Raw genomic sequence first — 115,343 nt, forward strand, 5'->3', positions numbered from 1 at the left:
GCTAGAGATACTCTATTATCATTAATTCCACTTTGCGATATTTTTATGCCAGGTTTGGATGAGGCAGAATTTTTGTTAGGAAGTAAAACAGAAGAAGAATACTGTCAAGCGTTTCTTGATATGGGTGCAAAATTAGTAGTACTGAAATTAGGTACAAAAGGATCTATGGCTAAATTCGCTGACACAGTTTTATATGGTGATCCATTCAAGGTAGAATCAGTCGTTGATACGGTTGGAGCAGGAGATGCATTTGCTGCTGGATTCTTATCTGTATTATTAGATGAAGAGAACGTTTTAAGTGAAGGAGTACTTCAAACATCTGTTCCGAAAGCGCTAACTCGTGCAAACACGATGGGAGCATTAGCGACTCAGTTTAAAGGTGACTGGGAAGGTGCACCGACTCTTGTTGAGGTAGAAAACATCGTAGCAGGTAAACAAAATACAACAAGATAGAAATGTTGTGTTTTGTAAAAAAAAATAACAACGTTTGCATTAGATGGATATAAATAAACTCAAGGAGGATTTACTTGTGAAATCTTTTATTCATGATGATTTTGTATTAAGTAATGACGCAGCAAAAACACTTTACCATGACTACGCAAAACAAATGCCGATTCATGATTTCCATTGTCACTTAAGTCCAAAAGAAATAGCTGAAAATAAATCGTTTGCTAATATTTCTGAAATTTGGCTACATGGTGATCATTATAAGTGGAGAGCAATGAGAACACTTGGTGTTGATGAAAACTTAATCACTGGAACAGCATCAGACCATGAAAAATTCCAACAATGGGCAAAAACAGTTCCTTATACGATTGGTAACCCACTTTATCACTGGACACATTTAGAGCTGAAACGTTATTTTGACGTTGATGAATTATTAAATGAGGACACTAGTGAAGATATTTGGAATCATTGCAATGCTTTATTGCAAAAAGAGGACTATACTACTCAAAAGATCATTGCAAAATCCAATGTGAAATATATTTGTACAACAGATGATCCTATTGATAATCTTGAATATCATAAAGCTATTAAAGAAAATGCTGCTATTGAAACAAAAGTATTACCAACATTCCGTCCAGATAAAGCGGTTGAAATTGGTCGTCCAGAGTTTGCATCATATGTTTCTCAACTTGGCGAAGCTGCAGGAGTGGAAATTACGAACTATGCGAACTTACTACAAGCGATTGAAAAAAGAGCTGATTTTTTCCATGAAGTAGGTTGCCGTGTGTCTGACCACGGAATTCAAACATTACCGTTTGCAGAATGTACTCAAGAGGAAGCAGCTGCTATCTTTGAAAGAGCATTAAATGGTCAAACGGTGAGTCCACAAGAAGAAGAAAAGTACAAAACATATACGCTTGTTTTCCTAGGGAAATTATATAGTTCTTTAGGATGGGTAATGCAATTACACATTGGAGCAATTCGTAACAACAACAAACGTCGTTTCAATGAACTAGGTCCAGACACAGGATTTGACTCTATCCACGATTTTGACTTAGCAAGATCGTTAAATGGATTTTTAAATGAACTTGATAGCACAAATGAATTACCAAAAACGATTGTATATAACCTAAATCCTATCCATAATCATATCATCGCAACTGCAATTGGAAACTTCCAAGCTAGCGGAGCGAGAGGGAAAATCCAATTTGGTTCTGGTTGGTGGTTCTTAGACCAAAAAGAAGGTATGCTTGCGCAAATGAAGGACCTTGCTAGCTTTGGTATTTTAAGTTCCTTTGTTGGAATGTTAACAGATTCAAGAAGCTTCCTATCTTATACTCGTCATGAGTACTTCCGTCGGATTTTATGTGATCTTATTGGGAGCTGGGTTGAAAACGGAGAGGCACCAAGAGACTACAAACTATTAGGACAGATTGTTCAAGATATTTGCTACAACAATCCGAAGAACTACTTTAACCTATAATAAAAATCAAGCAGCGAATGATGCTTGAACAAAACAGCCTTCGCTACAGTGTAACGAAGGCTGTTGTCTTTTTTTGAAGCCTTAGGTAAACGAGGTTTAAAGACCATATGGATCTGAAAAAGAGGATGAAATGGCAGATAAACTGAGTTTAAAGACCGCCCCAATTATGAATAAGTTATAGAACTGGCCAATAAAAGCTTCCAAACAGGTAGTGGAACTTTACATAGGGAAAAGAGTGCGACTACAAGCTTTTCTAACCTTACATAGTTTTCACAAAGGGTGGAAAAAATACTATGTACCATAGTTAGAAAGGCTGGTTTTACCATGAAAAAAGTAGTAATCATAGGTGGAGCAGGAAATGTAGGGAGAACACTAATTCATGGATTAATGAAAAAACATGAAATTATTGCAATGGACCAATCGTTTGATGATCCAAATGCAGAGATAGAATGTATCGAAGTAGATGCAACCAATTACCATGAACTTCTGAATAAGATGCCTAAGGACACTGATACGATCATTAATCTACTTGCCACAAAGACGGGAGAGCCTGTTCCAGAAATTGATAAATTTGAAAAGATGACAGATGTTTTTTTCAAAGCATCGTATTATATCTTATTAGTCGCTTCTCATTACAATATTCCACAAGTAATTTTTGCAAGTAGCAATCATGTTACTGATTATTATGAGGAAGAAGGAAATTCACTCTTAGGTAGAGAGATTAATGTAACTGACTATCCTTATATGAGGAGTCTGTATGGAGTGTTGAAGCTTGCTTCAGAGCAAGCTGGATTTATTTTTTCTCAGCATCGTGACGTATCTGTTATAAATATACGAATTGCTTCTGTACCACCGGGAGATGAGAAGAAAGCAATTCAAGAGAAGCCAAGACTAGAGAAAACGTTACTATCAGACAAAGATCTAGTTGAATTATTTGGACTAGCCATTGAATCTAAATCTAGCTTTGAAACGTATTATGGTGTTTCGGATAATGATGGAAAACCGTGGGATACCTCTGACGCTACTCGTGAATTAGGATTCCGCTCCAAAGAAAATAGTGAAGATGTTTTGAATTCACATAAAAACGAATAATCAACATATCACAATCTAGCATACTCATTATTAGAAAAGGAGTTCTATCTAATATCTTAGATAATGATTATTACTTAAACCATCGTTTCTTACTATACTGTAAGTATAGCCAAATTATTTTGGAGGTTTTATATGACAACAGTAAGGTTATTTCTGGTAGGGGATTCTACAGTGTCAAGCTATGATTCCTCAAGGGCACCTAGAGCAGGTTGGGGGCAAGTGCTACATAATTATCTGAATGATCAGATCGAAATTAGGAATGAAGCTGCATCTGGAAGAAGCTCCAAAAGTTTTCTGGATGAAAAAAGATTTGTACCAGTAGAAGAAATTATTGAGTCTAGTGATATTCTAATCATTCAATTTGGACATAACGATGAAAAAGAGGATCCTGAGAGGCATACAGAACCTTTTACAACCTTTCAACAATATTTAACAACATATATTGAACTGGCACTAGAGAAGGGTGCTTCTCCAATTCTTGTAACCCCTGTACAAAGAAGAAGCTTTGATGAACAAGGGGTGTTCTTTGAGACGCATGGTGATTATCCTTTGGCAATCAAAGAGTTAGGAAAGAGATTAGACGTTCCTGTTATTGATTTGGGTGAAAAAAGCAAACAATTACTTGAAAGCCTTGGCCCAGAAGCTTCAAAAAAATTATTTTTGTGGTTTGAACCTGGAGAAGAGGAAAACTATCCAAACGGCGAAAAAGATGATACTCATTTTTCCGAATATGGTGCAAATAAAATTGCACAACTAGTGATAGATGAATGCAAGAATCATAGCTTACCATTAGTAGATTATATTGATTAGCAAATTTAGGAGGACAACATGTCATTATTTCAAAAAATACAATTACCAACGTTTTCAGTTCAATCACCTATTATCCCAGAAACTACTTTTTCAATCACAGATTATGGAGCAATTGGTGATGGAGTACATCTCAATACAGAAGCTTTTCAACAAACAATAGAAGCATGTTCAGATAAAGGTGGAGGAAAAGTTATTGTTCCACCAGGTATTTGGCTTACAGGTCCAATTACGTTAAAAAGTAAAATAAATCTACACTTAGAATTTGGTGCACTAGTTTTATTCACTCCAAACTTTGAAGAGTATCCCCTTATCCAATCCACGTTTGAAGGAGAGGAAGTAATTCGTTGCAAATCACCAATTGACGGGGAAAACTTAGAACATGTTGCAATAACTGGAGCAGGAACGTTTGATGGCTCTGGAGAAGCATGGAGACCAATAAAGCGTTTTAAAATGACAGAGATGCAATGGAACAAGTTGTTGAAATCAGGTGGAGTAGTAGATAAAGATGGGGAAATATGGTGGCCAACTGAGAATGCTATGAATGGAGCAAAAAAAGTAAAGGAGCTTCGTCAAAAGGGCTCTACCAACATAGAAGATTATGAGGAAATTAGAGAGTTTTTACGTCCAAATATGGTTAGTATTCGAAAGAGTAACTATATTCTAATAGATGGACCAACGTTTCAAAACTCTCCTGCTTGGAATGTACACCCTTGGATTTGTAAGCACATTACAATGCGGAACGTTACAATAAGAAATCCTTGGTTTTCACAAAATGGCGATGGTTTAGATTTAGAATCGTGTCGTTATGCCATCGTAGAGAACTGTATATTTGATGTTGGGGACGACGCTATTTGTGTAAAATCTGGGAAAAACGCAGAAGGAAGAAAGCTGGGAATACCAACGGAAGATGTGATCATTCGTAACTGTGAAGTGTACAGTGGCCATGGAGGATTTGTCGTTGGTAGTGAAATGTCTGGCGGAGTTAGGAACGTGGAAGTAACGAATTGTACATTTTATGGAACGGACACAGGACTACGCTTTAAAAGCACACGAGGACGTGGTGGTGTAGTAGAAAATATAGTAATTAATGATATCCGAATGAATAACATTAAAGGGGAAGCTATCGTATTCCATATGTTTTATGAGATCTCAGATGAAGATGTTGTAAAGGGAACAGTTCCTGTCACGGAAGAAACTCCTATTTTCCGAAATGTTTCTATTGAAAATGTTGTAAGTACAGGTGCTCAAACAGGTATCTTGTTAAAGGGTTTACCTGAAATGCCACTGGAAAATCTATTTTTCAAGAATTTATCGTTTACTTCTGTAAAAGGTGTTATTGGTTCTCAATGCTTGAATGTCCACTTCTCTAATGCAACAATGCTAGTGAAAGAAGGTTCACCATTTACATTAGAGAATTGTAAAAATACGTCTGTGAATGAAGAGCAAATCGGAGAAGGAAAAGTTACATTATCGTAATCTATTAAGTTAGGAGAAATGTAATGGAGAAACAACATAATTTACTGTTAATTGGTCATGGAAACATAAGTAAAGCGTATGTAAAAGCTTTTTCTAACATGGACAACGTAAGAATCGCTGGTGTTGTTGGTCGAGATATGGATCGAGTACAAGAGTATGCTAAGCTACATTCTATTCCTCACTTTGGAATATCTATTGAGGATGTTGCTAGGGAAAGCAATGCTACTGCAGCGGTAATTTGTACACCAAATGCACTTCATTATGAAGGTGTCATGACAGCATCGAAGTTAGGTCTTCATTGTCTATGTGAAAAACCATTGGACATTTCTATAGAAAAACAAAATGAAATGATAAAAAGCTGTAACGATAAAAATGTCAAATTAGCAGTATCCTATATGAGACGGTTTATTGAACATTTGTGTTTTGTAAAAGAAGTAGTTGATTCAGGAAAACTAGGGAAAATTACGGTTGTAGATGTTACTATTAAGCACTTCCGACCGAAAGAGTACTACAATACATGGCATGGTACGGTTGAGATAGATGGTGGTGGCCCCTTTATTCAACAAGGAAGTCACATTATTGACTTAGCTTTATGGTTAGGAAATGGTTATGATGAAGTTCTTCAAGCAAAAAGGTTTCAAGTTTATCATGATATCGAAACGGAAGACCACGGTTATGCTGTAGTAAAATATAAGAATGGTGCCATTGGAATGATTGAAGCCTCCACAGCTAGTTTTGGAATGAAGCAAGAAGGGATAGAAATTTCAGGAACCTTAGGATCCATTGCAGCAAATTATGAGGAAATTACAATGTTTGATGTTCCTAGTGAATCATTACCTCGTTTTACAAGAGACAATTCAAATGAACAGTTGTTTTTATACTTAGCGAAGGATTTCATTTCTTCTATTGAAAAAGACGATGCGCCTTTTATTACTGGTGAATCTGCAAAAATTGCTACTGAGCTTATAAAAGAGATTTATAATGTTGCAGGAGATCCTATAAAAATGTGGAATGAAGAAAAAGGGAAAGAATAAAAACTATCTATTTTTTTTGGAAGGGGATTTAAAAAATGTCTGTAGGAGTTTTAGCACACTTATTTGGGAAATTACCGTATAAACAGCTTGCATATGAGGTGAGTTCTCAAGGGTTTACACACGTACAACTAGCTTTATGGAAAGCGATAGAGGATTACGACTTCAATAAGCCTGGTTTATTAAACCCTGGATTAGCAAAAGAAATAAAAGATGAATTCGCTAGACATGGTGTTTCTATTTCGGTTCTAGCTTGCTATTTGCATTTCTTTGATCGTGATGAAGAGGTGTTACGTGAAAATATTGAAAGATGTAAAGAGCTTGTTCGATATGCTAGCTTCCTAGGTGCGCCCGTTGTTGCCTTTGAGGTAGGGAAACCGAATGGAGAAGCAGATGCAAACGATTGGGCAAGACTGAAGGAAACGATTGAAGAAATCGTAGAAGAAGCAGGAAGATGGGGAGTAATCGTAGGAATTGAACCTGCAAATGATCACCTTATTGGAACAGCAAAGGAATTATTGGCAATGCTAGAAGAAATTCCTTCTTCTCAAATTGGTGTCGTACTAGACCCAGGAAATTTGCTACACGAAGGAAATCTGGATAATCAAGATGAAGTTATCCGTGAAGCATTTGATTTATTAGGGAGTAGGATCGTTGCTTGTCACGCGAAAGACCGAATCTGGAAAGATAATGAGGTTGTTACAGTACCTCCAGGCAAAGGACAAATGAATTATGAACTTTACATGGAGCTACTAGCTAAATATAAACCACACTGCAATATTATTATGGAAGAAGCTCAGCCACCACATCAAATGAAAGAATCAAAATACTATATCGAAAATATTCAACAAAAAGTTACTAAATAAACTTTGTATAGAAATTAATGGTATTTTTTATGCCCCATGCAAGTTGAAATTTGCACCATGGAGGATGAAAATACGTTATAAGATGTTTTAGAAACATCAACTTCCTATAGAATGAGCGAATGCCCACGGAACTCCAGTGGGAAGCAGAGCAGAGGCGAGACACCGTAGCAGACGGGAGCCAGGATGGCGACATGACGCCGTTGCCCACAGGACGTGGGCAGTAGCGAATGGAATAAAAACCAACAATATTAGGAATACTAGATAAGTTAACCTCCAATTGAGATTACGTATTTTAAGGGTTAACAACCAAAAAATTGTCAATCTACAAAAATAATAAAACAAATGTATTTTTGTAGATTGACATCTATTTCATAGAGACTTATAATAAAAATAACAACGTTGTTATTTTATAATAAAACAACGATTAATAAGGAGGACATTATGGCATCTACACATTTACATGTTAATAAAACAGATAACGTAGTGGTGACGTTAAAGGAATATAAAGAAGGCGAAGTATTACAATTTGAAGATAAAGAAATAACAATAAAAGAAGATATTCCATCAGGACATAAAATTGCACTTGATACAATTGCTCAAAATGAGAACGTTATCAAATTTGGTTTTCCAATTGGTAGTGCAAAAGAAACAATTGAAGCAGGATCTTGGGTTCATACGCACAACGTAAAAACAAATCTTGAGGGAACCCTAGATTATAGTTATAATCCGAAACCTTCTAAGGTTAAAAAAGGCACTTCAGAGAGAACTTTTAATGGGTACGTTCGTGAAAATGGTGAAGTAGGAATTCGTAATGAAGTATGGATTATTAATACTGTAGGCTGTATTAATAAAACATGTGAAATTGTTGCGAAAATGGCAAACGAGCAATTCAAAGACGAAAAAATAGATGGTGTGTATCATTATTCACATTTATTCGGCTGTTCGCAGTTAGGTGATGACCTTCATAATACGCAAAAGATCTTAAGTAATATGGTTCATCATCCAAACGCAGCAGCAATTCTAGTTTTGGGTCTTGGCTGTGAAAATAACTATATCGATGTATTTAAAGAAGTACTTGGTGAGTACGACGAAAGACGTGTTAAATTTTTAGAAGTACAAGTAGCACAAGATGAAATTGGCGAAGCGATGGAACTCATGGAAGAGCTTGTAGACTATGCTAAAACTTTTGAGCGTCAGCCTGTTCCAGTTTCTAAACTTAAGGTCGGTTTAAAATGTGGTGGATCTGACGGATTCTCTGGTATTACTGGTAACCCACTATTAGGTTCATTCTCAGACAAACTTATTTCTCACGGAGGTTCAACTATTTTAACTGAAACTCCTGAATTGTTTGGTGCAGAAGAAATGCTAATGGAAAGAGCAAAAGATGAAGAGACATTCACTAAAATCGTCGATTTAGTAAATGATTTTAAAGAATACTTCATAAAGCATGATCAAAATGTATATGAAAACCCATCACCTGGAAATAAAAAAGGTGGAATTACAACATTAGAAGAAAAATCCTTAGGAAATGTTCAAAAAGGTGGATTTGCTGAAGTAGTGGATGTTCTTCCATACGGTGATCGTATGAAAGAAGAAGGATTAACACTATTACAAGGTCCAGGAAATGATTTAGTATCTGTAACAGCATTAGCTGCATCTGGAGCACATATTGTTCTATTTACTACAGGTCGTGGTACTCCATTTGGAGGTCCAGTACCAACAGTAAAAATTTCAACAAATTCTGATTTATACAATAAAAAGAAAAACTGGATTGACTTTAACGCTGGCCAATTAGTAGAAGGAAAAGACAAAGAGGAATTAACAGACGAATTCTTTGAATACATCATTAAACTAGCATCAGGTGAATTAAAGACAAATAATGAAAAATTTGGCTTTAAAGAAATTTCCATCTTTAAAGATGGAGTTATACTATAAGAATTAATATTTTCTGAGAAAGATAGATTCTGAGAATAATATTGAAGAGCTTCAGCCTAAGAGTAGTTACTTCATGATGGATGAAAATATGATGTTAGTATTGTAGTACTATTCACTTTATATGGAATGAGCGGAAGTCCACGAACTCCAGTGGGAAGTAGAGTAGGGGCGAGACACCTTAGTGACCTAGTCGTGGAGGTGGCTCGGCAACTCCCCACTGGAAAGGAGTGGGCAGTAGCGAATGAAATATGAGCCCACAGGATTAGTAATACTAGATAAGTTAACAACTAATGATATTACGTATTTTCAGGGTAGACAAAAAGCAAATTATAAAAAATAGAAGAGGTGTACTATGAAACAGTTAAACAAATCACTAACAAAAGCAGACATGAATGCAGCTGTAGAATATAACATTCAAGAAAACTTACCAGAAAAAGTATTACAAATTGGAGAAGGTAACTTCCTTCGTGGCTTTATCGACTGGCTTATTCAACAAATGAATAATAAAGGAGTATTTAACGGTAAAGTAGTTGTAGCACAGCCTATTAACTTTGGAAAAATGATCGACATGTTAAATGAACAAGATTGTCTATATACAGTAGTACTTCAAGGTGTTCAAAATGGTCAAGTGGTAGATAAGAGTGAAGTTATCTCTTCTATCTCTAGAGCATTAGATACTTATAATCAGTGGGATGAGGTACTAGCTGTTGCAGCATCATCTGACTTGGAAATCGTCATCTCCAATACAACAGAAGCAGGTATTACCTATGTTCAAGAAGAATTTACAGAAGGTGTAGTTCCTGAATCATATCCAGCTAAATTAACCGCATTACTTTACCACCGTTACAAAGCGTTTAACGGAAGTGCAGATTCTGGATTAGTAATTGTTCCTTGTGAGTTAATCGAAGAAAATGCAGTGAAGCTAAAAGAACTAGTTCTTCAATTAGCATCAGAGTGGAATTTACCTGCTGAATTTACAACTTGGTTAGAAGAAAGCAATAAATTCTGTAATACGTTAGTAGACCGCATCGTACCTGGTTATCCTAGAGATACTATCGACGAAGTGACAGAAATGTTAGGTTATAAAGATAATCTAATCGTAGTTGGTGAACCATACCACATGTTTGCAGTAGATGGAGATGAAGAGGTTCAAGAAAAACTTCCGTTCCACAAAGCTGGATTAAACATCAAATGGGGAGACATTACACCACACCGTGAATTAAAAGTGCGCCTTTTAAACGGTCCGCATACAATGATGTTCTCAGCTGCATACTTATATGGTGTTGATATGGTTCTAGAAGTAATGGAAAATGAAACATTACGTAAATTCGTTAACCAAGGTTTTTCAGAAATAATGCCCACGGTTCACTCGGAAGAATCTGAAAAAGTTGCATTTGTAGAAGCTGTTACAGAACGATTCCTAAATCCATATACGAAACACTATTTAACTGATATCGGCTTAAATGCAGTTTACAAGTTTAAATCAAGATTATTACCTTCAGTAAAACGTTATGTAGAAAGTGAAGGAACTCTTCCAAAAACGATTACTTTCTCACTTGCGTCACTATTTGCTTTCTATCGTCCAATTCGTCAAGAAGAGAATGCGTTAATTGGTAACCGTAATGGTGTAGAATATACAATGAGAGAAAATGATAACGTTATTGAAGCATTAGCAACTGGATGGGGTAAATTTGAAGCTGGTGAAATGAGCATCAATGGACTAGTAACGACTTTATTAGCTGATGAGAGCATTTGGAGTGAAGACTTAAATCAAATTCCTGGTTTAACTGACGCTGTTACTTCATACCTCCAACAAATTGTTGATGAAGGTATGAAAGCAAGTGTAGAGAGCTTAGTAAAGTAAATTATACAAGATAAAATATAAGAAGAAGACCTTACATTGTAAGGTCTTCTTCTTATATTTTACTCATTCGTAGAAGCATTTTCTGCCTTTTCTTTTTGCTTCTGTTCATACTTTTCTTTTTTTGAAACTAGTGTTCTGAATGCGAGATTACCAAGCCACATAATATATAAACCAGTTACACTAACACTAAAGAAGGGAATTAATCCTGGAACTCTCATAAATATATAATAAAGTGCTGCTATACCTACAGCCATTAAAATAGTAATATGGAAATTTGTAATGCCTATCAAGATTGCAAACTTGAAATATTCTTTTAACTTAAGATCATAGTGTACATATACAGGGATAATGTAGAATGTGAATGTTAGGTAAAGAATACCAGCTAAGAACAATACAGCTAATAGTACCGTGTGCAACGTTCCTTCTACAAGAGATAAATATTGTAAATCTATATAGAGAATATAACCAATGATCAGAATTACCAGTCCAAAGATATTTCCTTTTATAAATTCTGTTTTAAATGTACCGAAGAAAGTTTTAAAAACCGGAATATCAAATTCACCTAAAATCCATTTTCTTAGTATGGTAAACATTGCTATTGAAGCAGGCATAAAACCAAAGAAAAATAAGCCAATTGTTGTAAATAATATCCACAATAAATTAACATATGCTAGCCTCATGATCCATTCACTTACTCGATAAAAACCACCCATTAATCCACCCATTTGCATAATATATCCCTCTTCTCTCTATCTTTTAACAATACATTTTTAACATTAGATATCTCAATTATTTAAAGCGTTTACTTATTATATTTTACCATAGTTTTAAGTATATGAAATTATTATCACAATAAGTTCATTTAATAGTTAAAAACATGAAAGAAAGATAATAAAAATTAAAAAAATCACTTTAGTAGTGGTATAATAGTAGGAGGTCAATAGCATTCTTCGACAATTTTCTGCTGTCTACTTTTAAAACATAAAAATATAACAATTATAAGAACATTTTTAAAAAATACTGTAAAAAGAATTAAAATAAATTATACTTACTTAAGTAAAATTGGGTAATAAATTTCTATTGTTGGAAGCGTAATCAATTTTTATGTACTTTCTATGTACTAGTTAACGTCGTTATACCTGGGGGAATTACAATGAGAAGTAGAAGCTTATTTTCAAAATTAATTATGTTTGGATGTTTAATTAGTATATTACCTGTTATTATAGTTGGAACTTTTTCTTACGTTCAATCAACAAATGAGATTCAAGCAAAAGTAAATGAAGAGAAGCTTTACTCCATTAGACAAATTAATTCCAATGTTGAACAAATTTTAAGAACTGTCAATCACTCATTAAATTCAATTATAGATTCAAATATGATGATGGACGCGTTAGATGTTCATATGATTGGTTATGACTTTTTAATTCATCGAGAACTGAGAAGGGAGTTAATTACCCTACAATCTATGGAAACTAGTGTCGATGATATTATCATCATAAATAAAAATAATAATTGGTTACTTAATAACGTAGGGGTTTATCGATTAAATGAACACTCAGATAGAGAAATGTATGAAACATTTTTTGACTTAGAAGTAAGATCCTCTTGGGTTTTAATTGACAATACTGATTTTTCTCCTAATTTTACAAAAACTGATTGTGGCTACACAGTTAGCTTAATTAAACAACTTCCTATTAAAGCAAGTGCCAAGTATGGATTAGCAATTGCAAACATTCCAGCTTGTCAATTAGCAGACCTAGTTCAAATTGATATGGAATCAGAAGTGTTTTTAATTGTGGACGAGAATCAAAAAATTATTGTACATCATGATGAAAATATGATTGGAAAGACATTACAAGATGCGGGTTACATTGAAAATATGGAATTAATGAATGATGAGATAGGTCAATTCGATACTTTCTTTGACAATAACCCGTATACTGTTACGTATCACCAATCAGATTTTAATAATTGGACGTATTTAACCTATCATTCTATAGACAGCTTAACAAGAGATGCTAAAAAAATTGGATGGTTTACTATTTACGTGATGTTAACAATGATAGCTATTTCTCTAATAAGTGTTTTAATTATATCGAAGCGATTGTATTCTCCTGTGGATCGGGTTGTTAAGTATATACAAGATCAAATTCCAGATGAAAATGGAAAAAAAGAAACTGAATTTGAGATCATTGAACAACAAGTAAAACATTTATTTTCATCAAAAACTGATATGGAGTTAGAATTAAAAGATCATTCAAAGCAAGTACAAGCAATATTTTTGAATCGCTTATTTCTTGGGAATTTTAAGTCAACGGAAGTATCGGAAAAAATTGCATACTTTGGTCTAAGTACTATTGTAGATACTTGGACTAATCATTCAGTATTAACGTTACAGATAGATACATTAGAGAATTCTAACTATGAGCAAAAAGATAAAGATCTGTTATCATTTGCGGTGTCAAATATAGTAGAAGAATCTATATCTTTGAATAAAAGACTGCCAACTGTTTGGCTAGATAATACTCTTGTTATCTTAATTGGTTTTACAGAAAATGATCATGGAAATATGGATGATATTTTATATGAGATAACGGAACAGTTGCAGGAAAATATTGAAGAAAATTTAAGTATCTCAGTTAGTATTGGAATTAGTATGCCGTTCGATGAACTGAAAAAAGCCTCCACCGCTTATAGAGAAGGTGTAGAAGCACTTAAACATCGAATTAAGTTAGGAAAAGGGGTTATTATACAATATAGTAGCATTAACTCAGGGAAAAGCTCCATAATTTATGATTATCCAAGGCGTACAGAAGAAGAGTTAGTCGTTGCAATTAAATTAGCAGAGAAAGAAAAAGCACTCGAGAATTTAGATCTTTGGATGGAGAAACTATTTAATACATCTCAAACACCAAGGGAATATCAAATATCAATGATGAAATTGCTAAACAACTTATTAACAGTTAAACAGGAAAATAATATTAGTTTTAAGCAGATTGATGTGTATCACGAATCATTATATGAAGAATTATTAGTACTTCAAATGAAAGATGAAATAAGTGAATGGTTTAAAGATAGATTAATTTTACCTTTAATTAATGTATTTAGTGAAAGAAGAGATTCTCAATTCCATAATTTATCGGAAAAAATAATTGATTTAATTCACAAAAACTATGATACAGATATTACATTAGAGGAATGTGCGGCAAAATTACACTATAACGCAAATTATTTAAGTAGTGTTTTTAAACAAGAAACAAATCATACTTTTAGCGAGTATTTAGCAAACTATCGGTTTAAGTTAGCAAAGAAATGGCTAACGGAAACAGATATGACAGTAAAAGAAATTGCAGATAAACTAAAGTATAATAACTCGCAAAACTTTATTAGATCTTTTAAGAAGCAAGAAAACATGACACCAGGACAATATAGGCAATTAAATACGAAAGAATCATAAAAAGTGACACATCATATTTTGAAATATGATGTGTCGTTCCTTTTTTTACACTTCATGCTGCAAGTAAAGTATCTATTTGATGACCAGCATATTTTTATACTTGATTAAGAAGAATAACATATCAATTAAGCATATTTTTATGGGTAGAGTGAATATCATTTCCGAATAGTTATGTCTACTAGTTACGATTACCTAAAACTAATACATTCTTGCCATTCCATTCATTTTTGGAAATAGCAGCAATTAAATAGCTGATTTATAAATTGTATAATCATTATGTTAGATTGCTGTAAATCACTCCCTTGTAAGCGCTTCAACATACAGACGGATGATGTATTGATTATGTACGATATTTAATTTGGTGTATTACACTTTGGTTAGACAACGAGGTTGCTTTGAAAGGGGTGGCTCATAAAAGGATATTCAAGTTCATTTGAAAGTTAAAAAATTTTTCCTTCAAATGAAAACGTTGTCATTGTTTTGTTCTTGAGTTTGGGATGTATTCCTATAAAGTAGGAATTAATATATCCATAAAAAAATGAAAAGAATTATGGGAGGGTTAATGAATGAAGAAATCAAGTAAACTTTTATCTCTATTAGCTGCTGTAATGGTAGTATTTATGCTTGCAGCTTGTGGAAACAACAATGCAACTGGTGGGGGAACTTCTGAAAGCGATAACAACGATAACAACAAAAACAACAACAATAACAACAATGAAGAAGTTGCTGATGAACCGGAAGAGCCGTTTACTATTAAAGCAATGTACAATCTTCACACACCAGAAACTCCAGATGATTACTTAAAAGAACTATTAGAAACAGCGACAAATACAGTACTAGATATTCAATGGGTTCCAGACGGAAACTATGAAGAAAGATTAAACACAGCTTTTGCTACAAATACATTACCAATGGTAGTACCAATGGGCTTTAATTTCTATAACCAATTTAAAGATGCAATCCGTGCTGATCAATTTTGGGAAATTGAGCCATACTTAAGTGAATTTGAAAACTTAAGTAAATTAAAACCAGAAGTTTTAGATAACACACGTGTAGATGGTAAACTGTATGCACTTTATCAAGGACGTCCTTTATCTCGTCAAGGTCTAATTTATCGTAAAGACTGGGCTGAAAACTTAGGAATTGAAGCTCCAACAACTACAGAAGAGTTTCTGGAAATGGCTAGAGCATTCACAGAAGATGATCCTAACCAATCTGGATCAAAAGATACGATTGGTTTAACAGATCGTAGTGACTTAATCTATGGTGCGTTTAAAACAGTGGCTTCTTGGTTTGGAACTCCGAACCATTGGGGAGAGCAAGACGGACAATTATTACCTGAATTTATGTTTGATGAGTATGTTCAAACAATGGACTTCTTTAAAGAGATGCATGAAAATGGATATATGAACCAAGATTTCCCAGTAACAAGTAAAGATGATCAACAAGCAATGTTTAAAAATGGAACAGCTGGTATGTATGTTGGTTCTATGGCTGACGTGTTGAGTATCTACAATGATGCAAGTGATTTAAATCCAGATGTAGAATATGAAGTAGCAAATAGAATTGCAGGTCCAGATGGTGAGTTTGGAGTATGGGCTATACCTGGATTTGGTAGTGTTGTTTTATTCCCTAAACAAGCTATCGAAACAGAAGATGAGTTAAGAAAAGTATTAGCGTTTTATGACAAGTTAATGACTCCAGAAGTTTCTAACCTTTTAATTTGGGGTGTAGAAGGAGAGCATTATGAAATCGTAGATGGTGGAATTCGTGTAATGGACGAAAACCGACAAAAAATTGACACTCAAGTAAGACCATTCCTTTCTATGGAAATTGGTGAGCCTGAGACAAATGGTCGTTTTGAAATGGTAGCAACATATGAGACTCGTGCTAAGGCAGATAAGTTGATTGTAGATAACAATGATTTCTTAATTCACAATCCTACTGTTGTGTTAGATTCTGAAACACATGTAACACACGGAGACAGATTACAACAATTGATTAATGATGCAACATATCAATATATTCTTCGTCAAATTGATTTAGATGGTTTCAATGCAGCGGTTGAACGTTGGAAAAACGATGGTGGAAATGCTATTATCGAAGAGTTTAACGCTTCAAGAGATGCAATTAACTAATTGGATATAAATTAGATAAAAGAGTGATTCACAATTGTGAGTCACTCTTTTTACTATTGTTGGGATAAATGAAGTAAAGAAAATATATAATAACAATTAAATCATATCTAGAAATGAACGTCTTTAAGTACTATATCTTGGTTCTACCCTGAAATACGTGTACCAGATTAAATATGGAATACTAACTTTGTTGCTTATTATTCTTATCGCTACAGTCCACTCCTTGCACCCAAGGGAACAAGCGCGATATCCGTTCATTCTTCACGGTGTCTTTTATGTTGTGTGGAGTTGCCGAGCAATCCTACAATAGGCCTGGCCTAAGAACGTCCACGTCCTAAGGGGAACGGTGCAATCTCGTCATCCTGGATCCAAGCTTCGTGGGATCTAACATCTTCTCTACTTCCCACTAAAGTTTCACAGTATCTTCTCATTATATAAGGAGATAGAGTAACTTAATTCCTCTGGAAACATTATTTAGTTTTTCAACTACATATCTCTCCTTTGTTTAAAATGTGACATAATTCGTAAGTTTTCTACATTTACTTGATTCTAATAAACACTATATGTAAAATTATTATGCAAAAAAAGATAGAAAAAAGTCTGTAAAATAAAGCTTTAAAAGGGTAATAATCATTTCCTTAGTTACGTACTTACATGCTTAGTTAAAGATGTTAGTAATAAAGGTTTTTTACAGTATATGAGGAATTGATTATATTCAAAATGTTGTAAGTCATCTAGTATCGAACTTGTAAGCGTTCGCTACAGATAAACTTGGGAGGTTAATTACATGAAGAAATCAAGCAAACTTTTATCATTGCTTGCTGTACTTTCAATATTAGTATTAGCAGCATGTGGTAACACATCTAGTGGAAAAGAAAGTGGAGGGAATACAGCGAGTGATTCTGATGAGCCATATACAATTAATGCTATGTATAATTTGCACACGCCAGAAACTCCAGATAATTACCTAAAAGAACTATTAGAAGATGCTACAGGTACAAAATTAGACATTCAATGGGTTCCAGACGGTAACTATGAAGAAAGATTAAACACAGCTTTTGCAACTAATACATTACCAGCTGTTGTTCCTATGGGATTCGGTATGTTTAATCAATTTAAAGATGCTATTCGTGCAGATCAGTTTTGGGAAATTGGACCATATTTAGAGGAATTCGAAAATCTAAGCAAACTAAAACCTGAAGTATTAGAGAATACGAAAGTTGATGGAAAGATTTATGCTTTATACCAAGGTAGACCATTATCTAGACAAGGTGTTATATATAGAAAAGACTGGGCTGATAACTTAGGACTTGATACACCAAAAACAACAGAAGAGATTTACGAAATGGCAAGAGCGTTTACTGAAGATGATCCAAATCAAACTGGCCAAAAAGATACAATTGGTCTTACGGACAGAAGTGATTTAGTTTATGGAGCATTTAAAACAATTTCTTCTTGGTTTGGAACTCCGAACGGTTGGGGAGAAAAAGATGGAAAATTATTACCAGAATTTATGTTTGACGAGTATATTCAAACTTTAGATTTTGTAAAAGAATTGCATGAAAAGGGATATATGAATCAAGATTTCCCTGTTACTAGTAAAGATGATCAACAAGCTTTATTTAAAAATGGTAGAGCAGGTATGTACGTAGGATCTATGGGTGATGTTATTAGTATCTATAATGATGCAAAAGATCTTAATCCAGACGTTGAATACGAAGTTGCAAACTATATCGAAGGACCACATGGTGAGTTTGGAGTATGGGCTATCCCTGGATATGGTAGTGTTGTATTGTTCCCTAAATCTGGAACTGAAACTGAGGATGACTTAAGAAAAGTATTAGCATTTTATGATAAGCTTATGACACCAGAAGTTGCTAATCTTCTTGTATGGGGTGTTGAAGGTGAGCATTACCAAATTACTGATGGTGGAATTGAATTAATGGAAGAAAATCGTCAAAAAATTGATACACAAGTACGTCCGTTCTTATCCATGGAAATCGGTGAACCAGATACAAATGGAAGATACGAAATGGTAGCAACATATGAAACAAAAGCAAAAGCAGACCAATTAGTGAAAGAGAATGAGAAGTATTTAATTCACAATCCAACCGTTACTCTGGATTCACCAACTTATGTAACACACAATGATCGTTTACAACAATTAATAAACGATGCAACATATCAATATATTCTTCGTCAAATTGATTTAGATGGATTCAACAGTGCGGTAGAGCGCTGGAAAAACGATGGTGGGAACAATATCATCGAAGAGTTTAATGCTTCAAGAGACGCAATTAACTAAGTATAAATAACATAAAAAATGGAGTCGATATTATTCGGCTCCATTTTTTATGTTACTAAAATAGTTTTCTTATACATAGACGAGTATCTCTCATTATTAAATAGCACAAGAAAATGAAAAAAATCCCTTCAATACGCCATCTTCTCTCCGTTGATATACTAGAGAATAAATAAATAGTTATCATTGTATGGTCGGTCGCTTTTAAAGAAAGATACTTCAACCTTTTCCATTCAGGAATTTCCTGTAGTATATCTATATTTTTTTTGTAGGTAGGCTACTTTTACTCTTTTGGAAAATTGAGTTAGGCAATAGTATGAAAGCGTTTTATAAAAGGGGTATTTTTATCTATTTTTATGATAATCAAAAGCTTAGGTATGAACTTAAAACCTTGATAAATCAACGTTTATTATGTCCAATGTATTGTGATGATTATATACGTTATTGGATCATTGTTTTACGATAAGAACATGAAAGGCCAATCATAAAAACAAGGGGACATCAAGAATGAACAAAGTAAGAAAGGGAGATGAGTATGGAACCTAAATTATCAATGGAGGATGCTCCGTTAACGAAGGCACAAAGAAGAAATGAATTATGGAGAGCAATAAAAAAGAACAAATGGATTTACTTAATGATCCTACCAGGAATTATTTATTTTATAGTATATAAGTATATTCCGATGTATGGATTAAGTATTGCTTTTAAGGATTTCAAACCATATTTAGGAATGCAAGGAAGTCCTTGGGTAGGATTTGATCAATTTGTAAGACTATTTAATGATCCAGACTTCTTTATGATATTAAGAAACACATTAATGTTATTCGCATTACAATTATTTGTATATTTCCCGATTCCAATTATTTTATCTTTAATGTTAAACGAGTTAAGAAGTCAAGCTTATAAACGAAGTGTACAAACATTAATATATATTCCTCATTTTATGTCATGGGTTGTAATCGTTTCCATCAGCTTCGTGATGTTAACGATGGACGGTGGTATTATTAATGGAATGTTAGAAGCAATGGGCTTTCAGAAAATAAACTTTTTAATGAATGCAGACACATTCCGACCTATGTATATCATTCAAGTTATTTGGAGAGAAGCTGGTTGGGGAACAATCATTTTCTTAGCAGCAATCTCAGCTGTAGATCCATCATTATATGAAGCAGCACGTATGGATGGTGCTACTCGAATTAGACAAATGTGGCATATTACACTACCGTCGATTCGAAGTGTAATCATTGTATTACTTATACTAAAAATTGGAGATACGCTTGAGCTTGGATTTGAGCATATCTATCTATTATTAAATGCTTCAAACAGACACGTTGGGGAAATCTTTGATACGTATGTATATGTGGCTGGTTTACGTCAAGGACAATTTAGTTATGCAACTGCCGTTGGGTTCTTTAAAGGCGGAGTAGGTCTAATATTAGTAATGTTAGCTAATAAGTTAGCGAAGAAATTCGGTGAAGAGGGCGTATATTAATACCCGAAAGGAGGAGAAATAATGATTCAAGATAAAACACTAGGTAGTAGATTATTTAATGTAGCAAATATCATCATACTAGGGATTATTGCTCTAGTTACTGTATTACCATTTTTACACGTAATTGCCGCTTCTTTTACAACGAGTGCGGAATTAGCAAATAGTAGATTCGTATTATTTCCAAAGGTATGGAGTTTCGATGCTTATCGTTACATTTTCTCCACTGATACTATTTCAAGAGCATTAATGGTTTCCGTTATCGTAACAGTAGGTGGTACTTTATGGAGTATGTTAATGTCCGTAATGACGGGTTACGGTCTTTCAAGACGAGACTTAGTTGGTAGAAGACAAATCATGTTCCTTATCATATTTACAATGTTATTTAATGGTGGGATGATCCCAACATTCTTAGTTGTTCAACAAACAGGATTAATGAACTCACTACTTGCATTAATCATTCCTGTTTCAATAAATGCTTTCAATATGGTAATCTTAAAAAGTTTCTTCCAAAACCTTCCTGCGGGGTTAGAAGAATCTGCGAAAATAGATGGTGCTGGTGACTTCTCTATCCTTTTCAGAATTGTCATTCCATGTTCTTTACCAGCAATTGCAACAATTTCATTATTCTATGCAGTAACATATTGGAACACATATATGCACGCGATTCTATACTTGAGTGACTCTAGTAAGTGGCCAGTACAAGTTTTACTACGTCAGATAGTAGTATTAGCAACAGGAATTAACTATGATGGATCCGAATTTACAGATGTTCCTCCACCAGAAATTACAGTTAAGATGGCGACAATCGTAGTAGCAACTTTACCAGTTCTTGCGGTATATCCTTTCTTACAAAAATACTTTGCAAAAGGTGCTCTATTAGGATCTGTTAAAGGATAATAAAGATACAACTGATCAGCAGTCCGTGAAAACTAGTATGTAAGTAACGAACTGCTGATTTATATTAGCTTTCTATTAGAAGCAGGTGAATTAGATGAATTCCGAAAAAAAAGAAATGCTTGAGATAATGAACGAACTAGAGGTAAATTTTGATGGATTCTTTCAATGGTTAGCGGGACAATATGATCCAGTAACAGGCGGATTTTATTATGCAAGAAGTTCTATAAAAGATAACCGTTTTACTCCAGACATTGAGTCAACAGCACAGGCGTTAAATATTTTAATTAGGAACGATCTATTGAAGAGTTTACCTGAAGAGATTAGACAGCAAATGATCGTTTTTTTTCAAAGAAAACAAGATCAAAATACAGGCTATTTTTTAGATGAAAACCCTGCAATGAAAAAGGATGAAGTGATGGTTCACCGAGCTATTAATTACTCGGCAGGATCCCTAAGGAAATTAGGTAGTACTCCGCTTTATCCATTACCATTAGAAGCCAAATCTGCACCTGAATATGTAGCAACTCCAGAGACATATTTGAAAAAGTGGCAGAGTATAGATTTAAGCAATAGTTGGAGGGGCTGCGATCTCCTAGCCACTTCTTGTGTTTATATAGGGGAAATGGAAGAATCGCTACAACAGCGTTTTCTTAATGAGGCAGTGAAATATTTAGCGAGTATTCAAGATCCCGAAACAGGATTATGGGGAGAAGGTAGTTTATATGTTCGAATTTCTGGAACATTTAAGCTACATACGTTTTACAGTAGATTTAATATACCTATGCCTAATACGGATCTTATCTATAAATCTATTTTACATTGCTTACGGACAGAAGAAGCATTTGATATGTGTTATATAAGAAACCCAATAAATCTGCTTTCTTATATGGATGTATCTATTCCTCATAAAGAGTTAAAAGAGATATTAAAAATTACAACCGACAATGTGAAGACACTTAAGAGAACTGATGGTGGTTTTTCTAGAGAACTAGACCATTCACCACCAGCCCCGAATGTTGCTCAAGTGAAAAAGAATGAGTTATATCCCGATATGCCAGAGCCTGTATGTTTAGGGAAAGGTCTAGTAGAAGGGGATATGAATGCAAGCACACAAGCAACGTTAATTTGGTTACAGTGCCATCAACTTGCAGGGTTACAAGCTAAACCAATAAAAGACTCAGAAACATTTTACAACTTTTTACAGCAAAAAATTGTATAACTTTTTTGAACTTAGAAAAATGTTTAGCTCCATTCGCTTTCCTTAATAATCTTAATGAAAATAGAATAGTGACTGCGATTGGCAAGGAATACTTGCGGTCGCAGAATTGTTCTATCTTTTTTTATAATGGGCAATGTTATGGCGGATGAAAAAACGTTTATAACTGTTATCATTCTATGGAATGAGTGTAGAAGGCTCGGCAGTTTCCCTAGAAAAGAGAATGGGCTGAAACGAATGGAATAATACCAACAACAAAACTCTAAATCATGAGAGAAGTGTTAACCAAAATGAAGTTCTTTCAAATATCTAAGGAAAAGATCCTGTCAAATCAAGCGATAATTAGTCTTGTTAACCACGCTATCTTCCAATTTGGTAATTCTCTTTCGATTATTTTTATTAATTTATATTTATGGAGGTTAACAGAAAGTTTATTAATTAACGGTTTGTTTAACTTAATTGCTATACTTTCACAAGCTCTTACTACCTTTGTCATAGGAAAAATGGCAAAGCAAAAAGGGAAACTTGCTATTTATCGTTATGGGATTTTTCTAACAGCGTTATTTTACTTATGTATAATAATTACTCAAGAATCGATGGTTCAATATTTTTATCTCTTTGCATTATTACGTGGGATGGCTCAGTCAGCGTATTGGTTAGGGTATTTTACCCTTGTTTATGAGGTTACCAATAATAACAATAGACACAGATATCTTGGATGGAATCAAATAACGATGCAAAGTGCAAATTTAATTGGGCCAGCTGCTTCTGGAGCGATTATTGGAATGTATAGCGGCTTAAGTGGTTATGTTATTGTATTTTCATTTGCATTTGTCATGTTTTTAGTTGCCACGATAGGTAGCTTAAAAATGAAAAAAGAGCAGTTTCATCATAAACAATATTATATGAAATATTTACCTCTCATATTAAAGAAACAACCGAATTTCTTAAAGGCATTAATTGGATGGTTTATCATCGGTTTTCCACAAGGGATTATGATGTACGTTCCTGCGATATTGTTATATACAATCTTTTTACAAGAAAGTACGGTAGGTTATTTAAATGTTGGGTTTTTAAGTTTATCAATAATATCCAGTTATATTATTTCTAGAGTAGCAAACATTGAATCTACGAAAAGATATCTTTACCTCTCAGCGATAGGACTTACTTTATCGGCAACCTTCTTGTTATGGAACATATCGATTTGGACTGTAGTCTTATTTATGTGTATTAGTCACATTTTCAAACCGTTACAGGCAAATGCATATGCTGCGTATTATTTCCAATGGATAGGAAACATTCCATTGAAACAGAATTTTCGTGTAGAATCCGTGGTATTGCGAGAAACAGTTACAAATCTTGGTAGAGGATTTGGGATTATCATATTTATGATATTCTCCACAGAAATTAATCCAACGACAATACCGTGGATTTTAATTTTACTAATGGGAATGCAATTTCTAATACCGATGTTAGCGAAACTTCCAAACCGAGAGAAGATGTATGAAAGAAAAGTAGGATAAAAAATGTGAAGGGTGGATGAGTAATGGAAACGATAGGTACATGGGAACAAGTAGACACAGGAGTAAAGCGGAAAATTCATAAACCAGGTCAAAAGCTTATGATGATGGAAGTAGAATTTGATACAGGTGGCATCGGAGCAGAGCATAGTCATCCTCATGAGCAAATGACGTATTGCTTAAAAGGAAGACTTGAGTTCACAATAGGAGGAGAAAAAGTAATAGTAAAACAGGGAGATTCTCTTTCTATTCCTGGGGATGTAATCCATGGTGTTGTAGCATTAGAACCTAGTACTCTGTTAGATGTATTTACGCCACTTCGTGAAGATTTATTAAAACGGTAGGATATAGTCTATGAGGGAAAATACAAATAATACTCATGGTGGCGATCTAGGTAATGGTATGTATGTGAATCCAATCTTAAGAGGAAATTATGCTGATCCGTCGATTGTTCGTGTTGGTGAAGATTATTATATGGTGAATACATCTTATCAATATGTTCCAGGGCTTATTGTTTGGCATTCAAAGGATTTAATCAATTGGACTCCTATAGGTACAGCCTTAGAGAACTATAACGGAAATGTATGGGCTCCAGATATTGCCTATCATAATGGAACGTTTTATATCTATTTTCCAGCGGATAAAACAAATTGGGTAACGAAAGCAGAAGATCCTAAAGGACCTTGGAGTAAACCTATTAATCTTCAGACCTCACATATCGATCCGGGGCATGTAGTAGGACCTGATGGAAAACGATATTTACATTTATCCGGTGGTAATATGGTACAGCTCTCTGATGATGGCCTCTCTACTGTTGGTGAAGTGCAACATGTATATGAGCCATGGAGTTATCCTGAAAATTGGGTTGTAGAGGCATTTAGTCCGGAGGGCCCTAAATTAACATTTCATAATGATTATTATTATTTAACGATTGCTGTAGGTGGAACTGCGGGGCCTCCAACTAGTCACATGGTAGCAACTTCAAGATCAAAAACACCATGGGGACCTTGGGAGCACTCCCCTTATAATCCAATTATTAAAACCAACTCTCGGGAAGAGAAATGGTGGTCACAGGGTCATGGAACATTAGTAGATACTCCTAATGGTGATTGGTTCATGGTATACCATGCGTATGAAAATAGTTTTCATACATTAGGAAGACAAGTATTGTTAGTTCCAATCGAATGGACGGAGGATGGTTGGTTTAAGGTATCTGATAATATCCAACCGGACCAACCTATAAAGAAGCCAGAAGGTTCTAAATCAGAACATGGGTTACCAACAGTAGATAGATTTGAAAGCAATCAATTAGGAATACACTGGCAAACGTATGGTAACAGAGATGAGAATCGCTACGAAGTTGGTAATAGTGAATTAACGATCAAAGGCATCAATGGAGAAACTATCTCTCCCTTACTATATATGACGGGGCATCCTAAGTACGAGGTAGAGGTTGAAGTTAGCGTTTCTGATGATGCGGAAGGACAATTACTTCTCTATTATGATAACACTGCCTACTTTGGTCTTGGTGTTTCCAAGAATGGAGTAAGACATTTCCGTACGTTCAAAAATTATCGAACAGAGAATTATGAAGCTGATTCTATATCACTAAAAATAAAAAATGATGAAAATATCATTTCCTTCTATTATAAAGAGGAAAATGGAAACTGGGTCAAATACGACAAAGTAATTGACGCATCTGGTTTTCATCACAATACTTTCGGTGGATTTTTAAGTTTACGAGTGGGAATAGAGACGGTAGGTAATGGAATAGCAAAATTTAAAAACTTCCATTATAAGCCACTTAATTAATAGTGTGGAGGGCAATAACATGATCTTTTTTGATATAAGAAACTATGGAGCGGTTGGAGATAAGGTTACAGATAATACAGAAGCTTTTGCTACAACAATACAGGCTTGTGCTGAAAGTGGCGGAGGAACAGTTTATGTTCCATCTGGTACCTTCTTAACAGGGTCGATTGAATTAAAAAGTAACATAACATTGTATTTAGATGCAGGATCTGTTGTTTTATTTAAAGATGATTTTGATTCCTATCCCGCAGTAAAAACTCGTTGGTCTGGATATGAATGCTATGGTTTCCAACCTTTAATTTTCGGAACGGGTCTAGAAAATGTGACTATCAAAGGTGAGGGAACATTTGACGGTCAAGGTAGAGCGTGGTGGAATATTGCTAATGAGTTGAAAAAGGGAGGCACTATTTCAACAGAAAGAACGAAGGAAATTAGTCTACTTAATCAACAAAACATGGAGCCAATCAGTACAAATCTGTTAGAGTGGGATACACAATTTTTGCGCCCAGCATTACTGCAATTACTAGATTGTGAGCATGTAACAATTGAAGGAGTTACTCTACAAAACTCTCCATTCTGGAATACGCACTTAGTATATTGTAATCATGTAAGTGTTCGGGGAGTAACAATTAACAATCCGTGGGATACACCAAATGGAGATGGCTTTGATATTGATTCATGCTCGAACGTTCGTGTAACAGACTGCCACTTCGATGTTGGAGATGACTGTTTATGTTTAAAATCAGGAATTAATGAAGATGGAAGAAGAGTAGGAAGACCAACAGAAAATGTTACGGTTACAAATTGTACGATGGCTGCTGGACACGGTGGAATTGTGTTCGGAAGTGAAAATTCTGGTGGTATTCAAAATGTAACAGTTTCTAACTGTGTATTTATTGGTACAGATCGCGGAATCCGATTTAAAACAAACAGAGCTAGAGGTGCTTATATTAGAAATATTTTAATTAACAATATCTATATGGAAGATGTTTTCTGTCCATTAGCAATGAACTCTTTCTATCGTTATGGTGTTGATGAAAATGATCCGTTAATGAACAGTCCGAAGGCTATTCCAGTTACGGAAAAAACTCCTAGAATCGAACACGTTCAAATTAGTAATGTTACGGCGAAAAATTGCCGAGCAGCTGCTGGATTTATATACGGGTTACCAGAAATGCCTTTAAAGGATATTCGTTTAAGTAATATTACATTTGAAATGACGACTGACCCTAACGAGCAAGGTGGAGAGCCTGACATGGTAAAAGAAGAGATTATCCGTGCGGGGGATGGTATCTTCTGTAAGTATGTAGATGGAATGGAAATAGATCGTGTTCGAGTGGAAACTCGTCAAGGACCGGCTTTATCTATGGAAGAGGTTACAGATGTAGAGATTTCTCAATTATCCATGAAGAAAGTACACGATGATACACCAGTCGTAACATTAAGAAAAGTTAGTGATGTTTTTGTATCAGGACGTCAGTCGCAATCACCTTCCTATTTACAAGTAGACAAGGAAAGTACTTCTGTCGTTGTATCGCAAAGATAGTTCCACAGGAGAAAATAGGAAAAGAGGAAGATAAATGAAAACTTTTAAAAATCCAATCTTACCTGGTTTTTACCCTGACCCATCTATTTGTCGTGTGGAAGATGATTATTATATGGTTACTTCTACGTTTGAGTATTTTCCAGGTGTGCCGATTTTTCATAGTAAAGATTTAGTTAACTGGAGACAACTTGGGCATGTGTTAGATCGTCCATCACAATTAAATTTAGACGGCACTCCATGTTCAAAAGGAATCTATGCGGCGACGATCAGGTATAATGATGGAATTTTCTATATGATCACTACCTTCGTTGTTAGTAAAACAGGTGCTAGAAAGAACTTTTATGTTACTGCAACAGACCCAGCAGGTCCTTGGTCGGAGCCAAATTGGTTAGATGATGCTCCTGGAATAGACTCTTCTTTATTTTTTGATGAAGATGGAAAAGTATATTTTACAGCAAATCGTGTTCCACCAGAAGGGCAGCAGTACCCTAAGCATATGGAAATTTACCTACAAGAACTTGATTTACAGGAGAAACAATTAGTTGGCTCGAAATACAGTCTTTGGGATGGGGCTTTAAAGCAAATCCATGCTCAAGAGGCACCACATTTATATAAAATAGATGGGTATTATTATCTTATAATCGCTGAAGGTGGAACTGGGTTTACTCATTCTGTTACGATCGCTAGGAGTGAATCAATTACTGGGCCATATGAAGTCTGCAAAACGAATCCCATACTAACACATCGTCATTTAGGAAGAAATTATCCTATTACGAATGTAGGGCATGCGGATATCGTTGAGACACAAGATGGCGAATGGTGGATGGTATGTCTTGGCACTAGACCTTATGGTGGAGATTATCGAAATATAGGTAGAGAAACATTTTTAGTTCCATTTACTTGGGAAAACGGCTGGCCAGTAGTGAATCCAGGGAAAGGGATTGTTGAGATCGAGATGGTAAGACCGAGTTTACCTGAACAACGTTGGCAAACTCAACAAGCGTGTGATCATTTTGATTCAGAAAAACTAGATGATCGTTGGAACTTTATTAGGACACCAAGAGAAAATTTTTGGTCACTTACAGAGCGTACAGGATTTCTACGATTAAAAACAAAAGCAGAAACAATTATAGAAGAGACAAATCCTAGTTTTATAGGTAGACGCCAGCAACATATAAATTTTGCTGTGAGAACAGAAATGCATTTTTCCCCAACGGAAGAAGGAGAATCTGCAGGTCTCGTGCTTCTTCAGAGTACAGACTATCAATATCGACTTGAGTATACAAAGGTAAGTGGAGATACAGTCGTTTGCCTAACAAAGCGTGTAGAGGGAATTGATAATGTGGAAGCTATATACAAGACAAACGCGAATGTATTGTTCTTTAAAGTAGAAGCGTTTGGGCAGTCTTATAGTTTCTACTATGCAGAGAAACCGGAGCAGTGGGAAATAGTGAAAGAAAATGTGGACGGAACGATTTTAAGTAGTGATGTTGCAGGGGGATTTGTAGGAACTTACATCGGTATGTATACGAGTAGTAGTGGAAAAGAAAGCAGCAATTTTGTAGATTTTGATTACTTTGAATACGTAGGGTTAAGTAACTAAAGGTGGAGGAACGACTTATGTGGGCTCCCAATCAATTTATGGATTCATTATACAAAAAGACCCTAAAAGATAACAATGTATACACGGAGGATTGGAAACAAAATGTAATAGTTAAGTTGCGAGAGTCGTTGGGTGATTTTGGGGAGAATGACATTTCACTAGAGCCAAACGTTATAGAAGAGAAAGATTTTGAAGACTATAGTCGTCTACGAATAGAAATAACGACATTAGATCAATTAAAAATGCCTGTGTACGTGTTAAAACCTAAAGGCTCCAATCAGAAAAAGTTACCAGCAGTTCTCGCTATACATGGCCATGGATATGGAAGTAAAGAGGTTGTTGGCTTACTTCCAGATGGAACGGAAAATGAAGGAAATCCAGGAATTCATAAAAACTTTGCAGTGGAATTAGTTCGTAAAGGTTTTATCGTTTTTGCACCAGAGTTAATCGGTTTTGGGGACAGAAAGATGAGTGAAGATCACCCTGGAGTTTCACCGAATGATAATTCTTGCTATACATTAGCTAGTCATCTACTTCTTTACGGGAAAACGTTACCTGGACTTCGAATATATGAATGTTCTAGAGTAATAGACTTTATAATGACAATGGAAGAAATTGATCAGGGGAAGATAGGTTGTATGGGTTTATCTGGAGGGGGACTCGTAGCAGCCTATACTTCAGTCCTTGATGATCGTGTAAAGGCTACTGTTATTAGCGGTTATACGAACACATTTAAAGGAAGTATTATGGACCGAAGACATTGTTTAGATAATTACATCCCAGGTGTTTTACAGTATGCAGAAATGCCAGAGCTAATTGGTTTATCAGCACCTAGACCACTATTCATTGAGTCTGGCATAAGTGACCATTTATTTCCAAAAAATGAAGTGGAGATTGCTATAAAAAGAATAACTGAAATTTATAAACAATTCCATGCTGAAAATCTTATTGATCACCATTTCTTTCAAGGTGGACATGAGATTAATGGTGAGAAATCATATGACTGGTTAGCTAATGTATTACAGTTAGCTGAAAGGAGATAACTATGGGGAATAATACAACCTCAACATCAGGAGAAGATACAGCTGTTTGGTCAGCAGATCTTGGTAATGGGTTTTATCAAAATCCAATTATTTGTGCAGACTATTCTGACCCTGATGTCATTCGTGTAGGAGAAGACTTTTTTATGGTGGCATCTAGCTTCAATATGTCTCCATGTTTGCCAATTTTACATTCAAAGGATCTAATAAATTGGGAAATTATAAATCATGTTTGTGAAAAATTTCCTGATTCTTCATATGATAAGCCTAGACACGGAGATGGCGTTTGGGCACCTAGTATTCGTCATCATGATGGGAAGTTTTGGGTGTTTTTTGGAGCCCCAGATGAAGGGATTTTCATGAGTACAACAGAGGACCCATTTGGAACTTGGTCACCTCTTCATTTAGTAAAAGAAGCGAAAGGGTGGATTGATCCTTGTCCATTTTGGGATGAGGATGGAAATGCATACCTAGTTCACGCATTCGCTCGAAGTAGAATTGGCTTTAAGCACATTCTCCAAATCTGCAAAATGAAGCCTGACGGAACGGCTTTATTAGATGAAGGCACCTATATTTTCGATGGAACAACGGAACATCCAACCATTGAAGGTCCAAAAATGTATAAACGAAATGGCTATTATTATATCTTTGCCCCAGCAGGTGGGGTAGCTACAGGCTGGCAAACGATTTTACGATCAAAATCAGTCTATGGACCATATGAAGATAAGATCGTTCTACATCAAGGAAAAACAGAGATAAATGGTCCACATCAAGGTGGTTATGTTGAGTTAGAATCAGGAGAATCATGGTTTATGCATTTTCAGGATAAAGGTGCATACGGACGAATTACTCATTTACAGCCAATGAGTTGGAAAGATGATTGGCCAGTGATGGGGCAAAATGTAAATGAACAAGGAATTGGTGAGCCTGTTCTACAATGGAAAAAACCGAATGTAATTGGTGATCATAAAATCGTTAATCCTCAAACTAGTGATGATTTCACCGGGGAATCATTAGGACTACAATGGCAGTGGAGAGCGAATGTCAATCATAGTTGGTATACAATTTGGGATAATTATTTAAGGTTACATGCAATAAAGCAACCAACTGGAGTAACAACTATCTATGATTTACCGCAAATTTTAACACAAAAGTTTCCTGCACCAGCATTTACAGCAACAACTTTAATGAATTTTACTCCAAAAAGCTACGAAGATTACGCCGGTTTTATGGTGTTTGGGTTAGATTATGCAGGGATTATGTTAAAAAAATCTGGTGCAGGATTAAATGTTATTGAATTCAATGGTAGTACAGAAAGAGATAAACCTGCAGTAGAGCAAGAAAAAGTAGTAAATCACATAAATTCGTATACGTTTTATCTCCGAGTAGATGTTGATCATAAAGCAATTTGCCAGTTTAGTATAAGTATTGATGGAAATGAGTTTGAAACTGTCGGTGAACCGTTCCAAGCGAAGGAAGGTCATTGGATTGGTGCACAATTAGGTATCTTCTGTAAGAACAAAGTAGAAGAAGCAAGTACAGGATATGTAGATGTAGATTATTTTAAAATTACAAGTAATAAATAAATTTGGTGGGGGAATGAACATGACGGAAGCATTAGTAGTAAAAGGGAAGAGCCCATTACAATGGGCAGAAGAATCTTGCAGGAGCTTAATGAATGACTATGAACCAATTAATTTAAAACCAGCAAATCGTTGGCATTACCACCAAGGTGTTTTCTTATGTGGGATGCAGGATGTATGGCAAGTAACAAAAAATGAAGAGTATTTTCAATACTATAAAGAGTACGTAGATAAGCTAGTAGATGAAGAAGGAAACTTCTATTTCCGTAGAGATGAGTTAGATGCCATTCAACCAGGGTTGTTATTATTCTCGTTATATAAAGAAACAGGAGATAAAAGATATAAAATTGCTGCCGAAAAATTAAGAAATTTATTAAAAACGTTAAATAAAACAAAAGCAGGTGGGTTCTGGCACAAAGACAAGTACCCATACCAAATGTGGTTAGATGGGCTATATATGGCTGGTCCATACACCATGACATATGGGCTTACATTTGATGAGCCTGAATTAGTAGATCTAGTATTACTTCAAGAAGAGCTAATGAGAAAGCAAACATATGATCCAAAAACAGGTCTTTATTTCCACGGATATGATGAGAGTGGAAAAACTCCTTGGTCTCAGCCTGAAACAAACACTGCACCTGAAATTTGGGGTCGTTCATTAGGTTGGTATGGAATGGCGTTAGTGAACCTCATTGAATTACTTCCAGAAGGTCACCCGAAAAAAGCGGAACTAACTGGAGTTCTTCAAGACTTAGTAAGTAACATAGTAAAATATCAAGATGAGGAAACTGGTCTTTGGTATCAAATCGTTGATAAAGGAGACCGTCCAGATAACTGGTTAGAAAGCTCAGGGTCTGCATTATTTATCTTCACAATTGCGAAAGCAGTTAACAATGGCTATGTAGATGAGAAATACTTTGAAGCTGCAAAAAAAGGGTACGAAGGAATTGTTACTCGCTTTATTAAAGTAACACCAAATGGAGGATTAGCTTTAACGGGTATTTGTATCGGTACTTCTATTGGGGTATATGAATATTACGTTGATCGTGAAACAGATGAAAATGACTTACACGGTGTTGGGGCGTTTGTATTAGCAAGTATTCAAATGCATAAGCATGGAGCATAACTTTATAATATATTAAAACAAAGGGGGCGTACTTGCTCCCTTTGTTTTGTTTTAGTAAAAAACCTAAGGATATCTATCTATCGGGTTTACTTCAGGGGTGCAAACAAGCCATTTGCAAGCAAAATCACATGTGATTTTTTCTTGTACTTTAAGAAAGTTTAAATTCGCTAAAGGATTAAAGTATAAGATAAACTAAGGCTTTCGCCATTTAGGACTTGGCGATAAGCCAAGTTTATCTAATATATCAGTGTTTTATTGATAAATAGATGTGAAATCACAAAGTAATTCACAGCCCTATTCACATAGGTGGAAATAAATATATCCTTCATGTGTTTGTGATGTGATTTGCCATGCGAATTCTAATGTGAAAGGGAAGGACTTAGATATTTATATTAAAGTAAATGAAAGGATATATAGAATCTTTCAAGCAATGTAATGAAAGAAACGAGGAGAAATGCTCAATGGAATAAATAAACGGAGAATTTTCCCTTATTTAATAAATAGCACGAAAAATAGTCTGAATAAACGGAGAAATTCCGTTTATTGACTCAAATCTATTTAAAAAGGGAGAATTTCCTTTGCATAACCGGAAAAACTCCACTTATTTGCCACGAAATTAGGTGAATTTTGATTTTAAACGGAAATTCTCCGCTTATTTTATTTCACTGAAAAAGGATAGGAATACATAGACTTGGCTATAAGCAAAGTTTATCTAATAAATTGCTAAGAAAACCTCATTTATTTCAACAAACGGCTAGTGAAATAAGCAGGAAGAACCTTCGTGCCATTGTAATATGCGAATTATACTGTGAATCTAGTTTCGAAAGATGTGTGATTTATCGTGTGAATTCGTCTGTGATTTGACGTTTTGCACCTCACAAGTAACCCCGTTAGACTGTCATCCTCAGGTTCTTATATTGATATACAAGATTCATTCATCTTTATTTCCGGAGTTAAGATTATTTCGTTTGGAATTTCTTTTTTATCAATGATATCTAGTAAGGCATTCGTAATTGTTTTTGTTATGATTTCATTAGGAACCCCTACAATGGAGATAGGTCTATCGAATGTATTCATTTGTGGAATATTATCATAACTAATAATAGAAATATCATTAGGAATAGATAGATTTCTTTCATTTAAAGCACGTATAACTCCCTTTGTTAGATCGTAACTTCCACTTATTATAGCAGTTGGCCTATTAGGCTCATTTAGTCGTTTTATCATTGCTAAATAACCATCGTACATCTCAAGACCAGGTGCAGGTATGAGAGAATCCTTTTGTACATCTTGAAGGTATTCCTTCATTCCTTCTTTAAATCCAACTACTTTTTCTTCTTGAAGTTGATCCTTTCCAGTGATATCACCAATAAAGGCAATATTTTTGTGACCAATCTCAGCAAGAGATTTAACTGCAAGTTTCATCGCTTCTCTTCTATTAACATCTACAGTAGGATACAAGGGATCTTTGGCAATACCGTAGGATAGAATTGGTACATTTGAAGGATAATGATTTTCTATATAACCTTTCTCGTTAAACATCAAAATTGCATCCACTTGAAATCGATTAAATGTATTAATCGCTGCATCAATTTTATTAATTGATAATAAGGTGGTATAGTCAAGGGATTCTAATTGTTCATTTATATTTGTAATTAAGGCAGCATGTGCAGTTCTTTCAACAGTTGGCCAAACAACTCCTATTGTATTGGACTTCTTTGAAACTAGACTTCGTGCTGCAGCATTAGGTTGATAGCCTAGGTCATTTGCAATCGTTACAATACGCTTTTTTGTAGGTGGTTTAACTAATGGGCTATCACGTAATGCTTTAGAGACAGTAGAATAACTAACACCAGCAGCCTTTGCGATGTCTTTAATTGTTACCATTATTAGGGTCCTCCAATATGTTGGTTTTCAAAATAACAACGTTGTTTTTGTTTTATTATATCAGAATAAATAGAGAGGAAGATAGGATTTCTCATTAATTCGATAACGAGTTAATGAGATGATTATGTTCTAGATTTTTCTATTAAACTTAGCATTTACATATCGCTACCAATGACAACGTTTGTTTCATAGTATATAATTTTCTTATGTTAGCGTATTCAAGTCCGAATTTTCTGAATAAACATTACTACTCGTTTACTATGACTGTTTTATATGTAATAAAAAAGGGGGATTAAAGTTGAAAAGATTTCCTTTATTATTATTACTATTAATTCTGCTATTAATTCTACTACTTGTGGCTTCCTGTGGCAATATTTCAAGTGCACTTAAAGATAAAAATAATCAAAATAATAATATGAAAGTACAAGTGAAAGGTAATACACCTGTTGAAATAAGTATCACATGGTGGGGGGGACAAGAAAGACATGAACGAACCCTAAGTGTCATTGATTTATTTGAAAAAAAGTATCCCTATATTAAAATTAGACCAATACACCAAAATTTTGAAGGTTATTTTGAACAATTATCTACGCAATTCAATGCTGGAACTGCCCCAGATATCATCCAATTCGGTGGAAACTTAAATGATTATGTTTATAGAGGTGCAGTACTCCCATTAAATGATTATGTAGGAAATGTACTAGATATCAGCTTACATGACCAAAGCATGGTAAATGCTGCAGTGATGGGGAGTAATTTTTATGGAGTGGCTCTCGGAACAAATGCATGGGGTGTGTTACTGAATAAAGCCATGTTTGAGGAAGCGCGAATACCACTTCCAAGTGAGAATTGGACATGGAAAGAATTTATCGAGATTTCCATTCAGTTAAGCGATTCTTTAGAGAGTGTTTATGGAACAGAATATTTTGACCATAATGGATTTGGTATTTTCATAGATCAGAGAGGCAAAATTATGCATCAAAATGGTGTACTGGGTATTTCATATGATGATGTTCTAGAATGGTTTCAATTGTGGGAAACATTAAGGGAAAAGGGAGGGGTATTACCCCCAGAGATACAAGTTTCTTCCACAAGTACTCCCGAAAAATCCCTTATTGCTTTAGGGAAAGTTGCAATGACGTTATTGCCTAGCAATCTGTATGGTGCTTATAGCTCGATTTCCGAAGATGAATTTGTATTTCATCCGCATCCAATGCATGAAGGGAGAAGTGGAGTGTCATTAAGACCGAGTCAATTTTTAGCGGGAAATGCGAATACAAATCACCCTAAAGAAGTGGCTATGTTCTTAGATTTTATAGTGAATGATAAAGAAGCAGTAACTATTCTAGGAAATGATCGGGGAACTCCTGTTAATACAGAGATCAGAGAATATCTATATAGTCGGGCTGACGAGAATGACCGGACCATTTTTACATATATTGATTGGGTAAGTACTACTTCAGACTCCTATTATGTACCTAATTTGCCCGGATATAATGAAACTAGTGCTCTATTTTTACGAATTAGTGAAGAAATTTCCTTTCAAAGAAAAACAGTAGAAGAAGGAGCAGCGGAATATTGGGAGCAATTACAATTGGTGTTAAGTCACTATAGGAACGGAAATTGATTAGAGAGTGTGGGATATTGGATATTAACATTACTAGAGAAGAAAGGTCAATAATATATGTTTAGGAAACTAAAGTCGATTATTGTTATTAGTTATTTAGCTGTTACTGTCCTGTTTTTTTCAAGCTTTAGCATTATTACGTACAAAATCTTTTTCGACTATACGAGAGAAGAAATTAGTGAAGCAAGGCTAACAGGGATAAATGAAAGTATGAGTAGAATTTCTTCCTTTACAACAAGCGTTCGAGATTCGGGGATTTATTTTGTTACGAACCGTAATGTCATTCAAACTTTTTCTCATCAAAATGTGAGCACGTATGAATCTATTGTGGAGCAGCGTACTCTTACAGATTTAATGAATGATATCGCTAGTTTTAAAAGAGGGATTCATTCTATTGAGCTTTATACAGATCGATACAATCACTATCCAAATGTTGCAGGGAGTAGAGTATATTCTACACAATTAATTGAAGAAGAGCCTTGGTTTGAGTTTATAAATAAATCAAACTATGGCTGGATTCCAAAACACGAGTCCCCTAGTACAAAAGAATTTGTCGTTAGTTATTATCATCATGTAACAAATCCTAGAGGAATCACGGTAGGATATGTGAAAGTAAATGTTTTGGCGGATACTTTCCTTGAAAGTATGTATGAAAGAAATTTTGCAGATAACATAGATGAACCGCTCCTTTTATTTGATTCGAACAGAAGAATTATTGGTCATACCAATACTTCTGAGTCCCATGAAGTAATAAACCAACTGATTACATACGAATCTAATGGGGAATATGGGATGTTAAGCGAAGAATATGTTAACCAATTCAATCAATATGATATCTTGGAAGAAAAAGATAACAAATATATGCTAGTAATCTCTAAAGCAAATGAAGACCAGTGGCGTTTAGTACATTTAGTTCCCATTGATTCCTTATATAGCGAATCAAGAAAATTAGGGGTCATTGTATTTTTTTTAGGGATAACCAGCCTATTGTTACTCATTCCTATTTCTTATTTCGTGGGAAGAAGCCTATTACAGCCAATAAACAAGATTATTCAAGGAATGCAAGAGGTGGAGAAAGGGAATTTTGATGTCCGTGTGAAACCACATTATATTGACGAATACAAAACAATGGCTAATAACTTTAATCGCATGACGTTTCAACTTGACCAGTCATTAAAGGATTTAAAAAGGGAGAACCGTTTAAAAAGAGAAGCAGAGCTAAGAACGTTACAAAATCAAATTGTTCCACACTTTCTATACAATACGTTAGATATGATTCATTGGAAGGCAATGGATTATCAAGCAGAAGATATAAGTTTTATGGTAAATCAATTAAGTAAGATGTATCGAATTGGAGTAAGTGGTGGCCAATCTTTTATACCTTTACGTGATGAATTAGAACACGTGAAATGCTATATTAATTTACAAAAGGTGAGAATGCATGCGGATATTAAATATGATGTTAGAATACCTGCAACAATAAAAGAAGCATTTGTTCCTAAAGTTATTCTTCAGCCTTTTGTAGAGAATAGCATAAAACATGGATTCTTAAGAGATATAGAAAATCCCATTCATATTCGCATTTTAGCTACCTGTAGTGAAGATTATTTAGAAATAAAAATCATTGATAATGGTACTGGTTTACCAAATGGATGGAAGATAGAGGATTCCAAAGGGATTGGAATTAAAAATATTAAAGAGAGAATTTGGATTTACTGTGGAACTAATTACGGAGTAGATTTATTTAATGGAGATGATGGAGGAACAATCGTTTATATGAAACTTCCTATGATAAAAAACAGAGAACAACTAAAGAATTTTCTTAATGAAGATTAATTGAAATAACTAACTGGTTATCTATATTTATACATGAAAGACCACACGAAATAATCAACTAGTCGCCGCGTGTCTGTTATGATTTACCATAACAAGCATGCGGCATTTTTTTTAGATACCGAGAGCGGCTTGAATTCCCGGAGTAACGTTAGAAAGGTAGCAAGGGGAATCGAAGAGCAGGTTCAATTTCCGAAGGACTGGAAGGAAGAAGTCGACATGACGCCAGATCCCAGGAAGTGGACCGAACTTAGGCGGAATGGAAGCGTCTTGCAACTTTTCTTATAATTCTTACTTTTCTTATGATAATCCTTACTTTCGTTTATTCTTTTGTAAGTGCTTACATTGTAGAATTTAGTTAAGAAATATGCTAGTGCTTCTAAAAATCATAATATGAATAATAAAAAAAGTAAGATTAATATGATTTGAAAGTGCTAGATTATTTCAAATTTAAAGGAGGGGTCTTTTTTATGAAGAAATTTTTATCATTCTTTTTATTACTGTCACTGATCTTTGTTCTTGTTGCTTGTGGAAATAATGAGAATACTTCCGGTGGAAACAACGGAAACAACGGAAACAATGGAGACAATGAAAACAATGACTCAAATGATCAAACAAATAATTCAACTGGAACTGACGGAGATCAAATTGAATTACGTATTGCATGGTGGGGCGGACAAGAAAGACATGATCGAACATTAGAAATTATTGAAATATATGAAGATAGAAATCCTCACATTAAAATAACACCAGAATATTCAGGTTTTGATGGATATTTTGATAGATTAAGTACACAATTTGCAGCTGGTAATGCACCAGATATCATTCAGTATGGTGGAAATTTAAATGATTATGTATCAAGAGATGTAGTTTTACCTTTAGATCAATTTGTAGGAAATGAGTTAGATATTAGTTTACATGACTCAACGATGTTAGAAGCGGGTACATTTGATGGTACTTTATATGGTGTAACTCTGGGAACAAACGCATGGGGTATATTGTTAAATAAAACATTGTTTGAAGAAGCAGGTGTAGCTTTACCTGATGAGAATTGGACTTGGGAAGATTTTATCGACATTACAGTTGCTTTAACGGAAAATCTTGATGGAATAGCAGGAACAGAATATTTCGACCATAATGGATTTGGTATTTTTGTTGATCAAAAAGGAAAAGTGTTACATGAAGAGGGAGTGTTAGGAATTGATGAGCAAGATGTTGTTGATTGGTATCAGTTATGGGAAGATATCAGAGCAACTGGCTCAGTTGTAGCACCTGAAATTCAAGCAGCATCTTCCACAACACCTGAACAATCTATGATTGTTGCTCGTGAAGTAGCAATGCAACTAATTCCAAGTAACCAACTAGGTGCATTCAGAAATGCGACACAAGACGAGTTAGTATTTAACATTCATCCATTAATGGACGGAAGAAGTGGAGTAGCGTTACGTCCAAGTCAATTTATGGCTGGATATTCTGAAACAGAGCACCCTGAAGAAGTTGCAAAATTCTTAGACTATATGGTGAACGATTTAGAAGCAACAGCGATCTTAGGTAATGATCGTGGAGCACCAGTAAACTCAGAAGTAAGGGAAAACTTAATTGCTGTTGCTAGTGAAACAGATTCTGCAATCTTCGCTTATATTGATCTAGTAAGTAGAACTTCAGATTCACCTTATGTACCAAATTTACCTGGTTACAACGAAACAGAAGCTCTTTTCAAAACTACTAGTGAGGAAATAGCTTTCGGTATGACTTCTGTTGCAGATGGTGCTGAACGGTATTTCAAAGAGTTATCTGAAGTAGTAGAAAGAAATAGATAAGATAGTATTTATTTAAAAAACAGTAAATTATAGCTCAGGGGGTGAATGGAAAGGTCAATAATATCCTTTCTATACACCCTCACCATTTATTTTGAAGGAGAGTGAAGTTTGTGCTCCAAAAGAGAAAGAACTACCTTATAGCATATGCTTTTTTACTTCCATGGTTAATAGGTTTTTTTGGTCTTGTATTAGGTCCTATGGTAAGTTCACTATATTTATCTTTTACTCACTATGACCTTTTAACTGCTCCGGAATGGGTAGGGTTGCAAAACTATGTTGAGATGTTCAACGATAGAAAATTTAATGCTTCTGTTAAAGTAACAGCCACATTCGTTATTATTGGTGTTCCGTTACAAATGATTGCAGCTTTATTTGTTGCGATGCTTTTAAATAAAGGATTAAGCGGTATTGGTTTTTATCGTACAGTGTATTATATTCCTTCCTTACTTGGAGGAAGTGTTGCAATTGCCCTTTTATGGAAAAATATTTTTGGAATGAATGGAATTTTTAATGACTTTTTAGGCATTTTTGGAATAGCAGGTAGAGGGTGGGTGTCGCATCCAGACTATGCAATCTATACACTCATTGCCTTAGCTGCATGGCAGTTCGGATCATCTATGGTAATTTTCTTAGCAGGATTAAAACAGATCCCTGCTGAATTATACGAAGCAGCTTCCGTAGATGGAGCGAGTCCATTTGCTAAATTCAAAGCTATCACTCTTCCATTACTAAGCCCTGTAATTTTATTTAATCTAGTAATGGTATTAATCAAATCGTTACAAGTGTTTACATCTGCTTACATTGTAAGTGAAGGAAGTGGAGGACCTGCAAATTCTACCTTATTCTACACATTATATTTATATCAAAAAGGTTTCTCTTATTTTGAAATGGGATACGCATCAGCAATGGCTTGGTTATTATTAATTGTTATCGCTGTGTTAACTGCCATCATATTTTTCTCATCAAAATATTGGGTTCATTACGAATATGGAGGGAAATCATAATGGCGAAAACATTTAGTTTAAATAAGCTGATTATACATGTATTTATACTTGGTTTTGGGTTAGTAATGTTATATCCAGTTATATGGATGGTCTCAAGTTCACTAAAACCGGAATATCTAATATTCTCTCAACCTGGATTATGGCCAAGTGAGATTACATTTGATAATTATATTAATGGTTGGAATATAGTCCGTAATATGACATTTGGTACTTTCTTTAAAAACTCATTTATCATTGCAATTATCGCTGTACTTGGAAACTTGCTTACGTGTTCCATGGCTGCGTATGCATTTGCGAGACTTAAATTTCCATTAAAAAAGACTTTGTTCGCATTGATGCTAGTAACAATTATGCTTCCATCGCACGTAACGTTAGTGCCGCAATATGCAATTTTTCATAACTTAGGATGGATTGATACATTTTTACCTTTAACAGTACCAAAGCTACTCGCAACCGATGCCTTCTTTATTTTCCTTATGGTACAGTTTTTTAGAGGTATTCCTAAGGATCTTGATGAAAGTGCTACCATTGATGGATGTGGTCCTATTAGAATCTACTATAAGATCATCTTACCACTTGCATCACCGGCACTTCTCACGACTGCCATCTTTACGTTCATTTGGACTTGGGATGATTTCTTTAGTCAACTACTATATTTAAATACGGTTAGTAATTTTACCGTTCCATTAGGATTGAGACTTTTCCTAGATTCACAAGGAACTTCTGCTTGGGGGGGATTGTTGGCAATGTCCGTACTCTCCTTGTTACCAATTATGATTCTATTCTTCTTCTTCCAGCGACAAATTGTGGAAGGTATCGCTACCACTGGGGTGAAGGGATAAGGATGATAAAAAAAACAAAAACAAAACAAGAAAAAATAGGATTGTTATCATTATAATGAAATAAGGGGGGATACTCTCTTATTTCATTGAATTTCATTTGAGTAATCCTAGTTTGAAATTGTCTCGAAAGACAAAGATGCGAGACAAAAGAGGAATGATCAGCTCAAAATCGTCTCGATAGCAGAGAGTTATTGGAGACATCTATTTTCGCTGATATTTATCAAACTGATAATTATTTGTATATAACCCTTCAAGTTAATCAAGCATCTGTGTATGGAAGGAGTAATAAAATGAAATCTATATTAATTGTTGATGACGACCACACAGTAATAAATGGCCTACTCGAGCATGTACCATGGGGACAATTAGGATTGGTTATTCAAGATACGGCAAATGATGGGCAAGAGGCAATAGAGAAAATTAGAAAGAAACAACCAGATATAGTAATAACGGATATTTATATGCCTAAAATAAATGGTCTAGAGCTTATAAAGAAAATACATACTGAATTCCCAACAATTAATATGATTATTCACAGTGGATATGATGATTTTGACAATGCCAGGGAAGCAATGAAATATGGTGTAAAGCATTTCTTGTTAAAACCTGCAATAGTCTCTGAGATTCAAACAGTATTAAATGAAATCGTAAAAGAAATACTTGTGAAAGAAAAACAGAAGAATTTGCTACAACAGTATAATAAGCAAATGAATGAATATATTCCTCATTTACGTGAATCCTTTTTTCGTGAAGTTTTAGCATCAAAATATAGAGAAGAAGATTTTCTAACCGAAAAATTAGAGTTGTTAAATATAGATAGAAACGCAAATGTTGTAGTGATAAGTCTTGCCTTAATTCGTGCACCTTATTTAACAAAATCAAAAGAGAGTGAATGGCAACTTAATAAATTTGCTGCAGGGAATATTATTCATGAAACGATTGAGGAAAATGAAAAAGCAAAACAAATAGACATTCATAAGGTTGACTATTCTGATTCCACATTTTTGTTAGTTTGCCTAGGAAAAAAGGATAATAACAACTTGTATGATATTAGTAAAGATGTGTCTAAAAAGCTAGTGGAGAATATACTACTCTATTTGGAACTTTCCCTAGTGATAGGAATAGGCAATATTAAAAATGGAATTCATGAGCTAACAGAATCTTATTTAGAAAGTCAAAAAGCGTTAGAGGCAGCGGAGTACCAAGAGATTAACCATGTTTACACATATAACGAAGTTCGAATGGATGAAGAAACAGAAACTATTCAATATCCATTAGATTTGATAAAAGAAATAAATGACTCCATTAATTTTAAGGAATATGAACAAACGATGGAGCAATGGTCTAAACTAGAGAAATATTTAAAAGAGGATAATAAATTACCATCTTTTGTTGTACAAAATCTATGTATTAGTATAGTAAGCACATTGCTGATGTTAGATCATACAAACTTAGATAAATCGGAAGTGCACACAAAAGAAATGTCGAGTTATATTAATGAAATTTATGCGAAGTACTCTATAAAAGAGTTAACTGTATGGATGGGAGAATTGCTTCAAGGTTGGGTTGATAAAAAAGATGAAGAAGTGAACGGAAAAAAGAGTAACCGTCTTATTCGTGAAGTAAAAAAACATGTCCATAACTATTATGATCAAGAAATCACATTAGCAGAAATTGCAGATAATTTATATGTAAATCGAAACTATTTGTCACAGCTTTTTAAGAAGGTTACAGGTGAATCATTTGTAACATACCTAAACAAATATAGAATTGAAAAAGCAAAGGAAAAGCTTCGAGAGAAAAATTATTTAGTTTATGAAATAAGTGAAATGGTTGGCTATCAAAATCCGACGTACTTTAGTCAAGTATTTAAATCTATTACTGGATATAGTCCGTCAGATTATTATAAGTAAATTTTTATAAAAGGAGAAAACTTCTATGCTGAAAAACGAGAATATCCAGATTCGTGACCCATTTATTTTTCCTGATAAAGTAAATGGAAAATATTATATGTTTGGAAGTACGGACAAAAATATATGGGGGCCAGGAACTGGATTCGATGTATATGTGGGAGAAGATCTTGAAATCTGGGAGGGACCTTTTCCTGTTTTTCGACCAGATGGAAATTTTTATTCAGAGGAAAATTTTTGGGCACCGGAAGTTCATGAATATCAAGGGCGATATTATATGTTTGCTACGTTTTTTCGAAAGGATAATCAGCGTAGGGGAACAGGCATACTAGTTTCTGAAAGCTTAATGGGTCCATTTGTTCCACATAGTAATGGCCCAGTTACACCAGAGGATTGGTTTTCCCTAGATGGTACACTTTACATAGATGAAGAGGGATCCCCATGGATGGTGTTTTGTCATGAGTGGGTTCAAGTAGAGGACGGTCAAATTTGTGCTGTGAGATTAAGTGATGATTTAAAAGAAAGTGTTGGGAATCCTATCGTTTTATTTAGTGCATCCGATGTACCTTGGCCAACTTCCTTTAAACATAAGACAAGAACATCTCCCAATAATTACGTTACAGATGGAACGTTTATGTATAAAGCCAGCAACGGGGAATTATTAATGCTTTGGGCAAGCTTTGTTGATAATATTTATGCTCAAGGGATTTCAAGGTCCACTACAGGAAAAATCACAGGTCCGTGGGTACACGATGAAAAGCCAATCTATCATGATGACGGTGGGCATGGAATGATTTTTAAGACGTTTGAAAATGAATTAATGTTAACGTTGCATTCTCCTAATCAGACACCGTTAGAACGTCCTATTTTTATAAATATTGAAGAGAAGGATGGGAAATTAAAGGTAGTGGAGTAATAGTAAATTTATAATGTCTACCCTGAAAATACTTGGGTTCATGGTAGTCAAACTTATCTAGTATGACAAACTTTGTTGGTTAATATTCCATTCGCTCCAGTCCACTCCTTTCCTGTGGGGAGTTGTCGAGCCCCCGAGCCCCCTCCACGACTACGTCGCTACGGGATCTCGCCTCTACTCTACTTCCCACTGGAGTTCGTGGACTTGCTCTCATTCCATATACTGTTGATGATACTAAAGCATTTAATAAGGTATTTTCATTCTCAGTGGTGCAATTATTCATTATATAGGCCTGTTGGATATTATTACTAAAATACTAGTGTTATTGATAAGGAGTTAATCAATTATGATTGATAGAAAATCGTTAGTTACTAGGCATAATCCTGTCATCACAAAAGTGGAACCGCTTTCTCCTTTATCTGTTGGAAACAGCGAATTTGCCTTTACAGCAGATATTACCGGTTTACAAACATTTCCTGAGAGTTACAAGGTTCCTTTAGGTACACAATCGCAATGGGGATGGCACTCTACAATAAAACAAAATTTGTATGAGCTAAAGGATATTACATTACAAAATCTGGATACATATGGTCGTGATGTTCCTTACCCACTTTATCCAGAAGATAAGGAAGAGGCATATCATTGGTTACGTCAAAATCCTCATCGTATTCACCTTGGCCAATTAGCTTTTACTCTAATAAAGGAAAATGGAGATAAGGCTGAAATAACTAATATAGAGGATTCTAAACAAATATTGAATCTTTGGGAAGGGAGCCTTTTAAGTGAGTTTTATCTGGAGGGGAAATCTGTTTCTGTTATAACAGTAGTTCATCCTAGAAATGATGAAATTGGTGTAAAAGTAAACTCAGAACTTCTTTCGGAAAATCGATTACAAGTATCATTAAAGTTCTCCGCACCAGATATGTACTCTAATAATTGGGACGAGTGCGGTGATTTGGATTGGGGGAATAAAGACCGTCATAATACGGAAATAAAAGGACAATCTCTCAATTCCTTAAACTTGAAGCGTACAATGGATGAGGATAGCTATGAAGTAGCTTGGAATTGGAATGCAGGAGAGGTACAAAAAACGGAAAAGCATGAGTTCGTTTTAACCCCCAAAGATGAAAAGGAATTTATTTTCTCCGTTTCATATTCTAAAACTACACCGGAAACTAGTGACTTTGAAGAAACCATTAGATTAAATAAAAAGTATTGGGAAGAGTTTTGGATGTCAGGTGGCGCCATTGATTTTTCAGGAAGTAAAGATGAACGGGCACACGAGTTGGAAAGAAGAGTTGTACTTTCTCAGTTTTTAACAGCTATTCACTGTGGTGGATCTCTTCCACCTCAAGAAACTGGATTAATGTACAACAGTTGGTTTGGGAAGTTTCATCTTGAAATGCATTGGTGGCATGCCGCACACTTTCCACTATGGGGGCGCACACCTACTTTAGAGAAGAGTTTACATTGGTATAACAAGATTCTACCGTTAGCAAAAGAGTTAGCAGCATCTCAAGGATATGAAGGTGCACGATGGCCAAAACAAGTAGGACCAGATGGAAAACAAAGTCCTTCTGTTATTGCTCCAGTTCTTATTTGGCAGCAACCACACCCTATTGCTATGGCTGAACTATGTTATCAATCTAACAAAAACAAAGAAACATTAGAGTGCTGGAAAAAGATAGTATTTGAGTCAGCGGACTTTATGGCCTCTTATGCAGTATGGGTTAGTGAACGAGAGGAATACGTGCTCGGTCCACCATTAATCCCAGCTCAGGAAAATCATAAGCCAGAGGAGAGTATGAATCCTCCATTTGAACTGGAGTATTGGAAACATGGATTAGAACTTGCTATAAGATGGGCAGAGCGTCTTGGTGTAGATTCCCCTTCAAAATGGAAAGAGGTTGCGGAAGGTTTGGCAGATCCACCACACAAGGATGGAGTATATTTGGCTCATGAAAACTGTCCAGAAACTTTTACAAAATATAATCATGATCATCCTTCCATGGTAGGAGCATTTGGTATTTTGCCAGGAACATTAATAGATAAAGAGATAATGAAACAAACGTTACGTAAAGTTATGTCAGATTGGCAATGGGACACAGCGTGGGGTTGGGATTTTCCAATGTGTGCGATGACTGCGGCTAGACTAGGTGACAGGGAAATGGCAGTAGACTTCTTATTAATGGATGCCACGAAAAATACGTATTTACCTAATGGACATAATTATCAACGGGAAGGCTTAACTGCATATTTACCTGGCAATGGAGGATTATTAACTGCTGTTTCCATGATGGCTTGTGGATGGCAAGGAGCTAATAGCGGAGATCTCCCTGGTTTTCCAAAATATGATAGTTGGAGTGTGAAATGGGAAGGGCTGCATCCGCTTTTATAATATAGAAAGTAGGGATATTTATGCCTAAGAATATGTTTTTTAATGCACATCACTCTCCTATTGGTGCCTTTTCTAGTTTTACTTTTGGTTATCCAAACAATAGTGGTGGGTTTGATCTTGAATTAGGGCGACCGCCAGAACAAAATGTATATATCGGATTAGAGTCTATTAATCAAGAAGGGATATATGAAGCATTACCGTTTTATAAATCGGCAGTGGACGAAAGTAAGCGCTATGATGTAGAAAAGAAAAAATCAGGAGAGAAACAAATTATTTTTCCATTCTCCAAGGAAGAAGTAAAACGAGAGTTTCAATTATGTACGGATTCGTGGAGTGCTGGTGATTTAACATTTACGATCTACTCTCAAGTAGAATCTGTGCCTGATCCTAAAACGGCAACAGAAGAAGAAATGAAGTTAACTATTGTGCCTTCCATTCTTGCGGAAATTACGATTGATAATACAAAAGGAAAGAGAAGTCGTCGAGCATTCTTTGGTTATCAAGGCAATGATCTTTACAGTTCCATGCGCCGATTGGATGATAGAAATGAGAGTGTGAAAGGTGTTGGGCAAGGGAGAATAACGGCTATTGCTACCAACCATCCTGAAGTTACTTCTGCCATGAACTTTCGAATTGAAAAAATATTAACGACACCTTTCAAAGAAAACTGGAACTTCGGATTAGGCCCATTTGGAGCTCTGATGATGGATGTTCCTGGAGGAGAAAAACGTACGTATCCAGTAGCTATTTGCTTCTTTCGCGAAGGATTTGTTACAGCAGGTGTAGATGCTTCTTATTATTATACGAAATATTTCTCTAATATTGATGAGGTTGCGGAGTATACACTTACTCATTTTGAGACAATGAAAGAACGAGCACAAAAAGGAAATGCATTAGTAACGTATACAAATTTATCCGACGATCAAAAGTTTATGATAAATCACTCTATACGTAGTTATTATGGAAATACGCAATTTCTAGAGAGTGCTGGAAAACCGTTTTGGGTTGTGAATGAAGGTGAGTATCGAATGATGAATACATTTGATCTCACTGTTGACCAGCTTTTCTTTGAACTAAAGATGAATCCATGGACGGTAAAAAATGAGCTCGATATGTTTGTACAGCGTTATAGTTATGAAGATAAAGTCCGTTTCCCAGGAGAAGAAGAGGAATACCCAGGAGGAATTAGCTTCACGCATGATATGGGGGTAGCCAATACTATCTCTCGTCCACACTATTCTGCGTATGAGTGCTTTGGAATTGACGGTTGTTTTTCTCATATGACACATGAACAATTAGTAAACTGGTTATTATGTGCTAGTGTGTATGTGGAGCAAACGGAAGATAAAGATTGGCTAAGGGAGAATCTTACCGTTTTTGAAAAATGTCTCGATAGTATGATACATCGAGACCATCCTGAAAGCGACAAGAGGAATGGAATCATGAGTCTTGATTCTACTCGAGTGATGGGTGGTACAGAAATTACGACATATGATAGCTTAGATGTATCATTAGGTCAGGCGAGAAATAATATATACTTAGCAGGGAAGTGCTGGGCTTCCTATGTTGCTCTAGAAAAAATCTTTACTGAAAATGGTCGAGAAGAATTAGCGATCATCGCTAGTAAACAAGCAAAATTATGTGCTGATACGATCGTTCAACATGTTACTGAAGAAGGATATATTCCTGCAGTTTTAGGAGAAGGAAATGATTCCAAGATCATTCCTGCTATTGAAGGTCTTATTTTCCCTTACTTTACGAATTGTAAAGAAGCTTTAGATGCAAATGGACGATATGGTGACTATATACAAGCATTGAAAAAGCACTTTGAAATAGTTTTAAAGGAAGGGGTATGTTTATTTCCTGATGGTGGCTGGAAAATTTCTTCTACTAGCAATAATTCGTGGTTGAGTAAAATCTATTTAAGTCAATTTATCGCTAGAAAGATAATAGGAATGGAGTGGGGAAAAACTGGTGTAAAGGCAGATGCGACCCATGTGGAATGGTTAACACATCCAAAACATTCTTTTTGGAGTTGGAGTGACCAAATTCTTTCCGGTGAGATTATTGGAAGTAAGTATTATCCACGAGGTGTAACAAGTGTTCTTTGGTTAGAGGAGTAAGTTTTTTTATAGCGTGACTTTGGGGCTCACGTGTCCAAAGTCACCTCGATAAAAGACTTCTTACTATTGATTCGTTTTTAGTATGTCATATATTATTCATAATATGTAATGAAATAAATAGAATGATAAAGTATAATGAAAGCGTATTTATGTATAGTGAATTGAAGAGAAATAACAACGTTGTTAGATGTGGAATAAAAACAGATAGACTGGGAGAGATGGATGATGAAAAAGAAATATGTATTAATTGGAACAGGTGGAAGAGCGGAGTTTTTCTGGGGTTCCTTAGCGAGAGATTTTAAAGAAACTAGTGAGTTAGTAGCATTTTGTGATGTAAACCAAACACGTATGGATTATGCAAATAGATTGCTAGAAGAAAAGTATGAGCATTCTCCGATTACTACGTATTTAGCTGAGCAATTTGAAGAAATGATAGAGAAAGAAAAACCTGATTATGTGATCGTGACAACGGTTGACCGCACTCACCACACATACATTATCAAAGCTTTAGAACTTGGTTGTAACGTTATTACAGAGAAACCGATGACAGTGGATGAAGAGAAATGTCAGGAAATTATTGATACAGTAAATCGTACTGGAAAGGAAGTTCGTGTAACATTTAACTATCGTTATGCTCCACATAACACGAAGATTCGTGAGTTAATCCGTGACGGAGTAATAGGAGAGGTATTCTCTGTTAACTTTGAGTGGGCACTTGATACTCAACATGGGGCTGATTATTTCCGTAGATGGCATAGAGATAAACGTAATAGTGGTGGTTTACTTGTACATAAATCCACCCATCACTTTGACTTAGTGAATTTCTGGCTTGGAACACAACCAGAAACAGTGTATGCAAATGGAGGTCTCCGTTTTTACGGGAAAGAAAATGCAGAGTCTCGTGGTGTAACAAAGTTTTACCAACGTGCCCATGGAAGTGAACATGCAAAGGATGATCCATTTGCTATTCAATTAGCAGAGAATGATCATTTAAAAGCAATGTATTTAGATGCGGAAAAAGAAGACGGTTATCAACGTGACCAAAGTGTGTTCGGAGAAGGAATTAGCATTGAGGATACACTTGGTGTAATGGTTCAGTATAAGAATAAAGCAATTCTAAACTATTCCCTAAATGCATATTTACCTTGGGAAGGGTTTATTATTTCCTTTAATGGAAGCAAAGGTAGAATGGAAGTAAATGTACGAGAACAGTCTTATATCAACTCTGGCGGGGAAAAATCCGATGAGGGTGCTATCAAAGAAAAATCAATTCGCGTGCTCCCGATGTTCGGAAAGCCTTACGAAGTAGAAGTAGTAGAAGGAAAAGGTGGTCACGGAGGTGGAGATCCAGTACTTCTTCAAGATATTTTTGGAGTACCTGCTGACGATGAATTTAACAGAGCTGCCACTCATGTGGACGGAGCAATGTCTATCTTAACAGGAATTGCAGGGAATAAGTCGTTAAGGACAGGGCAAGCAGTGAAGGTTGATGAGTTAATTAAACTTTAAATTATCATATATTAAGTGCATTTACTTTATCATAACGAAATGGTAAAGTAATGCACTTTTTTATCTACATATCTTCCAAATAATCTAGTTATCTACTGTTGATATAAAATGACACATTTCAATAGGTAGTATATAATGACAGCGTATTCACATTATTATAATTAACAAGGTTGGTCGGGAAGGATGAGGGTGTGTAAAATGAAGCTACCAAAGTATTACTTACAGGAAACTAGTATTATTAAGCCACCTGCGAATATGTCAAAAGCGGTAAAGCATGGACTACATATGTTTCTTCGAGATATGAAAAATGTATTTGGAAAAGAACCAATTGTGGATGGTGCACATAAAAAAGCCACATTCGTTATTCAGTATGCAGATGAGCTAAACGGTGAACCAGAGTCATTTTCTATTACTTTCCAAGAGGATAATGAACAAGTAATTTTAGTGCTTTCAGGAGCAGATGATTTAGGGATTATTTTTGGATTATTACACATTAGCAAAGAATATTTACATATTGATCCTTTTTGGTTTTGGGTGGATAAACCAGTGGAAAGAAAAGAACGTATCTCCATTCCAACGGAGAATTTTGTTTCACCGAAGAAAGCGGTACGTTTTCGTGGTTGGTTTGTGAATGACGAGGTTTGTCTACTAGGTTGGAAAGACGAATACCCACCGACAGAAGAGGTATGGAAGCCTGTCTTTGAAACGCTTTTACGTTGTGGAGGAAATATGGTTATACCAGGAACGGATCTTCCAAGAGATGGGATTCACCACAAACTAGCATCAGAAATGGGTCTTTGGGTCACGCATCATCATGCGGAACCTTTAGGGGCCGAGATGTTTTTACGTGCTTATCCAGGGAAAAAGGCAAGCTATGAAAATAATAAAGAGTTGTTTGAACAGTTGTGGATGGAAGCGATAGAAAAGCAGAAGGATGACAAAATTGTTTGGGTATTATCATTCCGTGGGCAAGGAGATCAGCCTTTCTGGGAGTTAGATCCTTCTTACGATACTTCTGAAAAAAGAGGAGAAATGATTAGTAAGGTGATTTGGAGACAGTATCATTTACTCCAAGAATATATAGAAGATCCCGTATGTAGTATTGCATTATACGGAGAGATCTCAGAACTATATACCGGTGGTTTCATTGATTTGCCACCAAATGTTATTAAAGTATGGGCAGACAATGGGTATGGAAAAATGGTGTCAAGAAGGCAAGGATTAGAGAATCCTCGAATACCATCATTACCTGCAGAACAGGATGTAGGGGAGCATGGGATATATTATCATGTTACATTTCACGATTTACAGGCTTCCAATCATTTAACAATGAGTCCTTTTTCAGCAGACTTTATAGGGAAAGAAGTAACAAAGGCTTTGAATGCAGGAACGGATGACTATGTCCTTGTAAATAGTGGAAACATTCGCCAACATGTATATACTCTTGATATTTTATCTCAACTTTGGAATGAAGGAAATATCAATAATAAGATTCATCTAGATCAATTTGTTCAGCGGATGTTTTCCTCCCGTCACGAGAAAGTAGCAGAATTATATAATAAGTACTTTGAAGCCTCTATTCCTTACGGAGATAACGAAGATGAAAGAGCAGGAGAACAGTTCTATCATCATCCAGCACGCCGAATTATTGGGAAGTGGATAACTGGAAAAACAGATGAGACGATACTACCATTAACGTGGGCAACAGGTTATGTGAATTTTGAAGAACAGATTCGATATTTTAAAGAGAAATGCGAACTTGGTATAGAACAATGGTCAGAGCTAAAATCTCAATGTCTAGAATTGATGGAGGAACTAGTGGGAGAAGAAAAAACACGTTTTTACGATCAACTTGTTTTTCCAATAGAACTTCATGAATCAGGTTCCAAAGGTTTCGTGGATCTTTGTAAAGCCTACAATGAATTTGAAAAAGGAAATTTCCCACTAGCATTTGTTTATGCATCCCAATCATTATGGGAGTACCAAAAAGGTGTGGATGCACAAAAGCGTACTGAGCATGGAAAATGGAAAAATTTCTATCGAATGGATTACTTAACAAATATTCAAAGTACGGTGGACAATGTAGATACGTTACGAAGGTTTATTCGAATGCACGGGGATAGTCCGGATTTCTTCCAGTGGTATAAGCAATATATTATGCCAGAAACGGAGAAATACATTTATTTAGAAAATACACATCGAGAAGTGAAGTCTGATGATGTATTGGCAAAATTATTAAAAGAAAAGTTTCAAGAAGAAGGTATACTATATTAATTGAGTGAGAGAATAAATCTTACTATGTACACCACTATGACTTTTTTATCAGAATCATAGTTTATTAGAAGGTACTTAAAAAGGTATCTTCTCTTTTCTTTTGAAGTGATTCTAAGATGATCAAGAGCATATCAAATTGTAGTTCTGTAAGATATTTAATAGTAAAAAAAGGGTACTTAAACTCACTTTAAAGTATGTAAATAGAAAATAGATTGAAAGTGTGTTACTTTTCAAAAGCTTTTTAACATTTTTTATCTACAAGTGCTTGTATTGTTAATTGTATAATTCATTTGTAAGCACTTTCAAAAAACGAAGGGGGAAATAAAAATGAAAATCAAAATTAGTAAATGGTTAATGTTTGCAATGTTAGCTTTTATTCTAGTTTTAGTGGGTTGTTCGAACAACTCAAATGATGCTTCAAGTCCATCGAACAATAATGACAACAACACTAACACTAACAATGACAACAACGACAATTCAGGAACAGATGATACTCCTGAGGATGTTACGATCCGTGTTGCTTGGTGGGGTGGTCAAGAACGTCATGATAGAACAATCGAAGTTATTGACTTATTCGAAGCAAAATACCCTCATATTACAGTAGAACCTGAATACACAGGTTGGGATGGTTATTGGGAAAGATTAACTACACAAGCTGCAGGAAGTAACTTACCAGATGTAATTAATATGGATAACTCAAGATTAAACGAGTATTATGCAAATAACTTATTATTAGATTTAACTTCTTTAATTGAAGAAGGATTAATCAACTTAGATGATGTAGATGATGTTTATCAAGATATAAACGTATTCGGAGATGAAGTAATTGCTATTTCATTAGGAGCGAATGCACTAGGAATTTCTTACAACCGTGATTATGTCGAAGAATTTGGTCTAGACTTTTCACCAGGATACACGTACGACGATCTGTACGATATGATGCTAGAAGTGAAAGCAGCAAAAACGGATGGAGATTTCTTCGGTTTTGATTTTGCTGGATCTGAATATGAGATGTTCTATACGTATGCACGACAAGCGGGAGAATCTTTCTATAACGCAGAAGGTAACGGTTTAGGATTTGAAGAACAAACTCTAGTTGACTACTTTACATGGGTAGAAAAAATGTTTGCTGATGAAGCAGCAGCATCACATGAAATTCGTGCGGAATATATTGATGGTGGAAATTCCATGCTTCAAGAAGGTTCTGCATTTGCTCAAATGGCAGCTAGTAACCAAGTTATTGGTCATGCAGCTGGAAGTGATTATGAGTTAGGTTTAAATATTCTTCCTACTTTGGAAGGTGGGGAAAATGGTAACTGGATTCGTCCAAGTATGTCATTCTCGATTTCTACTCATTCAGAAAAACAAGAAGCATCAGCATTGTTCATTGACTTCTTTACAAATAGCTTAGAAGCGAATGAAATTTTAATGGCTGACCGTGGTGTACCTGTATCATCAGCAGTACGTGCGCATTTAGGTTCAATGGTAGACGGACCAGTTCAAGAAACTTTTGACTACCTAGAGCTTGTTGCTGAGTATTCTCGTGAAGCAGACCCACTTTCACCTCCAGGGGAAACAGAAGTACGATCTGCATTTGTACGAGTTACGGAAATGCTTAGCTATGGAAGAATTTCACCTGAAGAAGCAGCACAGCAATTTATGCAAGAAGCAGTAGCAGTTTTGAATTAATCTAATTACGTAACAGGCCATTTAATTTAAATGGCCTGTTATGAAATAGGAGGAAATCTTTCATGGCGAAGTTAGAAGACTTAGAGTACACTTCACCAATTCAGGCTGAACTTGATAAAAAGTCAAAGCAAAGAGCAATAAAAGAGAGTTTAACTGGCTATGCTATCATTTCGCCTTGGTTAATTGGATTTTTAGCATTGGTAATTGGTCCAATAATCGCTTCATTTTATTTATCTTTTACGAACTATAACTTGCTTTCTAGTCCCACTTGGATTGGTATAGATAACTATGTTAGTGTCTTAACAAATGATGGACGTTTTCGTCAGGCGTTAACGGTAACATTCATATTTGTCTTTGTTTCTACACCGTTGAAGCTTATATTTGCGCTTTTTTTAGCGATGCTATTTAACACCGGACGAAAGGGAACTTCTTTATTTACAACTGTTTATTACATTCCATCTATAATTGGAGGAAGTGTAGCAATTGCGGTAGTTTGGAGAATATTGTTTGGGCGTAATGGTGCCGTAAATGAGTTTGTTCAAGCACTGGGTTTTTCAGGTACAAACTGGATTGGAAATCCTGATACAGCATTGTCTATCTTAATCCTGTTAGTTGTATGGCAATTTGGATCTCCGATGATCATCTTTTTAGCTGGGTTAAGGCAAATACCACAAGAATTATATGAAGCTGCATCAGTAGACGGTGCATCTCAAATCACAAAGTTTATGAAAATAACAATTCCATTACTTACTCCAGTTATTTTCTTTAACCTAGTAATGCAAACAATTGGTGGATTTATGACGTTTACACAGGCATATTTAGTAACAGGTGGTGGCCCAATGGATTCGACTTTATTCTATGCATTGTATCTATACGAGGTTGCATTTGAGTATTTACGCATGGGTTATGCATCTGCAATGGCTTGGATTCTTCTCTTTGTTGTAGCAATAATTACACTATTGTTATTTTTAACTTCTAAATTTTGGGTTTACTATGAATCTGAAGGAGGGCGTTAAAAAATGGATAATAAAAAAAATCAACGTCTTCTAAGAGATGTAATCTATTATATTTTTGTAACTGCATTCGGTTTCCTTATGGTCTATCCAATTTTATGGATGTTCGTCAGCTCAGTTAAACCAGCTACAGAAATTTTCAATAATGCATTATCCTTGATTCCTAGTATGTTTATGTGGGAGAACTATCCTATTGGTTGGCAAGGATTCGGTAGGACTGGATTTGACGTGTTTTTCCGAAACTCAGCTTTTGTTACAACATTTGTAGTGATTGGAACAATTTGTTCCGCAAGTATTGTTGCTTATGGATTTGCTAGGCTTAACTTTAAGTTTAAGACAGCCTTGTTTGCCTGCTTAATGGCAACCGTTATGTTACCAGCACAAGTTACAATGATTCCTCAGTATATTTTGTTTCATAATATTGGATGGGTAAATACATTTTATCCATTAATCGTACCAGCATTTTTAGGTGGAGCACCATTTTTCGTATTCTTATTAATTCAGTTTATCCGTGGAATTCCACGTGAATTAGATGAAGCTGCAATTGTGGATGGTTGTTCAACATTCGGGATATTTTGGAGAATAATATTGCCACTATTAAAACCTGCATTAGTTACTGTTGCGCTATTTTCATTTATGTGGACTTGGGACGATTTCTTGGCACCACTTATCTATTTAAATAGCCCTGACTTACACACCGTTACGATTGGTTTAAGAAACTTTATGGATGCAGATGGTGGAACGAAATGGGGACCATTATTAGCAATGTCTTCCTTATCACTTGTTCCACAATTTATTCTATTTGCTTTCTTCCAAAAGTATCTGGTTCAAGGTATCGCTACGACAGGTTTAAAGTAAGATGCAAATTATTTTAGGATGGGCTACCTAATCTTTCAGGAGTCCATCCTTTTCTAGTAATCTCTTTATTTAGCGTTATTTCTCTAAAATAACGAAACGAATATTTGACATGACTAGTCGTAAAGAGATCATAGTATTAGCAAAAAGCATCAATGGAAATTATGATATAATAAATTATGATCTTCACAATAATTACAGGAGGTGTCTAGATGGATGGTTTTTCTGGATGGATTAATGGAACGTGTACATGGTTAATGAAGCTAGCAATTTATAATGTACTATGGTTTCTTTTTACAATTATTGGATTAGGAATCTTCGGTTGGGCTCCAGCTACAGTTGCATTATTTTCTGTGATCAGAAAGCGTTTAACAACGGATAAAGAGTTCTCGGATTTCAAAGAATTCTTCTATCATTATAAGAAAAGCTTTTTCCAGTCTAACATAATTGGTATCCTCCTTTTATTAGGTTGTATATCCATATTTTATAGTATCAGTTCATTATTATATCTTGATCAAAGTATGATGATATTATTAGGAACGATATTTTTTATGATTTCCATATTATTTGGAATTGTTGCCATTTTTATTTTTCCAGTGTACACCCACTATAATACTACCTTTCAAAACTACATTCGTTACTCTTTAATGATAGGATTAGCAAATTTACATTATGGTTTATATATCATTTTAATATTAGGCTTAATGTTGTTCTTAACAAATATGTTCCCTGGACTACTTCTATTTTATACAGTGAGTGCTCCTGCCTATTTAATGATGCAAATATCACTTAAGATTTTTAATTCAATAGAAGAAAAAGATAATAATAGAATAGGGACAGATAGCTTGCTAAACACACAACAAACACAGTAATACATTGTTATTAGATTATCAAAAATTGGAGGCTCTAAAATGAATGTTTTTAAGAAATACAGTATAAAACATATCTTTTTTGGGGCCTTTTCCTTCTTTTTAATCGTTGTCCTAATAGTGATTACATTAGTAAGTTATCATTTTTCTGCTAATGAGCTGATAAAAACAACGACAGAGTATCAGAAAAGCAATCTCAGGTTACTTAGCACAGATATGGATAATCGAATGAAATATATTCAAGATATCTCTATTGTGTTATCAAGACAGCAAAATTTAAGGAATGTAGCAAGAGGGAATGTTTTCTATACTCAACAGTTATCATTGACAAATGAACTTTCTAACTTAGTCTATAGTATTCCTGCTTTACATTCCGTTGAGGTTTATATGAAAAATCCACCTGTTGATAGTTTCCAATATCCTGTTCGTTATGAAAATCTCTCTACAGGAATGGAGGAAGAGTGGTTTTTGGATCTCAATAGTGTACTTTATGATTGGATAGGTAAAAGAGAAGTCGATACGATTTCCGGTGAACAATCAGTAATTAGTTATGCTCGTTTAATGAATACGTCGAGAGGTAATCTACAAGCAATTCTTTTACTTAATTTAGATCCTATTATTCTACAAGGATGGTTAAGACAGTATAGTGACTCTACAAATTTGGTGATTCTTGATACTGATGGAACAATTCTTGCAACAACAGGTTCACGGGAAATTGGTGATGACTATTATGTTGATAGATTACCTTCTTCTATCGAAAATACTCCCTATACTTTCATGGAAGATGATGGAGATCTCATTGTAGCAGCTACTATTCCTGCTAACAACTGGATTATAATGGAAACAACTCCATATGAGGAGATTATAGAAGGCAGTAGATTAATGGCAGGTTCATTAGTTGTAATAGGGGTCATCTCTATCGTTTTCGCATTATTTGTTACTTTTTTCTTGACGAAGCGATTTACTGATCCAATATTACATCTTGTGCGTACGATGAAGAATTATCGATTAAATGAAAGTTCGGACGCACTACCGACCGGATATAAAAATGAATTTGGTCAACTATTTCAAGGATACAAAGAACTTATATCAAGAAGTGAAACACTTCATAACTCATTAATTGAGCAAAACAAACGGCAAAGAGAGGCAGAAATTAAAGCATTACAGGCAAATATTAATCCTCACTTCCTATATAATACGTTAGATCAATTAAATTGGAGTGCTATTGAACACGGATATGAAGATATGAGTCACATGCTTGAACTTCTAGGAAAAATGCTACGAATAGGACTGTCAAAAGGTGAGAGTATTATCTCGCTAGATGATGAGATGAAATATCTACATTATTATTTACAAATTCAAAAAATACAAAAGGGAGAACTTTTGGATTATGAAATAGACATTCCAAAAGAACTACTCCATTATTATATTCCTAAACTGACTTTCCAACCTTTTGTTGAAAATTCTATTATTCATGGTTTCCAAGGGCGAAGACAAGGAAAAGTGGAGCTAAAGGTTAGGGAACAAGAGGAACATATTATCATAACAATTGATGATAATGGTATTGGATTTAAAACTATTGAAAAAAATGGTCCAAATAAGGAAACAGGTGGTTATGGTATTAATAATGTTGTGGAAAGACTCGATGTATATTTTGGAAAACAAGCAACTATAAATGTTAAAAATAGGATAGAGGGAGGAACCTCTGTAACTATTCGAATTCCTAAAGTTAGAGATAGAAACAATATAGAGAATATCAAATTTAACAATAGGGAGAGATTGGAATGAAACCATTAGACTTTAATGAAGAGGAACTTGTTCAACTAATTGATAAAATTGTCGAAAGAACGTTTGAGATGAACCATTCATGGGATTGGCCTGCTGGCGTTGCCTTTTATGGAGTAGGGGCAGCGTACCGAGTAACGGGGAATGAAAGATATTTAACTTTATTAAAAGAGTGGATAGATGAATACATAGAGTATGGATTACCACCAATGTCCGTAAATATAGTATCGATGGGGCATACCTTATTGACTCTATATCAGGAAACTGGGGAAGAACAATATTTAGATTTGGCTAAAGAAAAGGCAGAATACCTTATTCATGATGCTCCAAGGTTTGCAGAGGGAGTTTTACAACATACAGTTGGTGGTGGTGTTACTGTTTTTCCAGAGCAAGCGTGGATTGATACACTGTTTATGGCTGGATACTTCCTTATTCGAATGGGAGATGAATTGGATAATGATGTTTATACCCAAGATGGTTTAAGACAGTTTCATGGTCATGAAAAGTATTTACAAGACAGCACAACCAATCTCTACTATCATGGATGGGATAACTTAAAAGGAAATAATATGTCTAGTATTTTTTGGGCGAGAGGAAATGCTTGGGCTGCATATACAATGGCTGCAGTATTAGGGAAAATTGATGTTCAGGAGCCATCGTTTATGGAGATTAATGGATCATTAAGAGATCAATTAAGTGCACTTATACAATTGCAATCAGATAACGGTCTTTGGCATACAATTCTAACAGATCCAAGTACGTATGAAGAAACATCTGGTTCTGCAGGTATTGCAGCGGCTTTAGTCTTAAGGGGAGCAAATACTCCTAGATCTTATAAGGCAGCACAAAAAGCTTTTGATGGCTTAGTTAAAAAAGTGGATGATCAAGGAACAGTATTGGACGTTTCAACTGGAACGGCCGTAATGAACACAGCTGATGGATATAGAAAAACCTCAAAGAAAAGAATTGAAGGATGGGGACAAGGACTTGCTTTAGCATTTTTCTCTCATGTATTATATAGAAATAAAAGAATAAAAAAATAACTAATCTCCTTTAACTCTATCAATGTATTTTAGTATTGGTAGGGTTTTTGTTTTATGTAAAAACCGTAACAATCTATGGTAGAATGGAAAATATAATTATAAAGAAGACAGTAATGATATAAATGTATGCGCTTATTTAAAGGGGGGGGAATGGATTTGTGGCAAGTTGTAATTATAGATGACGATGATAAAGTTTTAAGAGGTATGAAGAATGCAATTCCTTGGGATGATTTAAATTGTGAATGGGTCGGTGAAGCGCTTAATGGAGAAGACGGCATTCAATTAATCAAAGAAAAAAAACCTGACATTGTTCTAACTGATATTTATATGCCTGTAAAAAATGGATTAGAAATGATAGAAGAATTGAAAAGAGATGGATTTGAAGGGAAAGTTATAATTCTATCTGGTTACTCCGACTTCGAGTATGCTCGACGTGCAATGCGCTTACGAGTAGATGATTATTTATCCAAGCCTGCTTCGTTAGATACAATTAGAACTACACTAAAAAAAATGATTGATCAGTTAGAGGAAGATATTATTGAAAAACTAAAATATAAGGAACTTAGAGATAAAGTAAAGTTATATGAACCACTCGTTGAAAAAGAGTGGATTAAATCTTTAGTTACTGGTACTGCTAGCCTCTCAAGTTTACCAAATGCATCAAAAGGGATAATTGAAAAATGGGAATTAAAGAAGCATGTAGTCCTTTCCATTTCTTATGATAAGTCATTGGAAAACTCTACTTTATACCAATCAGATTGGTATTTATTTAGATTCTCAACAAGTAATGTGATAAAAGAGACTACTAGCACTGTTTTTCACGATTATAACTATATTGAACTGCATAGTTACCAAGGTGTTCTTTGCATTCACTATAAAGAAAATAGTCATCCGGATATCCATAACCAGTTGAAAGCATTATGTAACTCAATAGAATCGTGTTTACAAACTTATCTAGGGGTAAAAGCTTTTGTAAGCGTTGGACAGATTAAGGAACATTGGTCAGAAATGTCTAGTTCAATGAAAGAAGCAATGCAACTAGCAAATGGAGAAAACATGGGTTATGAACTAATTGGTATATCGAAAACGTTATCAACAGGATCTATTGAGACGAGCCAAAAGCTTTCTGAAGCAGTTCGCTATGCAGATGAAAAAGTGGGTTGTAACGTTATTGATAGCTTTTTTTCCGTATTGTATGGACAGGAGTATAACCCTGCTCCAGGTGTGAAACTCGGAATTGAGATGTGGACAATCATCACTTACTCTTTATATGATATTGGAATTCGGATACATGATATTGTGCCAGAAAAGTTCGATTTGTATAAAGAGTTATCATTGATTCATTCTTGGGAGGAACTAGCTGACTTCTTGAAAGGCCATATTAAAGAATTCTGTCATCACCAGCAGTGGGATGAAAATTTGAAGCATCGTCAACTTGTTGAACAACTAATCGATTATGTACAAAATAATATAAGTGATAATATAACTCTCCAAGATATAGCAGATAAGCTATTTATATCAAGAAATTATTTAGGTCGAATATTTAAGGAAGTTGCAGGAGAGTCATTTAAAAATTATATTACAAGAGTACGGATGGAAAAAGCGAAAAAAATGCTTCAGGAAGGCAATCACTTAATTTATGAGGTGTCTGAAAAAGTAGGATTTATGAACCCTGCTTACTTTACAACGACGTTTAAGAAATACACAGGTTATACACCTACTGAAATATATAATAAAAGCCTTCAAATAAATAAGTAAGAAAAAAGACCGCAAGAAATCTATGTTAAAAAACACGATTTCTTGTGGTTTATTTGTTGAAATTCTGATTAAATTGATTGAATTCATTAACTACTATAAGATAGACGAATTTTTTAATATGCAAAAAAGTATTATTGTTGGAAAGGAAATAGCTATGTATTGTTATGTATAACGCTTTCATATAGGGAGGAATTGTTGATGGAAAAGGGACATTTTTGGCCAAGTGAAATGTCAACGTACACAGATTCATTTAGTGGAGCTAATATTACAAAACTAACTGATTATCATGCACATAGTTTCCATACTTATTTTACGAATGATGGATGGTATGAAAAGAATACTAAACTATTAATTGGTTCCGACAGAGGAAATGCTACCAACTTATATAGTGTTGATATGAAGACAGGAGAGTTAACTCAACTTACTAATTACTCTAAAGAGCAAATTGTTGGTATTCAAGGAACATATATTAATCCTCAGAGAAATGAAGCATACTTTACATTAGATAATAGTATTATGGCAATAAACCTTCATTCCTACGAAGAGAGAAAGCTCTATTCAGCTCCAAAAGGGTATCGCTTTAGTAATCTAAGTGCGACTGCAGATGGTAAGAATCTATGTTTTGCGTTAGGAGAAGATTTATCACATCGCATAAATAGCAACCTCTCTAGTGGATATGTTGGCTTTGAAGAAACAGAAGCAGCAAGACCACATTGTCAAATATGTGTTCTATCTTTAGAAACAAGTGATTTAGTAGTCGTTCATGAAGAAAATAGATGGATAGGACATGTGAACACATCCCCAACACAATCACATTTACTAACTTTCTGCCATGAAGGACCATGGGATAAGGTAGATCATCGGATTTGGGCAATGGATTTAATTAGCAAGAAGGTATGGAGAATTCGAGACGGCTTTCCAAATCAATTTGCTGGTCATGAGTATTGGCATGCAGATGGAATACATATTGGATACCACGGATATACAGAATCGCTTGACCGTAAGGATGGTAAATTCATAGGTTATGTAAAATATGATAATTCAGATCGACATGAGTATGATTTTCCTTATCAAAACATGCATATACATTCGAATGACTCAACTATGATTGTAGGTGATGGGCAACAAGCTAGTGCGTATCACGGTGAAAACTACCAAGATTGTATCTTTTTATGGAAGAAAAACAATGAGAGAATGGAAGGTCCACGAATTTTATGTAAACATAGAGGGAGTTTCCATTCTCAAAAAGTCCATGTTCATCCACGATTTAGTCCAGATGGATCAAAAGTTCTATTCACTAGTGATAGAAACGGATATGGAGATGTGTATATAGTAAATGTTCCACCTTTTGAAGAGTTACCTGGAGTAAAATGATAGAGATGATGGGAGAGCAACTTCATGCTTAAGATATCATTATTTTTTTTCGTACTCTTTTCTTCGTATGCTGCAACAGGGGCTTTAATGCCCCTGTATTTACGATATCAAGGTTTAAGTACAGAGCAAATAGGCGTAATTCTAGCTTTAGGAGCTGTAGTAGCAGTATTTGGCCAACCTTTTTTTGGATATATGAGTGATAAACTACAATCTACCAAAAAAGTATTAATTGGTGTAATGATAATATCGTTATGTATAAGTATTATTTATTTTCAACTAAGTACTTTTTTTATGCTACTTTTTATATTTATTGTTTTGAACTTTTTTAAAAGTTCCACTGGTCCTTTAGCATGGGTGTCTAAAGAGTTCATTCGGTTTAGATTCGAGCCAAAACAACCGTTAATAGAAACAGAGGTTTCTTTGGTTGTAGAAGTCTAATTGAACATACATGAGTTCCTTTATGTTGTAATTGGAAGAGTTTTAGTACTTCCAGTGAGAGTATGGAACAAGTGTATCAAGTAAAACAAAAAGTGAAGAGCGAAGTATAGACCCAATGGACAATTGTAGGACAAATCGTTGCAGCTGGTCTAGATGAAATAGTCGAATTTTTGAAACGAAGTGGATGGAATGGATATATTCAGGATATTAAGCGAACTATATCAAAAAAGCCTTGAAAATTAATGATTTTTCGTATATATTAATAAAATCCATGGCAACCAAGCCATGGTTTTATTTTTGGTTAAACTATATTTTTCTACCTGTGGATAGCTAGTTGTGTCATGGAAAGAAGTCCAGCACCAGCGACTACTCGGTCTCTATACTTTCCCAGGAAATAATAGAGATTTATAGAAAATAAAAAAATATGAAAAATATTACATTAAAAAAATGAAATGGTATCAACTTCTACTAAAACATCTATTGCCCCTTGTTTCGACAACCTTTTACAATTTAGATATAGTAGTGTAATATAAAGTAAAGGCTTACAACAATAAAAATTACTTCATTTTGATAATGAAGCGGGGGAATTTATTTGCTTCAAAACGAGAAAAAAACAAAAAATAAATTTGGGTGGAGAAGCCATTATTTTCGCAAAAATTTTGTTCTTATATTATTAATAGCTTTCATTCCTGGTTTAATTACTGGTATAGGCATTTATTGGTTTGGAGTTAGTAAAGTAGAGGATTCAATAAAGGAATTACACGAGAGCCAAATATTACAACGTGCCGAAAATATTAATGATCAATTGGATTACTTAGAGATTTCCCTTTCACATTGGGCATTTGAACCTAGATTTAACACATCTCTTATTGATCTTAATTATATACGGGAATTTCAAGAGACACGGGACATAATACGTACACTTATGGTGTTAGAGGGAAGTCATCCCCTTATTGAAAATGTGGAACTCTTTGTCGATTCAGAGGAACCGGTGATATTTCGACCTAGATATAGTGTTTTACCCGAAGATGAGTATGATTTCTACCACTCTATTTTAAAAAACCACAAAAATATTAGCTGGAATCGACTTTATCATACTATAAGTGAATCAAGTGACGATCCTACCCCTCTTGTTTTAACACACAGTATTCCAGGGAATAGCAATGATCCATTTGGATCAATTATTGTTACTTTAGATAGAGCAAGGGTAGCTGAACTAATTAAAACATTAACCCCCTATAATCAAGGAGCGACGTTTTTATTAAATGGTGATAGCCGTATATTAGTTTCTGAAAATAGTACTGGTGAAGCTACTTTTATACGTAAACTACGAGATAGAATATTAGAACAGGCAGACTCACAAGGCTCTTTTGTTTTTAATTTTGGAGAGGAAAGTTATTCTGTATCATATGGAACAATGAGAAGGATTGACTCTGATTGGACATATGTTTCAGCAGCACCAATGTCTGCAATTACTTCATCCATTGTATTTATTTCAACAACGATAATAGTTATAAGTTTAACTGGCTTAGTATTAGCTTTAATTTTATCTTGGTTTGCTTCTAAACAAATATATAGCCCAGTTGCAAAATTGGTCAAGGTACTTGATACTGAAAAATGGAATGGTGCAACGAATGAAGATGAATTTAGTTTAATAGAGAAACAGTTTGCTGAATTATCTAAGGAAAGTGATTCTTTGCAAAAAAGATTAACTACTCAATTACCTCAATTAAAAAATAGTTTTCTATTACAGCTGATTCAAGGATATTTATATCCTTATTCTGAAAAAGAACTCCATGATAGGATGCAATCTTATGGTTGGGAAATGAAAGACCATTCTTTTGTTGTAGTTGATATTCATTTATCAGGTATAAATGAATCAAAAGGCTTACTATTAAAGCAAGATGAAAGCTTGGTGGCATTTGCCCTTTCCAATATAACGGAAGAAGCTTCAGAAGCCCGGTTTAAACAGTGTAGTGTTATAAATTTTTACGATTTGTCAGCACTTTTACTCATTGTTTATCCGACTAAGAATGAAATGAGAGATGAACTTCATGAATTTTCTGAAGAAGTAATGGATGTACTAAATCGTGTGCTACAAATGCAAGTTACAGTTACCATCAGTAAGCCCGCTGACAAAATAAAACGCATCCCATATTTGTTTGAAGAGGTAAGACAAGGGAAGCGATATCGTAATTTTGAAGATGAAAATCAAATTATAGATCTTCAAATGATCGAACCAACCAATAAATATAATCAAATACATTATCCTTTCGAAATTGAAAAAGAGATTTTACAAGCTATTCGAATGGGCCAGATTAATGAATCAGAAAACCTAATTAGAGTATTTATTCAAGAGCTTACGGAAAAGGGTATAAAAGAGATTAATATACGTCCAGCAATTACTCAATTATTTGGAAGTATACAACATGAAATATTACATTCAGGAATTCATCCATATGAAATTTTTAATGGCAGAAATATGTTTGAGGAAGTAGCTCATATAGGTGAACCAGAACAAATGGTAAGCTGGTTGACAGAAGAGGTAATCTCTCCTTATATTACATCTATTGAAGGTAAAGTAAATATTGAAATGAAACAACTAGTGGAACAAGTATGTACAGTAATACAAAATCGTTATATGGAAGATATTTCACTAGAAAGCTGTGCAGATGAAGTAGCAACGAATCCATATACTTTAAGCAAATCTTTCAAAAAGGTAATAGGTGTGAACTTCATAGAATACTTAACTGATATTCGGTTAGATAAAGCGAAGGATCTCCTACTAAATACAGATATGAAGATTAATGATATCGCTGAACAAGTAGGGTATCGACATAGTTATTTTAATCGTATATTTAAAAAACATATGGGTATCCCTCCAAGTCAATATAGAAAAAAGCGTGTAGTAGATAGTACACTGCAAAAAAGAGATATGTAAAATTAATAGAGGGAGGTTTAGATTATGAATCATGGTTCGTTAGATGGTTTTATGGGTGGTTTTTATAAATTTGGTGAATACTTCATATTATTAGTTTATCTGAATCTATTATGGATTTGTTTTACAATTCTAGGAGGAGTTATCTTTGGTTGGGCACCAAGTACAACCGCAGTTTTTTCTGTTCTGAGAGAAAAAATCATGGGGAAAGACCCGTCAGTAATTAAGACGTTTTGGGGAACTTATCGTCAGGAATTTTTTAGAACGAACGGATTGGGGTTGATCATCCTTTTTGTTGCATATATGTTGTATGTTAATATTCAATTTTTCCAAGTAGAAACAGCGTGGCTATTTGTTGCTGTTCGTTACTTAATGATTGCTATTATGATTATTTCAGGGATTATGCTCATTTACATCTTTCCATTAATTGTCCATTATGAAACTAGTTTATATCGTCATATAAAAAATTCTTTGCTTATGGCAATATTCAAACCCATTCGTACCTTGTTCACGATAATTGCTTGTGTTGTAGTCTCTCAATTGTTTTTTACTTTCCCAGTGTTTATCATATTATTTGGGGTTAGTTTATTTGCACTAGTGATTATGTGGACTACTTATTATACATTTAAAATGACAGAACAAAAGCAAGAAGAGTTAACGAGTCAGGAAGTATAGTTATAAAATTTCTTACATTTACAAAAATGTCTAAATAGGACAAAGCATGCTAGCTTCTGGTCACTGTTAACCAGAATTTTAGCATGCTTTTTTACATAAAAAATGATAGAGGAAGCAGTAAATGTTATTCAACTTTGACTAAATATAATAGAAGAGCAAGAATGTATTATTGATAGAAAATTGTTATAACTGTAAGGTGTATATAGTAAATATATCTTTCAGGAAAGGATGAGTTCCATGATTCTAAATTGGCTTAATGAAAAACCAACACAACCATGGGGAGTAACGTGGGGAGTACCTTGGAAAAAAGGACATTTATGGAGTGAACAATCTATTCATCTTTCAGATACTGGAGCTAAAGAGCAGTGTTTACAGACATGGCCGATGGCATTTTGGCCTGATGGAAGTATTAAGTGGACCGGGCACGCTTCTGTTTTTCAAAATAATACGGATAGTTCTTTTCATATTTATAGTGATGATGATGTGAAATATGTGAAAGGTAAGATTATCATCGAGGAAAAGGAGAATTGCATCTTAATAAATACAGGTGGATTGACATGTAAAATAAATAAACAAGGAATGTATTTAATTGAAGAAATATCATGTAGTTCAAGAAAAGCTACTGCAAGAGGAAAACTTGTAGGTGTTTTAGAGACTAAAAGTGAGATGGAAGGTTCAACTACCTATTTACATAGCGAATTAAACAGTAAGATAAAGACAGTAGAAATTGAACAAGAAGGTCCAATCCGTTCTGTTGTAAAATTGGAAGGTGTACTATTAGAAAAGAAGAATAGTAGAGAATGCTTTCCTTTTGTTTTAAGAATGTATTTCTATTCTGGTCTAGACACAATCAAGCTAGTTCATACCTTTATTTATGATGGGGATCCCAAAAAAGATTTTATTAAAGGATTAGGTATGTCATTTTCTCAATCACTAGCAGGAGAGATGTGGAACCGAAATGTTCGTTTTTCTGGTGATGAAGGAATATTTTCAGAATCAGCACAATTACTAACCACAAGAAGATTTGCTGATGGGAGTGGCTTATTTGAAAAGCAAATTGCCGGTGAAGCAGTCCAGTTAGATAATGAGAAGCATGCACAACTGATCGAGCACGTTCAAGATGGTGCTACATGGCATGACTTCAAAATCATTCATGATTCATCTGATCATTACAAAATTTCCAAAAGAACACAGAAAGATTGTTCATGGGTTGATGCAACACATGGAAACAGAGCTAAAGGCCTCATGTATGTTGGTGATAAGACTGGAGGTCTTTCCATCGGTGTAAAGGATTTTTGGCAAAAGCATCCGTCATCTTTAGAGATTTCTGGATTAGGAAAAGATGAAACAACCATGACAGCCTGGTTTTGGTCACCAGATGGGGAAACGATGGATCTGCGACACTATGATACAAATACACATGTACTCAGTGCTTACGAAGGCTTCGATGAAATTCGAGCAACTCCTGTGGGAATTGCCAATACAACAGAAATGTATGTGAAAGTCTTTTCTAGTGTACCTACTCATAACGAACTTCTAGATTTTAATAATGCTGTTACTTCACCTCCATTGTTAATCTGTGAACCAGAGTATTATTATGAAACGAAATCTCTCGGAGTATGGAGTTTACCAGATAGAAATAATTCAGAAAAAGCTAAGCTAGAGCAGCAACTTGATCATGCAATTTCATTCTACCAACGAGAAATAGAACAACGTCGATGGTACGGGTATTGGAACTACGGTGATGTTATGCATACGTATGATCCAGTTCGACATCAATGGCGGTATGATATGGGAGGATTTGCATGGCAAAATACTGAATTGGTTCCTAATATCTGGCTATGGTATGCCTTCTTACGTTCCGGTAGACACGATATTTTTCAAATGGCAGAAGCAATGACTAGACATACAAGTGAAGTTGATTGCTATCATTTAGGTGAATATGCTGGTCTTGGTTCGAGACACAATGTTAGTCATTGGGGCTGTGGCTGTAAAGAAGCAAGGATTAGTATGGCAGGTCTCCATAAATACTATTATTTCCTAACTGCAGATGAAAGAATTAGAGATATATTAGAAGAAGTTCGCGATGCTGATTGGACTACCAAAAACTTAGACCCAATGAGAGAGTTTTATCCTCCAGATGAATATCCAACACATACTAGAGTGGGCCCAGATTGGTCTGCTTTTGTATCAAATTGGTTATGTGAATGGGAGCGAACGCAAAATCTTACTTACAAAAAGAAAATTGAAGTAGGGATAGACAATTTAAAAAGTACACCATACAGACTACTCTCTGGACCAACGTACGGCTATGATCCTGCAACTTCTAAGTTACATCATATGGGAGACGGCAGTGTTGGTGGGTATCACATGATAATATCCTTTGGTGCTCCTCAGGTATGGATGGAGTTAGCGGAACTTATTGATGATGAAGAGTGGAAAGATATGTTAGCTGAGTTCGGTGAATTTTATTTATTAAATGATGAAGAAAAAAAAGAGAGAACATTTGGAAAGATTACGGACCAATTATTTAGTTGGCCAATGTTTGCTACTGGTATGGTTGCTTATGCAGCCTCAAGAAATAATGATGAAGAACTAGCTGAAAAAGTATGGTCTATTTTATTAGATGAAGAAAATGTTCATATTCCTTATCCGTTTGTAGAGCAAAAAATTATTAACTGGAGAACGTTAGATGAAATTCCAACAATAACTACTAATATAGTTTCACAGTGGTGTTTAAATACAATTGTTGCATTGGATTTAATAGGAGAGCACTTAAAAGACCAAGAATAAGAAGTGCAAAAATGTGTTAAAAAACAAAAATGTACTAGTGAAAAGGCTTACAGTTCAGTGTTTTACGTATATATATATAAGTATTTTAGCCTATGAACAAAAAATGAATATTGTTGGAAAAATGGAAGCGTTTTATATTGAAATAGAACCACGAGCCGGTACATAAACTGAGACATTTAAGTGAAAGGAGGATCAAGAGTATTTCATCTTGATTAACATTTTGTACAATGGCTCAGTACTTAGGTTCAAAAAAATTAAATTCAGGGGGATAAGAAAAGTGAAAAAAACATCTTTACGTTTTTTAGTTCCGTTTTTCGGTTTAGTTCTTATTTTTGCACTTATCGGATGTAGTAATGACACAAATGGAAACAGTAACAGTAACAACACAAATGATTCAAGTAGTAATTCAGATTCAGATTCAGATGGTAACACAGCAAGTGATGAAAGAATGTCAGTTACGATTATGGCTCCTTCTTTTTCACCTGAAGGTTTAGATTCAGATAGTCCTGCATTAAAAGCAATTGAGGATTATACAAATATGGATATCGATCTTCAATTAGTTGCTAACTCAAATTACGATGATCGTTTTAACGTAACATTAGCATCTGGGGATTTACCTCATATTATGGTAGCTTCTAAATCTCCAAGTTTTATTAACGCTGCACGAGATGGGGCGTTCTGGGATATTACTGATTATTTAGATGACTATGAGAATCTTAGTCAAGCAAATGAAATTGTATTAAATAATACATCTATTGATGGACGTATTTATGGAGTATATCGTTCTCGTCCATTAGGAAGAAACGCAGCAACGATTAATAAAGAGTGGTTAGACAATTTAGGGTTAGAAATCCCTACAACTGTTGACGAGTTTTACGAAGTGTTAAGAGCTTTCACATATGATGATCCTAACCAATCGGGTCAAGATGATACTTACGGAATAGTAGTATCTGAGTGGGAAGGTCCTTGGAACACAATGCAAGTTTGGTTGGGAGCTCCTAACAAGTGGGGACATGACGAGGATGGTAAATTAGCACCAGATTTCATGTTTGAGGAATACCGTGAAGCACTTCGCTTCTTCAAGAAACTTTATGATGAAGGTTTAGTTAACGAAGATTTTGCAGTAATGGATTCTGGACAATGGTTTGATCCAATTGTAAGTGGAACAGCTGGTGTTGTAGTAGACGTAGCCGACCAAGCAAACCGTTTACAAAATAGAATTACAGAAAATTATACAGAAGATGACATTGTTTTAGATGTGTTTGGAGCGGTAGAAGGACCACATGGTTTACGTAACCTTCCAACAGCTGGTTATCATGGAGTATTAGCTATTTCTAAAACAGCAGTAAAAACAGAAGATGAGTTAAGAAGAGTACTAAAATTCTTAAATGATCTAAATGATGAAATTCCACAAAATCTTTCTTATAACGGTGTAGAGGGAGTTCACCATGTAGTAAACGATGGAGTACTTGATATCATTGCACAAGCAGATGGTGGAAACTTATTTGATCGTGAAGTTCGTGACTTAAACCAATTCCAAATGGCAATTCCTGAGGAGAGATTCATAAAGGCTCCACAAACTTTACTTCAACAAAGACAAGCTGAAGTAATGGAAGCTAATATGGAAATCGTTGTTGGAAATCCGGCTGAGCCATTAATTTCACCTACTTATACTGAAAGAGGACAGCAATTAGATAACATCATTGATGATGCAAGAATCATGTTTATCGTTGGTCAAATTGATGAGGATGGACTAGATGAAGCAATTGCATTATGGTTACGCTCTGGTGGAGAAGAGTATATTGCTGAAATAAATGAAGCTTATGAAATTGCTCAAGCTGCACAATAATATGATGTAGTAATAGCCAAAGAAGCAGGGGGTGAAAACCCCCCTGCTTTTCAATAAAGAAAGGAGAAAACAAATATGCCAAACGTTGAAACAAGCCAAAGTGGTCCATTACATCAAGATGAAGTTAGAAAAATATCCAAATGGCAAATGATATTAAGAGATAAGTGGCTTTATTTCTTATTGTTACCAGGCTTAGCTTGGTTTATTATTTTTAGATATGTACCAATGTGGGGAGCTTTGATTGCATTTAAGAACTATTCTCCATTTTTAGGTTTTTGGGCTAGTGATTGGGTTGGATTCACTCACTTTGAGCGATTATTCCAAAATCCCGATTTTTATCGAATACTAGAAAATACATTGATTCTAGCAGCCTATGAATTGATTTTTGTTTTCCCAGCACCAATTATTTTAGCATTAATGTTAAATGAAATTAGATTTAGCCCTTATAAGAGAACGATTCAAACGTTAGTATATATGCCAAATTTTTTGTCTTGGGTTATCGTAGCAAGTTTAACTTATGTATTTTTTACAACTAGTGGTGGGATCGTAAATGTTATTGTAGAGAACATTACAGGAAGCACTATCTTCTTTTTGGGAGATCCTGAATGGTTCCGTACGATGATCGTTGGACAGCAAATTTGGAAGAACGCTGGATTTGGTACAATTATTTTCTTAGCAGCACTTTCCAATGTTAGTAAAGAACAATATGAAGCAGCAATTGTTGATGGAGCGGGAAGATTCCGCAGAATGTGGCACGTAACATTGCCAGCAATCAGACATGTTATTGTTATTTTACTAATCCTAAATATGGGTAACTTCCTTGACCAAGGGTTTCAACAAATCTATTTAATGACAAACTCTCTTAATAGATCTGTAGCAGATGTATTTGATGTATATATCTACTTCTCTGGTATTACACAAGGTGCATTTAGTCATAGTACTGCTGTTGGTTTATTCAAAGGTGTCGTTGGTATCGTATTAATTCTAACTTCTAGATATATTGCGAAGAAGTTAAATCAAGAAACATTATTTTAATGGGAGGACATGATCATGAAATCACATAACACCCCAATGGGGCGAGTATTTGATGTGTTCAATCATATTATTTTAGCTGTCATTGCTCTTGCTATGGTTGTACCATTTATGTATGTTATAGCTGGATCTTTCGCTACCGAATCTGAATTAGCAAGAAGAGCGTTCTTTATTTTTCCAGAGACATTCTCTACTGGTGCCTATGAATATATCTTTTCAACGCCAACCTTTATTAGGAGTATTGGTGTATCCGTTTGGGTAACAATTCTCGGTACAATTGTGAGTTTATCTTTAACATTAATGATGGGTTATGCATTATCAAAATCTAGACTATTAGGAAAAAACATAGTTTTATATCTTGTTATTTTTACAATTATATTCTCAGGTGGTATGATTCCTACTTATTTACTTGTAAGAGATTTAGGCTTATTGAATTCTCTTTGGGCACTTATATTACCTATTGCTATGAACCCTATGTGGTTAATTATTGTTATTTCCTTCTTTCGTAATTTACCGCATGAATTGGAAGAATCTGCAAAAATTGATGGGGCATCAGATATCAAAATTTTCTGGAGTATCGCACTGCCATTATCTAAGCCAATTATTGCAACCTTTACTCTTTTCTATGCGGTCCAGTATTGGGGCGACTACTTTAACGCTTTATTATATATAGCGGATAATGCGAAATATCCTGTTATGTTATTATTACAAAATATAATGACAATGGCAGATGTTAGATTTGGTGATGTAGATGCACTAGTTGAACAACCAGATCAATCACTAAAACTAGCAGTAATCGTAGTTGCGACACTTCCGATTATGTGTGTATATCCTTTCTTACAAAAACATTTTGCTAAGGGTATGTTACTCGGTTCTGTAAAAGGATAATAGAAGAAAGTTAAATAGTAAGATACGGCGAAGTTACAAAATGGGCTTGATTGAAATTTTACCGTTATGAGTTAAAATCTGAGACTCTCCTGCGGATAGTCAAAAATGAATAAAGTCGTTGTTTCTTCATACGCAGAAAGGGAACGGATTTTAGCTCATATTGCAAATAATGTTAATCAAGTTTCCTATGAAAAATTAAATAAAATCTACTGAGGGGGTTATTAAAAAGTTCATTTTTATTAATCCTCTCTTCCTATTTGTATTCATAATTTTATGATAAACTCCCATGCAAGAGATAACTGACATCATACAGGTGAAAATACGTCCTTAGTTACTTTAGTAACATCAACTTTATATGGATTGCAAGGTCACGAACTTCAGTGGGAAGCAGAGTGGCGCGAGACAACATAGCGAATGGAATAATATCCAACATAATTCTTAATATTAGATAGTTTAAGTACTCTTGATAAGTTATTTTCAACGTAGACTTTTATAAAGCTAATTTTGCAAAAATAGAGAACTTTGAGATATGCCAAAAAAGCTCTCATCAAAAAAGTAGGGTTGTTGTAAATGGTTTTTTTCTTTATATTAAAAAATATAAAAGCGATTACAATCGGAATGGAGGTAGAACCAGATTGAAAATGAAAAAAAAGAAAACAACTATCTTTTTAGCAGGTGACTCCACCGTGGCTACATATCAGAAAAACCAATTCCCGATGTCTGGATGGGGCCAAATGCTCAAACCATACTTTTTGGATAAAGTTGAAATTCAAAATGAGGCATTATGTGGTAGAAGTTCGAAAAGTTTTATTGAAGAGGGAGTATTAGATAAGATTGAAGCGAATCTAGATAAAGGTGATTACCTGTTTATACAATTCGGTCACAATGACGAAAAAACGGATGATAGAGGTACTGATCCTTATACGTCATACCAATCTTCTTTATCCCAATATATCCTTAAAGCACTGGATAAGGGAGCAAATCCAATTCTATTTACACCAGTAGAGCGACGACATTTTTCAGAAGAGAATAAGTTAGCAGATACTCATGGAGAATATCCAAAAGCCATGGAACAATTAGCCGTTTTATTAGAGATTCCAATTATCGATTTACGTGAAAAAACAAAAAAATTGTTTGAATCTTTAGGAAAGGATAAATCAAAAGACTTGTTTGTTTGGCTTAAGCCAAATGAAAGTGAGAATTACCCGGATGGCATAAGTGATGATACTCATTTTAATGATAATGGAGCTAAACAAGTTGCAAGTCTAGTTGTGGAGGGCCTGAAGGAATTACAGCTTCCGTTGACAGAATATTTAAAGGACTTCAATGAGAACAACAAAGCTTAGAATGAATGGATTATACAAGAAAACTACTAGTGGAGAAAAAATGAGCACTTAGAGTTAAATTAACTATGCTTTTCTCCTCTTTGTGATGTGGAGTGATATGATGGAAAGTTATTTTCATATAAATGATAGTATTTATTCTAAATTACAAGATAATGTGGAAGAAGTTTTGTCTATTATTTCAAATCGTTATATTGGATGTAACCCACCGCATCCGGTTGTCTATCGTGTATTTAATAAAGACGGATTAACTAGATTAAAAGATTATCGATATCATTTCAATTTTGGTGAAAAGTTCCCAGAATGTAAGGATGGGCAATATGTCTATGCCTGGGGGAAAATGTGGCAAGATAAGGAAGCGCAATGTATGTTTGCAGTGAACTGCTACGGGCCAGTTCACCTATATGTGAATGGTGATTTAGCATATAAATCTACAATAGTAGAAGAATTAGACCCTAGTAAAAAAGTAGGCTTTCGCTTAACGCTAAAAAAAGGATGGAATCATTTTGTCTTACGTTTTGTAAAAACAACCTCTGGTATAGGTGGGGAATTTGGCACAGGTTCATTCAAAAGACATCCCATGCACTTCTTATCACCAACCATAGAACGAGATGGTCAAGAAGGATGGATTTTTACGGAGCCTCTTGATCATCCTTTGGAAAAAATTCCTATGGAAACATTGGAGCAAGGGGATACGACAAACTGGCTACCAGAAACGAAATGGACAGATAATACTCCCGCCACACAAATATCAAAAATCTATGGTTATTATGAAAAATCATATGCACTAGCGTGGGCGAAGTTGAATGTTACTAACGTTTCACATAAAGAAGTAGTCTTAAAGGGAATTGCTAATGGAGGAATGGCTGTATTCATTGATGACCAAGAAGTGTTTTCTACAGATTTAAGTGGAAATGTTGAAGTAAAGCTGGAGTTATCATATGGCAAATACGATATTATGGTGAAATCCGTTTGTGAAGGATCCGAGTGGGGATTCCAACTAGATTCAAATGATGAAACAGTTACATTGGAGGTTCCTCATCCAATAAAAGGAAGCGATAGTCCTTGGTTATATGTAGGTCCATTTCATATTGATGATAAAATTGATTTTTCAAAGGTTAAAGAAATAGAAGCATTGAAAGATGGTATAGAGGGGAAAACATATTATCGCCTCGAACAACCAAATACAGCATTACGACCATATCTAGAAAATAATTTATTTGGTAAATGGGATTATCCATTAGGGGTTACACTTTATGGATTAATTCAAACAGGTAAAGAGTTAAATAGAGAAGATATTGTAAATTATACAAAGAATCATATTGAAACTAGTACTTCCTTATATCAGTACTCACTATGGGATAAGGAACAGTATGGTGCTGCAGGTGTAAATAATCAACTTTCCGCTATTGATAGTTTAGATGATTGTGGTTCCTTTGGTGCTACTATGTTACTTTCTGCCGAAACAGAGACAATAAAAGACCATTCTATCATTGCAGATGATATTGCTAATCACATTACAAATATACAAGATAGATTGGAAGATGGAACACTTTATCGAAGATTTGGTAGTGTGGGTTTTATGAAGGATACGATTTGGTGTGATGATCTTTATATGAGCACCCCGTTTTTATGTCGTTATTATAGAAACACAGGTGATATTTCGTATTTAGATGATGCTGTAAATCAATTTCTTCGATATAAAGAGCTTATGTATATTCCTGAGCTAAAAATCATGTCTCATGTATATGATTTTAAATTTAATACAGCCACAAATGTGCCATGGGGGCGTGGGAATGGGTGGGTAATCTTCTCATTATCAGAGTTACTCGAGGTACTCCCGGAAAATCATGAAAGACGGCCTGAACTATTAACATTTTTCCGTGAACTATCAGAAGGCTTCTTACAACTTCAAGGAAAAAATGGTATGTGGCACCAAGTATTAACAGATTCAGAATCTTATGAAGAGACATCTTGTACATCCATGTTTATTTATGCTTATTCCCGTGGTCTGCGTTTTGGATGGTTAGAAGATAAGGAAAGATATATTCAATCAGTTCTTCGTGGATGGGAAGGGATGGCTAAGATAGCGATAGATAAACTCGGTAATGTTTACGGAGTTTGTCAAGGTTCTGGATATTCTTTCACAGGAGATTACTATAAAAACGATCTAACATGGATATTGAATGATACACATGGAACAGGAATTGTATTACTAGCAGGAATAGAAACGGCGAAATTTAAAAAATGGTTAAAAGTAAAACATACGGAAAACAAAGTAGGAAGCTAAGTTATGCTTCCTACTTTGCTAAAGAGACAAAAGGTTGGTGAATGAGTTGGAGAAGTTAAAAGGGGAATTTATAAACCCATCAGAAGAATTTACACCCATTCCTTTTTGGTTTTGGAATGGACACTTAACAGAGAAAGAAATAGTAAAGCAAATACACGATTTTTATGATAAAGGTGTTATGGGCTTTGTACTTCACCCTCGACTGGGGATCCCGAAAGAGATAGAGTATTTATCAGATATATTCATGGAGCTTGTGCATGTGGCAGTTAGTGAAGCGAAGAAGCTAGGTATGACGGTGATTTTATATGACGAGGGAATGTACCCCTCTGGATCGGCTAATGGTCAAGTAGTAAGAGAGAATCCAAAGTTTGCAAGCCGTGGATTGAAAATGGTAGAACACCCTTGTAAAGTAGGTGAAAATCAAGTCAAAATTGAACTTTTAGACGATGAGGAAATTGTATCCATTCAAGCAGTGGAAAAAATAACAGATACTTCGATTAAACCGAGTAATACCGTTTTACTGCAAGAAAACAATGGCAAGGTAGCATTTACTCCACCAAACAGTTCAAATTGGTCCATTTTATTGTTTGTTGAAACGTACTCAAAAGGAACGATTCGTGGAATTCACTATGGAGAAGATGATGGAGAGGAAAATGCACCTGCTTCCTCTGATTTGTTGAATCCGGAGGCGGTAAACACTTATATCCGATTAACTCATGATAAATATTACTCTGTTCTAAAGGATTTCTTTGGTTCTACTGTTATTGCGATGTTTACGGATGAGCCTGATATGCTGGGAAGAAATTCATTACCAAACTTAAAGCCTTGGACTAGAGACTTTCTAGCTTATTATACTAGTGCAGGCAATGAAGAAGTGAATTTACCAGCATTATGGTTTGATGCAGGTGCTCATGGAGAAGAAGTAAGGAAATTGTACCGCAAAACAATAAATCAAAGGCTAACAGAAGCTTACTATAAACCAATAAGCGATTGGTGTAGTACTCATGGAATTTCCCTAACCGGACATCCTGCAGCAAGTGATGATATCGGATTGCTAGAGTATTTTCAGATACCAGGACAGGATGTTGTATGGAGATGGGTTGCTCCTGAGAAAAACTTAGGGATTGAAGGGCATCATTCTACTGCAGGAAAATGTTCTTCGGATGCAGCAAGACATAGAGGTAGAAGAAGAAACTTAAATGAAGTTTTAGGAGTTTGTGGAATTGATAATAGTTGGAATTTAAGTGCTGGCGACATGAAATGGTATTTCGATTGGTTATTGATTCGAGGGGTAAACCTAATATCGCCTCATGCATTCTATTATTCTATAGAAGGAAAAAGTAGAAGCCATGAAAGACCACCTGATGTAGGCAGAAACAATAGCTGGTGGCCATACTATAAACAGTTTGCACAGTATATTAAACGGATGAGCTGGATCATGACAGATAGTGTAAATACGACAGAGATCGCTGTATTGTGTGAAGAGGATCATTTGCCTTGGAAAATTGTAAAGCCATTATTTGAAAATCAAATAGAGTTTAATTATCTGGAAGAATCATTGTTTTTAACGGAAACGAAAACGAATCAAGGGAAACTAGTGATATCAGAACAACAATATACAACAATCCTTGTTGAAGATACAAAGCATTTGGAAACGGAGGTTATTACGGCATTAGAGCGATTTATTGATGAAGGCGGCCTTGTAATAACTTTGGAAAATACTGGGGTAAATAAGATAAAAGGATCTTTGTTAATTTCCGCTGAATCTGAAATCATCTCTGTTCTAGATCGGCAACGAGAACGCCAGGTTGTTCTTTCCCCAAGTAATAAAGATATAAGGATAAGTAAAGTAGTGAAATCAGATAAAACTTTTTATGTAGTGGTGAATGAAGGGGAAGAGAATTATGAAGGAAATCTCTCTATTTCAGAAGTAGGCATGGTAGAGAAATGGGATGCATGGAAGGGCACTATTAACGAAGTTGGAGTGCAAAAATTTGGTGATAGTATTGCAGTTCCAATGAAGTTGAATCGAAGAGAATCAATTATTTATAGTATAGAGATGAACGAAAATCCAGAACTTCTAGGAAATGAGACTCTATTGTCTGATGTTAAAAGAATGGAAATAAATGAAGATTGGAAAATCTCTCATGCACCGATTGGGAAAAAAAGTTTGCAATCATGGACAGAGTGGAAAGGCATGGAACATTTTTCAGGTTCTGTCACGTATGAGACTTCGTTTACTCTAAACAAAGAGGAATTACAATACACCCCAATATTAGACCTAGGCGATGTTTATGAAATTGCAGATGTTACCATAAACGGAGTAAATATTGGAGTAAAAATGTGGGCCCCGTATGAGTTTCAACTACAAGAAAATTTACTTAAAATAGGAGAGAATACTCTTCATATGAAAGTAATCAATAACAAAGCAAATGAAATGGATGAAGTATCACTAAAGTCGGGATTATTAGGACCAGTTTCCCTTAACCTTAAGTAAGGTTTCTGAAATGTAATTTTATTAATACTCTACCCGAGTGAAGATACATACAGGGAAGAATATGCACGAAGAGGCAGAATGAAAACACGATATGGGTCATCTTGATAATCTTCCCTATATATGGAATTAACGTAGGTCCGCGAACTCCTGTGAGAAGCAGAGCAACGGTTAGCCACCGCAGCTCCCCACAGGAAAGGGAGTGGGCAGTAGCGAATGGAATAGAAACCAACAATATTAGGAATACTAGATAAGTTAACCACCAATTGATATTACCTATTTTCAGGGTAAACTCTATAAACGGAAATGAAAGGAGAAAATCATGAGATATAGAAAATTTGAGGTAGAAAAACTATTATATAATAACCCTCTATCAAACGATAAACATGTAAAAGATTGGATCTTGGAAGGAAAAGCAAAAATTTCATTTAAAGAAGACAAACTACATTTACAAAACGAGTTAGATCCAGAAATACATGGTGATAACGCCCATTGGGTATATTGGGCCCCTAAAGATTTTCCTGATAAGATTATGATAGAATGGGAGTTCTATCCCATTGAAGAACCAGGATTATGTATGATATTTTTTGCTGCAAAGGGAGAGAATGATCTAGATTTATTTGATTCATCTCTTCCAAAGCGGGAAGGGAAATATCCTCAATACCATTCTGGATCTATTGATACGTTACATTTATCATATTTTCGTCATAAATGGGAAGATGAGAGAGCATTTAGAACGTGTAATTTAAGGAAAAGTAAAGGTTTTCACTTAGTTGCACATGGTGCCGACCCTTTACCTCCAGTAGAAGATGCAAGACCACCTTATTTTTTGAAGCTAATCAAATATGAAGGAATTGTTCAATTTTCAATTAATGAGCTCCCTGTTTTAGAATGGGAAGATGATGGTGAAACATATGGTCCTATTTATAGTGGCGGAAAAATAGGGTTCAGACAAATGGCACCAATGAAAGCAGCGTATGCTAACTTAAAGATTTCACAAGTTACGTTAGTAGATTAATTTTTTGTACTTTAAAAATGTTTCCCTTCACAAAGGATGAAAGTGTAAGGAAAAGTTTCAGGAGTGTGTATTCACTATAAAGGGAAAGTAGATTAATAAGTAACAAAGTAGTATTATAGTAGAATACTACACACGGAAGGACTTTCTCGATGAGTAGTCCTTTTGATTTTTCCTAGAAAGTTTCCGTGATAAGAGGGCGCCTTGCGCTTTTCCTTATGAATAAATCTTTGGTGGTGTCGAAATGGCAATTTTTTTAAACGTAGTATTACCAGTTCTGCTGGTGTTCTTTACAGGGTACCTAGTACAACTGTGGAAAAAGATCGATATTAAGCCGATATCAACAGCAGCGATATATATCATGACACCAACTCTTGTTTTTCGTACTTTTTATACTGCAGAAATTAATGTTCAATATTTATACATGATTATTTTCTGTTGTATGCTTTTATTTGCACTTATTATTATCAATAAAATATATAGTAAAATAAGGAAATACCCTACAGACTTAGAGAGTGGATTAATTTTATCAACGGCTTTTATGAATTCTGGTAATTATGGAGCACCTATTATCTTGTTTGCTTATGGAGAAGCGGGCTTTGTTTACGCAATTATCTTTATGGTTTTACAGGCAATGATCATGAACTTCTTTGGTGTTTACTATGCAGCAAAGGGCCGAGCAGGTATACGTACATCCTTGAAAATGGTATTTAAAATGCCAGCAACCTACGCTTTATTAGTGGCAGTTTTTATTCGAGTCTTTGACCTTTCTTTACCTGGTAATCTGTTTATGACAATTGATATTATTGCAGAAGCTACAATTCCAACTGTCATGATTATTTTAGGGATGCAATTAGCAAAGATAAAGTGGGGAAATTTTGAATGGGGAAAAGTATCATACGGTGTGTTTGTCCGTCTTATTATCTCACCAATTATTGCATGGGGCATAACTTTACTTCTACCTTTAGATCCATTATTAACAAAAGTAGTTATCGTATTAGCGGCAACTCCATCCGCAGCGACGATTGTCATGTATGCTATAGAATTTAATTCGAAGCCAAGATTAGTTTCTAGCATTACACTAATATCAACATTACTCAGTATCATTACCATTACATTATTGCTTGCAATCTTAGGATAAATAAAAATATAAAAGACGGTATCTTACTTTAAAGTAAGGTACCGTTTTTACATTGCTCTCGATAATACGTATTTTCAGTAGACCTCCATGCAAGTAAAAATTTGCACCATGATGGATCAAAATACTTTATTAGATATATTAGTAACAATAACTGTATATGCAATGAGCACATGTCCACGAACTCCAGTGGGAAGCAGAGCAGAGGCAAGACACCGCAGCGACGTAGTCGCGGAGGGGGCTCGGCAACTCCCCACAGGAAAGGAGTGGACTGGAGCGAATGGAATATTAACCAACAAAATTTGTAATACTAGATTAGTTTGACTACCATGAACCCATGTATTTTCAGTAGACCTCCATGCAAGTGAAAATTTGCATCATGGTGGATCAAATACTTTATTAGATATATTAGTAACAATAACTGTATATGCAATGAGCGCAGGTCCACGAACTCCAGTGGGAAGCAGAGTAGGGGCGAGACACCGCAGCGACGGAGTCGTGAGGAGGCTCGGCAACTCCCCACAGGAAAGGAGTGGACTGGAGCGAATGGAATATTAACCAACAAAATTTGTAATACTAGATTAGTTTGACTACCATGAACCCATGTATTTTCAGGGTAGACTTTATCAACGATTTACTAAATATATATAGCCAATAATATGTTTTATAAAAGCGATTTCAAAAAAAATAAAAAATAAACAAAAATGTATTCAAACACAAACAAAAATATGTTACCCTATACATACGGAACTAATCAAAAACAAAACAAAATTTAACTGGGGGAAATACCATGGTAAAAAACTTATGGAATGCATCTGAAGCAGGAAAGCTAGAATCAGGTCTTAGTGAACTTGTTTATCGTTCAAACTTAATCGGATCTGATCGTGCTGTTTGTAACTGGGGTGGCGGTAATACGTCAATGAAAACAATCGAAAAAGACTTCCGTGGGAGAGACATAGAAGTAATGTGGGTAAAGGGAAGTGGATCTGACCTTGCTACAATGGGTGCAAAAAACTTCACAGGTTTAAACATGGAAGATATTCGTCCTTTGATAGAAAGAGACGAAATGCCTGATGAAGAGATGGTTGCCTATTTATCACATTGTATGATTGATAGTAAACATCCACGAGCATCAATCGAAACACTATTGCACGCTTTCTTACCATTTAAACATGTTGACCATACACATCCAGACGCAATTATTAGCTTGTGCTGTGCGGATAATGGAAAACAGCTTGCGGAAGAAATCTTCGGAAACCGTTTTGTATGGGTACCATACATACGTCCAGGGTTTACATTATCAAAAATGATTGCAGAAGGTGTTAAAAATAACCCTAATGCAGATTTAGTTTTAATGGAGAAGCATGGTCTTGTAGTATGGGGTGATACTGCAGAAGAAAGCTATAATAAAACAATCTCTGTTATTAATGAAGCAGAAGAGTTTATAAATTCAAAAGCAAAAGGCGATTCCACATTTGGTGGTCAAAAATATACATCATTGTCAGAAGAAGAGCGTAAAGAAGTGTTAGCTGAAGTTATGCCAGTTATTCGTGGACAAGTTTTTGCAGAAAAATCAATGATTTTAACATATGATGATAACGATGAAGTTTTACAGTTTGTAAACAGTAAAGACGCAAAGGAATTATCTCAAGTTGGTGCAGCTTGTCCTGACCACTTAGTTCATACGAAAAGAGTTCCATTATACATTGAGTGGGATCCTTCTACAAAAGATGTTAAATCTCTAATTCAAAGTATTAAAGATGGTGTAGAAGTTTATAAAGAAGAATATAAAGCGTATTTCGAAAGAAACAAAAATGAAGGCGATGTAATGTTTGAACCAGCGCCACGAGTTATTTTAATTCCTGGACTTGGTATGGTGAACACTGGTAAAAACTTAACGATGGCAAATGTAAGTGGCGCTCTTTACAATCGTGCAGTTCAAGTAATGAAAGGTTCTACTGCTCTAGGAGATTTTGTATCTCTTAATGAAAATGAGTCATATGAAATTGAATACTGGCCATTAGAGCTTTATAAATTATCTTTAGCACCAGCTGAAGCGGAGTTTTCACGAAAGGTAGCTCTAGTAACTGGTGGTGCAGGTGGAATTGGTAGTGAAACTTGCCGTACATTCGTATCTGACGGTGCACACGTAGTTGTTACAGACTTGAACCTTGAAGGTGCACAAAAAGTGGCACAAGAACTAAATGAAGAATTTGGTGAAGGTCGTGCGATTGCAGTAAAAATGGACGTAACTAGTGAAGATGATATTATTGCTGCATTCAAACAAGCGGCTCTAACTTATGGTGGTGTGGATACAATTGTAAATAATGCAGGTCTTGCAACATCAAGTCCACTTGAAGAGACAACATTAAAAGAGTGGAACTTAAATATGAACGTACTAGGTACTGGTTACTTCTTAGTTGCTAGAGAAGCGTTTAAGCAAATGAAGGAACAAGGTACTGGAGGAAGTATGGTATTTGTAGGTTCGAAAAACTCTGTATATGCAGGGAAAAACGCTTCTGCATATAGCTCGGTAAAAGCATTGGAGGCTCATTTAGCTAGATGTATTGCAGCAGAAGGTGGACAATACGGAATCCGTGTAAACACAGTTCTACCAGATGCAGTATTACAAGGGTCAGCAATATGGGGTTCAAGCTGGAGAGAAGAAAGAGCTGCAGCTTATGGAATTGAGCCAGACCAATTAGAGGAACACTATCGTAAGAGAACGACACTACTAGTAAATATCTTACCAAAGGATATTGCAGAATCAATTGCATTCCTTGCATCTTCTAAATCGGATAAAACAACAGGTTGTATGATCACTGTTGATGGTGGAGTTCCAGCAGCGTTTACAAGATAATAAATAAAAAATATAGTATCTATTAAATAATGAGAGGGTGTCTCAAAAGTAAAAATATGAGACACCCTTCCTTTTCTTATATACATGGATGTTTTTTGAAAAATTATATAGTTGTGGGTAAGCAAGCATGCCAATCCAATGGCAGAGGGAGCGATCTACAGCGATTGTAGAAACTAAAAACATGCTATATATAAGAAACGAAATATTAATTATGAAAATTATGTGAAAATTTATATGTTTGCAAAAGTATAGTAGAAAGTCGGATTCAAATAAAATCAATAAAATGTATGATAAAAAAGAAGGAAGGTTTTGATCATGTTAGCTGAAGAACGATATAAAAAAATTGTTGAAATTGTGAATGAAAGGGGGAGCATTCGGGTTTCAGAGCTAAGCCAAATTTTTTCAGTTACGGAAGAAACAATTCGAAGAGATCTAGCGAAACTTGAAGGGGAAGAAAAGCTTATTCGTAGTCACGGAGGAGCAGTGTCAACAGGTGAAAAACAACCGGAACTTTCTTATTCAACTCGTGAAATAATGAATGTGGAAGAAAAGAAGAAAATAGCTTTAGAGACAATTAATCATATATCACCAAACGATCGTATTTTTTTAGATGCTAGTACAACAGCATGGTACACAGCATCCATCATTCCTAATATTCCGTTAACAGTATTAACAAATTCGTTAAAGGTAGCGTTGGAGCTTGTAGAGAAGGATAAAATTGAGGTGATTTCTATTGGAGGAACCCTTAGTCAACGTTCTCTATCATTTATTGGTCCTTTAGCGGAGATGTCTCTAGATGCCTATTTCGTAGATAAAGCATTCATTTCTTGTAAAGGCGTTCATTTGAAAAGAGGTATTAGTGATTCAATCGAATTACAAGCAAAAATAAAACAAAAAGTAATCAACCTTTCTGACAAAGTGTATTTAATGGCTGATGCAAGTAAATTTGGTGTACAAGCTTTAAAGAAAATTAGCTCATTTGAATGTATTGATAATGTAATTACAAATAAAGGTATTGACCAAACAGTTATCAATGAGTTAAAAGAAATAGGTGTTAGTGTTTTTTTAGCAAATAGCTAATAGGTGTACAAAAAATCCCTACAACAGAGAGGTATTAAAATTGAAAAAGAAAATATTATACTTTATTGAAAAAGTAAAAGGAAACATTAGAAAAAAACAAAGTGATACGAAGAGAAAAGTAAATTTAAAAAATATCTTATCATCATTTCAAGGAACAAAAATTGGTCGCAAATTATTTATATTATTTTTACTTTTTTCTGTTATTCCTGTACTGGTAATAGGTGTCTTTTCCTATCGAACATCTTCAACTATTATTAGTGATAAAGTTGGAGACGTAACGCAAGAGCTCTTAACTCAAGTAGCGAGAAATTTCGAATTGCAAGTAGATGAACTACTAAATGTGAGCTTTTCTATTATTACGAATCCAGAACTATCTTCTGCTTTACGAGAATATGGATCTGGTGGAGACAGTTATGATGACTTTGCCGCAAGAAGACAAATACAAGATTATTTAAATTACCAAATTAATACGAATAGCAATTTAGTTGGTGTCTCCATCATTACGCAAGAAGATAGCTTTCATAGCAGTCAGAATAAGTTTTCTCAAGACACCGAATCATTTACTCAATTTATTAATTATATAAAAGAGGAAAGAAAGGTATCTTGGTCTGTTATCCAAAATGAGGATGTTTCAAGACAATCTTTAATTTTTGGTAGACCGATAAATGTATTTAATTCTAATAGTAGGACAGCTGTTCTATTAATTGAAATTAATCCAGCTATGTTTCATAACACTTTAAGTGAAATAAGTTTGGGGGATACTGGTTTTTTATCTGTGGTAAATACTGGCGGCTCTTTAATCTCTCACAGTGATATGGGAAGTATTGATAATATATCAAGTGATTTTGCAGAGAATATCCTGTCAAATAATGAAATAGGTTTAGAAACAATTAGCTTCGTTTCATCAGAAAATGAATTAATTACATCTAAGGAAATACTTAATACTGATTGGATACTATATTCAAGTGTACCAATAAGTGAGTTGACTACAGAAACTGCTGAAATTCGAAATGTTACCGTTCTCATTGGAATATTAACGATTATCATATCCACTATTGTCGCTATGTTTGTAGCAAGAGATATAACCAATGCTTTAAGAGATGTAACACGAAAAATGAAAGAAGTGGAAAATGGAAATTTAGATAGTTCTCAATTTAATACTAAGAAAAAAAGAAAAGATGAAATTGGGGATTTAGTTTATTCATTGGAAAATATGGTTATAGGTATTAGGAATATAATTACTAGTGCCACGAGTACTGCTAATGCAGTATCGATTTCATCTAAAAAGTTATTTGAAAACGCTACCTTAAATAAAAAATTATCTTCTCAAACAAATGAGGTGATGAATGAAGTAGCTCAATTATCACAAGAAACAGCAGCAAGTACAGAAGAGAGCGTTACTGCTATTGATTCAATAAACGCAGACATTCAAAAGATTGCTGAAGTCTCTACAGATGTGAGCAATAACTCTATTGTGATGATAGAAGAAGCGAAACAAGGTCAAGATTACATTGATACTGCTATTAATAAGATTGGACAGGTGTATCATACAGTTAATGAATCTGCAGAAATAATGGGGCAATTAGATAAACGTGCAGATGATATTGTGAAAATTACGGAAATGATAACAAAGCTGTCTGATCAAACAAATTTGTTAGCGTTAAATGCGGCAATCGAAGCTGCTAGAGCTGGTGAACATGGACTAGGTTTCTCGGTTGTCGCAGATGAAGTACGAAAACTTGCGCACCAATCAAAAGAAGCTACCCTTGAAATTGATAAAGTAATTAAAGAAATTCAAGAATCAACAAAAACATCTGTCTCTAGAATTAATAAGGGTAGAGCAGAGGTGGAAGAAGGCAGTAAAGCTGTTGAAGTTGCTGGCGGTAAATTCCAACAACTTGTGACATCTATTGAACAAGTGTCAGATCAAATACAGGATGTAACAGGGATCATACAACAAATCTCAGCTAGTTCAGAAGAAGTTTCTGCAACAGTATATACGATGAGTGATCATGCTCAAAAAAGTACTGTAATGGCACAAGAAGTTCAAAAAGATGCTTTAGAGCAATTAGTTTCTATTGATGAAGCATCCAGTTCCGCTGAAGAGTTAGAAGAAATTTCACAGGAATTAATGAAGAAGATTAAATTTTTTAAAGTATAAAATGTAAATTACCATTTATCGGGAAAAATGTTGAGCAACTTTACTAATTATAGGAGGGGTAATGATGCAATTTGAACTTCAACATCCAGCAGATCAATTAATTATGCTTATGGAACGAATATATGGATATGGGATGACCACTACATCCGGAGGTAATCTTTCAATTTTAGATGAAAATGGTGATATCTGGATTACTCCTGGTGGTGTGGATAAAGGTTCACTAACGAGGAAAGATATCGTAAAAGTAGAACAAGATGGTACAATAGTTGGTAATCATAAGCCTTCTAGCGAATTTCCTTTCCATAAATTAATCTATGAGGCAAGACCAGATTTAAAGGCTGTTGTACATGCTCATCCTCCTGCTTTAGTTGCATTTAGTATTGCGAGAAAATCTCCAAATACACAGCTTATGCCACATTTTCACCAAATTTGTGGAGAAGTTGGAATGGCGGAGTATGCATTACCTGGAAGCACGCTACTTGGCGAAAAAATCGCTTCCGTTTTTAAACAGGGGCTTAATGCAGTCATGCTAGAAAACCATGGTGTAGTTGTAGGGGCAGATAATTTATTTAAAGCATTTATGGCATTTGAAACGTTAGAATACTGTGCAAGATTGGAAATACAGGCAAAGCGCCTAGGAAATCCAGTATCATTAACGAAAGAACATCTGGATATTCCTCCTATGCTATCGTTAGAAGATTTTGCACCAGATTTCTATACAAGTGAGGAAAGAGAATCAAGAAGAGAAATGTGCGAACTAATCAATCGTGCCTATAGTCAACGATTAATTACAAGTACAGAAGGAACATTTTCTCATAGATTGAATGATGGTTCTTTTATTATTACGCCTTTCGGTAAAGATAGAAAATACATTGAAGCAGGAGACTTGGTCCGAATTAAAGAAGGTAAATATAAAGAGAGTGGTAAAACTCCAAGTCGTGCTGTAACACTGCATAAAGAAATATATACGAAGCATTCTCACATTAATTCTATCATCATTGCTCATCCAACTAATATGATGGCATTTGGTGTTACAGACGAAGTATTCGATTCAAAAATCATACCAGAAAGCTATATTTTATTACGAGATATAGAAAAGCTTCCTTATGGAACAGCTACTTCTCAGCCAGAGGAGGTTGCGAAGGCGTTAGATGAAGCTACTCCAATTACGCTTGTAAAAAACGATTGTGTTGTTGTAACAGGGAATAGCCTATTAGAAACCTTCGATAGACTAGAAGTATTAGAGTATAGTGCAAAAGCTGTCATTGCATCTAAGTTAATTGGAGATATAGTCCAAATCGGAGTAAAAGAAATTAATGATCTGGAAGAAGCTTTCAACTTACCGAAAAAACAGTAAGTCTAATACCAATAAAGAGCGGTGATATTAAAAATATCATTGCTCTTTTTTAGTATACGTAAACTAAATGATGGTTTCAGAATCAAATAGAAAAAATAGGTACTATTGCTTATACTTTAAATCCTTTTTATAATGTGAATGTAACCTGCAAAATTGTAAAATAGTATAGAATAGTGTCGTAACAAGTGAATGTATTGGGGGCGATTGTATGAAAAAGTCCATAGCGTTGTCTTTTATTGTATTCCTCATTGTAATTACAGGCGTTTATTATTATATGAGTCATGAAGAACAACAAGTTGCAGATGATGATTCGTTAGAACAGCCCAGTGAGGACGAAGAGGAACTAAAAAATAATACCGAAGGAAGCAATGAGATAATCGATGAAAAAGAAGAACCTTTAATTGAAGAAGAGAAAGTAGAAATAACAACAGCTACAATTGCAGGAGTTGGTGATGTTTTAATTCATAGTTCGTTATATAAAGATGCATATGTGGATGGAAAATATAATTTCAAGCCAATGTTAGAAAACGCAAAGCCGTACTTAAGTCAGGCTGACCTTGCCTTTGCAAACCAAGAAACAATGTTAGGGGGAGTAGAGTTAGGATTATCTGACTATCCTATGTTTAATAGTCCTACAGAAGTAGGAGATGCGTTACAATACATTGGGATTGATGTAGTTAGTATCGCAAATAATCATACCCTTGATGCAAGAGAACAAGGAGTGTTAAATGCAATTGAATATTATGAATCTATAGGAATGATCTATACAGGTGGCTATCGTTCAGAGGAGGATCGATTAGAAATACGTACTATAGATGCGAACGGTATCACGTTTTCCTTTTTAGCATATACGTATGGAACGAACGGAATTCCAATACCGGAGGGAAAAGAGCACTTAGTAAATTTAATCGATCGGGATGTAATTAATGAAGAGATTATCGCAGCCAAAGAAGTTTCCGATGTGGTAGTTCTTAGCCTTCATTTTGGTAATGAATATGAACCCATGCCAAATGAAGAACAGATAAGTCTAGCGGAGGGATTTTCTGCTTCTGGAGCAGATATCATTTTTGGACATCATCCTCATGTATTACAGCCGATGGATTGGATTGAGCAAGAGGATGGGCGAAGAACATTTGTAGCTTACTCTTTAGGAAATTTTATCTCTGGCCAAGAAGGTGTAGAGAGAGAAATTGGAGGAATGGTTCAATTAGAAGTGAAAAAAACAGTACAAGGAGATAAAGTAACAATAGAACTACAAGATCCGAGATTTGTTCCAGTTTATACATATAAACGGAATTGGAGAAATTATAAACTACACATATTAGGAGATATAGCTGACGATATTTTAATAAATGCAAATCATCATTATGAGAAAGCAAAAGAACATGTATCCCAATGGATGCCAGAGCTAAAGTTTGATTTTTAAACTACTCTATTGGAGTATGAAAAGAAGATTTTTTTCCTTTTCATACTCCTTCGTTATATAGGAGCCTACTCATAAATATAATATAAAAATTAAATAGCTCATGACTCCCTGGAGCTAGACAACAATTTTATTCCCTTTTCTTTTGAAAAAGAGTCCATTACTGATGGAGTTTACAAAATTATTTTTCTTGGGAACAGTTTCTATAAGTTAATTTTGAATAATGATAGGGGGGATTAAATGGGGGTATTGGTAAAAGATATTGTCCAATTACCAGTAATGGCAACCTCTAAAATAAAAGTGGGAAAGGATTTACTGGATAAAAAAAGTGTTGAATGGATATCAGTTATTGAAATACCTGTGGAAAACTTTGTTCGTAAAAATGAATTTGTGTTGAGCACTGGAATTGGTTGTGAAGACGATCCATTATTATTAGAAGAGTTTGTGAAAGATATCATTGATTCGGGAGCTTCCCTGCTAGCTTTTGCAACCGGTCGTTATATCAACGATATTCCGGAAAGAGTGTTACAGGTAGCGGAACGACATGACTTAATCATTATTGATATACCATGGGAAGTTCGGTTTGGTGACATCCTACACATCGTTTTACAAGAACTACAGGAAAATAAGCAAGGAGAAAGAAAACAAGCGGAAGATGTGAGACATGAATTAATTAATTGTGTTCTTCGGAACAAAGGATTAGATGAAATTTCGAGTACATTATACAAGCATATTCAAATACCTGTGGCAGTTATAGATCAAGAGAGAACATTAAGAACAAACCAGTATGTTAATAAAAAATTCTTAAATACACTGATGTCAAACGACAAAGATAAAATCCAACAAATTCCTCCTTCAGATAGTCTTTACAACGACCATCCTCTATTAAATCAAATGGAAGAGTATATTGTAGAAAGTCAAATCTGTTACCAATTACCAATTTGGAATAATCACTATAAACAAGGATATCTATTACTAAAACCGAAAGATAGAAGTAAGTTAACCACCTTTGTGATGGATGTGCTTGATCATGCGTTAACTGCGTGTGCTCTGTATTTCGTTAAGGAAAATGCTATTGAGATGACAGAAGTGAGATTAAAAGATAACTTCATATTAAATTTAGCCAAAAAACATACAGAAGTAACTACTCAGTTAATATCAAAGGCACAACTGTTAGGCTATGATTTGACAAGGCCTTATATATGTATTGTTGGACATATTATGTACAACAATCCTGGTAGTGAAAAAAGCAACCAATTTAAGGATGGTCCACCAACATCCTCCCTTCAAAGCATGAATTATTATATACAAAAAGAAATAACCAATGCAGGAAAAGTACTTCATCGTCGTACACTGACAACGTTTGATGAAAATGAAGTAATTATATATCTAGAAGCAGATAATCACCCTTATATGGAAACAGCGAACCGATTTCTAGATGTTATTGAGGGAAGACTCTATGATCTACTCTCTGGAATAGAATTTTCCTGGGGAATTGCAACGAATAAAGATGGTCACTATGCTTTTTACAGCAGTTACGAAGAAGCAAAGACAGCTCTTGATATTGGAATTCAGAAACATGGACATGGAGAGAGGACATTTTTTAGTGATACGAGAATTAATCGATTATTAATGGCGTTGTCTAACAAAGAAGAAATAGCAGAGATTGTAAAGGATACGTTACAACCATTGTTAGAGTATGATCAAAAAAGACAGACCGATTTAATCTATACGTTTATGGTGTACAACAAATACAAAGGAAATGTGAGCCAAACTGCAAGAGCGTTAAATTTGCATCGTCAATCACTTCTCCATCGTCTTCGAAATATCGAGTCACTAACAGAATTATCGTTAGTTGATTCTGATGATTTATTTCTACTAGAACTAAGTGTTAGGCTGTGGATGTTAAAAAAAATAGAATAAGATTTTACAGTAAGGTTTTTTTCATGTAGATTTTCTTCCACATGAAAAAACCCTTTCTTTTTTATATAATTAGTATTTTTTAGTATGTAAATCAAATTTGTATAGCGAAAATTATCAAAAGTTCATACAAATTGAACATTACCTTATAACTACTTTTTTAATACTGTATAACTAAAGGAATGTAAATATTCAGAAAAATGGGAGGAGGGAACCTCAGTGCTACCATTTGATATGTTTGAATATCAAGAACGTTTAAGAAAAACAAAGGAACGAATGGCGATAAGGGGAATTGAGGTTTTACTAGTAACGGATCCTGCCAATATGAATTATCTATCAGGTTATGATGCCTGGTCATTTTATGTACACCAAATGCTCATTGTGATAGATGAAGAACCTCAACCAATTTGGGTTGGTCGTTATCTTGATGCGAATGGTGCAAAAGCAAAAACGTGGCTTCACGAAGAAAATGTTATACCTTATCCTGACTACTATGTGCATTCAAGTGAATTCCATCCAATGGATTTTATTTCAGATATACTAAAACAAAAGGGGCATGGCAAGAAAAATATCGGTGTTGAAATGGATAACTATTACTTCACAGCAAAGGCATATGAACAACTAAAGAAGAATTTACCGAATGCCAATTTTAAAGATGGAGATCTATTAGTAAATTTTGTTCGTTTGATCAAATCGGATCAAGAAATTGAATATATGAAGCGGGCAGCAAAGATTGCAGAGTTAGCTATGTATAAAGGTTCAGAGAGTATACAGGTTGGAGTAAGAGAATGTGACGTTGCAGCTCAAATTTATTATCAGATGTTATCAGGAACAGAAGAATATGGTGGAGACTATCCTTCAATTGTACCACTACTTCCATCTGGGGATGATACGTCTATTCCACACTTAACATGGACTGATAGAAAATTTAAAGAAGGGGATGCCGTCATTATTGAACTTGCAGGTTGTTACAAACGATATCATGTTCCACTAGCAAGAACGGTAACAATTGGAACTCCATCTAAGGAACTTGAGAAGATAGCGCCTATCGTGACCGAAGGAATGGATGACGTTTTATCATCAATCAAACCAGGAATGACATGTAGTGAAGTAGAGCAAATATGGCATAACAGTATTAGCAAACGTGGATTTGAAAAAGAAGCTAGGTTAGGGTACTCGATTGGCTTGAACTATCCTCCTGATTGGGGAGAACACACAGCAAGTCTTCGAAGAGAAGATGACACCATATTACAACCTAACATGACTTTTCATTTTATACCAGCATTATGGTTTGATAAGTATGGCATTGAAATAAGCGAGTCGTTCCGTGTTACGGAAGATGGATGTGAGCCATTTACTACGTATCCGAGAGACTTAATCGTTCAACCTCCCTTTAAAATGAACAAACAAGGAGGAAAGATTAGCTAAAAGCAGGAGGTGATCCTTTGCAACAAAACAGTTGGAACAGTAAGGAAAAAGGATATGAACTTAAATCGAAGCTTATTGAATGGAGACACCACCTGCACAAATATCCTGAACTAAGTTTTCAAGAAAAAATCACAAGTACGTTCGTTTTAGAGCAATTGATAGCGATGAAGGTTTTCCATATTGAAACGGGAATCGCGAAACATGGAATTGTTGCAACACTCTCTTCAGGTGATGGTCCAGTCATTGCGTTGAGAGCGGATATGGATGCTCTTCCTATTCAAGAGGAAGCGGAGGTTACTTGTAAGTCCGTTCATTCTAATGTCATGCATGCCTGTGGTCATGATGCTCATATGGCGATTCTACTAGGAGTCGCCGAGGTACTTGCAGAAGAGTGGGAAGAAGAAAGATTTTACGGAACAGTAAAACTTATTTTTCAGCCAGCAGAAGAAGATGCAGATGAATTCGGCTTAACTGGTGCGCCCTATTTCCTAACCTCGGGCATTCTGGACGATGTGGAGAAAGTAATAGCTTTACATGTTTGTCCTTGGAGAAAAACAGGAGAAATACAAATAAATCATGGACCTAGTATGGCAAACATTGATAATTTCACCTTAATACTGAAAGGGGAGGGGGCTCATGGAGGTTATCCACATCAAGGGAAGGATCCTATTTGGATTTCCACCTTCATTATGCAAGCGCTTTATAGTCTGATTGGTAGAAAAATGAATCCTTTAGAGGTTGGCGCAATTAGTATTGGAGAAATCCATGGTGGAAGTTCTTACAATGTTATTCCCGAGAAAGTGGTATTAAAAGGAACAATGAGATCTTTTACACCACAGATTCGAATGCAACTGAAAAAAGAAGTAGAGCAAATTGCTAAAATAGCTTATTCTCTTGGGGGAGATTTTGAATTAATTATAGAGCATGGAGAACCAGCGTTAAATAACCACCCTGGGATTACAGAAATAATCAAGAAGTCAGCTAAGAATATATCACCAAATATAGCTGTGTATGAAGAAGCTTTTGGCATGGGAGGAGAAGATTTTGGGTATTTCACGGAAAAGATTCCAGGAGCCATGTTTTTTCTAGGGTGCGGATTTGACAGAGGGGAAGAGAAAGTCCTACATTCCCCTACTTTTCAATTAAATGATGAAGCCTTACCAATTGGGGTTGCTATATTGCTGGAGAGTACAAGAAAGTTGCTCAATCGAGAGGGAAACATGGGGGAGGAGTGAAGAATGTCGACGAATATTGCATTTATCGGTTTTGGTGGGGTAGGTCAAACTCTTGCAAAATTGCTAAGAGATCAGAGGAAAGAATTGAAAGAAAACCACGATTTAGATCCGAATGTAGTTGCTGTATCGGATGTTATGAAAGGGTCCATTTATGATCCAGAGGGATTAGATATTGATGTCTTACTAAAAACGTTGCAGGAAACTGGTAATGTAGAAAATTATCCAGACACTCCAAGTCTCATAAAAGGCTGGGATAGTCTACAAACAATAAACGAATCGAATGCGGATGTGATTGTGGAAGTAACATACACGGATGTGAAAACAGGGCAACCAGCAATTGATCACTGCCGAGCAGCCTTTGAAAACAAGAAAGGCGTATTAACAACGAATAAAGGTCCAGTTGCAATAGCTTATGAGGAACTGAACAGCTTAGCAGAGGAGCATAACGTTTTTTGGGGATTTGAAGGAACAGTTATGAGTGGTACCCCTGCATTAAGACTTCCAATTACTACACTAGCAGGTAATGAGATTACAGAGATTACAGGGATATTAAACGGAACAACAAATTATATATTAACGGAAATGGAGAATGGAAAATCATACGAAGAAGCTTTGCAAAAAGCACAAGAGTTAGGCTATGCAGAAGCGGATCCTACAAGTGATGTAGAAGGACATGATGCAAGATATAAAACTGCAATACTATCAAATTATATAATGAAGGCTCCAATAAAAGCGGAGACTATTCCTTGTGAAGGAATAACAAATATTACGAAAGAATCCGTAGAAGACGCTTTGAAAAAAAAGAAAGTTTGGAGATTACTAGCTCGAATAAAAAAAGACGAAGAGGGTGTGAAAGCATCTGTTAAGCCAGAACTAATTGATATGGAGAATCCTTTAGCTGGAATAAAAGGGCCAACAAATGCAATTGTTTATGAGTGTAATCTTGCTGGTCCTATTATGCTGACAGGTGCCGGAGCAGGCCTTGTTGAAACAGGGTACTCTCTATTAATAGATTTAATCCACTTTAGGAGAAGTAAAGGGTTCTCTTAACATGAAAAGGAGGGTGTATCATGCATTTGGAAGTAATTTCAGAAAAGATGCTTCTGGCAGGGAAGTGGCGTGATGCGGAGAAGACCTTTGATGTTTTCAATCCCCAAAATAATCAGCTTATTGCAAAGGTACCGTTAGCAACGGAAAAGGATATGTTACTTGCAATAGAGAAAGGAAATGAAGCTTTTAAAACAATACAATTCCCTACGAACGATAGAATCCATGTTTTAAATAAGGCCGCAGATTATATAGAAAAGTACAACGAAGATTACGCAAAAACGATTGCAAAAGAAGGAAGCAAAACCATCACGGAAGCTCGAGGAGAAGTAAAGCGAGCTGTGAAAACAATACGTATCAGTGCAGAAGAAGCAAGAAGAATAAATGGAGAAACTATTAATTTTGACCAAAATGAAGGTAGTGAGAATAGGGTAGGATATCATTACCGTTTTCCAATTGGTGTAATAGGAGCAATTACTCCATTTAACGATCCTTTAAATCTTGTTGCGCATAAAATAGGTCCGGCTATCGCAGCGGGTAATCCGATAGTTGTAAAGCCTGCTTCCGTCACCCCTTTATCAGCTCTTTTATTAGCGGAAGCATTTATAAATTCTGGTTTACCTGATGGTTTTTTATCCGTAATTACAGGTTCAGGTCGTGAAGTAGGTGAAACACTTGTTACCCATCCATTAGTAACAATGGTATCCTTCACAGGGGGCTTAGAAACTGGGAAAAGGATTGCACACCAAGCCGGCTTGAAGAAAGTAAATATGGAGTTAGGTTCTAATTCGCCTGTCATTGTTTTAAATGATGCAAATCTTTATGATGCTGTTCGTTCATGTGTATCAGGTGCTTTTTCCGCTGTCGGTCAAAACTGCATAGGCGTTCAGAGAATATATGTTGAAAAGGAAATCTATCCTAAATTTCTGCAAGCATTTGTGGAAAAGACTACTCACCTTCATGTTGGTGACAAAATGTGTGAATTGACAGATATGGGCCCTATGATTAATGAAAAAGAAGCAAAACGAGTGGAAAGTTGGGTAGAAGACGCTATATTTGCAGGTGCAAAACTACTTGTAGGTGGAAAAAGAGAGGGGACATTTTACGAACCTACCGTTTTAACGGATGTTCCAGAATCAGCAAAAATTGCGAAGGAAGAAATTTTCGGCCCTGTCGTTATTATTGAACGAATATCTAGTTTTCAGGAAGCGATTGAACGCTCTAACAATGTTAACTATGGATTGCATGCTGGAATATTTACAAATGATATTGAAAAAGCGTTCCATGCAATTCAACACCTTCAAGTCGGGGGTGTAATGGTGAATGATTCCAGTGACTATCGAATTGATGCTATGCCCTTTGGAGGAATGAAAGGATCTGGTCTTGGAAGAGAAGGAGTCCGTTCATCAATAGAAGCAATGACAGAACCGAAAGTTGTTTGTTTTAAATTGAAAGGGATTTAATAATGGAGGAACTTCCGATCGGGCAGTCGATGAGCCGAATTTGTCTCTGTACTGCTCGATCACGGGTTGATCGTGCACTTCATGAGATAAAAAAGTATCCGAAGTGCATGATCTCGGTCTGATCGAGCACTTCATGAGATAAAAAAGTCTCTGAAGTGCAGAATCTATTCGTCTCCAGTCCTCTAACATTCCTCAACCTCTATCACAGGTACATATCTTTCGTCTTTTTAGTTACAGAACTATCAGAATCATTGACAGCGATTACATGGAAAAATATACTGTAACTATTGATTCACCAATAGTTTCGTAAAGTAATAGACTTATTTTTCAAAGGAGAGGGTAATGTGAATGTGAAAAATACATACAAAAATCCTATTGTGGAACAGAGAGCAGATCCTTGGGTTTATAAGCATTCGGATGGGTATTATTATTTTACAGGTTCTGTGCCGGCATACGATAGAATTGAATTACGAAGATCAAAGACGATTCAAGGACTCGGAGAAGCTGAGCCTGTTACTGTTTGGGAAAAGCATGAGAGTGGTCCAATGAGTGCACTAATTTGGGCACCTGAAATTCATTTTATTGATGGAAAATGGTACATATATTTTGCAGCAGGTAGAACGGATGCCCAATTTGCACACCGTATGTACGTTTTAGAAACGGGTAGTGAAAATCCATTAGAAGGCTCTTGGGAAGAAAAAGGTCAGTTAAAAACAACTTGGGAATCATTTTCACTAGATGCAACAACGTTTGAGCATCATGGGGTAAGGTACTTAGTCTGGCCTCAAAATGATCCGGATATAAAAGGGAATACAAACTTATATATTGCTGAAATGAGTAACCCTTGGACAATAAAAGGGGAACCAGTTATGCTAACAAAACCAGAGCTTGATTGGGAAATAATTGGTTATCTTGTAAATGAGGGTCCTGCAGTTTTAAAAAGAAATGGGAAGGTTTTTATTGCTTATTCTGCAAGTGCGACAGACCATAACTATTGCATGGGATTGTTAAGTGCTGATGACACAAGTGATCTATTAAAGGCATCTTCCTGGGAGAAAAAACAGGAGCCTGTTTTTCAAACGAATGAAGAAACTGGACAATATGGACCAGGTCATAATAGTTTTACTGTGTCGGAGGATGGAACAGAAGATGTGATTGTGTACCACGCAAGAAATTATAAAGAAATTGAAGGTAATCCTTTGCATGATCCTAATAGACATACTAGGGCTCAAGTATTTACTTGGAATGAGGATGGTACCCCGAACTTTGGAGTACCAGTATCAGATGCTAACTAAAGCCTGAATCAGAATGTAGAGAACATGATAATTTAAGAGTAAAAGTAATCATGACAATAAGAAAGGTTGTTAGAAGGATGGAAGTAACACAGAATATATTTGGTGAAATAAATGGAAAAGAAGTACTTGAATATTCCGTGAAAAATGATAACGGCATGGAAGTAGCTTTCATAAATTTTGGATGTATTATTACGAAACTTCTCGTACCAGATGCAAAAGGAACGGTAGAAAATGTAGTACTTGGTTTTGATACAATCGAAGAATATATTGAGCACTCCCCCTATTTTGGAGCAGTATGTGGTCGAGTGGCAGGGAGAATTGATCACGGTAAATTTCAACTAAATGGTGAATCCTTTCAATTACCTCAAAATGATGGAGCAAATCATTTACATGGTGGATTTGTAGGTTTAGATAGTGTGATTTGGAATGGGAAAGTAGTGGAAGAGAATAATGAAGAAGTTCAAATTACGTTTACCTATGAAAGTGCTGATGGTGAGGAAGGGTATCCTGGTAATTTAAAAATGTCTGTTACGTATGTTGTTTCAAATGACAATGAATTAGTTATTTCTTACGAAGGAGTAAGTGATAAGGATACTCTATTGAATGTAACGAATCATAGCTATTTCAACTTGAGCGGAGATGTGAAGCGGGATATTTTACATCATGAACTTACAGTAAAAAGTGACAAGTTCTTAGAATTAGGCAGCAATCTTATTCCAACTGGAACATTACTCGATGTGGAAGGAACAGCTTTTGATTTTCGACAAGGTAGAAAAATTCAGGATGGCGTAAGTTCCACACATGAGCAAAATGTGTTAGCGGGTCGTGGATATGATCACCCTCTGGAGTTAAATACTAGTAATGACAAGGAGATCATCCTAAAGGATGAAGAAACTGGGCGGGTACTTACTGTAGAAACAACGGAGCCATGTCTCGTGCTATATACATCCAACATGATGGGAGATAATTTTACTATTCGTGGTGTACAAGCTAGGAAATATTTAGGTGTTTGTTTAGAAACGCAAAAGCACCCAGATGCGATTCACCATGCTCATTTTCCATCTATTGTTTTAGAAAAAGGAGAAACATATAAATCTGAGACAAAGTTTGCGTTTACTACTATCTAACTTTTCTTAGTTGTAATGTCTAAGCTAGGCAATGTTACCTCTTGTCAAATAGCCTGCCGGATTAAAAGCTAAAAACGCTTTTATATGTAATTAATGAAAAATTAACTTCATTGAAAAGAGGAAAGAATAAGATAGACTTAACTAAGGTTTTCGCCATTAAAAGCTGTTGATATGCTGAGTTTTTCTAGACAGGTGTCTACTGTACCTTGCTAAACGGAAAATATGGTATGATTGCCACGATAGGTTTTACCTATCGTGGTTTTTAAGTTGTCTTTTAGGAAGAGGTACTATGGATTGCACCGTCACGTGAACTCGGATATATATGTTCTAAGAAACGGAGTGAGGATAATGTCTTTTGATCTTTTAAATGAATTAATGGAAATCAACGAAGAAGAACGAGCAATTCTTCAGCAAACGAAAGAAGTGAAAAAAGATCTTTACACAAATCAACCTCATTTCGTTATTGAAAGTGAGAAATTTCTAAGCAAAGAAAAGTTAATCATGGTTCGAAAACATACGCGTTTTGTTGATTTCCCTAAACATAAACACAATTATATTGAGATTAATTACGTTTACAGTGGTAGGTTAAAACAAAAAGTAGGAAATGAAGAAATTGTTTTGAAAAAAGGAGAGCTATTATTTTTAAACCAGCATATTGAGCATGAGATTGATGCTTGTTCGCATGAAGATATTGTTATAAATTTTATCATCCAGCCTGATTTCTTTAAATTTATTTTCTCTTTTTTAACATCGGAAAATATGGTAAATGACTTTTTAATAAATAGTTTATTTAACAATACTCAGAATGGGCAATTTCTGTACTTTAAAGTATCGGAAATTGAAGAAATACAAGACTTGCTGGAAAAAATGATTGTTGAATTAATGAATCCAACTTTGTTGTCCGATTCAGCAGTTAAACTGAGGATGGGGTTATTAATGATCGAGTTAATCAAGCATTCAGATAAAGTGGTACAGCGGAAGGAATTGACGCTGCAGCATTACTATATTGTAGAAAGCTTGAAATATATAGAGGAGCACTATCGAGAAGCGACGCTTTATGAGTTATCGGAGAGGTTGAATCTGACACACTATTCTTTAAGTAAAAAAATTAAGCAAGCTACTTCCTATACTTTTAAGGAATTGTTGCAAGATCGAAGGTTAAGTAAATCGAAGGAGCTACTGGAAAGTACGGACTTACCCATTGCTGAAATAGTGGACCAAATAGGATACGACAACATTAGTTATTTTTACAGGATTTTTAAAGGGAAGTATGGGGTGACCCCGAGGGTGTTGAGGGGCTAGGAGTAGGAGTAGTTAGCCTATGACAGGGAAGTCTCTCTTGCATCGTAAAACGGAGTGGAAGGAAGGATATCGAGCCTTTCATAAGCATTTTGTCTCGTGAAAGGTGCGATCAGAAGGATATCGAGCCTTTCATAAGCATTTTGTCTCGTGAAAGGTGCGATCGGAAGGATATCGAGCCTTTCATAAGCGTTTTGTCTCGTGAAAGGTGCGATCGGAAGGATATCGAGCCTTTCATAAGCGTTTTGTCTCGTGAAAGGTGCGATCGGAAGGATATCGAGCCTTTCATAAGCATTTTGTCTCGTGAAAGGTGCGATCGGAAGGATATCGAGCCTTTCAGAAGTATTATGTCTCGTGAAAGGTGCGATCGGAAGGATATCGAGCCTTTCATAAGCGTTTTGACTCGTGAAAGGTGCTTTAAGTATGAATGAAAGTAAAACGATGACAGTACTTATAGTAAAAAAATTGATAATCTATCAAAAATGTAGCCAAAGCTAAAAAAAATCGTTGAAAACTACTAGAATACAAATTATATTAAACATATAAACTAAATTAAATAAAAAGGAAGTGACTCACATTGCAAATGAAACCCCTCTCTCCTCCCTTAAATCTTCAAGTTTTTAGAAGCTTGCACCCACGTATGGCACTCTCAGAAAATGAAATGAAGTATTACCACAGTCTTGAAAAAGGATATATTGGTGAACAACGTTTTATCTGGTTATTAGAGAAGCTGCATGGAGAATCAGATATCTTAATTTTTCATAATCTAGTATTCGAAGTAAATAATTCTATCTTTCAAATAGACACTCTAATCATTTCTTCTCAAAATATCTATCTTTCTGAAGTGAAGAATTATACGGGAGATTATTGGTTAGAAGGGAATAAACTATGTATAGGTTCACTGAAAATTACTAACCCTGTCCACCAATTACATCGTTCAGAAACTCTTTTTCAACAATTACTCGATCAAAACAGTCTACATTTTCAACTTCAATCCAATGTTATTTTTAATAACCCTGAATTTCATCTTTATAATTCCACACAAGAGTTACCTTTTGTATTCCCACCCCAATTAAAAAGACATCTTCAAAAATTAAACTTAGGAAGTTCTATCTTATCCCCTAAACATCATCAGCTAGCTTCTTTCTTACTTTCGATCCATAATGATAATTTAGAACGAGCGAAGTTGCCGAAATATAATATACATACGCTGAAAAAAGGCATTATTTGTCCTTGGTGTAATAGTTTTCTTAATATGTTTTCAAAAAATAAGATGAAGTGTATTCAATGTAAATTTATCGAAGAGTTAGATGATAGTGTAATGAGAAGTATAAAAGAATATGTTTTACTATTCCCCAATAAGCCTATTACGGTTACTGACATTATTGAATGGTGTAATGTTTTTAATACGAGAAAAACTGTTCTTAGAATATTGACGACGAAATTTTGTTCAATAAATAAAGGTTCAGCTTCACATTATCTTTTCCCAAATGGAAAAGTATAGATGCTCCCCCCTGCAAATAAGGACAATAAATAAATAATTTACGTTATATTTTTCCGTCTACTTTTCATTTAAGATGATAGATAGAAAGCGTTTACGAAAAGGGTGATAACGATGGGGAAAACGTGTATAGCTGTTGATATCGGTGCATCAAGTGGTAGGTTGATCTTAGGGCAGCTTGAAAACCAGAAGCTTCAACTCAAAGAAATATACCGTTTTGAAAACAAAATGGTGCAGAAAGACGGTCAATATTGCTGGGAAGTAGATCAGCTTTTCCAAGAAATTAAGCAAGGAATTCGCGAGTGCAGGAAAGAGGCCATTTTACCAGAGAGTATAGGGATCGATACTTGGGCTGTTGATTTTGTACTTTTAGATGAAAAGAACGAGCCGTTAACGAATGCAGTTGCATATCGGGATTCACGTACTGATGGAATGATGGAAAAAGTATTCGAAAACGTTATTTCAAAAGACCAATTATATGAAAAAACAGGAATCCAATATTTGAAATTTAACACTATATACCAGTTATACTCATTAAAACAAACACAACCAGAAGTGTTGGAAAAAGCAAAAACATTCCTTATGATACCTGATTATTTTAATTATTTACTAACAGGTAAAGTTGCAAATGAGTATACAAATGCAACATCAACTCAGCTTGTAAATGCAAATGAAAAAGATTGGGATAATGAATTGATCGATAAACTAGGAATAAACAAGAAAATATTCCAAGAGATAAAAGTGCCAAAAACGATCCTTGGAAACCTGAAAGAGGAACTAGTTTCCGAATTTGGTTTTGATATGAAGGTGGTTTTACCGGCTACTCACGACACAGGTTCTGCTGTAATCTCCGTTCCTGAGTTAGATGAGACAGTTTATATCAGTTCTGGAACGTGGTCGCTAATGGGAGTGGAAAACGAACAGCCAATTTGTACACCGAAAGCACTGGAGTACAACTATACAAATGAAGGTGGAATCGACTATCGTTTTCGATTCTTGAAAAATATCATGGGTCTTTGGATGATTCAAGAAGTGAAACGAAACTATGACGACCGCTATTCTTTCCCTGAATTAGTAGATTTAGCGAGAGCAGCGACTAACTTTACATCTACTGTTAATGTAAATGAAGATCGTTTCTTAAATCCTGAAAACATGATGAAAGAAATTCAAAACTATTGTAAAGAAACAGGTCAAGCAGTTCCTGAGACTCCAGGGGAAATTGCAAAATGCGTGTTTATAAGTCTTGCAGATAGTTACGAACAAACAATTCAAGAGTTAGAAAAAATACTAGATAAGCAATTCCATAAAATAAATGTTATTGGTGGCGGATGCCAAAATGAATATTTAAATCAGCTAATCGCAAATGTTACGAAAAAAGAAGTGAATGCTGGGCCTGTAGAAGCGACGGCGATTGGTAACATTGTTGCTCAATTTATGGCACTTGGTGAAATAACTGATATACAACAAGCACGAACAATCATAAAAAATTCGTTTGATGTGAAAACATACGTACCGGAAACTATCTAATAGAGAATTGAAGGAGAGATAAACATGTCTGTAAAAGAAAACTATGAACTAGCGAAAAAACAATATGAAAAATGGGGAATTGACGTTGATAGCGTACTAGAGAAATTAAAACAGGTACCTATTTCCATGCACTGCTGGCAAGGTGATGACGTGACAGGTTTTGAAGTAAACCAAAGAGAACTTTCTGGTGGGATTGATGTAACTGGAAACTATCCTGGGAAAGCAACAACTCCGGAACAATTACGTTCCGATTTAGAAAAAGCATTTTCTTTAATTCCTGGTAAGCACCGTGTGAACTTACATGCTATCTATGCAGAAACAGATGGTGTTGCTGTTGAGCGTGATGAACTTGAGCCAAAACATTTTGAGAAATGGGTAAACTGGGCTAAAGAACATGGACTAGGCTTAGATTTCAATCCAACTTTGTTTTCACACGAAAAAGCAGCAGATGGTCTTACACTATCTCATCCAGATGAAGAAATTCGTAATTTCTGGATTGAGCATTGTAAAGTAAGTCGTAAAATTGGTGAATATTTTGGAAAAGAACTTGGTACGCCAAGTTTAACTAACGTTTGGATTCCAGATGGTTATAAAGATATCCCTAGTGATCGTTTCACTCCAAGACAACGTTTAAAAGATTCTTTAGATAAGATTTTCACTGAAGAAATTGATGAGAAGTACAATTTAGATGCGGTAGAAAGTAAAGTATTTGGAATTGGTTCTGAGTCTTATGTTGTAGGCTCTCATGAGTTTTACCTTGGGTATGCGCTGAAAAACGATAAAATTTGTTTGTTAGATACAGGACATTACCACCCAACAGAAACAGTATCGAATAAAATTTCTTCTATGCTTTTATATAGCGATAAGCTAGCATTACATGTATCAAGACCTGTACGTTGGGATAGTGATCATGTTGTTATTTTAGATGATGAATTACGTGAAATTGCTTTAGAAATTGTTCGTAATGATGCGTTAGATAAAGTAATTATTGGTCTTGATTTCTTCGATGCGAGCATTAATCGTGTGGCTGCTTGGACAATTGGTACGAGAAATATGATTAAAGCATTACTTTATGCAATGCTTACTCCAAACGAGCATTTAAAACAACTTCAAGAAGAAGAGAACTTCACAGAAAGATTAGCATTATTTGAAGAGTTCAAAACATATCCATTCGGAGCTATTTGGGATTACTATTGCGAAAAAATGGGTGTTCCTGTAAAAGAATCTTGGTTAGAAGAAGTGAAAAAGTATGAGCAAGAAGTATTGCTAAAAAGATAATATGTAATTTCCAGAACACTCTTCCTTTTGTTAGGGAGGGTGTTCTTTTTTCCTCATAAAAAATTTTAGGGAAGCCGAAAGCAAAAGACTTTTCTCATGCGAAGGAAAATTTATGTAGTTATATATAAACAGACAAAACAAACATAAACGGACATAAACTATCGTAAACGCTTACAAAAAACCTTTAAATATGACGGAAATATGTCAAAACAAAAATAAACAAAAATAATAAGTTGGATTTATGTTGACTATTGCTTGGCGTAGCTATAAAATAAAGTTATAAAATGTGAAGTGTTGAACAATCTTTGGACCTGTATTTAAAATCACACATTAGAAATAAGGGAGAGATGAAACGTGATTAATGATAAAAGACTACAACAAACGTTACAAGAGATTATGGATGAGAAAGTAATTCAAGCTCCGTTTGTTCAAGAAATGATGGATGCTACTTATAACATGTGGAGAATGGGTTGGGATGAGCGGAATGGTGGAAATATTAGTTACCTATTAACAGAAGAGGAAGTATCATCTTACTTAGATATTACTCGCGTATTACGTAACTTGCCTTTAAATTTCCCGGTTCCAGAGCTTTCAAATAAGTACTTTATCGTGACTGGATCAGGAAAATACTTTAAAAATGTAAAAGGGAATCCTGAAGACTGCTTAGGAATTCTTCGTGTTAGTGAATTGGGAGACAGTATAGATATCCTTTGGGGTTTAAAAAATGGCGGTAACCCTACAAGCGAGCTTCCGTCTCACTTTATGAGTCATATTGCTAGATTAAAAGTAGATAAAAATCACCGTGTCATTATGCACAACCACGCTACGAATGTTCTTGCTATGACATTCACTCATGAGCTTGAAGAAAAAAGCTTTACAAAGACATTATGGCAAATGTGTACGGAATGTGTTGTTGTTTTTCCAGATGGAGTGGCGTTATTACCATGGATGGTTCCTGGAACGGACTTGATTGGGGAGAAAACAGCGGAGAAAATGATTGATTATCGTGTAGTTATCTGGCCACAGCACGGTATATTTGGAGCTGGAACTACGATGGATGAAACTTTCGGATTAATTGAAACGGTAGAGAAAGCAGCACAAATTTATACAATCATTCATTCTCATCAAGGTGGAGTAAAACAGGTGATTACGGATAAAGATTTAATAGCTTTAGCTTCCGCTTTTGGAGTAACACCTAGAGAAGGTATTTTACAAGGGTAAATAATAATATAAAAAACAAAGCTACCTATTCTAAAATAGGTAGCTTTGTTTCATTAAAAGGAGGAGATAGTTCTCTTATCTCGTGAGCTTTATGATAAGGAGGGGAGTGAAGATTTGTGTTGATTGATTATGACGAGGGAATGTTGTTCGAAAAAAAAGAATATTTAGTAAAAATTTCATTGACGTAAAAACCGATAGGAATTATAATGAATGAAATTGAATGTTCAAGAAATGAAATTATACTAAACAGTAATTTAAAAAAAATTATAAAAAAAGAACAAAACAGTAAAATTTACATATAGTAACTCTTATCCAGAGAAGAGGAGGGGGTTTACCCCAATGATGCATCATCAAGCATTGATTCTTTTAAATACCTGTTACATCCAGCAGAGTTTGAAGTAACTGATAGATAAGGGGTTTGACATCCGTCTTAAACAACTTGTCAACTTCCTGTATGGAAGGACAATTTTTATTATCTTAATTCCGAGTATTTTGATAAGAATTACAAGAATAGTAGACTTACATAGTTTTAACCAACAAAGAAGGTGGGTGTATCAACGTGTTAATTTACTTAGCAATCGCAATCGCTTTATTTTTCGCAATGAACATCGGAGCAAGTGGTGCGGCAGCAACTATGGGGCCAGTATACGGAAGTGGAGCAATTAAGAATAAAAAACTAGCATTAAGTTTAGTAGGTTTAGGAGCATTTTTAGGTGCTGTCATTGGAAGTGGTGAGGTTGTTAAGACTATTGGGGGAGGAATTATTCCTACCAGCATTTTAACAGTTGAGATAGTACTTGTAATCTTAATAGGCGCTACACTTACTTTGTTTATAGCAAATGTTATTGGAATACCTCTTTCTACTAGTGAAGTAACCATCGGTTCGATTGTAGGAGTGGGAATTGCCTTTCAAGCGCTTTATGTCAATAACGTTATATATATCATATCGTTTTGGCTCATCATCCCATTCGCAGCATTTCTTATAGCATTTGTTGCAGGAAAAGTAATAATCATTATGGAAAAACGATGGCCCCAACTGAAAGGGGAAGGGAAATGGAGAAAATGGCTTGTATTCCTGTTAATCCTAACTGGGTTTCTAGAGGCATTTTCAGCTGGTATGAATAATGTGGCAAACGCAATCGGTCCTCTTATTGGTGCTGGCATTATGCATGAAACTCGAGGTATTTACCTAGGTGCAATTTTTCTTGCAATAGGAGCTATCCTACTTGGAGGAAGAGTTCTTGAGACAAATGGGAAGAAAATTACATCACTTTCCATGCTTCAAGGTACAGCAGTGTCAGGAACAGGAGCATCATTAGTGATTGCAGCTTCCATATTTGGAATACCGGTGCCGTTAACCCAAGCAACAACGTCAGCCATTGTAGGTGTTGGTACAGCTGAAAATGGATTTCAGTTATGGCAAAAAACAGTGATTAAGAAAATTATTAAGGTGTGGATCGTCTCGCCAGTGATGTCATTGGTAGTTTCCTATAGTTTAATTCATCTGGTTTTACATCCAAACCCATACATTATTGTGATTGTTATCAGCATTTTTGTTACTACGTTTGGATCCATTAGCCTTTATCAATCAATTAAAGAGGAAAGACGATCTGTACATGATCAAGGAGGGGGAATTTAAGTCATGGGAATTGAGACACAACAATTATCCTATGAAACAACGAAAGACTTTGTCTATAGCCAAACCAATGATTTATTGGCGAAAAAGGATTCCATAGGAGTGTTGAAATGGGCATACGCAACGTTTAAGGATGACTTAACCTATGCATGTAGCTTCGGAGCAGAAGCAATTGTTCTACTAGATTTAATTAGCAAAGTAAAGCCGAATGCGAGGGTTGTATTTCTTGATACCCATTTACATTTTCAAGAGACCTATGAGCTAATTGGAAAAATAAAGAATAAATACCCTAAGTTAATTATTGAGTATGCCCAGACAGAGGTCACATTAGAACAACAGGCAGAGCAATATGGAAAAAAACTGTGGGAAGTAGATCCAGATCTTTGCTGCAAGATACGAAAGAACATTCCGTTAGAAAAAGCACTTCATGGAAGTAAGGCGTGGTTAACAGGTCTTAGGAGAGAACAGTCACCAACGAGAGCTAATACGCAATTTGTTAACAAAGATAATAAATTTCAATCCATTAAAATCTGTCCTCTTATTCATTGGACGTGGGATGAAGTTTGGCAATATATTAAGCTTTTTGAACTTCCTTATAATGAGCTTCACGATCAAGGTTACCCAAGTATCGGCTGTAGTAAATGTACGTTTCCTGTAAAAGAAGGAGAAGATTTGCGTGCAGGACGTTGGGCTGGTAAGGAAAAAACAGAATGTGGATTACACAAATAATAGAGAGGAAGTGCGATAATGACACTTAGTACACCACATGGAGGTATATTAGTAAATCGGTTTCATGAAGATGTTGATGTGAGAGAAATTGAACATACAGTAGAGCTAGATAAAATGGCGTTGTCTGATTTAGAGTTACTTGCAAATGGAGCATATAGTCCGCTAACTGGATTTATGGGGAAGCAAGATTACGAGAGTGTAGTTACAAACATGAGATTAGCTGATGGAAATGTGTGGAGTATCCCTATTACACTACCAGTTTCTCCAATCGTTTCCTCTACGCTAATAATCGGAGAAAAAGTGAAATTAACGTATGATGATGTGGTTTATGGTGTATTGGAATTACAAGAAATTTTTGAACCGAATAAAGATGTAGAAGCAGCAAAGGTTTATCAAACAACGGATGTAGCTCATCCAGGTGTAAAGAAATTATATGAAAGAGGTTCCGTGTATTTAGCAGGACCAATTACATTAATAAAGGTTCCACAAAAAAGTCAATTTGAATCCTTTTACTTAACACCAAATCAAACAAGAAGAGAGTTTGAAGCTCGTGGATGGAAAACAGTAGTAGGATTTCAAACGAGAAATCCTGTTCATCGTGCTCATGAATATATTCAAAAATCAGCACTTGAAATCGTAGACGGATTATTCTTAAATCCGTTAGTTGGTGAGACAAAATCAGATGACATTCCTGCAGATGTGCGAATGGAGAGCTATCAAGTATTATTGAAAAACTATTATCCAGAGGACCGAGTTTTCCTGGCAGTGTTTCCAGCTGCAATGAGATATGCAGGACCAAGAGAAGCTATCTTCCATGCAATGGTAAGAAAAAATTACGGTTGCACTCATTTTATCGTTGGTAGAGATCATGCAGGTGTTGGTGATTACTATGGAACCTATGATGCTCAATTAATTTTCCAAAACTTCACTTCGAAAGAGTTGGGAATCACACCGTTGTTTTTTGAACATAGCTTCTTCTGTAAAAAATGTGGTGGTATGACTTCTACGAAGACTTGTCCACATAGTAAAGAAGATCGAATCATTTTATCAGGTACAAAGGTGAGAGAAATGCTTCGAAGTGGGGAGACACCTCCTCCAGAATTTAGTAGATATGAGGTTGTCCAAGTTCTAATTCGTGGAATGAAGGTGACTGTATAATGCAAAAAGCAGCGAATATACACTGGCATACTACAGCTATCACAAAAGAAGATCGTCAAAAACTAAATGACCATAAAAGTGTTGTAATTTGGTTCACAGGTTTATCTGGTTCAGGGAAATCAACGTTAGCAAACGCAGTGGAAAGACGTTTATATGATCTTGGTAAAAGGAGTTATGTTTTAGATGGAGACAATATTCGTCACGGACTAAATCGTGATCTTGGATTCAGTCCAGATGATCGCAAAGAAAATATACGACGAATCGGGGAAGTGTCGAAACTGTTTGTTGATGGAGGATCAATCGTGTTAACCGCGTTTATATCTCCTTACAAAGAAGATCGGCAAGTAGTTAGGGAGTTACTCCAACCAGACGAATTTCTTGAGGTTTTTGTAAAATGTTCAATAAATGAGTGTGAGAACAGAGATCCAAAAGGACTATATAAAAAAGCAAGAAATGGTGAGATTAAAGAATTCACTGGCATTAGTGCACCTTATGAGGAACCTAGTAATCCTGATTTAGTTGTAGAGACTGATAAACTCACTATTGAAGAATGTGTAGAAAAAGTTATAGAAAAACTAAAAAAATATTTTATTATTTAGTGATTTACTGATAGAATAGAGTTAAGATTATAGTATTCCGATAAGTAAGGTAAGAATAAAGTTTTCCCATCAAAAAATAAAGGGTTTCACCTAATTATGGAAGAACTTAATTTTGTAATAGGTAAAAAAACAGAAGACAACTTAGAATAAGCTTTTCATTACAATGAAGGATGCACACAAAGGGTGATCTAAATGAAGTTATGGTTAAAGGAAGTAGCAAGAGGGAAAAAAGGAGCAAAAGATTTAACGTATGAACTTGCTTTGGAAGCGGCAAAAGATTTCATTAGTGGAGATGCAACGGATGCACAAATTGGTGCATTTTTAGTCGCTCAAAGACTAAAACAAGAGTCTATCGATGAAGTACTCGCTTTCGTTAAATCATACAGAGAGGTTGCTCAACTTATACCAAATAAAATTGGGGAGCAAAAGCAATTTATTGACTTAGCTGGACCATATAGTGGGCGTAATACGTTTGCTGTTACTATTCCCGCTGCACTACTTTTTGCAGAAAGAGGAATTCCAGTATATTTACACAGCAGTGATTCCCTACCTCCGCGCTATGGTTCTTCCTTAATGAGTATCTTAGGTGAACTAGGTGTATCCACTGAGATTTCGAATGAGGATATAGGAAAATCAATAGAAACAATCCAAATTGGATTCGCTTGGACAGAAAAGCTCTGTCCACCACTTGCTAATCTTCGTCATATAAGAGAAGAGATTGGTGTAAGGTCTTTCTTTAATGTAATGGAAAAAGTACTGAATTTAGCAAACGCAAATCATTTAATGATAGGTGTATTTCATAAAACAGTTGTAGAGCTTCATGCTGCCCTCATCCGAAATATGGGTTATGAGAAGGGTTTTATTGTGCAAGGAGCAGAAGGGTCAGAAGATTTGCCAATTCATCGTAGAAGTTTTATTTATGAAGTCACAAAGGATAATATGGAATCTTTTCTAATTGACCCTAATGAATATGGATTAAAGCTATCCAAGGATGAAGAAAAAGAGAACCTTTCTCTTCAGAAACAAGCAAACGTTATTCGCCGTTTATTAGAAGGAGAGGAATCAGACGATTTACAATATCATCGAAATCAACTCTTATTTAATGTAGGTGTCCGATACTTCCTTTTTGGAATTGAAAAATCAATTGATGATGGTATCAAAGTTGCGGATATGCAGTTAAAGCAACAGCGAGGAGCAATCCATCTAGAGAAATGGATAACTTTAAAAAAAGAGAATTGATGGAAAAGTAGCGTCAAGGTTTTATGTTATTGGCAGCAATGATCTAATTATATACATGAATGAATAAATTAGGAGGATGAAAAGTATGAGTGAAGTTTTAAACAGACCAAAAATTGCTAAGAATTTAACAGAATTAATAGGTAGAACACCTCTTTTACGATTAAATGAAATTAGTGACGAGACAGGTGCAGAAGTTCTAGGGAAACTAGAATTCTTTAACCCGCTTGGAAGTGTAAAAGATCGTATTGGTAATGCAATGATTGCGGCAGCAGAAGCAGACGGTTTAATTAAAGAAGGTACACAAATTATAGAACCTACAAGTGGTAACACAGGGATTGCATTAGCATTCGTATGTGCAGCGAAAGGGTACGATTTAACTTTAGTAATGCCTGAAACAATGAGTATTGAGCGACGTAAATTATTAAAAGCACTAGGAGCAAAACTAGTACTAACAGAAGGACCTAAGGGAATGAAAGGTGCCATTGCAAAAGCAACGGAATTAGTGGCTGAGACTCCAAATGCATTTATGCCACAACAATTTGCTAACCCAGCTAATCCTGAAGTACATCGTCAAACTACTGCAGAAGAAATTTGGGCTGACACGGATGGAAATGTTGATTTCTTAATTAGTGGTATCGGAACAGGTGGAACAATTACTGGTGTTACAGAAGTATTAAAAAAACGCAATCCGAACTTTAAAGCAATTGCTGTTGAACCAACGGATTCTCCAGTACTAAGTGGAGGAAATCCTGGACCACACAAAATTCAAGGTATCGGACCTGGTTTTGTTCCAGACATATTAAATACAGAAGTATATGACGAAGTAGTTCAAGTTTCAAATGAGGACTCCTTCAAAGCAGCACGTAAGATTAGTAAATCAGAAGGTGTATTAGTTGGTATATCTTCAGGTGCAGCACTACACGCTGCGAAGCTAATTGCATCTCGTCCTGAAAACAAAGGGAAAACAATCGTTACCATTCTTCCGAGTACTGGGGAAAGATATTTATCAACTCCTTTATTCCAAGAAGAAGAATAAACATAAAATATCAGAATGATCTAAGTTATATAAAAAATACCAAGTTTTTATTGACGTACTGTTGAATAACCACTATAATCATGTTAATTAAATGTATAGGACTCTTATCAAGAGAGGTTGAGGGATCTGGCCCTACGACACCTCGGCAACCATTGGATTTCGATTCAACAGGTGCCAAATCCAGCAGAATCTTTATTCTGAAAGATGAGAGGTCCCGGCAGGTATTTTAAATAGTAACCTATCGACGACCTCTTACTAAGGGGTCGTTTTTTGTATTTTTATACAACACAATCACACTTTTTTTATCGACCAGAAACATTTGCTGGTCGCTCGTGACCAAGGCACTTACGCTTTTCTTAAAACTTCAGAGAAACTTAGGGCATAGGAGGAAGAGAAAATGAATAACGAAAAGAGAACTTATTCGAAAGAAACCCAGCTTGTACAAATTGGAAATAGAAGCGAAACAGCTACAGGTACAGTAAATCCCCCTGTTTATTTTTCAACGGCATATCGTCATGAAGGTATCGGCCAATCTACTGGATATGATTATACACGTACAGGGAATCCGACGAGGCAAATATTAGAACAAGCGATTGCTGATTTAGAAAAGGGTGATCGTGGTTTTGCCTGTAGTTCAGGGATGGCAGCCATACATACCGTGTTTGGTTTATTCAAACAAGATGATGAAATAATCGTTTCACAAGACTTATACGGAGGAACGTATCGATTATTTGAACAAATTTTATGTCATTATGGTATCAAATTTCATTACGCAGACATTCGATCCCCTGAGGAATATGAAAAACTAGTGAATGAAAATACGAAAGCTTTGTTTATTGAAACTCCAACAAATCCACTTATGCAAGAAGCGAATATTGCAGCGTTTAGCAAAATAGCGAAGGAACATAACTTACTTCTGATTGTTGACAATACTTTCTATACACCGCTTATTCAACAGCCAATTGATTTAGGAGCACATATTGTTATTCACAGTGCAACGAAATATTTAGGTGGTCATAACGATGTTCTTGCTGGATTAATTGTTTCCAAAGGAAAACAATTATCAGAGAAACTGGCGATGCTTCATAATGGAATTGGTGCAACGCTAGGTCCATTAGACTCCTGGTTGCTAATCAGAGGGATGAAAACACTATCGCTGCGGATGAAAAAGCACGAAGAAAATGCTGCTCAAATAAAGACATTTCTAGAAAAACACGAAGATGTTTCAGAAGTTTTATATCCTGGAAGAGGTGGGATGATCTCTTTCCGTGTAAACGATGAAAATATAGTAAACTCTTTTTTACAGCAATTGAAACTAGTTACATTTGCTGAAAGTTTAGGAGGAGTAGAAAGCTTCATCACTTATCCTGCTACCCAAACACATGCGGATATCCCTGAAGAAGTTCGTATTGCGAATGGTGTATGTAACAGATTATTGAGATTTTCAGTGGGAATAGAGGAGATTTCAGATATACAAGGAGATCTAGATCAAGCATTCAAAAATGCCTGTAAGGAGGTAGTCATTAATGAGTAACGATACATTTACATTTAGTACGCGATTAA

At 35.2% G+C, this 115,343-nt stretch carries 83 protein-coding genes and 2 riboswitches (2 of these 85 cut by a window edge); of the genes, 81 read left to right on the forward strand and 2 right to left on the reverse strand.

Going from position 1 to position 115,343, the window contains the following annotated elements; translation table 11 throughout:
* The 9 genes from ACERII_RS11055 to ACERII_RS11095 form a co-directional block, all read left to right on the forward strand.
* Window positions 1-453: the end of a sugar kinase gene (locus ACERII_RS11055; protein WP_373642347.1), read on the forward strand. 543 nt of this gene lie to the left of the window's left edge; 453 of the gene's 996 nt are visible here — the last part of the coding sequence; the start codon falls outside the window, past its left edge; the stop codon is at window positions 451-453.
* A 76-nt stretch (window positions 454-529) separates the two neighbouring features.
* The gene (gene uxaC, locus ACERII_RS11060; protein WP_373642349.1) at window positions 530-1,930 is read left to right on the forward strand and encodes a glucuronate isomerase; all 1,401 of its coding nucleotides are present in this window, start codon (window positions 530-532) and stop codon (window positions 1,928-1,930) included.
* 324 nt (window positions 1,931-2,254) lie between these two features.
* The gene (locus ACERII_RS11065; RefSeq protein WP_373642351.1) at window positions 2,255-3,022 is read left to right on the forward strand and encodes an NAD-dependent epimerase/dehydratase family protein; all 768 of its coding nucleotides are present in this window, start codon (window positions 2,255-2,257) and stop codon (window positions 3,020-3,022) included.
* 132 nt (window positions 3,023-3,154) lie between these two features.
* Window positions 3,155-3,832 carry a rhamnogalacturonan acetylesterase gene (locus tag ACERII_RS11070; protein ID WP_373642352.1) on the forward strand — a complete coding sequence of 226 codons (678 nt, stop codon included), beginning with the start codon at window positions 3,155-3,157 and terminating at the stop codon, window positions 3,830-3,832.
* Between the two features lie 18 nt (window positions 3,833-3,850).
* The gene (locus tag ACERII_RS11075) at window positions 3,851-5,308 is read left to right on the forward strand and encodes a glycoside hydrolase family 28 protein (RefSeq protein WP_373642354.1); all 1,458 of its coding nucleotides are present in this window, start codon (window positions 3,851-3,853) and stop codon (window positions 5,306-5,308) included.
* A gap of 23 nt (window positions 5,309-5,331) precedes the next feature.
* A complete protein-coding gene (locus ACERII_RS11080) occupies window positions 5,332-6,342 on the forward strand; it encodes a Gfo/Idh/MocA family protein (protein WP_373642355.1) in 1,011 nt (336 codons plus the stop codon).
* A gap of 35 nt (window positions 6,343-6,377) precedes the next feature.
* Window positions 6,378-7,205: a sugar phosphate isomerase/epimerase family protein gene (locus ACERII_RS11085; protein ID WP_373642356.1), complete on the forward strand. Its 828-nt coding sequence runs from the start codon at window positions 6,378-6,380 to the stop codon at window positions 7,203-7,205.
* Window positions 7,206-7,646: 441 nt separating this feature from the next.
* The gene (locus ACERII_RS11090; protein ID WP_373642358.1) at window positions 7,647-9,140 is read left to right on the forward strand and encodes a UxaA family hydrolase; all 1,494 of its coding nucleotides are present in this window, start codon (window positions 7,647-7,649) and stop codon (window positions 9,138-9,140) included.
* Window positions 9,141-9,492: 352 nt separating this feature from the next.
* Window positions 9,493-11,004 (forward strand): tagaturonate reductase, encoded by a 1,512-nt coding sequence (locus tag ACERII_RS11095; RefSeq protein ID WP_373642359.1) that lies wholly within the window; start codon window positions 9,493-9,495, stop codon window positions 11,002-11,004.
* Window positions 11,005-11,063: 59 nt separating this feature from the next.
* Here the strand turns inward: ACERII_RS11095 and ACERII_RS11100 are convergent, their stop codons facing one another.
* Window positions 11,064-11,735 carry a YesL family protein gene (locus tag ACERII_RS11100; protein WP_373642361.1) on the reverse strand — a complete coding sequence of 224 codons (672 nt, stop codon included), beginning with the start codon at window positions 11,733-11,735 and terminating at the stop codon, window positions 11,064-11,066.
* 422 nt (window positions 11,736-12,157) lie between these two features.
* Here ACERII_RS11100 and ACERII_RS11105 point away from each other — a divergent pair, with 422 nt between their 5' ends.
* From ACERII_RS11105 to ACERII_RS11170, 14 genes are all read left to right on the forward strand, one after another.
* Window positions 12,158-14,461, forward strand: coding sequence for a helix-turn-helix domain-containing protein (locus ACERII_RS11105; protein ID WP_373642362.1), 2,304 nt, complete (start codon window positions 12,158-12,160; stop codon window positions 14,459-14,461).
* Between the two features lie 566 nt (window positions 14,462-15,027).
* Complete coding sequence (locus ACERII_RS11110; RefSeq protein ID WP_373642364.1) at window positions 15,028-16,599, forward strand: extracellular solute-binding protein; 1,572 nt, start codon at window positions 15,028-15,030, stop codon at window positions 16,597-16,599.
* 787 nt (window positions 16,600-17,386) lie between these two features.
* The gene (locus ACERII_RS11115) at window positions 17,387-18,904 is read left to right on the forward strand and encodes an extracellular solute-binding protein (protein ID WP_373642365.1); all 1,518 of its coding nucleotides are present in this window, start codon (window positions 17,387-17,389) and stop codon (window positions 18,902-18,904) included.
* A 532-nt stretch (window positions 18,905-19,436) separates the two neighbouring features.
* Window positions 19,437-20,393 carry an ABC transporter permease gene (locus ACERII_RS11120; protein ID WP_373642366.1) on the forward strand — a complete coding sequence of 319 codons (957 nt, stop codon included), beginning with the start codon at window positions 19,437-19,439 and terminating at the stop codon, window positions 20,391-20,393.
* Between the two features lie 21 nt (window positions 20,394-20,414).
* Window positions 20,415-21,290 (forward strand): carbohydrate ABC transporter permease, encoded by an 876-nt coding sequence (locus tag ACERII_RS11125; RefSeq protein ID WP_373642368.1) that lies wholly within the window; start codon window positions 20,415-20,417, stop codon window positions 21,288-21,290.
* A gap of 94 nt (window positions 21,291-21,384) precedes the next feature.
* Entirely contained in the window at window positions 21,385-22,509 is a 1,125-nt protein-coding gene (locus ACERII_RS11130; protein WP_373642370.1) for a prenyltransferase/squalene oxidase repeat-containing protein, read from the forward strand.
* 287 nt (window positions 22,510-22,796) lie between these two features.
* Entirely contained in the window at window positions 22,797-24,029 is a 1,233-nt protein-coding gene (locus ACERII_RS11135; RefSeq protein WP_373642372.1) for an MFS transporter, read from the forward strand.
* A gap of 23 nt (window positions 24,030-24,052) precedes the next feature.
* On the forward strand, window positions 24,053-24,370 hold the full coding sequence (locus ACERII_RS11140) for a cupin domain-containing protein (RefSeq protein ID WP_373642374.1): 318 nt from the start codon (window positions 24,053-24,055) through the stop codon (window positions 24,368-24,370).
* 10 nt (window positions 24,371-24,380) lie between these two features.
* Window positions 24,381-25,838: a family 43 glycosylhydrolase gene (locus tag ACERII_RS11145; RefSeq protein WP_373642376.1), complete on the forward strand. Its 1,458-nt coding sequence runs from the start codon at window positions 24,381-24,383 to the stop codon at window positions 25,836-25,838.
* Window positions 25,839-25,857: 19 nt separating this feature from the next.
* The gene (locus ACERII_RS11150) at window positions 25,858-27,384 is read left to right on the forward strand and encodes a glycoside hydrolase family 28 protein (protein ID WP_373642378.1); all 1,527 of its coding nucleotides are present in this window, start codon (window positions 25,858-25,860) and stop codon (window positions 27,382-27,384) included.
* A 34-nt stretch (window positions 27,385-27,418) separates the two neighbouring features.
* Entirely contained in the window at window positions 27,419-28,987 is a 1,569-nt protein-coding gene (locus ACERII_RS11155) for a glycoside hydrolase family 43 protein (RefSeq protein ID WP_373642380.1), read from the forward strand.
* Window positions 28,988-29,004: 17 nt separating this feature from the next.
* On the forward strand, window positions 29,005-30,030 hold the full coding sequence (locus tag ACERII_RS11160) for a dienelactone hydrolase family protein (RefSeq protein ID WP_373642381.1): 1,026 nt from the start codon (window positions 29,005-29,007) through the stop codon (window positions 30,028-30,030).
* A 2-nt stretch (window positions 30,031-30,032) separates the two neighbouring features.
* Window positions 30,033-31,613, forward strand: a complete 1,581-nt coding sequence (locus tag ACERII_RS11165) for a glycoside hydrolase family 43 protein (RefSeq protein WP_373642382.1) — start codon at window positions 30,033-30,035, stop codon at window positions 31,611-31,613.
* Between the two features lie 19 nt (window positions 31,614-31,632).
* Window positions 31,633-32,739, forward strand: a complete 1,107-nt coding sequence (locus tag ACERII_RS11170; protein WP_373642383.1) for a glycoside hydrolase family 88/105 protein — start codon at window positions 31,633-31,635, stop codon at window positions 32,737-32,739.
* A 912-nt stretch (window positions 32,740-33,651) separates the two neighbouring features.
* Here the strand turns inward: ACERII_RS11170 and ACERII_RS11175 are convergent.
* The gene (locus tag ACERII_RS11175) at window positions 33,652-34,626 is read right to left on the reverse strand and encodes a LacI family DNA-binding transcriptional regulator (protein WP_373642384.1); all 975 of its coding nucleotides are present in this window, start codon (window positions 34,624-34,626) and stop codon (window positions 33,652-33,654) included.
* Between the two features lie 298 nt (window positions 34,627-34,924).
* On the opposite strand from ACERII_RS11175, the gene ACERII_RS11180 reads away from it, so the two are divergent.
* The 58 genes from ACERII_RS11180 to metC all read left to right on the forward strand — a co-directional run.
* Window positions 34,925-36,253 (forward strand): ABC transporter substrate-binding protein, encoded by a 1,329-nt coding sequence (locus tag ACERII_RS11180; RefSeq protein WP_373642385.1) that lies wholly within the window; start codon window positions 34,925-34,927, stop codon window positions 36,251-36,253.
* 57 nt (window positions 36,254-36,310) lie between these two features.
* On the forward strand, window positions 36,311-38,089 hold the full coding sequence (locus ACERII_RS11185; protein WP_373642386.1) for a cache domain-containing sensor histidine kinase: 1,779 nt from the start codon (window positions 36,311-36,313) through the stop codon (window positions 38,087-38,089).
* 467 nt (window positions 38,090-38,556) lie between these two features.
* Window positions 38,557-39,906 (forward strand): ABC transporter substrate-binding protein, encoded by a 1,350-nt coding sequence (locus ACERII_RS11190; RefSeq protein ID WP_373642388.1) that lies wholly within the window; start codon window positions 38,557-38,559, stop codon window positions 39,904-39,906.
* A 110-nt stretch (window positions 39,907-40,016) separates the two neighbouring features.
* A complete protein-coding gene (locus tag ACERII_RS11195; protein WP_373642389.1) occupies window positions 40,017-40,910 on the forward strand; it encodes a carbohydrate ABC transporter permease in 894 nt (297 codons plus the stop codon).
* Window positions 40,910-41,752 (forward strand): carbohydrate ABC transporter permease, encoded by an 843-nt coding sequence (locus ACERII_RS11200; protein WP_373642391.1) that lies wholly within the window; start codon window positions 40,910-40,912, stop codon window positions 41,750-41,752. The genes ACERII_RS11195 and ACERII_RS11200 overlap by 1 nt, the downstream gene beginning before the upstream one ends.
* A 290-nt stretch (window positions 41,753-42,042) precedes the next feature.
* Entirely contained in the window at window positions 42,043-43,665 is a 1,623-nt protein-coding gene (locus tag ACERII_RS11205; protein ID WP_373642392.1) for a response regulator, read from the forward strand.
* 25 nt (window positions 43,666-43,690) lie between these two features.
* Window positions 43,691-44,578, forward strand: coding sequence for a glycoside hydrolase family 43 protein (locus ACERII_RS11210; protein WP_373642394.1), 888 nt, complete (start codon window positions 43,691-43,693; stop codon window positions 44,576-44,578).
* A 346-nt stretch (window positions 44,579-44,924) separates the two neighbouring features.
* Window positions 44,925-46,976 carry a glycoside hydrolase family 65 gene (locus tag ACERII_RS11215; protein ID WP_373642395.1) on the forward strand — a complete coding sequence of 684 codons (2,052 nt, stop codon included), beginning with the start codon at window positions 44,925-44,927 and terminating at the stop codon, window positions 46,974-46,976.
* Window positions 46,977-46,996: 20 nt separating this feature from the next.
* The gene (locus ACERII_RS11220) at window positions 46,997-49,099 is read left to right on the forward strand and encodes a glycoside hydrolase family 52 protein (protein ID WP_373642397.1); all 2,103 of its coding nucleotides are present in this window, start codon (window positions 46,997-46,999) and stop codon (window positions 49,097-49,099) included.
* A 222-nt stretch (window positions 49,100-49,321) separates the two neighbouring features.
* A complete protein-coding gene (locus tag ACERII_RS11225) occupies window positions 49,322-50,608 on the forward strand; it encodes a Gfo/Idh/MocA family oxidoreductase (protein WP_373642399.1) in 1,287 nt (428 codons plus the stop codon).
* Window positions 50,609-50,806: 198 nt separating this feature from the next.
* Window positions 50,807-52,882: a glycosyl hydrolase 115 family protein gene (locus ACERII_RS11230; RefSeq protein ID WP_373642400.1), complete on the forward strand. Its 2,076-nt coding sequence runs from the start codon at window positions 50,807-50,809 to the stop codon at window positions 52,880-52,882.
* A 327-nt stretch (window positions 52,883-53,209) separates the two neighbouring features.
* Complete coding sequence (locus tag ACERII_RS11235) at window positions 53,210-54,571, forward strand: ABC transporter substrate-binding protein (protein ID WP_373642402.1); 1,362 nt, start codon at window positions 53,210-53,212, stop codon at window positions 54,569-54,571.
* A 62-nt stretch (window positions 54,572-54,633) separates the two neighbouring features.
* Window positions 54,634-55,587, forward strand: coding sequence for a carbohydrate ABC transporter permease (locus tag ACERII_RS11240; protein ID WP_373642404.1), 954 nt, complete (start codon window positions 54,634-54,636; stop codon window positions 55,585-55,587).
* Window positions 55,588-55,590: 3 nt separating this feature from the next.
* Complete coding sequence (locus ACERII_RS11245) at window positions 55,591-56,442, forward strand: carbohydrate ABC transporter permease (protein ID WP_373642406.1); 852 nt, start codon at window positions 55,591-55,593, stop codon at window positions 56,440-56,442.
* A gap of 209 nt (window positions 56,443-56,651) precedes the next feature.
* Window positions 56,652-57,311, forward strand: coding sequence for a YesL family protein (locus tag ACERII_RS11250; protein ID WP_373642407.1), 660 nt, complete (start codon window positions 56,652-56,654; stop codon window positions 57,309-57,311).
* Window positions 57,312-57,350: 39 nt separating this feature from the next.
* Complete coding sequence (locus tag ACERII_RS11255) at window positions 57,351-59,096, forward strand: sensor histidine kinase (RefSeq protein WP_373642409.1); 1,746 nt, start codon at window positions 57,351-57,353, stop codon at window positions 59,094-59,096.
* Window positions 59,093-60,136 carry a glycoside hydrolase family 88/105 protein gene (locus ACERII_RS11260; protein WP_373642411.1) on the forward strand — a complete coding sequence of 348 codons (1,044 nt, stop codon included), beginning with the start codon at window positions 59,093-59,095 and terminating at the stop codon, window positions 60,134-60,136. Before ACERII_RS11255 ends, ACERII_RS11260 begins: the two co-directional genes overlap by 4 nt.
* A 150-nt stretch (window positions 60,137-60,286) precedes the next feature.
* Window positions 60,287-61,894 carry a response regulator gene (locus tag ACERII_RS11265; RefSeq protein ID WP_373642412.1) on the forward strand — a complete coding sequence of 536 codons (1,608 nt, stop codon included), beginning with the start codon at window positions 60,287-60,289 and terminating at the stop codon, window positions 61,892-61,894.
* Window positions 61,895-62,092: 198 nt separating this feature from the next.
* The gene (locus ACERII_RS11270; protein ID WP_373642414.1) at window positions 62,093-63,268 is read left to right on the forward strand and encodes an oligogalacturonate lyase family protein; all 1,176 of its coding nucleotides are present in this window, start codon (window positions 62,093-62,095) and stop codon (window positions 63,266-63,268) included.
* Window positions 63,269-63,292: 24 nt separating this feature from the next.
* Complete coding sequence (locus tag ACERII_RS11275; RefSeq protein ID WP_373642416.1) at window positions 63,293-63,706, forward strand: MFS transporter; 414 nt, start codon at window positions 63,293-63,295, stop codon at window positions 63,704-63,706.
* Between the two features lie 592 nt (window positions 63,707-64,298).
* Window positions 64,299-66,647: an AraC family transcriptional regulator gene (locus ACERII_RS11280; RefSeq protein WP_373642417.1), complete on the forward strand. Its 2,349-nt coding sequence runs from the start codon at window positions 64,299-64,301 to the stop codon at window positions 66,645-66,647.
* Between the two features lie 24 nt (window positions 66,648-66,671).
* Window positions 66,672-67,319 (forward strand): YesL family protein, encoded by a 648-nt coding sequence (locus tag ACERII_RS11285; protein WP_373642419.1) that lies wholly within the window; start codon window positions 66,672-66,674, stop codon window positions 67,317-67,319.
* A 237-nt stretch (window positions 67,320-67,556) separates the two neighbouring features.
* The gene (locus ACERII_RS11290; protein ID WP_373642420.1) at window positions 67,557-70,112 is read left to right on the forward strand and encodes an exo-rhamnogalacturonan lyase family protein; all 2,556 of its coding nucleotides are present in this window, start codon (window positions 67,557-67,559) and stop codon (window positions 70,110-70,112) included.
* A gap of 13 nt (window positions 70,113-70,125) precedes the next feature.
* On the forward strand, window positions 70,126-70,278 hold the full coding sequence (locus tag ACERII_RS11295; RefSeq protein ID WP_373642421.1) for a hypothetical protein: 153 nt from the start codon (window positions 70,126-70,128) through the stop codon (window positions 70,276-70,278).
* Between the two features lie 111 nt (window positions 70,279-70,389).
* The gene (locus ACERII_RS11300) at window positions 70,390-71,961 is read left to right on the forward strand and encodes an extracellular solute-binding protein (RefSeq protein ID WP_373642422.1); all 1,572 of its coding nucleotides are present in this window, start codon (window positions 70,390-70,392) and stop codon (window positions 71,959-71,961) included.
* A gap of 75 nt (window positions 71,962-72,036) precedes the next feature.
* Window positions 72,037-72,996, forward strand: coding sequence for an ABC transporter permease (locus tag ACERII_RS11305; protein ID WP_373642423.1), 960 nt, complete (start codon window positions 72,037-72,039; stop codon window positions 72,994-72,996).
* A gap of 9 nt (window positions 72,997-73,005) precedes the next feature.
* Window positions 73,006-73,881, forward strand: coding sequence for a carbohydrate ABC transporter permease (locus tag ACERII_RS11310; RefSeq protein WP_373642425.1), 876 nt, complete (start codon window positions 73,006-73,008; stop codon window positions 73,879-73,881).
* 641 nt (window positions 73,882-74,522) lie between these two features.
* Window positions 74,523-75,227, forward strand: a complete 705-nt coding sequence (locus tag ACERII_RS11315) for a rhamnogalacturonan acetylesterase (RefSeq protein ID WP_373642482.1) — start codon at window positions 74,523-74,525, stop codon at window positions 75,225-75,227.
* A 100-nt stretch (window positions 75,228-75,327) separates the two neighbouring features.
* Window positions 75,328-77,514, forward strand: a complete 2,187-nt coding sequence (locus ACERII_RS11320; RefSeq protein ID WP_373642426.1) for a glycoside hydrolase family 88/105 protein — start codon at window positions 75,328-75,330, stop codon at window positions 77,512-77,514.
* A 37-nt stretch (window positions 77,515-77,551) separates the two neighbouring features.
* Entirely contained in the window at window positions 77,552-80,011 is a 2,460-nt protein-coding gene (locus ACERII_RS11325; protein WP_373642483.1) for a glycosylhydrolase-like jelly roll fold domain-containing protein, read from the forward strand.
* A 319-nt stretch (window positions 80,012-80,330) separates the two neighbouring features.
* Entirely contained in the window at window positions 80,331-81,026 is a 696-nt protein-coding gene (locus ACERII_RS11330) for a DUF1961 family protein (protein ID WP_373642428.1), read from the forward strand.
* A 241-nt stretch (window positions 81,027-81,267) separates the two neighbouring features.
* The gene (locus ACERII_RS11335) at window positions 81,268-82,164 is read left to right on the forward strand and encodes an AEC family transporter (protein ID WP_373642430.1); all 897 of its coding nucleotides are present in this window, start codon (window positions 81,268-81,270) and stop codon (window positions 82,162-82,164) included.
* An 87-nt stretch (window positions 82,165-82,251) separates the two neighbouring features.
* Window positions 82,252-82,485 (forward strand): hypothetical protein, encoded by a 234-nt coding sequence (locus tag ACERII_RS11340; protein WP_373642432.1) that lies wholly within the window; start codon window positions 82,252-82,254, stop codon window positions 82,483-82,485.
* Between the two features lie 466 nt (window positions 82,486-82,951).
* A complete protein-coding gene (locus ACERII_RS11345) occupies window positions 82,952-85,021 on the forward strand; it encodes a bifunctional aldolase/short-chain dehydrogenase (protein ID WP_373642434.1) in 2,070 nt (689 codons plus the stop codon).
* A gap of 315 nt (window positions 85,022-85,336) precedes the next feature.
* On the forward strand, window positions 85,337-86,101 hold the full coding sequence (locus ACERII_RS11350; protein ID WP_373642435.1) for a DeoR/GlpR family DNA-binding transcription regulator: 765 nt from the start codon (window positions 85,337-85,339) through the stop codon (window positions 86,099-86,101).
* A 40-nt stretch (window positions 86,102-86,141) separates the two neighbouring features.
* Window positions 86,142-88,262 carry a methyl-accepting chemotaxis protein gene (locus tag ACERII_RS11355; RefSeq protein WP_373642436.1) on the forward strand — a complete coding sequence of 707 codons (2,121 nt, stop codon included), beginning with the start codon at window positions 86,142-86,144 and terminating at the stop codon, window positions 88,260-88,262.
* A gap of 64 nt (window positions 88,263-88,326) precedes the next feature.
* Entirely contained in the window at window positions 88,327-89,619 is a 1,293-nt protein-coding gene (locus tag ACERII_RS11360) for a class II aldolase/adducin family protein (protein ID WP_373642437.1), read from the forward strand.
* 208 nt (window positions 89,620-89,827) lie between these two features.
* On the forward strand, window positions 89,828-91,045 hold the full coding sequence (locus tag ACERII_RS11365; RefSeq protein ID WP_373642438.1) for a CapA family protein: 1,218 nt from the start codon (window positions 89,828-89,830) through the stop codon (window positions 91,043-91,045).
* 237 nt (window positions 91,046-91,282) lie between these two features.
* On the forward strand, window positions 91,283-92,965 hold the full coding sequence (locus ACERII_RS11370; protein WP_373642440.1) for a PucR family transcriptional regulator: 1,683 nt from the start codon (window positions 91,283-91,285) through the stop codon (window positions 92,963-92,965).
* A 231-nt stretch (window positions 92,966-93,196) separates the two neighbouring features.
* Window positions 93,197-94,390 carry a M24 family metallopeptidase gene (locus ACERII_RS11375; RefSeq protein WP_373642485.1) on the forward strand — a complete coding sequence of 398 codons (1,194 nt, stop codon included), beginning with the start codon at window positions 93,197-93,199 and terminating at the stop codon, window positions 94,388-94,390.
* Window positions 94,391-94,407: 17 nt separating this feature from the next.
* On the forward strand, window positions 94,408-95,625 hold the full coding sequence (locus ACERII_RS11380; protein ID WP_373642441.1) for a M20 metallopeptidase family protein: 1,218 nt from the start codon (window positions 94,408-94,410) through the stop codon (window positions 95,623-95,625).
* Window positions 95,626-95,628: 3 nt separating this feature from the next.
* The gene (locus ACERII_RS11385; RefSeq protein ID WP_373642442.1) at window positions 95,629-96,675 is read left to right on the forward strand and encodes a homoserine dehydrogenase; all 1,047 of its coding nucleotides are present in this window, start codon (window positions 95,629-95,631) and stop codon (window positions 96,673-96,675) included.
* A 20-nt stretch (window positions 96,676-96,695) separates the two neighbouring features.
* Window positions 96,696-98,135, forward strand: coding sequence for an aldehyde dehydrogenase family protein (locus ACERII_RS11390; RefSeq protein WP_373642444.1), 1,440 nt, complete (start codon window positions 96,696-96,698; stop codon window positions 98,133-98,135).
* A gap of 350 nt (window positions 98,136-98,485) precedes the next feature.
* Window positions 98,486-99,430, forward strand: a complete 945-nt coding sequence (locus ACERII_RS11395; RefSeq protein ID WP_373642486.1) for a glycoside hydrolase family 43 protein — start codon at window positions 98,486-98,488, stop codon at window positions 99,428-99,430.
* Window positions 99,431-99,507: 77 nt separating this feature from the next.
* Window positions 99,508-100,557: an aldose epimerase family protein gene (locus ACERII_RS11400; protein ID WP_373642487.1), complete on the forward strand. Its 1,050-nt coding sequence runs from the start codon at window positions 99,508-99,510 to the stop codon at window positions 100,555-100,557.
* A gap of 348 nt (window positions 100,558-100,905) precedes the next feature.
* Window positions 100,906-101,859 carry an AraC family transcriptional regulator gene (locus ACERII_RS11405; RefSeq protein ID WP_373642446.1) on the forward strand — a complete coding sequence of 318 codons (954 nt, stop codon included), beginning with the start codon at window positions 100,906-100,908 and terminating at the stop codon, window positions 101,857-101,859.
* Window positions 101,860-102,439: 580 nt separating this feature from the next.
* On the forward strand, window positions 102,440-103,360 hold the full coding sequence (locus tag ACERII_RS11410) for a nuclease-related domain-containing protein (protein WP_373642488.1): 921 nt from the start codon (window positions 102,440-102,442) through the stop codon (window positions 103,358-103,360).
* Between the two features lie 111 nt (window positions 103,361-103,471).
* Window positions 103,472-104,884 (forward strand): rhamnulokinase, encoded by a 1,413-nt coding sequence (gene rhaB / locus ACERII_RS11415; RefSeq protein WP_373642448.1) that lies wholly within the window; start codon window positions 103,472-103,474, stop codon window positions 104,882-104,884.
* A 24-nt stretch (window positions 104,885-104,908) separates the two neighbouring features.
* Complete coding sequence (rhaA, locus tag ACERII_RS11420) at window positions 104,909-106,162, forward strand: L-rhamnose isomerase (protein WP_373642449.1); 1,254 nt, start codon at window positions 104,909-104,911, stop codon at window positions 106,160-106,162.
* Between the two features lie 396 nt (window positions 106,163-106,558).
* Window positions 106,559-107,383 (forward strand): rhamnulose-1-phosphate aldolase, encoded by an 825-nt coding sequence (rhaD, locus tag ACERII_RS11425; protein WP_373642489.1) that lies wholly within the window; start codon window positions 106,559-106,561, stop codon window positions 107,381-107,383.
* Between the two features lie 305 nt (window positions 107,384-107,688).
* Window positions 107,689-107,799, forward strand: a riboswitch (SAM riboswitch).
* Window positions 107,800-107,942: 143 nt separating this feature from the next.
* The gene (locus ACERII_RS11430) at window positions 107,943-109,022 is read left to right on the forward strand and encodes a sulfate permease (protein ID WP_373642450.1); all 1,080 of its coding nucleotides are present in this window, start codon (window positions 107,943-107,945) and stop codon (window positions 109,020-109,022) included.
* A 3-nt stretch (window positions 109,023-109,025) separates the two neighbouring features.
* Complete coding sequence (locus ACERII_RS11435; RefSeq protein WP_373642452.1) at window positions 109,026-109,748, forward strand: phosphoadenylyl-sulfate reductase; 723 nt, start codon at window positions 109,026-109,028, stop codon at window positions 109,746-109,748.
* Between the two features lie 18 nt (window positions 109,749-109,766).
* Window positions 109,767-110,906 carry a sulfate adenylyltransferase gene (gene sat, locus ACERII_RS11440; protein WP_373642454.1) on the forward strand — a complete coding sequence of 380 codons (1,140 nt, stop codon included), beginning with the start codon at window positions 109,767-109,769 and terminating at the stop codon, window positions 110,904-110,906.
* On the forward strand, window positions 110,906-111,505 hold the full coding sequence (gene cysC / locus ACERII_RS11445; RefSeq protein WP_373642455.1) for an adenylyl-sulfate kinase: 600 nt from the start codon (window positions 110,906-110,908) through the stop codon (window positions 111,503-111,505). Before sat ends, cysC begins: the two co-directional genes overlap by 1 nt.
* Window positions 111,506-111,697: 192 nt before the next feature.
* On the forward strand, window positions 111,698-112,744 hold the full coding sequence (locus ACERII_RS11450; protein ID WP_373642457.1) for an anthranilate phosphoribosyltransferase: 1,047 nt from the start codon (window positions 111,698-111,700) through the stop codon (window positions 112,742-112,744).
* Between the two features lie 85 nt (window positions 112,745-112,829).
* On the forward strand, window positions 112,830-113,780 hold the full coding sequence (gene cysK, locus ACERII_RS11455; protein WP_373642458.1) for a cysteine synthase A: 951 nt from the start codon (window positions 112,830-112,832) through the stop codon (window positions 113,778-113,780).
* Between the two features lie 101 nt (window positions 113,781-113,881).
* Window positions 113,882-113,991: riboswitch (SAM riboswitch) on the forward strand.
* A gap of 186 nt (window positions 113,992-114,177) precedes the next feature.
* The gene (locus tag ACERII_RS11460; protein ID WP_373642459.1) at window positions 114,178-115,314 is read left to right on the forward strand and encodes a methionine biosynthesis PLP-dependent protein; all 1,137 of its coding nucleotides are present in this window, start codon (window positions 114,178-114,180) and stop codon (window positions 115,312-115,314) included.
* Window positions 115,307-115,343: the beginning of a cystathionine beta-lyase gene (gene metC, locus ACERII_RS11465; protein ID WP_373642461.1), read on the forward strand. The gene runs 1,142 nt beyond the window's last position; 37 of the gene's 1,179 nt are visible here — the first part of the coding sequence; its start codon is at window positions 115,307-115,309; its stop codon lies off the right edge, out of view. Before ACERII_RS11460 ends, metC begins: the two co-directional genes overlap by 8 nt.

The sequence above is a fragment of the Evansella sp. AB-rgal1 genome, from assembly GCF_041820985.1.
Lineage (GTDB): Bacteria > Bacillota > Bacilli > Bacillales > Salisediminibacteriaceae > Evansella.

Excerpts from the sequence above, each read along its gene's own strand:
- ACERII_RS11065 (WP_373642351.1), top strand. The coding sequence starts at position 2,255 with ATGAAAAAAGTAGTAATCATAGGTGGAGCAGGAAATGTAGGGAGAACA.
- ACERII_RS11070 (WP_373642352.1), top strand. The coding sequence starts at position 3,155 with ATGACAACAGTAAGGTTATTTCTGGTAGGGGATTCTACAGTGTCAAGC.
- ACERII_RS11075 (WP_373642354.1), top strand. The coding sequence starts at position 3,851 with ATGTCATTATTTCAAAAAATACAATTACCAACGTTTTCAGTTCAATCA.
- ACERII_RS11080 (WP_373642355.1), top strand. The coding sequence starts at position 5,332 with ATGGAGAAACAACATAATTTACTGTTAATTGGTCATGGAAACATAAGT.
- ACERII_RS11085 (WP_373642356.1), top strand. The coding sequence starts at position 6,378 with ATGTCTGTAGGAGTTTTAGCACACTTATTTGGGAAATTACCGTATAAA.
- ACERII_RS11090 (WP_373642358.1), top strand. The coding sequence starts at position 7,647 with ATGGCATCTACACATTTACATGTTAATAAAACAGATAACGTAGTGGTG.
- ACERII_RS11095 (WP_373642359.1), top strand. The coding sequence starts at position 9,493 with ATGAAACAGTTAAACAAATCACTAACAAAAGCAGACATGAATGCAGCT.
- ACERII_RS11100 (WP_373642361.1), bottom strand. The coding sequence starts at position 11,735 with ATGCAAATGGGTGGATTAATGGGTGGTTTTTATCGAGTAAGTGAATGG.
- ACERII_RS11105 (WP_373642362.1), top strand. The coding sequence starts at position 12,158 with ATGAGAAGTAGAAGCTTATTTTCAAAATTAATTATGTTTGGATGTTTA.
- ACERII_RS11110 (WP_373642364.1), top strand. The coding sequence starts at position 15,028 with ATGAAGAAATCAAGTAAACTTTTATCTCTATTAGCTGCTGTAATGGTA.
- ACERII_RS11115 (WP_373642365.1), top strand. The coding sequence starts at position 17,387 with ATGAAGAAATCAAGCAAACTTTTATCATTGCTTGCTGTACTTTCAATA.
- ACERII_RS11120 (WP_373642366.1), top strand. The coding sequence starts at position 19,437 with ATGGAACCTAAATTATCAATGGAGGATGCTCCGTTAACGAAGGCACAA.
- ACERII_RS11125 (WP_373642368.1), top strand. The coding sequence starts at position 20,415 with ATGATTCAAGATAAAACACTAGGTAGTAGATTATTTAATGTAGCAAAT.
- ACERII_RS11130 (WP_373642370.1), top strand. The coding sequence starts at position 21,385 with ATGAATTCCGAAAAAAAAGAAATGCTTGAGATAATGAACGAACTAGAG.
- ACERII_RS11135 (WP_373642372.1), top strand. The coding sequence starts at position 22,797 with ATGAAGTTCTTTCAAATATCTAAGGAAAAGATCCTGTCAAATCAAGCG.
- ACERII_RS11140 (WP_373642374.1), top strand. The coding sequence starts at position 24,053 with ATGGAAACGATAGGTACATGGGAACAAGTAGACACAGGAGTAAAGCGG.
- ACERII_RS11145 (WP_373642376.1), top strand. The coding sequence starts at position 24,381 with ATGAGGGAAAATACAAATAATACTCATGGTGGCGATCTAGGTAATGGT.
- ACERII_RS11150 (WP_373642378.1), top strand. The coding sequence starts at position 25,858 with ATGATCTTTTTTGATATAAGAAACTATGGAGCGGTTGGAGATAAGGTT.
- ACERII_RS11155 (WP_373642380.1), top strand. The coding sequence starts at position 27,419 with ATGAAAACTTTTAAAAATCCAATCTTACCTGGTTTTTACCCTGACCCA.
- ACERII_RS11160 (WP_373642381.1), top strand. The coding sequence starts at position 29,005 with ATGTGGGCTCCCAATCAATTTATGGATTCATTATACAAAAAGACCCTA.
- ACERII_RS11165 (WP_373642382.1), top strand. The coding sequence starts at position 30,033 with ATGGGGAATAATACAACCTCAACATCAGGAGAAGATACAGCTGTTTGG.
- ACERII_RS11170 (WP_373642383.1), top strand. The coding sequence starts at position 31,633 with ATGACGGAAGCATTAGTAGTAAAAGGGAAGAGCCCATTACAATGGGCA.
- ACERII_RS11175 (WP_373642384.1), bottom strand. The coding sequence starts at position 34,626 with ATGGTAACAATTAAAGACATCGCAAAGGCTGCTGGTGTTAGTTATTCT.
- ACERII_RS11185 (WP_373642386.1), top strand. The coding sequence starts at position 36,311 with ATGTTTAGGAAACTAAAGTCGATTATTGTTATTAGTTATTTAGCTGTT.
- ACERII_RS11190 (WP_373642388.1), top strand. The coding sequence starts at position 38,557 with ATGAAGAAATTTTTATCATTCTTTTTATTACTGTCACTGATCTTTGTT.
- ACERII_RS11200 (WP_373642391.1), top strand. The coding sequence starts at position 40,910 with ATGGCGAAAACATTTAGTTTAAATAAGCTGATTATACATGTATTTATA.
- ACERII_RS11205 (WP_373642392.1), top strand. The coding sequence starts at position 42,043 with ATGAAATCTATATTAATTGTTGATGACGACCACACAGTAATAAATGGC.
- ACERII_RS11210 (WP_373642394.1), top strand. The coding sequence starts at position 43,691 with ATGCTGAAAAACGAGAATATCCAGATTCGTGACCCATTTATTTTTCCT.
- ACERII_RS11215 (WP_373642395.1), top strand. The coding sequence starts at position 44,925 with ATGATTGATAGAAAATCGTTAGTTACTAGGCATAATCCTGTCATCACA.
- ACERII_RS11220 (WP_373642397.1), top strand. The coding sequence starts at position 46,997 with ATGCCTAAGAATATGTTTTTTAATGCACATCACTCTCCTATTGGTGCC.
- ACERII_RS11225 (WP_373642399.1), top strand. The coding sequence starts at position 49,322 with ATGATGAAAAAGAAATATGTATTAATTGGAACAGGTGGAAGAGCGGAG.
- ACERII_RS11230 (WP_373642400.1), top strand. The coding sequence starts at position 50,807 with ATGAAGCTACCAAAGTATTACTTACAGGAAACTAGTATTATTAAGCCA.
- ACERII_RS11235 (WP_373642402.1), top strand. The coding sequence starts at position 53,210 with ATGAAAATCAAAATTAGTAAATGGTTAATGTTTGCAATGTTAGCTTTT.
- ACERII_RS11240 (WP_373642404.1), top strand. The coding sequence starts at position 54,634 with ATGGCGAAGTTAGAAGACTTAGAGTACACTTCACCAATTCAGGCTGAA.
- ACERII_RS11245 (WP_373642406.1), top strand. The coding sequence starts at position 55,591 with ATGGATAATAAAAAAAATCAACGTCTTCTAAGAGATGTAATCTATTAT.
- ACERII_RS11250 (WP_373642407.1), top strand. The coding sequence starts at position 56,652 with ATGGATGGTTTTTCTGGATGGATTAATGGAACGTGTACATGGTTAATG.
- ACERII_RS11255 (WP_373642409.1), top strand. The coding sequence starts at position 57,351 with ATGAATGTTTTTAAGAAATACAGTATAAAACATATCTTTTTTGGGGCC.
- ACERII_RS11260 (WP_373642411.1), top strand. The coding sequence starts at position 59,093 with ATGAAACCATTAGACTTTAATGAAGAGGAACTTGTTCAACTAATTGAT.
- ACERII_RS11265 (WP_373642412.1), top strand. The coding sequence starts at position 60,287 with ATGGATTTGTGGCAAGTTGTAATTATAGATGACGATGATAAAGTTTTA.
- ACERII_RS11270 (WP_373642414.1), top strand. The coding sequence starts at position 62,093 with ATGGAAAAGGGACATTTTTGGCCAAGTGAAATGTCAACGTACACAGAT.
- ACERII_RS11275 (WP_373642416.1), top strand. The coding sequence starts at position 63,293 with ATGCTTAAGATATCATTATTTTTTTTCGTACTCTTTTCTTCGTATGCT.
- ACERII_RS11285 (WP_373642419.1), top strand. The coding sequence starts at position 66,672 with ATGAATCATGGTTCGTTAGATGGTTTTATGGGTGGTTTTTATAAATTT.
- ACERII_RS11290 (WP_373642420.1), top strand. The coding sequence starts at position 67,557 with ATGATTCTAAATTGGCTTAATGAAAAACCAACACAACCATGGGGAGTA.
- ACERII_RS11305 (WP_373642423.1), top strand. The coding sequence starts at position 72,037 with ATGCCAAACGTTGAAACAAGCCAAAGTGGTCCATTACATCAAGATGAA.
- ACERII_RS11310 (WP_373642425.1), top strand. The coding sequence starts at position 73,006 with ATGATCATGAAATCACATAACACCCCAATGGGGCGAGTATTTGATGTG.
- ACERII_RS11315 (WP_373642482.1), top strand. The coding sequence starts at position 74,523 with ATGAAAAAAAAGAAAACAACTATCTTTTTAGCAGGTGACTCCACCGTG.
- ACERII_RS11320 (WP_373642426.1), top strand. The coding sequence starts at position 75,328 with ATGGAAAGTTATTTTCATATAAATGATAGTATTTATTCTAAATTACAA.
- ACERII_RS11330 (WP_373642428.1), top strand. The coding sequence starts at position 80,331 with ATGAGATATAGAAAATTTGAGGTAGAAAAACTATTATATAATAACCCT.
- ACERII_RS11335 (WP_373642430.1), top strand. The coding sequence starts at position 81,268 with ATGGCAATTTTTTTAAACGTAGTATTACCAGTTCTGCTGGTGTTCTTT.
- ACERII_RS11340 (WP_373642432.1), top strand. The coding sequence starts at position 82,252 with ATGCAAGTAAAAATTTGCACCATGATGGATCAAAATACTTTATTAGAT.
- ACERII_RS11345 (WP_373642434.1), top strand. The coding sequence starts at position 82,952 with ATGGTAAAAAACTTATGGAATGCATCTGAAGCAGGAAAGCTAGAATCA.
- ACERII_RS11350 (WP_373642435.1), top strand. The coding sequence starts at position 85,337 with ATGTTAGCTGAAGAACGATATAAAAAAATTGTTGAAATTGTGAATGAA.
- ACERII_RS11360 (WP_373642437.1), top strand. The coding sequence starts at position 88,327 with ATGCAATTTGAACTTCAACATCCAGCAGATCAATTAATTATGCTTATG.
- ACERII_RS11365 (WP_373642438.1), top strand. The coding sequence starts at position 89,828 with ATGAAAAAGTCCATAGCGTTGTCTTTTATTGTATTCCTCATTGTAATT.
- ACERII_RS11370 (WP_373642440.1), top strand. The coding sequence starts at position 91,283 with ATGGGGGTATTGGTAAAAGATATTGTCCAATTACCAGTAATGGCAACC.
- ACERII_RS11375 (WP_373642485.1), top strand. The coding sequence starts at position 93,197 with ATGTTTGAATATCAAGAACGTTTAAGAAAAACAAAGGAACGAATGGCG.
- ACERII_RS11385 (WP_373642442.1), top strand. The coding sequence starts at position 95,629 with ATGTCGACGAATATTGCATTTATCGGTTTTGGTGGGGTAGGTCAAACT.
- ACERII_RS11390 (WP_373642444.1), top strand. The coding sequence starts at position 96,696 with ATGCATTTGGAAGTAATTTCAGAAAAGATGCTTCTGGCAGGGAAGTGG.
- ACERII_RS11400 (WP_373642487.1), top strand. The coding sequence starts at position 99,508 with ATGGAAGTAACACAGAATATATTTGGTGAAATAAATGGAAAAGAAGTA.
- ACERII_RS11405 (WP_373642446.1), top strand. The coding sequence starts at position 100,906 with ATGTCTTTTGATCTTTTAAATGAATTAATGGAAATCAACGAAGAAGAA.
- ACERII_RS11410 (WP_373642488.1), top strand. The coding sequence starts at position 102,440 with ATGAAACCCCTCTCTCCTCCCTTAAATCTTCAAGTTTTTAGAAGCTTG.
- rhaB (WP_373642448.1), top strand. The coding sequence starts at position 103,472 with ATGGGGAAAACGTGTATAGCTGTTGATATCGGTGCATCAAGTGGTAGG.
- rhaA (WP_373642449.1), top strand. The coding sequence starts at position 104,909 with ATGTCTGTAAAAGAAAACTATGAACTAGCGAAAAAACAATATGAAAAA.
- rhaD (WP_373642489.1), top strand. The coding sequence starts at position 106,559 with ATGGATGAGAAAGTAATTCAAGCTCCGTTTGTTCAAGAAATGATGGAT.
- ACERII_RS11435 (WP_373642452.1), top strand. The coding sequence starts at position 109,026 with ATGGGAATTGAGACACAACAATTATCCTATGAAACAACGAAAGACTTT.
- sat (WP_373642454.1), top strand. The coding sequence starts at position 109,767 with ATGACACTTAGTACACCACATGGAGGTATATTAGTAAATCGGTTTCAT.
- cysC (WP_373642455.1), top strand. The coding sequence starts at position 110,906 with ATGCAAAAAGCAGCGAATATACACTGGCATACTACAGCTATCACAAAA.
- ACERII_RS11450 (WP_373642457.1), top strand. The coding sequence starts at position 111,698 with ATGAAGTTATGGTTAAAGGAAGTAGCAAGAGGGAAAAAAGGAGCAAAA.
- cysK (WP_373642458.1), top strand. The coding sequence starts at position 112,830 with ATGAGTGAAGTTTTAAACAGACCAAAAATTGCTAAGAATTTAACAGAA.
- ACERII_RS11460 (WP_373642459.1), top strand. The coding sequence starts at position 114,178 with ATGAATAACGAAAAGAGAACTTATTCGAAAGAAACCCAGCTTGTACAA.